General features: G+C 34.9%; 95 protein-coding genes and 1 tRNA gene (2 of these 96 only partly in view). 63 read left to right on the top strand and 33 right to left on the bottom strand.

Going from position 1 to position 115343, the window contains the following annotated elements; genetic code table 11:
- A protein-coding gene (locus M0D21_RS06095) for an NADH:flavin oxidoreductase/NADH oxidase family protein (RefSeq protein ID WP_248327563.1) crosses the window boundary here: on the bottom strand, window positions 1–993 show its 5' portion. 228 nt of this gene lie to the left of the window's left edge; the window shows 993 of its 1221 coding nt (coding positions 1–993); it begins with the start codon at window positions 991–993; the stop codon falls past the left edge of the window.
- Window positions 994–1196: 203 nt separating this feature from the next.
- On the opposite strand from M0D21_RS06095, the gene M0D21_RS06090 reads away from it, so the two are divergent.
- The 4 genes from M0D21_RS06090 (at window position 1197) to M0D21_RS06075 (ending at window position 4958) form a co-directional block, all read left to right on the top strand.
- A complete protein-coding gene (locus M0D21_RS06090; protein ID WP_248327562.1) occupies window positions 1197–1907 on the top strand; it encodes a DUF547 domain-containing protein in 711 nt (236 codons plus the stop codon).
- Window positions 1908–2104: 197 nt separating this feature from the next.
- On the top strand, window positions 2105–3067 hold the full coding sequence (locus tag M0D21_RS06085; RefSeq protein WP_248327561.1) for a DUF547 domain-containing protein: 963 nt from the start codon (window positions 2105–2107) through the stop codon (window positions 3065–3067).
- A gap of 366 nt (window positions 3068–3433) precedes the next feature.
- Entirely contained in the window at window positions 3434–4180 is a 747-nt protein-coding gene (locus tag M0D21_RS06080; RefSeq protein WP_248327560.1) for a DUF547 domain-containing protein, read from the top strand.
- 67 nt (window positions 4181–4247) lie between these two features.
- A complete protein-coding gene (locus M0D21_RS06075) occupies window positions 4248–4958 on the top strand; it encodes a TIGR04283 family arsenosugar biosynthesis glycosyltransferase (RefSeq protein WP_248327559.1) in 711 nt (236 codons plus the stop codon).
- 26 nt (window positions 4959–4984) lie between these two features.
- On the opposite strand, the gene rraA is transcribed toward M0D21_RS06075, so the two are convergent.
- The 5 genes from rraA to M0D21_RS06050 all read right to left on the bottom strand — a co-directional run bounded on the left by rraA (window position 4985) and on the right by M0D21_RS06050 (window position 9515).
- Window positions 4985–5464, bottom strand: a complete 480-nt coding sequence (rraA, locus tag M0D21_RS06070) for a ribonuclease E activity regulator RraA (protein ID WP_248327558.1) — start codon at window positions 5462–5464, stop codon at window positions 4985–4987.
- A 94-nt stretch (window positions 5465–5558) separates the two neighbouring features.
- Window positions 5559–6815: a POTRA domain-containing protein gene (locus M0D21_RS06065; protein WP_248327557.1), complete on the bottom strand. Its 1257-nt coding sequence runs from the start codon at window positions 6813–6815 to the stop codon at window positions 5559–5561.
- Window positions 6812–7813 (bottom strand): glycoside hydrolase family 113, encoded by a 1002-nt coding sequence (locus M0D21_RS06060; RefSeq protein ID WP_248327556.1) that lies wholly within the window; start codon window positions 7811–7813, stop codon window positions 6812–6814. Before M0D21_RS06060 ends, M0D21_RS06065 begins: the two co-directional genes overlap by 4 nt.
- A 29-nt stretch (window positions 7814–7842) precedes the next feature.
- Window positions 7843–8721, bottom strand: a complete 879-nt coding sequence (locus M0D21_RS06055; RefSeq protein ID WP_248327555.1) for a hypothetical protein — start codon at window positions 8719–8721, stop codon at window positions 7843–7845.
- 83 nt (window positions 8722–8804) lie between these two features.
- Window positions 8805–9515, bottom strand: a complete 711-nt coding sequence (locus tag M0D21_RS06050; protein WP_248327554.1) for a DUF547 domain-containing protein — start codon at window positions 9513–9515, stop codon at window positions 8805–8807.
- Between the two features lie 316 nt (window positions 9516–9831).
- Between M0D21_RS06050 and M0D21_RS06045 the strand changes: the two genes are divergently transcribed.
- The 6 genes from M0D21_RS06045 to M0D21_RS06020 all read left to right on the top strand — a co-directional run bounded on the left by M0D21_RS06045 (window position 9832) and on the right by M0D21_RS06020 (window position 16956).
- Window positions 9832–11133 carry an NAD(P)/FAD-dependent oxidoreductase gene (locus tag M0D21_RS06045; protein ID WP_248327553.1) on the top strand — a complete coding sequence of 434 codons (1302 nt, stop codon included), beginning with the start codon at window positions 9832–9834 and terminating at the stop codon, window positions 11131–11133.
- A 61-nt stretch (window positions 11134–11194) separates the two neighbouring features.
- Window positions 11195–12784 carry a 4Fe-4S binding protein gene (locus M0D21_RS06040; RefSeq protein ID WP_248327552.1) on the top strand — a complete coding sequence of 530 codons (1590 nt, stop codon included), beginning with the start codon at window positions 11195–11197 and terminating at the stop codon, window positions 12782–12784.
- Window positions 12785–12921: 137 nt separating this feature from the next.
- Window positions 12922–13404 carry a toxin-antitoxin system YwqK family antitoxin gene (locus M0D21_RS06035; protein ID WP_248327551.1) on the top strand — a complete coding sequence of 161 codons (483 nt, stop codon included), beginning with the start codon at window positions 12922–12924 and terminating at the stop codon, window positions 13402–13404.
- A complete protein-coding gene (locus tag M0D21_RS06030) occupies window positions 13404–14096 on the top strand; it encodes a glycosyltransferase family 2 protein (protein WP_248327550.1) in 693 nt (230 codons plus the stop codon). Before M0D21_RS06035 ends, M0D21_RS06030 begins: the two co-directional genes overlap by 1 nt.
- Window positions 14096–15568 carry a cellulose synthase family protein gene (locus M0D21_RS06025; RefSeq protein ID WP_248327549.1) on the top strand — a complete coding sequence of 491 codons (1473 nt, stop codon included), beginning with the start codon at window positions 14096–14098 and terminating at the stop codon, window positions 15566–15568. The genes M0D21_RS06030 and M0D21_RS06025 overlap by 1 nt, the downstream gene beginning before the upstream one ends.
- Window positions 15569–15615: 47 nt before the next feature.
- Window positions 15616–16956: a mannosyltransferase gene (locus tag M0D21_RS06020; protein ID WP_248327548.1), complete on the top strand. Its 1341-nt coding sequence runs from the start codon at window positions 15616–15618 to the stop codon at window positions 16954–16956.
- On the opposite strand, the gene M0D21_RS06015 is transcribed toward M0D21_RS06020, so the two are convergent.
- Window positions 16943–17770, bottom strand: coding sequence for a pseudouridine synthase (locus M0D21_RS06015; protein WP_248327547.1), 828 nt, complete (start codon window positions 17768–17770; stop codon window positions 16943–16945). The two genes, M0D21_RS06020 and M0D21_RS06015, sit on opposite strands and share 14 nt — an antisense overlap.
- Window positions 17771–17818: 48 nt before the next feature.
- Window positions 17819–18775 (bottom strand): carbon-nitrogen hydrolase family protein, encoded by a 957-nt coding sequence (locus M0D21_RS06010; protein ID WP_248327546.1) that lies wholly within the window; start codon window positions 18773–18775, stop codon window positions 17819–17821.
- Between the two features lie 446 nt (window positions 18776–19221).
- On the opposite strand from M0D21_RS06010, the gene M0D21_RS06005 reads away from it, so the two are divergent.
- Window positions 19222–19569, top strand: coding sequence for a hypothetical protein (locus tag M0D21_RS06005; protein ID WP_248327545.1), 348 nt, complete (start codon window positions 19222–19224; stop codon window positions 19567–19569).
- Between the two features lie 66 nt (window positions 19570–19635).
- Here M0D21_RS06005 and M0D21_RS06000 read toward each other — a convergent pair whose 3' ends face one another.
- The 3 genes from M0D21_RS06000 to M0D21_RS05990 are packed head-to-tail and all read right to left on the bottom strand — an operon-like array spanning window position 19636 to window position 22629.
- A complete protein-coding gene (locus M0D21_RS06000; protein ID WP_248328223.1) occupies window positions 19636–20544 on the bottom strand; it encodes a geranylgeranylglycerol-phosphate geranylgeranyltransferase in 909 nt (302 codons plus the stop codon).
- 17 nt (window positions 20545–20561) lie between these two features.
- The gene (locus tag M0D21_RS05995; protein WP_248327544.1) at window positions 20562–21497 is read right to left on the bottom strand and encodes a mevalonate kinase family protein; all 936 of its coding nucleotides are present in this window, start codon (window positions 21495–21497) and stop codon (window positions 20562–20564) included.
- 46 nt (window positions 21498–21543) lie between these two features.
- On the bottom strand, window positions 21544–22629 hold the full coding sequence (locus tag M0D21_RS05990) for a diphosphomevalonate/mevalonate 3,5-bisphosphate decarboxylase family protein (protein ID WP_248327543.1): 1086 nt from the start codon (window positions 22627–22629) through the stop codon (window positions 21544–21546).
- 97 nt (window positions 22630–22726) lie between these two features.
- Between M0D21_RS05990 and M0D21_RS05985 the strand changes: the two genes are divergently transcribed.
- Window positions 22727–23200, top strand: a complete 474-nt coding sequence (locus tag M0D21_RS05985; protein WP_248327542.1) for a TspO/MBR family protein — start codon at window positions 22727–22729, stop codon at window positions 23198–23200.
- Between the two features lie 26 nt (window positions 23201–23226).
- On the top strand, window positions 23227–23796 hold the full coding sequence (locus M0D21_RS05980) for a TetR/AcrR family transcriptional regulator (RefSeq protein WP_248327541.1): 570 nt from the start codon (window positions 23227–23229) through the stop codon (window positions 23794–23796).
- A 64-nt stretch (window positions 23797–23860) separates the two neighbouring features.
- On the opposite strand, the gene M0D21_RS05975 is transcribed toward M0D21_RS05980, so the two are convergent.
- From M0D21_RS05975 to M0D21_RS05945, 7 genes are all read right to left on the bottom strand, one after another.
- The gene (locus tag M0D21_RS05975) at window positions 23861–24649 is read right to left on the bottom strand and encodes a hypothetical protein (protein WP_248327540.1); all 789 of its coding nucleotides are present in this window, start codon (window positions 24647–24649) and stop codon (window positions 23861–23863) included.
- A gap of 75 nt (window positions 24650–24724) precedes the next feature.
- Complete coding sequence (locus tag M0D21_RS05970) at window positions 24725–25279, bottom strand: DUF1697 domain-containing protein (protein WP_248327539.1); 555 nt, start codon at window positions 25277–25279, stop codon at window positions 24725–24727.
- Entirely contained in the window at window positions 25272–26489 is a 1218-nt protein-coding gene (locus tag M0D21_RS05965; protein ID WP_248327538.1) for a BaiN/RdsA family NAD(P)/FAD-dependent oxidoreductase, read from the bottom strand. Before M0D21_RS05965 ends, M0D21_RS05970 begins: the two co-directional genes overlap by 8 nt.
- Before the next feature lie 66 nt (window positions 26490–26555).
- Complete coding sequence (locus M0D21_RS05960; protein WP_248327537.1) at window positions 26556–27251, bottom strand: glycerophosphodiester phosphodiesterase; 696 nt, start codon at window positions 27249–27251, stop codon at window positions 26556–26558.
- Window positions 27252–27548: 297 nt separating this feature from the next.
- Entirely contained in the window at window positions 27549–28727 is a 1179-nt protein-coding gene (locus M0D21_RS05955) for an acyl-CoA dehydrogenase family protein (RefSeq protein WP_248327536.1), read from the bottom strand.
- 193 nt (window positions 28728–28920) lie between these two features.
- Window positions 28921–30537, bottom strand: a complete 1617-nt coding sequence (locus tag M0D21_RS05950) for a hypothetical protein (protein ID WP_248327535.1) — start codon at window positions 30535–30537, stop codon at window positions 28921–28923.
- Between the two features lie 190 nt (window positions 30538–30727).
- Window positions 30728–31063: a hypothetical protein gene (locus M0D21_RS05945; RefSeq protein ID WP_248327534.1), complete on the bottom strand. Its 336-nt coding sequence runs from the start codon at window positions 31061–31063 to the stop codon at window positions 30728–30730.
- Window positions 31064–31337: 274 nt separating this feature from the next.
- Between M0D21_RS05945 and M0D21_RS05940 the strand changes: the two genes are divergently transcribed.
- A complete protein-coding gene (locus M0D21_RS05940; protein ID WP_248327533.1) occupies window positions 31338–31649 on the top strand; it encodes a hypothetical protein in 312 nt (103 codons plus the stop codon).
- A gap of 106 nt (window positions 31650–31755) precedes the next feature.
- Here M0D21_RS05940 and M0D21_RS05935 read toward each other — a convergent pair whose 3' ends face one another.
- The 3 genes from M0D21_RS05935 to M0D21_RS05925 are packed head-to-tail and all read right to left on the bottom strand — an operon-like array spanning window position 31756 to window position 33578.
- On the bottom strand, window positions 31756–32469 hold the full coding sequence (locus tag M0D21_RS05935) for a tRNA1(Val) (adenine(37)-N6)-methyltransferase (RefSeq protein WP_248327532.1): 714 nt from the start codon (window positions 32467–32469) through the stop codon (window positions 31756–31758).
- Between the two features lie 31 nt (window positions 32470–32500).
- Window positions 32501–33025 carry a ribosome maturation factor RimM gene (gene rimM / locus M0D21_RS05930; RefSeq protein ID WP_248327531.1) on the bottom strand — a complete coding sequence of 175 codons (525 nt, stop codon included), beginning with the start codon at window positions 33023–33025 and terminating at the stop codon, window positions 32501–32503.
- Between the two features lie 19 nt (window positions 33026–33044).
- Window positions 33045–33578 (bottom strand): 30S ribosomal protein S16, encoded by a 534-nt coding sequence (locus tag M0D21_RS05925; RefSeq protein ID WP_248327530.1) that lies wholly within the window; start codon window positions 33576–33578, stop codon window positions 33045–33047.
- Window positions 33579–33924: 346 nt separating this feature from the next.
- Here M0D21_RS05925 and M0D21_RS05920 point away from each other — a divergent pair, with 346 nt between their 5' ends.
- From M0D21_RS05920 to dnaE, 3 genes are all read left to right on the top strand, one after another.
- A complete protein-coding gene (locus M0D21_RS05920; protein ID WP_248327529.1) occupies window positions 33925–34770 on the top strand; it encodes a DUF6252 family protein in 846 nt (281 codons plus the stop codon).
- Between the two features lie 423 nt (window positions 34771–35193).
- Window positions 35194–36495, top strand: coding sequence for a hypothetical protein (locus M0D21_RS05915; protein WP_248327528.1), 1302 nt, complete (start codon window positions 35194–35196; stop codon window positions 36493–36495).
- 213 nt (window positions 36496–36708) lie between these two features.
- Complete coding sequence (gene dnaE, locus M0D21_RS05910; protein WP_248327527.1) at window positions 36709–41094, top strand: DNA polymerase III subunit alpha; 4386 nt, start codon at window positions 36709–36711, stop codon at window positions 41092–41094.
- Window positions 41095–41206: 112 nt separating this feature from the next.
- Here the strand turns inward: dnaE and M0D21_RS05905 are convergent, their stop codons facing one another.
- Together M0D21_RS05905 and M0D21_RS05900 are read right to left on the bottom strand one after the other, a co-directional pair.
- Complete coding sequence (locus M0D21_RS05905) at window positions 41207–42235, bottom strand: hypothetical protein (protein WP_248327526.1); 1029 nt, start codon at window positions 42233–42235, stop codon at window positions 41207–41209.
- Window positions 42236–42475: 240 nt separating this feature from the next.
- Window positions 42476–44026: a thiol-activated cytolysin family protein gene (locus M0D21_RS05900; protein ID WP_248327525.1), complete on the bottom strand. Its 1551-nt coding sequence runs from the start codon at window positions 44024–44026 to the stop codon at window positions 42476–42478.
- Between the two features lie 313 nt (window positions 44027–44339).
- On the opposite strand from M0D21_RS05900, the gene M0D21_RS05895 reads away from it, so the two are divergent.
- From M0D21_RS05895 to M0D21_RS05880, 4 genes are all read left to right on the top strand, one after another.
- A complete protein-coding gene (locus M0D21_RS05895) occupies window positions 44340–46220 on the top strand; it encodes a tetratricopeptide repeat protein (RefSeq protein WP_248327524.1) in 1881 nt (626 codons plus the stop codon).
- 231 nt (window positions 46221–46451) lie between these two features.
- On the top strand, window positions 46452–46769 hold the full coding sequence (trxA, locus tag M0D21_RS05890) for a thioredoxin (RefSeq protein ID WP_248327523.1): 318 nt from the start codon (window positions 46452–46454) through the stop codon (window positions 46767–46769).
- Window positions 46770–46845: 76 nt separating this feature from the next.
- Window positions 46846–47775: a DUF58 domain-containing protein gene (locus tag M0D21_RS05885; RefSeq protein WP_248327522.1), complete on the top strand. Its 930-nt coding sequence runs from the start codon at window positions 46846–46848 to the stop codon at window positions 47773–47775.
- An 86-nt stretch (window positions 47776–47861) separates the two neighbouring features.
- Window positions 47862–47935 (top strand) — tRNA-Asp (locus tag M0D21_RS05880).
- A 184-nt stretch (window positions 47936–48119) separates the two neighbouring features.
- Here M0D21_RS05880 and M0D21_RS05875 read toward each other — a convergent pair.
- Window positions 48120–48620 carry a DUF456 domain-containing protein gene (locus M0D21_RS05875; protein ID WP_248327521.1) on the bottom strand — a complete coding sequence of 167 codons (501 nt, stop codon included), beginning with the start codon at window positions 48618–48620 and terminating at the stop codon, window positions 48120–48122.
- 164 nt (window positions 48621–48784) lie between these two features.
- On the opposite strand from M0D21_RS05875, the gene M0D21_RS05870 reads away from it, so the two are divergent.
- From M0D21_RS05870 to M0D21_RS05855, 4 genes are all read left to right on the top strand, one after another.
- The gene (locus M0D21_RS05870) at window positions 48785–49249 is read left to right on the top strand and encodes a hypothetical protein (RefSeq protein WP_248327520.1); all 465 of its coding nucleotides are present in this window, start codon (window positions 48785–48787) and stop codon (window positions 49247–49249) included.
- 210 nt (window positions 49250–49459) lie between these two features.
- Window positions 49460–49819 (top strand): BlaI/MecI/CopY family transcriptional regulator, encoded by a 360-nt coding sequence (locus tag M0D21_RS05865; RefSeq protein WP_248327519.1) that lies wholly within the window; start codon window positions 49460–49462, stop codon window positions 49817–49819.
- A 99-nt stretch (window positions 49820–49918) separates the two neighbouring features.
- Entirely contained in the window at window positions 49919–52210 is a 2292-nt protein-coding gene (locus M0D21_RS05860; RefSeq protein ID WP_248327518.1) for a M56 family metallopeptidase, read from the top strand.
- 69 nt (window positions 52211–52279) lie between these two features.
- Window positions 52280–53434, top strand: coding sequence for a tetratricopeptide repeat protein (locus M0D21_RS05855; RefSeq protein ID WP_248327517.1), 1155 nt, complete (start codon window positions 52280–52282; stop codon window positions 53432–53434).
- Window positions 53435–53506: 72 nt separating this feature from the next.
- Here M0D21_RS05855 and M0D21_RS05850 read toward each other — a convergent pair whose 3' ends face one another.
- The 6 genes from M0D21_RS05850 to M0D21_RS05825 all read right to left on the bottom strand — a co-directional run bounded on the left by M0D21_RS05850 (window position 53507) and on the right by M0D21_RS05825 (window position 80154).
- Window positions 53507–57910: a CBM96 family carbohydrate-binding protein gene (locus M0D21_RS05850; RefSeq protein WP_248327516.1), complete on the bottom strand. Its 4404-nt coding sequence runs from the start codon at window positions 57908–57910 to the stop codon at window positions 53507–53509.
- Between the two features lie 272 nt (window positions 57911–58182).
- A complete protein-coding gene (locus M0D21_RS05845) occupies window positions 58183–61512 on the bottom strand; it encodes a PKD domain-containing protein (protein ID WP_248327515.1) in 3330 nt (1109 codons plus the stop codon).
- 130 nt (window positions 61513–61642) lie between these two features.
- Window positions 61643–68608: a PKD domain-containing protein gene (locus M0D21_RS05840; protein WP_248327514.1), complete on the bottom strand. Its 6966-nt coding sequence runs from the start codon at window positions 68606–68608 to the stop codon at window positions 61643–61645.
- Between the two features lie 125 nt (window positions 68609–68733).
- Window positions 68734–71124 (bottom strand): cellulase family glycosylhydrolase, encoded by a 2391-nt coding sequence (locus M0D21_RS05835; protein ID WP_248327513.1) that lies wholly within the window; start codon window positions 71122–71124, stop codon window positions 68734–68736.
- A gap of 59 nt (window positions 71125–71183) precedes the next feature.
- Window positions 71184–77795 (bottom strand): glycoside hydrolase family 48 protein, encoded by a 6612-nt coding sequence (locus M0D21_RS05830; protein WP_248327512.1) that lies wholly within the window; start codon window positions 77793–77795, stop codon window positions 71184–71186.
- 184 nt (window positions 77796–77979) lie between these two features.
- Complete coding sequence (locus M0D21_RS05825; RefSeq protein WP_248327511.1) at window positions 77980–80154, bottom strand: RICIN domain-containing protein; 2175 nt, start codon at window positions 80152–80154, stop codon at window positions 77980–77982.
- 647 nt (window positions 80155–80801) lie between these two features.
- Here M0D21_RS05825 and M0D21_RS05820 point away from each other — a divergent pair.
- The 34 genes from M0D21_RS05820 (at window position 80802) to M0D21_RS05655 (ending at window position 106599) form a co-directional block, all read left to right on the top strand.
- Entirely contained in the window at window positions 80802–82529 is a 1728-nt protein-coding gene (locus tag M0D21_RS05820) for a tetratricopeptide repeat protein (protein WP_248327510.1), read from the top strand.
- 71 nt (window positions 82530–82600) lie between these two features.
- On the top strand, window positions 82601–83083 hold the full coding sequence (locus M0D21_RS05815) for a hypothetical protein (protein ID WP_248327509.1): 483 nt from the start codon (window positions 82601–82603) through the stop codon (window positions 83081–83083).
- 59 nt (window positions 83084–83142) lie between these two features.
- A complete protein-coding gene (gene ruvC / locus M0D21_RS05810; RefSeq protein ID WP_248327508.1) occupies window positions 83143–83700 on the top strand; it encodes a crossover junction endodeoxyribonuclease RuvC in 558 nt (185 codons plus the stop codon).
- Between the two features lie 225 nt (window positions 83701–83925).
- Window positions 83926–85059 carry a radical SAM family heme chaperone HemW gene (gene hemW / locus M0D21_RS05805; protein ID WP_248327507.1) on the top strand — a complete coding sequence of 378 codons (1134 nt, stop codon included), beginning with the start codon at window positions 83926–83928 and terminating at the stop codon, window positions 85057–85059.
- Window positions 85060–85186: 127 nt separating this feature from the next.
- On the top strand, window positions 85187–85933 hold the full coding sequence (locus M0D21_RS05800; RefSeq protein WP_248327506.1) for a cyclase family protein: 747 nt from the start codon (window positions 85187–85189) through the stop codon (window positions 85931–85933).
- Between the two features lie 70 nt (window positions 85934–86003).
- Window positions 86004–86354 (top strand): hypothetical protein, encoded by a 351-nt coding sequence (locus tag M0D21_RS05795; protein WP_248327505.1) that lies wholly within the window; start codon window positions 86004–86006, stop codon window positions 86352–86354.
- Between the two features lie 44 nt (window positions 86355–86398).
- On the top strand, window positions 86399–87019 hold the full coding sequence (locus tag M0D21_RS05790) for a DUF4230 domain-containing protein (protein ID WP_248327504.1): 621 nt from the start codon (window positions 86399–86401) through the stop codon (window positions 87017–87019).
- Window positions 87019–87432 carry a GNAT family N-acetyltransferase gene (locus M0D21_RS05785; RefSeq protein ID WP_248327503.1) on the top strand — a complete coding sequence of 138 codons (414 nt, stop codon included), beginning with the start codon at window positions 87019–87021 and terminating at the stop codon, window positions 87430–87432. Before M0D21_RS05790 ends, M0D21_RS05785 begins: the two co-directional genes overlap by 1 nt.
- Window positions 87429–87785, top strand: a complete 357-nt coding sequence (locus M0D21_RS05780; protein ID WP_248327502.1) for an MmcQ/YjbR family DNA-binding protein — start codon at window positions 87429–87431, stop codon at window positions 87783–87785. Before M0D21_RS05785 ends, M0D21_RS05780 begins: the two co-directional genes overlap by 4 nt.
- A gap of 73 nt (window positions 87786–87858) precedes the next feature.
- On the top strand, window positions 87859–89634 hold the full coding sequence (locus M0D21_RS05775) for a MutS-related protein (protein WP_248327501.1): 1776 nt from the start codon (window positions 87859–87861) through the stop codon (window positions 89632–89634).
- A 1003-nt stretch (window positions 89635–90637) separates the two neighbouring features.
- The gene (locus M0D21_RS05770) at window positions 90638–91012 is read left to right on the top strand and encodes a hypothetical protein (RefSeq protein ID WP_248327500.1); all 375 of its coding nucleotides are present in this window, start codon (window positions 90638–90640) and stop codon (window positions 91010–91012) included.
- A gap of 192 nt (window positions 91013–91204) precedes the next feature.
- On the top strand, window positions 91205–91969 hold the full coding sequence (locus M0D21_RS05765) for a hypothetical protein (protein WP_248327499.1): 765 nt from the start codon (window positions 91205–91207) through the stop codon (window positions 91967–91969).
- A gap of 464 nt (window positions 91970–92433) precedes the next feature.
- Window positions 92434–92889, top strand: a complete 456-nt coding sequence (locus M0D21_RS05760) for a hypothetical protein (RefSeq protein WP_248327498.1) — start codon at window positions 92434–92436, stop codon at window positions 92887–92889.
- Between the two features lie 250 nt (window positions 92890–93139).
- Window positions 93140–93688 carry a hypothetical protein gene (locus tag M0D21_RS05755; protein ID WP_248327497.1) on the top strand — a complete coding sequence of 183 codons (549 nt, stop codon included), beginning with the start codon at window positions 93140–93142 and terminating at the stop codon, window positions 93686–93688.
- A 194-nt stretch (window positions 93689–93882) separates the two neighbouring features.
- The gene (locus M0D21_RS05750; RefSeq protein ID WP_248327496.1) at window positions 93883–94416 is read left to right on the top strand and encodes a YcxB family protein; all 534 of its coding nucleotides are present in this window, start codon (window positions 93883–93885) and stop codon (window positions 94414–94416) included.
- A gap of 188 nt (window positions 94417–94604) precedes the next feature.
- The gene (locus M0D21_RS05745; protein ID WP_248327495.1) at window positions 94605–95177 is read left to right on the top strand and encodes a hypothetical protein; all 573 of its coding nucleotides are present in this window, start codon (window positions 94605–94607) and stop codon (window positions 95175–95177) included.
- Window positions 95178–95244: 67 nt separating this feature from the next.
- Window positions 95245–95712, top strand: coding sequence for a hypothetical protein (locus tag M0D21_RS05740; RefSeq protein WP_248327494.1), 468 nt, complete (start codon window positions 95245–95247; stop codon window positions 95710–95712).
- A gap of 180 nt (window positions 95713–95892) precedes the next feature.
- A complete protein-coding gene (locus M0D21_RS05735) occupies window positions 95893–96324 on the top strand; it encodes a carboxypeptidase-like regulatory domain-containing protein (RefSeq protein WP_248327493.1) in 432 nt (143 codons plus the stop codon).
- Window positions 96325–96514: 190 nt separating this feature from the next.
- Window positions 96515–97039 (top strand): GNAT family N-acetyltransferase, encoded by a 525-nt coding sequence (locus tag M0D21_RS05730; protein ID WP_248327492.1) that lies wholly within the window; start codon window positions 96515–96517, stop codon window positions 97037–97039.
- Between the two features lie 125 nt (window positions 97040–97164).
- On the top strand, window positions 97165–97563 hold the full coding sequence (locus tag M0D21_RS05725; protein ID WP_248327491.1) for a VOC family protein: 399 nt from the start codon (window positions 97165–97167) through the stop codon (window positions 97561–97563).
- 57 nt (window positions 97564–97620) lie between these two features.
- A complete protein-coding gene (locus M0D21_RS05720) occupies window positions 97621–97965 on the top strand; it encodes a hypothetical protein (RefSeq protein ID WP_248327490.1) in 345 nt (114 codons plus the stop codon).
- Window positions 97966–98156: 191 nt separating this feature from the next.
- Entirely contained in the window at window positions 98157–98480 is a 324-nt protein-coding gene (locus M0D21_RS05715; RefSeq protein WP_248327489.1) for a hypothetical protein, read from the top strand.
- 155 nt (window positions 98481–98635) lie between these two features.
- Window positions 98636–99235, top strand: coding sequence for a toxin-antitoxin system YwqK family antitoxin (locus tag M0D21_RS05710; protein ID WP_248327488.1), 600 nt, complete (start codon window positions 98636–98638; stop codon window positions 99233–99235).
- A 118-nt stretch (window positions 99236–99353) separates the two neighbouring features.
- Window positions 99354–99806 (top strand): isochorismatase family protein, encoded by a 453-nt coding sequence (locus M0D21_RS05705; protein WP_262922093.1) that lies wholly within the window; start codon window positions 99354–99356, stop codon window positions 99804–99806.
- 89 nt (window positions 99807–99895) lie between these two features.
- Complete coding sequence (locus M0D21_RS05700) at window positions 99896–100072, top strand: hypothetical protein (protein WP_248327486.1); 177 nt, start codon at window positions 99896–99898, stop codon at window positions 100070–100072.
- 117 nt (window positions 100073–100189) lie between these two features.
- Entirely contained in the window at window positions 100190–100693 is a 504-nt protein-coding gene (locus tag M0D21_RS05695) for a hypothetical protein (RefSeq protein ID WP_248327485.1), read from the top strand.
- A gap of 111 nt (window positions 100694–100804) precedes the next feature.
- Window positions 100805–101437, top strand: a complete 633-nt coding sequence (locus tag M0D21_RS05690) for a LysE family translocator (RefSeq protein WP_248327484.1) — start codon at window positions 100805–100807, stop codon at window positions 101435–101437.
- Between the two features lie 29 nt (window positions 101438–101466).
- A complete protein-coding gene (locus M0D21_RS05685) occupies window positions 101467–101781 on the top strand; it encodes a GrpB family protein (RefSeq protein WP_248327483.1) in 315 nt (104 codons plus the stop codon).
- Window positions 101741–102247 carry a DinB family protein gene (locus M0D21_RS05680; RefSeq protein WP_248327482.1) on the top strand — a complete coding sequence of 169 codons (507 nt, stop codon included), beginning with the start codon at window positions 101741–101743 and terminating at the stop codon, window positions 102245–102247. The genes M0D21_RS05685 and M0D21_RS05680 overlap by 41 nt, the downstream gene beginning before the upstream one ends.
- 80 nt (window positions 102248–102327) lie before the next feature.
- Window positions 102328–102843, top strand: coding sequence for a hypothetical protein (locus tag M0D21_RS05675; RefSeq protein ID WP_248327481.1), 516 nt, complete (start codon window positions 102328–102330; stop codon window positions 102841–102843).
- 43 nt (window positions 102844–102886) lie between these two features.
- Window positions 102887–104278: an ankyrin repeat domain-containing protein gene (locus M0D21_RS05670; RefSeq protein ID WP_248327480.1), complete on the top strand. Its 1392-nt coding sequence runs from the start codon at window positions 102887–102889 to the stop codon at window positions 104276–104278.
- A 7-nt stretch (window positions 104279–104285) separates the two neighbouring features.
- Window positions 104286–104813, top strand: coding sequence for a GNAT family N-acetyltransferase (locus M0D21_RS05665; protein WP_248327479.1), 528 nt, complete (start codon window positions 104286–104288; stop codon window positions 104811–104813).
- Window positions 104814–104931: 118 nt separating this feature from the next.
- The gene (locus M0D21_RS05660) at window positions 104932–106137 is read left to right on the top strand and encodes a DUF418 domain-containing protein (protein WP_248327478.1); all 1206 of its coding nucleotides are present in this window, start codon (window positions 104932–104934) and stop codon (window positions 106135–106137) included.
- 33 nt (window positions 106138–106170) lie between these two features.
- Window positions 106171–106599 carry a DUF1801 domain-containing protein gene (locus M0D21_RS05655; RefSeq protein WP_248327477.1) on the top strand — a complete coding sequence of 143 codons (429 nt, stop codon included), beginning with the start codon at window positions 106171–106173 and terminating at the stop codon, window positions 106597–106599.
- 14 nt (window positions 106600–106613) lie between these two features.
- Here the strand turns inward: M0D21_RS05655 and M0D21_RS05650 are convergent, their stop codons facing one another.
- On the bottom strand, window positions 106614–107474 hold the full coding sequence (locus M0D21_RS05650; protein WP_248327476.1) for an AraC family transcriptional regulator: 861 nt from the start codon (window positions 107472–107474) through the stop codon (window positions 106614–106616).
- Window positions 107475–107601: 127 nt separating this feature from the next.
- Here M0D21_RS05650 and M0D21_RS05645 point away from each other — a divergent pair, with 127 nt between their 5' ends.
- Genes M0D21_RS05645 through M0D21_RS05630 form a run of 4 tightly spaced genes read left to right on the top strand, consistent with a single transcriptional unit; the run spans window position 107602 to window position 112398 of the window.
- Window positions 107602–108534 carry a dihydrodipicolinate synthase family protein gene (locus M0D21_RS05645; RefSeq protein ID WP_248327475.1) on the top strand — a complete coding sequence of 311 codons (933 nt, stop codon included), beginning with the start codon at window positions 107602–107604 and terminating at the stop codon, window positions 108532–108534.
- 2 nt (window positions 108535–108536) lie between these two features.
- Window positions 108537–110120, top strand: a complete 1584-nt coding sequence (locus tag M0D21_RS05640; RefSeq protein WP_248327474.1) for an aldehyde dehydrogenase (NADP(+)) — start codon at window positions 108537–108539, stop codon at window positions 110118–110120.
- A gap of 2 nt (window positions 110121–110122) precedes the next feature.
- Window positions 110123–111130: a 4-hydroxyproline epimerase gene (locus M0D21_RS05635; protein WP_248327473.1), complete on the top strand. Its 1008-nt coding sequence runs from the start codon at window positions 110123–110125 to the stop codon at window positions 111128–111130.
- Window positions 111131–111153: 23 nt separating this feature from the next.
- Window positions 111154–112398, top strand: a complete 1245-nt coding sequence (locus M0D21_RS05630) for an NAD(P)/FAD-dependent oxidoreductase (RefSeq protein WP_248327472.1) — start codon at window positions 111154–111156, stop codon at window positions 112396–112398.
- Between the two features lie 13 nt (window positions 112399–112411).
- On the opposite strand, the gene M0D21_RS05625 is transcribed toward M0D21_RS05630, so the two are convergent.
- A complete protein-coding gene (locus tag M0D21_RS05625; protein WP_248328221.1) occupies window positions 112412–113512 on the bottom strand; it encodes a DUF4407 domain-containing protein in 1101 nt (366 codons plus the stop codon).
- Window positions 113513–113635: 123 nt separating this feature from the next.
- Window positions 113636–115343, bottom strand: the 3' portion of a protein-coding gene (locus M0D21_RS05620; RefSeq protein ID WP_248327471.1) for a M56 family metallopeptidase. It continues 164 nt past the right edge of the window; the window shows 1708 of its 1872 coding nt (coding positions 165–1872); its start codon lies off the right edge, out of view — the gene reads right to left on this strand; it ends in the stop codon at window positions 113636–113638.

The following is a 115343-nucleotide window of genomic DNA, read 5'->3' as shown; positions in this document are numbered from 1 at the left end:
CATATTTGTAATAAATGGGCGAGCCATACCAATAAGATCTACCTCACCACTTTGTAATACTTCGTTACAAAACCCGTAAGACCTAAAACCTCCTGTAATCATTAAAGGTAAATTACTTATCGCTCTAATTTTTTTCGCAAACTCTATAAAGTAGGCCTCTCTTCTCTTTGTGCTCTCTTTTACTTCTTTCCCCTCTTCGTTAAGTATAAAAAAAGCAAGTTTTTCGTAAGTGCCTCCAGAAATTTCTAATAAGTCTATTCTTTCTATATCCAGCATCTTTACAACCTCCAAAGATTCTTCTTCGATAAATCCACCTCTTTGGAAATCGGCAGAATTTAACTTCACCGCTATTGGGAAATCGTTCCCAACTTCTTTTCGAACTTCTCTAATGATAGTGATTAAAAGTCTGCTTCGATTTTCGATACTACCGCCCCATTTATCTGTTCTTTTATTGGTTATAGGCGACAAAAATTGACTTAACAAATACCCATGGGCAGAATGTATCTGAACACCCGTAAAACCCGCATTTTTGGATATTTTAGCAGCATTTACAAAACCTTTAATAACATCTTGAATATCTTCTTCGGTCATCGCTTTTGGCTTTCCAAAGAGTCCCATTTTCTTCAACTGCACTTCAGAAGGAGCCAAAGGCCTTCCTGTACTAAATTTGTTGGTTTGTCTACCAGAATGAGAAATCTGTACCCACGCATGATTTCCATTTGATGTAGCCTCTCTAGCCCAGGAACGTATCTTAGGTAACATATGCTCATCATCAAAACACACATTACCTGCAGATTCAAGATGCCTTCGATCAATCACAACGTTTCCTGTTATTAATAATCCCGCGCCAGAATCTGACCATTGCTTATATAATCTTTCAAGACCAACTGTTGGCTCAAAATTCTTATTACTAATACGTTCTGTCATGGCAGATTTTACCAGTCTATTTTTCAACTTGGCCCCGCAGGGAAGTATAAATTCTGTACTAATCATATATAAATAGTTCGATTACAATGATACACAATCCATATAAATTGTACAATCTATCAATTGTGTTTTAAGGAGTAGCATTAGAAAGTAATGCATTTCATCTATAAAATTTGCATTTTATCGGCATTTTTTGTTCTTTTATAGCACCCAAAGTTTCAAAAACCTTTCATTTTCAATAATTTAAACAACATTAAAACCTACTTGTGATGAAAAAAAATTACCTAGTACTTGTGGCGATTCTTGTACTATTATGTCCCCAAATAAATGCGCAGAACAGTTTGGATCATTCTGTTTGGGATCAGATTCTCATTCTAAATGTTTCAGAAGACGGAAAAGTGAATTATGAAGGTGTTATTAAAGATAGCCCATTATTCTACAAGTATTTTAGATCGCTTTCAGAAAATCCTCCTACCGAAAATTGGTCTAGAGAAGAAAAATTAGCCTACTGGATCAACGCATATAACTCTATTGCGGTTAAAATGATCATTGATAATTACCCTGTTAAGGATATTAATGAATTGCATGACCCTTGGAATCAAAAATTCTTCAGAATAAAAGATAAAAGATATAGCCTGGATGATATAGAACATAAAATCCTGAGAAAATTCAATGAACCTAGAGTTCACTTCCTTATAAATTGCGCTTCCTTTTCCTCTCCAAAATTGATGAATAGAGCTTATACTGCTCAAAATATTGAAGAGGCTATGGAAAAATGCACCCGAGATTTCATCAATGACCCCATGAGAAATATCATTACCAATCAGAAAATTAATATCTCTCAAATCTTCGAATGGTACAAAGATGATTTTAATAATGGTGATGTAGCGGCTTTCATTAATCAATACTCTGATGTCAAAATTAATAAAATACCTAAAGACGGGTATATGACTTACAATTGGAGTTTAAATGAAAAATAATTTGACAGGTAATTACAATATCACCGACCAAAAGTTACTGTAAGGAATTCGTAATACAGAAAACAAAAAAGATTACATCTCATTTCAATTTTATAGTGTGGCCCAAAGTTTGGTACTACTATACTAAGAGAGATAACTTCATCGATAAACGTTATCGTTTTTTGTGTTTCATCTCTTGTAATTTAACCCAAATAAAAATGAACAAAATACTTTTCATATTTGCTATTTGTTTAACTTTTGCATGTGGTGGAAGTAAAGCAGCCATTCAACAAACAAATACTATAGACACACAAGAACAGTCACAAAAATCCCAAGTAAAATCTGATACCGTTAAAATTAAAATTCCTATTGAAGAAAAAGCTCCCGATGGTATTATCGAGCAAATAGTTCCTGAAACCAATAACGAAAGTCATGATAAAAAAGAATCTGAAACTCATGTAAAACTAGATGACACAGGCAGCAACGTTTCTGGACAAGAAAAACCAGAAACAAATGACAATGCTGAGGTTATATTGGAAGCTTTTGATCACAGCACCTGGAATGATTTATTATCAAAATATGTTTCTAGTGACGGAAAAGTAAACTACAAAGGTTTTAAACAAAATAGAAAAGTATTCAAAACATACTTAACCTCTCTTAGTGAAAACATGCCCGAAGAAAATTGGAGTAAAGAAAATACACTAGCCTATTGGATTAATGTATATAATGCATTTACCGTAAAACTAATTATAGATAATTATCCTTTGCAGAGCATAAAAGATATTAAAGACCCCTGGGATTTAAGATTCTTTAAATTGGGAACCAAATGGTATACATTAAATGATGTTGAACATCGAATATTAAGAAAAATGGGAGACCCAAGAATTCATTTCGGGATAAACTGTGCCTCTTTTTCATGCCCTAAGCTGCTAAACAAAGCTTTTACGGCACAAAATGTAAATAAGGAGTTAGATAACCTATCGATTAGCTTTATTAATGACTCCCAACGCAATATTATTACTACAAATAAGATACAATTGTCTAAAATATTTTCATGGTTCGGAAAGGATTTTAAAACAGAAGGTTCATTAATCGATTTTCTAAACAAATACTCAAAAATCAAAATCAGTTTTAATGCAAAGAAAACCTTTGTAAAATACGATTGGACGTTAAATGAGTAAACTATTTGGAGTGAATTTCACCCCAATATCTTCTAAAGATGTAACCTCGATTACATACAACAAAAGTTAAAATTTTCACAAAGATTTTAAGTATCAAAATCTAATAATCGGACACATAGAATATCGATCAAAATCAACAATAATCACCTTATTACAAGCTATTTAAACTTTAAATGGCTTATTTCTTGCCATCATTATTTGGTAATAACCCAATCATTACAAAGTTCAAAAAAACGAGTTTTTATGTAAGGTCAATTTAGCATTCTCTACTAAATCGGTAAATAACGATTAACCGGTTTGTTAAGTTTCAAATTACAGGAATAAAAGAGAAAGACGAAGTAATAACCATTCTAAAAAACTATAAGCATGAAAGCTCCAGCATTTATACTAACACTATTCACAATATTATTTTTTAATCAAACAAACGCACAACAAAGTTTTGACCATAGCGTATGGGATCAAGCTTTACTATTAAATGTCTCTGAAGATGGTTTGGTAGATTATGACGGTTTTATGAGAGATAGCTCTCAATTATATAGATATTTCAGACAATTATCAGAAAATCCGCCTCAGGAAAGTTGGTCTAGAGAAGAAAAATTAGCTTACTGGATCAATGCATATAATGCATATACTATTAAATTAGTAATAGATAGTTACCCTATCAAGAGCATTAAGGATCTTGAAAACCCATGGGACAAAAAATTCTTCAAAATTGACGGTGTATGGCACAGTCTAGGAGAATTAGAACATAAAATCTTAAGAAAATTTGGTGATCCAAGAATTCATTTTGCTATCAACTGCGCTTCTATTTCTTGTCCAGTAGTCTGGAACAGAGCTTACACAGCAGATAATTTACATACAGCCCTGGATCAACAAACTAGCAAGTTTATCAACGACCCTTTAAGAAACACTATTACCGACTCTGAAGTGAGCGTATCTAAAATATTTACATGGTACAAAAAGGACTTCAAAGTAAATGGAGGAGATGTAAAAGATTTTATCAATAGATATTCTGCTGTAAAAATTGAAAATCAACCTAAAAAAGGATATAAGAATTACAACTGGGGGTTAAATGAAGGTAAAAAAGCATCCTCAGCATTTGCCCTAGATTAGGAGACAAATTATACAGAATAACACACTTAAATGAGTACATTTATAGCCCAATTTTAATACTCCTAAGTTGAAAATATCGATTGTTATTCCTATACTCAATGAAGCAGCTACAATTTGTAAGCTGCTTTCCTACTTATTTCAGAATAGCTATTCGCAAGAAAACCTAGAAGAAATTATTGTTGTAGATGGAGGCAGTGAGGATAACTCCTTAGAGGTAATTCTTCAATGTATAAAAGAAAACAATCCCAAAGTCAGCCTTATTTCTTCTCCAAAAGGAAGAGCCATACAATTAAACAGTGGAGCCAAAGTTGCCAAAGGGCGAGTTCTATATTTTCTCCATGCAGATTCGTATCCCCCTAAACATTATGACCATTTCATTTTGAATGAGGTTAAAAAAGGCAATAATGCAGGATGTTTTAGAATGAAATTTGATTCTAACCATCCTTGGCTGCGTTTTTTAGGGTGGCTAACACAATTTGAAAGTAAACGATGTAGAGGAGGAGATCAAAGTCAATTTATTACTAAAGATTTATTTGACGAGGTAAACGGATATGATGAATCTTATATCGTGTATGAAGATAACGATTTGGTAGACCGCCTTTTTGCCATTAATCAATTTGTGATTATCCCACAATATGTAATTACTTCTGCAAGAAAATACCGGGAAATAGGTGTTTGGCGATTACAATATCATTTCCTTAATATACATATGAGAAGGTGGATGGGAGCCTCTTCTGAAGACTTATACCGATATTATAAAGAAAAGGTAGTTTCTTAATTTAGAATACTAGTGATTACTGCTGGTTAAACTAATTTTCTATTTGCCAAAACAACTCCATCCCAATCTGCATAGATATATTGTGAATTTGCAATATTTGTACCTTCTATGATTAAATTCTCTCCTCGAAGGCCTACATTTCTTTTGATGCTTTTAACAGGGCACGTTCCTAATGCTTTAATACCTATATTCATGGTATTAATTTCTTTAGAATCTCGAATACTACCATACACAATAATACCTTCCCACTTGTTATCTATGGCTAATTTTGCAATATTATCACCAACCAAAGCACATCGTCTTGAACCTCCTCCATCAACTACCAAAACCTTACCTTCTCCTGGTTCTTCGAGTACTTTTCTTACATAAGTATTGTCTTCATGTAGTTTTAAAGTAACTACTTCTCCAAAAAAACTATCTTTTTTACCAAAGTGTTTAAGGTCTAAATTTAACAGGGTTAACTCTTCGGTAAATTCATCCCAAAGATCTGCGGTGTTAATAGTCATTATTAGGGGTTAAATGGTTTATAATAGTATAAAATTAAGGAATTATAAATGATCGAAAAGATAAATCCAAACTTAAAAATTGAAGTACGGTACTTTAAAAATACTGTCCAATACCAAAAACAAATCCATTGGTAGCATCTTCGGTAACTCCATATCCATAATCTATTCTAAAAATAGCATTAAAAATTCTTTTATGTATGAATCGTAATCCTACTCCAGGGTAAATACGGAAATTCTGAGTGTCTCCAAAATCTCCAAAATCTCCCCCAGGATTACGCCAACTGCCACCATCTACAAAAACATTACTCTGCATAATAAACCAATCTTTCTCATATAATGTATGTCTATACTCGGTATTTAAAACAATAACTCCTGTCCCTCGATCAATTGTATTTCCAACACCACGAATATTTAGATTATTATCAACAGCAAATGGTGCAAAAGGGGAATCATCATTGGTAGCAAGGCCCATACGCAGGCGAGAGGCCCAATTTCCCTTTTTTCCTACTCTATGATAATACAAAAAGTCGTTCCACCCGATAATAAAATCTGGTAGTACATTTTCTGTGCTTATGACATACTGCATATTAAATGTACTTTTAAATCCAGATACATACTGAAAATCATAATTCAGGTTATCATACTCATATATGAACTTATATAGAAGTTTGTTTACATCAAAATCTAATGGTGTTCCTTCTTCTGTGATCCCTCTTTTATACTCATAATCTTCATTAAAATAGTTTACTCCTAGTTCTATTCTATTTTGAAAATTGAATTGGTACAACCCGAGAATTTCGTAAGATGTATTGTTATACTTATAATCTGCGGTACCGCTACTTAAAAAAACAGGCTCTTCTGTAGTAATATTACTGTGATTAATGGCCAGCCCCAATCTCTTACTAAATAGAAAAGGTGCTCTTAGATTTACGCTGTAGGAGCTATAAATATCATTTTGATAAATCCCACCAAAAGTCACATTTTGTCCAAATAAATTGAACTCATAGAGCCCTATTCTAAAAGCAAACTCATCATCGTTGGTTGTGTATATATTAGCAGAAGGAATAATAGTGAAGTTTTCTTCTACCCCGTACACTACGTGATATCCCTCTTCCTTTTCATGTACCTGATAATATGCATGCGCTATAGATGGTAATCTCTTAAGTCTTTTGATATCTTCTTCAATCTTTAAAGAATCTAAAACATTCCCTTTTCTCATATTGGTAAGCTTTACTAGTGCTGAAGTTTTTGTTTTTTTATTTCCCTGAATGATAACTTCAGATATAGTTTTGTTTTGCGCAAAACCTGCGGTAGTTATAAAAAGTAATAGAAAAAAAGTGTGAAGGTTCATTGGTTTATTGAGTACAGCTCTTTTATTATTTTTTCTGATGGTTTATTTTGAATGGTAAACCTATTGTTATTTTCTCCTCCTACTTCCTTATGATTATGGTACCATTTCCATAAAAACCCTCCGGCAAACCAGGATTCTCCCCAGAATTCCTCATATAAAGCTGTTATTGCATTATTTTGCGCCTTTAGATCTACTTTTCCAGAATATCGACTAGAATCCCACGGTTCTTTACCCGTATATTGAATACTTCGGTATCCATATTCTGTAAATAGCACAGGTTTTTTAACCTTATCTTTTAATGCTATTATTTCTTTTTTATGTTTCTGCCACCCTTGTTTACAATCTTCAAGGCTTGGCGATTGGTTTTGCGACACGGGAAAATAGGCATCGATACCTATATAATCTAATTGACCCCAAAACGGAGCTCGGTCAAACTGATCCCAGTTTTCGGCATAGGTCAATTTACCTTTATATATTCCTCTTATCTCTTTGATTAATTCGCTCCAATACTCTGGTCTGGTCTGCACGAACGTATGCAACTCTGTACCTATACATAGTATGGGCACCTTCATTTCTTCGGCCAATTGCGCGTAAAGCACTATAAACTCTTTGTATGATTTCTCTAATTGTTTCCATTGTTCTTCAGAATTCATGTTAATATTTCCGGTAAACTCTCCATGCCAAACCCAAATTTGAGGTTTGAGCATTACCTTAATTCCTCTTTCATTAAGCAGTTCTATTGTTCTTTTGGCACCATCTCGTCGTTCTCCCCACCATTGTCTTTCTACATTAAAAACTACATTAGGTGTTTCCAGATCTCTCAAAAATCCAAATGGCATAACTGCTGCCCAATTTGCATTGACCTCTACTACAGGTTCTACATGAGCAGCATTTATTTCTTGAGGAGATCCTACAAAACTTATCCCATTTATTTTAGATGGCTGACCCGAGCAGCCACAAAAGATGATTATAAACAGCAGTAAAAAAACTTTTCGCATTCTTTTTTACTGCTGAAAATACAATATTATTAGAATACTGCTCTTAATCCTATATTAAAAGTTTCTCCTAACCCAGTGTTTCTTCCATCAACAAAATTGGTATACAACGCTTCTATGTTTAGCTCATTTGTTAATTGGTATTTTGCACCTCCCCCAAGAGCTGTAAAACTCTGATCAAAATCATTTCCTAAATCAACTAGTTCCGAATGTTGCGCTAAAGCCAGGACAGTAAACTTCGAACTGGGGAAATAACTAAAGAACACTCCTGGCGTTAGTCTCAAACTATTATTAGCAAAACTATCTTCTTCTTTACCAAAATTTAACTCAGAATTCAACTCTGTAAATAATTGAAATTTATTTCCAGGGAAGGTATAGTCATAGAAAAATCTATTTTGCCAAATAAATCCATTCTGATCTAGGAAAACTCCATTTTCTGTTTCGTTATCTACCAAAGGAATAAAAAAGGAACTCTGGATCGAAAAATTGTTGACGTTTTTTAAAGGAACAAACTTCACCGAAGGTGCGATAGATGTAAAACCAGATCTGGCTGTGTTGCGCTCCCCATCAAACTGAAATACTTCTAAAGCTCCACGATCAGCAACTACATTAGATCTAAATTCTAGAATTACACCAAGATTCCAACGCTTGTTTTCTCCAACTCCAGTATATGCTTCTACGGTTGAAGTAAAAAAAGTTTGCCTAGGCTCAGTACCGTCAGTAAATGTGCTTTCGGTTTGCGTATATAAATTATTAAACCATTTTATATCGTATTGCCCTTTCCCGATAAGTTTAGAAGGGGTTAAGGTTTGAATTACCGATCCTCCTTGATCGTCGTCATCTTGCGCAAACCCAAAGGTGATAGCAAATAAAAGTAAAAAAGTGGTTGCAATTTTTTTAGCTGATTTCATTTTTTGTGTATTTACTATATCATTAAAACACCTATAAATCCAATTACCCTATTTTAATGATATATCGTTAATTAATGTGATTATTATTTGATTGCGTTTAATGTCCAGTCATAAGCGTAGTAAGAAATTTTAGCCTTAGCAGGTAGTTTCTCTTTTCTAAAAAGGTTTACATAGTCAATTTCAGACCCTTTTCTGGTAAAATCTTCTTTATACCATTCGAAAATTTGTGATAACTGCACTTTATTTCCTTTCACTTTGATAAACTTTGGATTATTCAAAGCTTTTACAGTTTGACGTTGTAATTGCTTATCTAAAGCTGAAGGCTTGTATGCTTCCGGAATAATTGGAGGACATCCTAATCCAGCACACACCAAAGCAAAGTGAAATCTGGCTTCTCCCGGGAAATTTTTTCTAAGAATCTTATTTTCAAGATCGTTTAAGGTAGTTGGTTTACCTGCAATAGTATAGGTAGTCTTGTCGAAAAAACCTTTAATATGTAATGGTGATTTTACCGGATATTTAGCTACTATCCCCTTAATTACAGCAAGGTTATACGCATTGATATAAAAAGATTGAAATGTTTTAGGTTGACTTTTAGACACTTTTATCTTTGATGCCATCTCTACCAATTCATCTAAAGAAGCTGGGCTTTTCTTAATCGCCTCATATTTTACACGACCATTAGAGACATATGTTTTAAAAAATGTATCTGCCTTGGCAAAAAAATCATTGGTACTTTGAGCATAGGTAAGATGACCCACCAGTAGTGTTAGTATGATTATTATCTTTTTCATAGTTATGCTGTTTTGAGAATCCAATAAACTGAACTCAATTATAATTTTGTTATGTTAAAATTTACCTCGGCAACGGGCATTCAGTCGAATCGTAAATGAGCTACTTACATGAAAAGAAAATTTTTATCATATTCTCATTTATCTACTTATAAGATAAAAAAACATGTTCGACAAAAACTCTAAATCCTTACAGAGGTGTTAATTTTTAGACTCATTCTAAATTAATTAGACCACTTAAGTTCTTATATTTATATACGACTTACTTCGGGAAGTGATCACTTCTAAGTAATAAATTGACAATCAACAACTATTTTATATGGAACACATAGTAATTATCGGAAATGGAATTTCAGGGGTTACTGCTGCAAGACATATTCGTAAGATGTCTGATAAAAGAATAACGATCGTTTCTGCAGAAACAAATTATTTCTTTTCTCGTACAGCACTAATGTATGTATATATGGGGCACATGAAGTTTGAACACACCCAACCTTACGAAAATTGGTTTTGGAAAAAAAATAAAATAGAACTTAAAAATGGGTTTGTTTCTAAAGTTAACCACGCTTCTAACGAAGTTATTTTCGAATCTGGTGAAACTCTGCCATATGACAAACTTATAATCGCAGTAGGTTCTAAACCAAATAAATTTGGTTGGCCAGGGCAAGATCTTGACGGTGTTATGGGAATGTATCATAAACAAGACCTTGAAAATCTGGAAAAGTATGCTCCAAATAATAAAGTTTGCAAACGTGCGGTAGTTGTGGGTGGCGGACTTATTGGTATAGAGCTAGCAGAAATGCTACATTCCAGAAGTATTCCAGTTACCTTTTTGGTTAGAGAAGATAGTTTTTGGAACGGTGTATTACCCGCTGGAGAAAGTGGCATGATAAACAGACATATTAAAAATCATCATATTGATCTTCGCTTAGGCGTAAACCTAAAAGAGATTATTGCCGATGAAAACGGAAAAGCTAAAGCTGTTGTCATTCAAGAAACAGGAGAAGTTATTGATTGTGACGTAGTAGGTTTAACTGCAGGAGTTTCTCCAAATATCAGTTTCCTTAAAGATTCAGGAATTGAACTTGGTCGTGGTGTAAAAGTAAATCGATTTTTAGAAACCAATATCCAAAACATATACGCTATAGGAGATTGTGCAGAACAACATGAAGGTATAGGACTTAGAAGACCTATCGAAGCCGTTTGGTATACGGGACGAATGATGGGAGAAACGGTTGCGCAAACAATTTGCGGCAATAGAATTGAATATAAACCCGGACATTGGTTTAATAGTGCAAAATTCATGGATATAGAATACCAAACCTATGGTTGGGTATTTGGGCAACCTAAAGAATACGAAGAACAATTTCATTGGATTCATGAAGATGATACCAAATGCATTACTGTTTCTTATCACAAAGACACTAAACAGTTTTTGGGCATTAATACCTTCGGAATACGAATGCGTCATGAGGTTTTTGATCGTTGGTTAAACGAACAAAAGGATGTTGATTTTGTAATGTTCAATTTGGCAGAAGCCAATTTTGATCCAGAATTCTATAACCGATACGAAACCGAAATTCTTTCGGCCTATCATAACTCCAAACTTCAAACGGCTTAACCAAAACTAAACGTAGTAACCTCATGGAGTCACACTACCTATGAGATTAAAAAATATAACAATGAGTAATAAATTAAATCATAGCATGTCCCTTGCCAGTCCAGATGCAAAGGGTATTACTACCAAACAAAAAATAGCACTAGCAATTGGTTTTGTAGGACTTATTATTTTAGGATTAGCACTTTTTAATATCGATCTTCCAAACTTAGGAGTATTCTTAACAGCATCTTTGGTACTTATATCTGTAGGTACGATTTTATATGCTAATAATGCATATTTAACCAAACTCGAAGGAATTAAAAATGATGGCGTGTGGTTCAAATCTATTTCATCTAGAGGGATAATAGGCTGGCTCACCGGAGTCGGACTAACAGCATTTTATATTGTTCTATATTTTTACCCAGAATTATTAGGAATGGGAACCAATGGAGAGTCAAATACCGGCTTAATCTCATTATTCGACCCCTTAAGTAACTTACTAAGCGGCAGACCTGCAAGCCAATGGTTCGTTTATGGAACTTTATATACAATTGCTATTCTTGCTTTTGGGTATAAGTTTATATTGAAATATCGCCATAACAGATATCAACAATTACGCACTGTATCGGTAATGTTCTTTCAGCTAGGTTTCGCCTTTTTGATTCCAGAATTTATGTATGTCATGAATTCTGATGTACCATACTACGATCTCAAAAACATGTGGCCTTTAAATTATTACAACTTCGATCAATATCGAATAGATGCCTTTATTAAAACCGAGACTATAGGACTGAGTCTATTAGCGTTAGGAATATTATCAATTTTTGTCATTTCTCCATTTCTTACATACAAATATGGAAAAAGATGGTATTGCTCATGGGTATGTGGTTGTGGAGGATTAGCCGAAACAGCAGGTGATGCATTTAGACAATTATCTAGTAAAAAAGTTAGCGCCTGGAAATTAGAAAGATGGTTGATTCACACAGTACTTGTGTTTTCTGTAGTAATGACTACAGCAGTGGTATATACTTATCTAGGGTATGACCCAAAGAAATATTGGTTAACAAAAGATGTTTTCCTAATAAGCGTTGCAGTTTTCTTAACACTTGTTTTTGTAGGAGTTCTAGCATTTAAAAGAAAAGAGTTAGGCAAAGATGCCAGATATGGTGCCATAGGTTATTTTGTAGTGATCATCGCCCTTATTGCCATGCATTTTACAGGAACTACAGATCAAGTCTTTTTAATCAAAGCTGGAACTATGAGATCTGCTTATGGACTATATATTGGGTCTATTTTTTCTGGAGTAATAGGAACCGGTTTCTATCCTATTCTTGGAAATAGGGCTTGGTGTCGATTTGGATGCCCTATGGCAGCAATTCTTGGATTCCAACAACGATTATTCTCAAAATTTAGAATTACTACCAACGGAGGACAATGTATCTCCTGCGGAAATTGTTCTACCTATTGTGAAATGGGAATCGATGTACGATCATATGCGCAAAAGGGCGAAAACATTGTTCGTTCAAGTTGTGTAGGCTGCGGAATATGTTCTGCGGTTTGTCCACGAGGAGTATTGAAACTAGAAAATGACAAATTAGACGGTAGAATAAACTCAAATGAAGTTCTACTAGGAAATGATATTGATCTTATGAACTATGTAAATAAGAAATAAGACCTTAGAATTTGGAATACTTACTTATGAAATGCCATACTTAATTTTAGGTGTGGCATTTTTTTATGATTAACTTTAAAAAAAATGTTAGTATCACTTTTGGCTTTCGTCTAATGCAGTATTATAAACCAATATTCATGAACCAGAAATTAATACTTTTCGTTTTTACCTTGATGCTTTGGGGACAAACAGCTTTCTCCCAAAAAGAATATCATTATGAGTATTACAGCGATGGCACCTTAAAGGCCGAAGGTTGGAAAGAAGGAGAAACCAAGGTCGATTTCTGGCATTTTTACTACCCTAACGGCAGAGTATCACATGAGGGACATTTCAGAAAAAATCAAAAAACCGGGTATTGGTATTACTACTCCAAAGAAAGCAAATTACTTAAAGAAGGTCATTTTGTTAATGACAAAGCCGAAAAATGGTGGATTATTTACGATATTGCGAACGGAATAACAAGAAAATACCAATATCAAAATAATAAAAAAGAAGGATATTGCCTATTGTATAAAAACAATAAACTTTTTAAAGCTGAACGTTATATTAACGATGTAAAAACAGGAGAATGGACAGATGTTTTCAGTTTTAAAAGAGATAATCCCAACGCTTCTCTATAATGCCACCAATAATTAAAGTTATCATACCTGCTTTTAACGAAGAAGATTCTATTGCACATGTTATTAATGAAATTCCAGATGTTGTATCTGAAGTCATTGTAGTGAGTAATAATTCTACAGATCAAACAGAAAGTGTTGCCAAAAATGCTGGTGCTACCGTTTTACAGGAAGAAAGAAAAGGATATGGCTATGCTTGCTTGAAAGGCATGAAATATATTGAGGAGCAAGAGATCAAACCAGAAATTATAGTTTTTTTAGATGGCGATTATAGCGATTACCCAGAAGAACTAACCAAAATAGTGAACCCGATAATAGAAGATGATGTAGATTTGGTCATCGGCTCCAGAGTAAAAGAACTTCGTGAAAAAGGTTCGATGACATTTCCTCAAATCTTCGGTAATTGGCTAGCTACAAGCCTAATGAAACTTTTTTTTAATGCAAAATTTACCGATCTTGGCCCCTTTAGAGCTATGAAGTACAACAAACTCCTATCTCTTGAAATGGTTGATAAAACCTATGGTTGGACGGTAGAAATGCAGTTAAAAGTGTTAAAGAAACGTTATAGCTATACCGAAGTTCCTGTTCGTTACAAAAAGAGAATTGGTGTCTCAAAAGTTTCAGGAACCATAAAAGGTGCTATATTTGCAGGCGTTAAGATTTTAAGTTGGATTTTTAAATATAGCTTTTCATAATGGATATTGCTATCATCATAACCTACACATTGGCCCTACTCATTATATTTATGTATAGTCTGGCCCAACTGAATCTGCTAGTGAACTATTTAAAATCTAGAAAAGAGCCCGACAACTCGCCTACTTTTGATTTTAATAACGACGAAGAGATCCCTAATGTAACTGTTCAATTACCAGTGTTTAATGAACTTTATGTAATGGATCGTTTGTTAGATAATATAGCAGAGCTCGAATACCCTAAGAACAAATTAGAAATACAAGTACTTGATGACTCTACTGATGAATCTGTACATAGCACTGCTGTACATATAGAAAAGCTTCAAAAAACGGGATTAGATATTCAACATATACGTAGAGAAGATAGAACGGGATTCAAAGCAGGAGCCTTAAAAGAAGGATTAAAAATTGCCAAAGGAGAATACATCGCCATTTTTGATGCAGATTTTCTACCAGGTAAAAAATGGTTACTACAAACCATACCTTATTTTAAGGATAAAAACATCGGAGTTGTTCAAACTCGTTGGGGGCATATTAATAGAGACTATTCAATGCTTACCAAAATACAGGCTTTTGCTTTAGATTTTCATTTTACCATGGAGCAGGTGGGTAGAAATTTTAAAGATCATTTCATCAACTTCAATGGAACCGCAGGCGTATGGAGAAAGAAATGTATCGAAGATGCTGGAAACTGGCAAGGAGATACACTTACCGAAGATCTGGATTTAAGTTACAGAGCCCAGCTTAAAAAATGGAAATTTAAATACTTAGAAGAAGTAGAAACTCCAGCAGAGTTACCTGTGGTGATAAGTGCCGCACGTTCTCAGCAATTTAGATGGAATAAAGGTGCCGCTGAGAATTTTCAAAAATTGTATTGGAAACTGCTTAGAGATAAAACTGTACCCTTTAAAACTAAGTTTCATAGTTTTTTCCATCTATTAAATAGTAGTATGTTCTTACTGGTATTACTTGTTGCAGTTCTTAGTGTACCTGTAATGTATATCAAGAACAGCAATCCTATGTTTAGTTGGTATTTTAATGTTATTGCTTTCTTTGCATTAAGTACAGTAATCTTTTTCTTTTGCTACTGGCATACATTTAAGAAAATACACGGTAAGGGCTTCTGGAATTTTATGGAATATATAAAGATGTTCTTTACATTCTTTTCTATAGCAATGGGATTCTCGGTACATAATTCTATGGCAGTATTAGAAGGTCATTTCGGAAAAAAGAGTGAATTTGTACGTACTCCAAAATTTAACGTGAAATCGCTTAAAGATTCCTGGAAAGGCAATAAGTACATCAATAAGAATATCTCAGGAAACACAATTATAGAAGCAGGATTAATGGCCTATTTTGGATTTGCATTATATAGCGCTTTTAAATTACAAGACTTCGGGTTATTCTTATTCCATATCATGCTATTCCTTGGATTTGGTTTTGTTTTTCTAAAATCTGTAACTTCTAAGTTGTAATGCTACAACAATGGAAACATAATACGTTTTCCATACTTCTTATTATCATGGGAATACTCTTTTACTGGAGTTTTGCCTATCAATTGATACGTACAGATTTTGTTAAGATGATTAGTCTTTGGACTGCGTTATTTTTTATAGCCTACAAGATCATACAACAAAATCCGAATAATTGGAAAATTCTTGCCATTACCGCTCTACTATTTCGAATAGTATTTATGTTTGCCATTCCTAATTTATCTCAGGATTTTTATCGTTTTATTTGGGATGGACGTATGTTACTCGAAGGGTTTAACCCTTATCTGTCTCTTCCCGAAGTATGGGTTGCTCAAGGCAATCCTCCTATTGCACAAGCACAGGAACTATATAGCGGCATGGGAGAACTAAATGGAAGTCACTATACCAATTACCCACCCATAAGCCAATTTTGCTATTTTATTGCTGCCCTATTTGCTAGTAAAAGTATACTGGGGTCTGCAATGGTATTTAGAATCTTGATCATCTTAGCAGACATAGGTACTTTTTACTTCGGAAGAAAATTGCTAAAGATGTGTAATCTACCACAACATCATATTTTTTGGTATATACTTAATCCATTTATCATTATAGAGCTTACCGGAAATCTTCACTTTGAAGCCGTAATGGTATTTTTTGTAATCTGGTCTTTATACCTGCTACAGAAGGGATATTGGTATTGGGCCGCAGTAGTTCTCGCCTTATCAGTTTCTACGAAACTAATACCTCTATTATTTTTACCTTTATTTTTTCAAAGATTTGTTCCTTTAGAAGGAAAGGCTACTATAAAGCGTAATTTATTATCTGGCACACCCAAATTAATTGGGTTCTATGCCATTGTAATTGCTAGTGTTGCTATTACTTTTGCCCCATTTCTTTCAAGTGAATTTATCAAAAACTTTAGTAAGACAATAAGCCTTTGGTTTCAAAATTTTGAATTTAACGCTAGTATCTTTTTCATCATACGATGGATCGGGTTTCAAATTGTTGGGTGGAACGTTATCGAAACTGCAGGCAAAATATTGCCCCTAGTAACTATTACAATTTTGATCGGCTTAACCTTCTTCAGAAAAAATAAAACTACACCTCAATTGGCAACTGCTATGCTATTAGGAATTTGTTGTTATTACTTTTTATCTACTACCGTACACCCATGGTATATTGCAGTACCTTTATCTCTTTGCGTATTTACCAAGTACAAATTTCCCGTGGCATGGTCGTTTGTAATTATTTTTAGCTATACCGCTTATATACATCCGGACTTTAAAGAAAACCTATGGATGGTAAGCCTAGAATATATTACAGTATTTACTGTTTTTATTTTGGAAATCGTAAGAAACCGAAGGCAAAAACCTCAACTTATAACATCTTGAGATTAATCACCTCTTGTTCTGTTAACTTACGCCAATGACCCCGTGGAAGATCTTTTTTGGTAAGCCCTCCAAAAATTACACGATCTAGCTTAATAACATCATATCTAAAATGTTCAAAAAGTTTGTGGATAATATTGTTTTTTGAAGATTGTAGCTGAATACCTATTTCATTTCTACCAGAGCCTTCAATATAAGAAATATCATCGGCTTGAATAAAGCCTTCTTCTAATTTTACCCCACTTTTGATTTTTTCTAAATCCTCCATTTTAAGATTACGATCCAACTCCACATGAAAAATCTTACGTACATTATTTTTATGATGGGTAAGTTTCTTCTCTAAGTCAACATCATTGGTAAAGAGCAATAAACCTGTAGTATTACGTTCGAGTCTTCCTACTGGCTTTAGTTTAACTTTGGAAGCGTTTGCCACCAACTGCATAACCGTTTTATTCTTTTCTGGACTAGTTGTAGTTACAAATCCTTTCGGCTTATTAAGTAGAATATATTCTTTCTTTTCGGGAGTGATTAACCTTCCATCAAATTTTACTTCATCGGTAAGTTTTACTTTATACCCCATTTCGGTAACTGGCTTTCCGTTTACCCACACGCTTCCTGTTTGAATATAGAGATCTGCTTCTCTTCTAGAACAAACTCCCGAGTTTGCTACAAACTTATTGAGTCGCATTTCATCAGAATTGGAATTACTTTTTGAAACTCCCCCAGTTTTCTTTATTGGTGAATTACCTTTTCTTCTGGGGTTATTCCCTTGCCTTCCTCTTCCGTTTCCTTTACCAAAATTTGCTCCTCGACTCATAGTATAAATTTTGTGCAAAGATAATTGATTACTACATAGGATTAACAACTATTCTTTATCAAAAAAAACTGTACTTTGTCGTTCTCGATTTACAGTTAATTGTGTAATATCTGGTCTAGAATAGTGCCCAACAGGATCAAAATTTTGCCTTTCTTGCAGCACTCTATTAAAATCTATAGTTTCAATTAAAAGTCCTTCTTTATGCAATACAGGCTCTAGTACCCACTCTCCGTCAGGACCGGCAATACAAGATCCTCCATTTCCCAAAACATCGGGAGCATTTTTCAAAATCTCATCCTGATGTGGAGTTGTAACTGGAATATCTTCTTTTCTCATTAAACTGGAAACAGAAATAACATAGGATCTGGACTCTCTAGCAATAAATCTGGTAATATCCTTGGTATTGTAATCACTTCCTGGCCAGACTGCAATATGTAGATTCTCTCCCTGGCCGTATAATGCTGTGCGAGGCAACGGCATCCAGTTCTCCCAACAATTCAACCCTCCAACCGTAAACGCTTTAAGCGAGTGAACTTTCAGACCATGACCATCTCCTGGTGACCATGACAACCGCTCTTCATAAGTAGGTTGCAGTTTACGATGAACAGATTTAATCTCTCCGTTTTCATTAATATACACTAAAGATGCATATAAACTATGCCCTCCTCTATCTGTTGGCCTCTCTATAATCCCCAGGTAGACCGCAATTTGCTTTTCTTTTGCGATTTTACAGATACCATCTAGGTCTCCATTTTCAATTACTACTGCGTTTTGAGCATAATGCGCATGTAGTTCTTTTTGCACCGTACTATTAAACTTTGCTCCATTAGTAAGTTCTATCCAAAAAGGATATCCTGGTAATAAAGCTTCACCAAAAACAATAAGTTCTGCATTTTGAGATCCTGCCTCCGAAATTGAATTCTCTATTTTTTTTAATGTTTCAGACTTATCCAACCATACGGGCGAAATTTGCGCAAGTGCCACTTTAAGTAATTGATTTTTCATTTAGCGTATCCTTCTATTTAAACTGTTATATATTTTAATCTTGTTTTCTAAAAAAAAATTGTTTAACATTTAGCTAACATGCAAAAAATTGAATACCAACTTTTTAACTCACCAGAAAAGCATTACGGCAAAACCCTTACTTAACATTAAACTAACATTACAAACCTGTCAAAAAACTAAAAAAATGCATTTCTACGTTCGATTGCTTGAGAATATCGTATCAAAAAAACGCTTCCTCAATAAATGTCGAGGAGTAAACATATAAAAAGTACATAGTATTCAAAGTTTAATTTACGTTAAAACATTTCCATTTTAACTTAAACGTAATTCAAAACACACATTCTAATAAAATTCGAAAGCCAAAAAAACTGCAATTCCAATATAAATTTGCCATGTAGAATTAAAACAACAAAATTTTATAAACTCAAATCTTAAAACTAAAAAAAATGAAAAAGCTATTAATTTTAGTATTCGCTATCGTTCTAGGAACTAGCCAATTGTTTGCTAACAACAACCCTACAAAGAGCCCTGAGCAGCAGCTTAGAAACCAAATTGCATTACTATTAGAAAGCCCAGAAATTGTAGTAGAGCAAGGAGAATTAAAAGCCCAAATAGAATTTACTTTAAACAGCAAAGGAGAAGTAGTCGTATTATCTGTAAACGCTGAAAGAGAAATTGTAGAGAGCTTTGTAAAATCGAGATTAAATTACAAAAAGGTGGATTCTGATATCGCTAATAAAGGGAATAGAGTGTTTCAAATTACCCTTAAGATCAGAAAGCCGAAAGACGCATAATTTGAACTAGTCATAAATTATTATTTGGCAAAAGCAGTTGTACTACTTTTACAGCTGCTTTTGTTTTTACCATAGAATTCTATCTAAAATCATATTTAAATCAATAAGAACGATACTAAAAGTACCTGCAACTATGATAAACTTGAGCATGTTATGCAACCATACATAATGGCTTTTCCCTTTTGAAAACCACAAAGCGATAAGAAAGACCGATAACAACGCTAAGCACACATAAAAGTACAAATACATAAAACCTATCTCGTAAACTGTTAATAAAAAGTATATTGGTACGCCAGCGGCCAAAATCAAAATCGTAATTATCCTCTTCGAGGTTAACTCACCATAAACCACAGGAACTGTTTTATAATTTTGTGCCATATCGCCTTTAAGATTACCTAAGTCCTTGGTCATCTCTCTCATCATTAATATCAAAAACAAAAAGGTTGCGTGAACAAAAATGACGTGATCAAAATTCTTGTAATAAATAAAAACAGCAAAAAAGGGAGTTATTGCCAATATTGAAGCAACCATGTTCCCTATGATTGGGAATTTTTTGAGCTTGTGTGAGTACAACCAAATCCCGAAAATGTATAAAGAGAAAAAAACTACCGCTCTAAAAGAGACGTAACTCGCCAATACTACCGATAAAAAATTAAGAACAAAATATCCTGTAAGCTTGGTCTGCTGACTCACCAAACGATCAAGCATTGTTTTTTGTGGCCGATTAATTAGGTCTTTTTCCTTATCGTAAAAGTTATTGATGATATACCCTCCTGCAATAACTCCTGCAGATGCCAGTACAATAACAAAAAGATTGGGATCCAGAATTACATTTCGTAGTCTAATATGAGGTGCCAATATAAATATGGAAGTAAGATACTGTGCGAGAACAATGATAAGAATATTATATCCTCTTACTACAGAAAACAAACTCAATAACTTAAGTAAAAAGAGTTTATTTTTCCTGGAGAGCAACATCACACCATTGCCTTCTAGAAGTTATATACTACCTCTAGTTTATAATCTTTAAGAGAAGCTTGTGCTTTATCGAAGTCTTGGGTAAATCCTAAAATATAGCCACCTCCACCAGAGCCACATAATTTAAGATAGTAGTCGTTGGTTTCAATTCCTTTTTTCCATAAGCTATGAAATTGCTTTGGAATCATTGGCTTAAAATTATCAAGAACCACATGAGAGAGTTCCTTGATATTAGAGAATAAAGATTTCACATCACCTGTTAAGAAATCTTCTACACAGGCATCTGTATATTTTACAAATTGATCTTTTAGCATTTTTCGAAATCCTTCCTGTTTCATATTCTCCATAAAAATACTAACCATAGGTGCCGTTTCACCAACAATTCCGCTGTCTAGTAAAAACACAGCTCCTTTTTTATTCTCTGTACTTTGAGAAGGAATGCCAGCTGGCTCAATATTATCTTTAGAATGAATTAAAATGGGAAGACTAAGGTAACTATTCAATGGATCTAGTCCTGAGCTACTTCCATGGAAGAAAGACTCCATCAATCCAAAAATTTCTTTCAGTTTTAAAAGTTTTTCACGTGTAAGGTTTTCTAAAACCGTAATCTTATCGTTGGCATATTTATCATAAACCGCCGCAACAAGAGCGCCGCTACTTCCTACTCCATACCCTTGTGGTATACTACTATCAAAGTACATACCTTCATCGATATCAGCATTAAGTTTATCAAAATCAAACTTCACCACTCCATCTTGTTGCATCTCTTCTAGGTACTTTGCAAAATCTTTAAGGTTTTCATTAGATCTAACCGCATCATTATCTGGATTTTCAGAAACTTTCAAAGCTCCTTTAAAAAAGTTATATGGAATAGAAAGTCCTTTAGAATCTTTAATGATTCCATATTCTCCAAACAAAAGTATTTTAGAATAAAATAACGGTCCCTTCATCTTTTTGATATCGTTTTTTCTAATATGTCGCCTAATTCGGATAAAGTTACAATATTTTTGCTCCCAATCCTATTTTGTCACAAATATACTGCCCGTTCTGACAATACGCAACTAACTCGCTAGTAATGAAGCTTAAAACTTCATTTTTTTCAGAATCCGGATATAAAAGATGAACATTTGCCCCTGCATCTAATGTAAAACATAGTTTAGAACCTGTTTTTTTACGGTACTCCCAAATTTTATTAATTACGGTAAGGGTATTGGGTTTCATTAATATAAAATAAGGTAACGATGTCATCATCATCGCATGTAGAGTTAGCGCTTCACTTTCTACCACTTCTATGAAAGCATTCAAATCACCAGAAATTAATATTTCTTTTAGTTTCGTAAGATTAATAGACGCTTGCTCAAATCTCTTGTTAGCAAAAGGATGACCATGCATCAGGTCATGACCTACCGTACTACTTACTTGCTTTTCTCCTTTATCGATCAACAAGATCGTATCTTGATAATTTTTAAAATTTTGATGTACTTCATAAGGAAATTGAATAGCGTAAGCATCATTGCTCTTTGGTATTTCATGATGTGTTCCCCATACTGTTATTGGTCCCTCTAGACTACGGCAAGCGCTTCCAGATCCTAATCTTGCCAAAAAAGATGTTTTAACAATACATTCTTCATCTGTAATTTCTGGGTTTATTTTTCGTTCCAATTGCATTAAACAAAAGGCCAAAGCACTCATGCCACTAGCCGAAGAAGCAATACCACTGCTATGAGGAAAAGTATTTGAAGTTTCAATTACAAAGGTATATTGTTTTAAAACAGGAAGGTATTCTTCAATTCGTGTAAAAAAACTTTTAATTTTTGGTTTGAAATCTGGTTTTGGCTTACCTTCAAACAATAATTCGAAATCAAAATCTTCTCCTGGCTCATTTCTCTTTTTATATTGCAAACTTGTTGTAGTTTTGCAAGCCTCTAAAGTAAAGCTTATAGATGGGTTCTCAGGCAACTGTATTGGTCTCTTGCCCCAATATTTTACCAGAGCAATATTACTAGGTGAAGAGCAGGTTATAGTTCCTGCTTCTGGTAGTTTTGATATATTGGCCAAAACAAACTGAGAATAATCATTCATATGCAAAAAATTTAGGCAAAGATAAGTGCTGTAAGATATTTAAAGACAATCTTACTAAAAATAAATTGTTATTTTAGTACTGCACTAACTCATTTTAATGAAAAAAAGGTTAACACGCATTGGTATTGCCGTACTTGTATGTCTGGTTATAGGATTTTTAAGTAGTATTGCTACACAATCTTCTATAGACACTTGGTATATTACGTTGAAAAAGCCTTCTTTTACACCTCCAAATTGGATTTTTGCTCCGGTTTGGACTTTACTCTATACCATGATGGGTATTGCAGCAGGAATTGTATGGAGTAAGGGCTTTTATCATAAATGGGTAAAAGTTGCGTTATATCATTTTGGGTTTCAATTGTTACTCAACGCTGCGTGGTCCATTTTTTTCTTTGGATTACAAAACCCGTTAATCGCATTATTGGATATTATTGCCCTTTTTATCCTATTGTTATTTACGATTAAATGGTTTAAAGTAGTAAATGCTACTGCCGCTTACCTACTTATCCCTTATATTGCTTGGGTAGCCTTTGCAACTGCCCTTAATTTTGGTATATGGCAATTAAATTGAACAATGAATAAGGAATAAGATTTTTTATGAGTAAAAAAGCAATAGTCTTACAGACTACTCTAGAATTAATAACAAAACAGGGCATCAATGCTACATCGCTATCTCAAATAATAAAAGAATCGGGAGTGGCAAATGGCACTGTATATCATCATTTTAAAAACAAAGAAGAAATTATCACCGAATTATATCTAATGCTTACTCAGGATTTTGGAACTGTTGTCATGAGGAACATTCCCGAAGATGATCTGAAAAAGCAATTCACTGTCATGTGGCTTAATTTATTCTATTATTTTGTAAACAATCCTCTTGCATTTATTTTTTCAGAACAAATAGCTCGTTCTCCAGAAATTCCTCAAAGCCTTAAAGATAAGGCTCGACAATATTATCAGGAAATTGAAGAATATTTCAAAAAAGGTATTAAACAAAAAATCTTCAAGGCCTATAATACTCTCGTTATGGAAGAGCTATTTTTTGGAAACGTAGTTTCGTTAGTTAAAATCCATGAGAACGAACAAGTAAAACTACAGGAAAAACATATTAACCAAGCTATTGAAATTTCTTGGAGAGGTTTCTTAAAAGACTCCACAATTATATAGAACAATAAAAAACTCCGATCAATATATGATCGGAGTTTTTTTTAGCTTTTACACTATGCTTTAACTAGTTAAAAACAATATTTACACAAGAATCTTTATAGAGATCTTTTAATACAAACTCTATCGCTTTTTTTGCATTTTCAGCTTTTCCAAGCTGATCTCCTTTGAAGGTTAACTTGCCAGTATCTCTACTCCAGTAAAACTCATTATTATCAGACTTAATAATTCTTTTACCCTCTTTGGAAGTAACCTGAAAAGCATCAAACTCCTGGCTGTATTCTAGTCCCGATGGGAAATATACTTCGGTAACAAACTTAGTTGAACCTTTTCCATACATATAACATACGCAATCCCCTATATCTTTGGCTTCTGATACTCTAACCATATTATTCTGCACAATTTTCCAACCTCCATTCACTCTAATAGCTACCAAATCCATGAGCATGGTTCCTTTTTCTGCTAGTCGTTTATCAATAAAAGACTCAAAAACAACAACTGCCGATATGGTCCCTGCCCTCTCTTTTTGACTTTGAAAAACTACCTTATCTAAGGTAAGCTTAAACTTATAATTATTATCACCAATAATATCATCGAGCTGATTTGAGATATCTTTCTTTTCGTAATTTTTCCTTACCAATGCTCCAGATAAATTCACATAAACCGTATTACCAACATATTTTTCATCAAACAGTCGTAGTACATCCTCTTTTTGGGTTCCCTGGGTTAATGCATTCATTTTATTAATATAATCAACCAGTAGTTTCTTTATAGGCTCATTAGTAGTATTTGCCCAACTACGGTCAGTAGAGACGCTTAATAAAATAAGAACCATAACAAGCGTAATTTTTTTCATAGTTAACGAGGTATTAGTTACACCCCTTTAAGTTACGAAATTTCATGAAGAATAGCTAGTTATTCTCTTTGTAATTCAATCCAAATCAGACATTTCCAGTAGCTTAAGCACTGTTTTTAAATTTCGAGTAGTTGCCTTAGTTTTTAATTTTCTTTCGAAGAAATTATTATTCAATTTAGTTTTTCCGTAGCCATTAGCCGCATAAAAATAAACCACCTTATCAGTGATTGCGAATTTTTCATCTCCAAAAGAAGCATTTTCTAATTCCTTAACACTAACGACATCAGGAGCAGACTCTAATAAGGTAAAATACATTTTTTTATCTTCTATAGCTCCTTTTTCGAGCTTTTGTTTGAAAGGATTTTGACTATAAATCAATTCCAAGGTGTCGGGTTTAAGTATTAGGACTGGGACATCGAATCCAAATTTTTCTGCAATCCCTTGGTGAATAGTTACTGAAATATCGTTGAGTTCAGTTTTATTGCTCTCAAACAAAACATTTCCACTCTGTATATAAGTAACTACCGAGGAAAATCCTAGTTCTAAAAACAGCTCTTTTAAATCGGCCATTTTTATCTTCTTTTGACCACTTACGTTAATCCCTCTAAGTAAAGCTATGTATCTATTCATCTTCTGAAGTTATCGCCTGAGCAGCTATAAAACCACCAGTCCAAGCATTTTGAAAATTAAAACCTCCTGTTATTGCATCAATGTTCAGCACCTCTCCAGCAAAGTACAAATTCTTATGCCTTTTACTCTCGAAGGTTTTAAAATTTAATTCTTTAAGATTAATTCCTCCCGCAGTTACAAATTCTTCCTTAAACGTACTTTTCCCTTCTACTTTATACACTCCTTGAGTAAGTTCTTTGGCAAATTTATGCAATTGCTCTTTCCTCAAATCTGCCCACCGAATATTACTTGCTATACCAGAAGCCGAAACCAGACTTTGCCATAACCTCTTAGGCAATTCAAATTGAGCATATTTCGTAATGGTTTGTTTAGGTATTTCGTTTTTTAAAGACTTCAACTCTTCAATGATCTCATGTTGCGAATACTGGTGAAGCCAATTCACTATAATTTCGAATGAATATTGAAACGCGTTTAGCTCTATAGCTCCCCAAGCTGAAAGTTTTAAAATTGCCGGACCGCTCATTCCCCAATGTGTTATTAACAAAGAACCTTCGCTTGATAATTTTGAGTTTTTTACTTTAACAGAAGCGTTCGTTACGACACCCATTAAACTTTTAATTCTCTCATCTTTAATATTGAATGTAAACAATGAAGGAACTGGAGGTACAGTAGTATGCCCAAGGTGTTCTAGAAGTTTCCAGATTTTAGGATTACTACCAGTCGCGATTAATAATTTTTTTGCTTTATACTCACCTTGGTTAGAATTGATTATCCAGGAATCTCCCTGAGCATCTATTTTTTTAACTGCATGATTGGTTAATACATCGATATGCAATCTTTTAGCTTCTGACAAGAAACAATTGATAATCGTTTCTGAAGAGTCTGATACAGGAAAAATTCTTCCGTCTTCTTCTATTTTTAAAGCCACCCCGCGTTTCTCGAACCACTCCATTGTATCTCCAGTCATGAAGGTATGGAAAGGCCCTTTAAGCTCTTTTTCACCACGCGGATAATTCTTACTCAATTCATTTGGAATAAACTCTGCATGAGTTACATTGCAACGCCCCCCACCAGAAACACGAACTTTAGATAACACTTCCTTTCCTCTTTCAAGAATAGCTACTTTAAGTCCACCATCATTTTCGGCCACATTAAGAGCTGTAAAAAAACCTGCTGCTCCACCTCCAACTACTATAACATCATAATTCATGTATTCTATTTTCTAATTGTCTGATCGTATCTACTATAAAAACTCAATAGTCAGTTTAGTTACAAACTAATCTGTCTTTGCAAAATTCGGAAAATCGGTAATGATTCCATCAACTTTCCATAATTTAAATTGCTTCATTAAAGATTTATCATTTACGGTCCAAACAAATACTTTGAACCCTTTGGATCTAGCCAAATCAACTTCACTTTTAAGTAGTGAACTTGCTGGAGGATGCACAGAATATGCATCTAATAAGATTGCTGTTTTCAGTACTGCTGTTATATTATCTTCGGTTAAAACTCCAATTTTATACTGTGAAGTATTTTCTCTGAACTGTATCAACTGTTCATGATCAAAGCTGGATACAATAAACTGTTCGTGATCCCACTTGGCGGTGGCAACATATTTCTGGATCAATGACAAGGTTGGTAAAGCTGTATTTTTTCCTTTCAGCTCTATATTTAAGGAACAACAAGCATCAATACTTATAAGCACCTCTTCTAATGTAGGTACTAAGAACCCTTCTTTAGTACTCAATTTTCTTAGTTCTTCCAGGGTAAAGTCTTCGACCGCTCCACTCCCATTAGTAGTTCTATCCAAAGTATTATCATGAATTACAATCAATTCACCAGACTTACAACAGTGCACATCTATCTCTATACCATCAACTTCAAATTCTAATGCTTTTCTTATTGATTCTATGGTGTTTTCAGCCACCAAACCGGCAGCTCCACGATGACCAAATATTTTTACTGATTCCAAAATTCAATTTTTTATTTATGGAAAAAATAAAAAAAATACTCAGTTCCGAAAAATGAAACTGGCTTAACTTAATATTGCAATGTAGATGATAGTTAAGGTTTATGAAACAGACTAGAGAGGTCTTAAAGACATATCAATCTATGGGAATATACCACCTTTATATCTAAGCAAGGGTAGGACTAGGCATTGGACATAAAGGTGATTTCATCACCACGATAATTGGCAACTTGCTGATTTTTTGCAATTCCCTAAATTCTCCTATACCCCGGTATAGGAGAATTTTAAATGTTTAACACTTTATTTAAAAGCAGGAAAACCAGTAATATCCATTCCTGTGATCAACAAATGAATATCATGTGTTCCCTCATATGTGATTACGCTTTCAAGGTTCATCATATGTCTCATGATGCTATATTCACCTGTAATACCCATTCCTCCAAGTACCTGTCTTGCTTCTCGGGCTATTTTTATTGCCATTTCTACATTATTACGCTTTGCCATAGAAATTTGAGCCGAAGTTGCTTTTCCTTCATTTCTCAATACTCCTAACCTCCAAGCCATTAATTGCGCCTTAGTAATTTCAGTAATCATTTCGGCCAATTTTTTTTGCTGTAGTTGTGTCGCAGCAATGGGCTTATCGAACTGTATACGCTCTTTAGCATATCGCAATGCTGTATCATAACAGTCCATAGCTGCTCCAATTGCACCCCAGGCGATACCATATCGTGCAGAATCTAAACATCCTAGCGGAGCTCCTAAACCACTTTTTCCTCGTAATAAGTTCTCTTTTGGCACTTTTACATTATCGAATATTAATTCTCCAGTTGCTGATGCACGCAATGACCATTTATTATGTGTTTCTGGAGTTGAAAAGCCTTCCATACCTCGTTCTACCACAAGACCATGGATTCTTCCTTCTTCATCTTTTGCCCAAACGACAGCAATATCGGCAAAAGGTGCATTCGATATCCAAAGTTTCGCTCCATTAAGCAAATAATGATCTCCTTTATCTTTAAAATTTGTAGTCATTCCTCCCGGGTTCGAACCGTGATCTGGTTCTGTAAGGCCAAAACACCCCATAAATTCTCCTGAAGCTAATTTAGGAAGGTATTTTTTGCGTTGTTCCTCATTTCCATATTTCCAGATAGGATACATCACTAATGAAGACTGTACAGAAGAAGTAGAACGTACTCCAGAGTCACCTCTTTCTATTTCCTGCATGATTAAACCATAACTTATTTGGTCTAGACCAGCTCCTCCATATTCTTCCGGAATATAAGGTCCAAACGCTCCAATTTCTGCCAAACCTTTAATAATCTGATTTGGGAACTCTGCTCGTTGTGCATATTCTTCAATAATAGGAGATACCTCGCGTTTTACCCAACTTCGGGCTGCATCGCGTACTAATTTATGCTCATCTGATAATAATTCATCAATCTGATAGTAATCGGGAGCTTCAAAAAGGTCTGGCTTCATATACTTCGAAATTATTTTTTAAGATATCTTCAAAAATAGTGAGATTCATTAAAAATTACTCAACAAAAAGCAAGGATTATTTCTTTTTACTCCAAAAAATGTCATTTATATTGATAAACAGTAAAACCAAAACAAATTTGACTTCTATCTACATCCATTAGACTGTAACGCTTGCAAAAAAAACATTTGCAAATTATAAGTAATGGATATACTCAGTCTTTTCATCCCAAATAGGATCAAAATCATCTTGAAACAAAACTGATTCTTTAACCGCATCCAAACCATCGATTATTTCTCCATTTAATTTCAAGCGCTGTAACCAATAAATAACTCTGTCTTCTCTAGACGTCAAGTTCTCTAAACCCACATCTTGTTTAATTGCTTCGGGCATTTTAAAATCTGGCAATTTGTATTCTGTATTGGGAAGTAAATTCCAGAAAAGCCCTACGGTAGTATTAGTTCCTGAAAAAGATTCAACTACTTGATAAAAACTAAAATCTCCCAATATTGAGAAGTTCTCATTATGCATAATGGTTACTCCATAAGGATAATCATAAGAAAAATCATCTTTTACAGGGATTTTTTTATTGGTAAAATAAGATTCTAAATAAAAATCATAAGGCTCTACATCTCTATAATTCGCTAATTTTCCTCCAACTCTTGGAAAAAGACTACTAGGAAAGGTAACCTTCGCGTTTGGTGTGCTTCTATCTGTTGTTTGTGTAAGGTTTATAATAGCTTTCTTTTCCAAGATATTATTATCAGAAACCTCTCCGAGTATAAATTCTGTTTTTGTGTTTTCACCTAATTCAGGAATTTTAACTTCTACATCTCCAATAAGAAAATTCGAAGTTAAATCAACTGTTACATAATCATTTTCTTTTATGTTTTCCTGGTAATAATATTTAGAACTACCATCTTGCGGATTAAAATAGTGAATATATAATTCTGATTCGTTCAACTCTTGCGAGAACCGCACATATTTACTCTGTTGAGTTGTACCACTAGAAAAACTAGCAGACGTATAAAAATTGAAAGGAGCATCTCCAGACGAAGTGATCAAATATTCCCCTGATTCCTCTCCATTTAACAATGTCACCTGGAACCTTTTGGATTCTCTAGGCAAACTTTCTTCAGAAAACCCCTCAATAGTAAAAACGTCATATTTATCTAAAGGAATTACCTGACCAGAATATCTGGCGCTACTCTCACTTACAGTTTTATGACTGCTAAAAACAGTCATATAGTACCTTGACTCATTATAACCTTCTGGTCTTTCTACAATAAAAGAGTCGTCATCTATCAATTCTTTGTAGAATAACACTTCACCACTTTCACCGGATACCAATACAGAATACTTAGAAACTCGATCTTCAGATAAAGACGAAGAAAATACCCTGTTAGCTTTCCCTTGTAAATTTATCTCCAAAAGGTTATTATTTATTTTGAACGTTTTTGACAATGATTTAATCTCATCATTTTGATCGACACCTTCAATAGTTACAGTTTGATCACCATTGTCTAAAGTCCTAGTATTGACCTCAACTTCATACCGGTTTTCGTCTTTTGTGATATCAGAATAGCTTATATCCCCTATTTTAAAACTTAAATTTTCCAATCCTGTTGCTGTCCATTCAAAAATAATTGTATTCCAAAAAACTCTGTTTTCTAATTCTGTAATTAAACTTAATTCGGCATTAACCACGGGATCCGGGTTGTCAGTCTGATTCGTTTCTGGTGGAGTACTATCATCACTTCCACAAGAGGCAATCATTAAAAGGTAACATAACAATAAAGCAATTTTTTTCATCTCCAATTTATTAGCATTTGTTATATACATGTCACAACAAAACAAATTGTTACCCTGTTTTTTAATTTTCTTAAATAATAGTGCTGAATTTTAATTTACAAGCATAGTTACGTAATAGACCTGAATACCGCCAAGGAATACGACAACTATTTGATTCATAAACTTGCAGCAACAGAAATAAGTAAGGTTTTTATTCAATTTCTATGTATTCTGATTTCCCACCTGACAAATCTCCATTCAACCAATTCCAGTTAAATTCTAATTTCAATTTTCCATTTTGTGTTTTTGAAATTCTACCTTTTGATTTCCCTGCTTTTAACTCCCCATCGATTGTTAGACACTGATAGAGTAACTCAATTTCCAAATCATTGATCTGCTTACCGATTATAAGTCCTTGTTGTATAGATCCACCTTTATAATTCGCAGTAATAATTGTTCCATTTTGGAAGTAATGAAAAACGGTTTCATCTGATGACAATCCTCTTTTATTTTCAGTTGTTACAAATTTTTTGTTGTCTAGGTTCAATTTGAGTTTTTTTAATTGGCTGCAATTAGCAAATATATAAAACGTAGGTAAAAGAGGTATTTCCAATTAAAAATCCGTGTACAATTTCCGCAGTCCACTATAGTATTCTACACAAATAAGATTTCTTTAACAATCATGATTTATTCACAAACAAACACACTATAACTCTGTAAACCAAGATTTTAAAAAAATAAAAGGCAATCTTTATTTCTCTGGCACAATTCTTCTATTTCACTAATCGTAATAAAATTTAAAACCTAAAAGAGATTAAAAGATGAAAAAATTATTTGTATTACCCGTATTAGCATTTGGTGTATTAATAGGAACACAAAGTATGAATGCGCAAGAGATTGCTTCGAATGATAATGCAGAAGTCGTTGCACCAGTTCAAGATAAATATATTGATTTAGCTGTTGAAAATTTGCCTCAAAAAGTTCTTGATGCTGTAGCAAAAGATTTTGCAGGTGCTTCTATTGAGAGTGCTGCTGCAAAGGAAGATGCTTCTGAATTTAAATTGATACTAAAGCAAGGGGAAAAAGAGATGGAAGTTTTTTGTGACGCCGATGGAAATTGGATCACCAAATAATGAGATGATAAAATTTAATTTGCACTGTTTTTATGTTGTGAATTAAGCTTTATAGAGTGATTGAATTTCGGAGAAAGGAAGGTGTATTATCTTCCTTTTTCTTTTATCACATGTTTAAATAAAAGTCTTGAGTTAGACTTATATATTCTTTGGTATACTGATGCCGGGAAATTTCGATCACCAATTCATCAGTTTTTACTTCTCCTCGCTTTTTACCAAACAATAACATCGATCTCTTCACTTCAGAAGTTAATGTTCCTCTTACTCTTGTTATTTTTTGTGGGTATAACCCCACTCGTTCTCCCAAATGAACTAATTTTTGTTCCTCATTTACTGGAACAATTATAGCCAATTGTCCCAGATCGGTCAATAATTTAGTCGCACCAATCAAAATGTGCTCGAAAGGCAAGGCATCTTGAAACCTGGCTAAATCTCTTTTTTGATCTGCAGTTTTATAATCCTCTGCATAAAAAGGGGGGTTACTAATAAGCAAATCATATTGATCATCTATCTCTTCGACAAATTCCTGGTATGAAGCATGATAACAAAATAATCGATCTCCCCATGGTGAAGCTTCAAAATTATCTACTGCCTGCTCATAGGCATCTGCATCTATTTCTAAGGCATCTACAATTTCGGCATTGCCACGTTGCGCCATCATTAAAGCAATAACCCCAGTACCTGTGCCTATATCAAGTATCGAGTTTACAGATGCATCAACTGGAGTCCACGCACCTAACAAAACACCATCGGTACCAATTTTCATTGCGCATCGATCCTGATGCACGGTAAACTGTTTAAACGAAAAAGGCAAACTCATGATGAATGTATTTGAGATGAGAGAAGAAACTCTAGAGATATAGATCTATTAATCCTTCGGGAGTGGTTACATGAACAGTGTTTGTATCCCGGTCTATTGTATCTATAAATTCATCATTCATCGGAATGAGAATTTCTATGCCATCACGATCAATCTCAAATAAAGCCTGTGCCGTAGAATCATTAATCCCTTTGATAACACCAACCTTGCCGAAATTTGCATCAACAATGGTAAAACCAATTACTTCATGGTAATAAAATTGATTGCCCTCCAGTTTTGGAAGTAAAGACAAGGGCAAGTATATTTCGGCTTTCATAATATCGTCTGCATCTTCTTCAGAATCGATATCTTCAAACTTTACTCTAAGCAAATCGCTTTTATGAAGTGCGCTTCTTTCTATAAAAAATGGAACCATGTTATTGTTATAATCAACAAAAACTGATTCCATTTTTACATAACTTTCGGGTTCATCGGTATCTAATTTGATCAATACCTCGCCCTTAAAACTAAATTTACTTACGATTTTACCGAGATAGAAGCATTCTTCTTTCTTCATTTTATCGTCAATAATGCAACTATTCTTCTTCGTTGCTAGCTTCTGTCGTAGCTTCAGCTTCTTGAGCTTCTGCAGCTACTTCTTCTGCGTTAGCTTCTGCTTCAGCCTGTGCTGCTTCAGCTTCACGTTTCGCATTTACTTCTTTCTCAGCTTCGAGAGCTTTTGCTTTTTCGTCTGCTTTAGCTTTAGCTACTGCATCTTTCTTAGCTGTTACAGCTCCCTCTTTTTCTGATACCCAAGCTTGAAATTTTTCTTCAGCTTGTTCTTCTGTTAGAGCACCTTTTCTAACTCCACCAGCTAGGTGATTTTTTAGTAAAGCTCCTTTGTAAGATAAGATAGCTCTTGCTGTATCTGTAGGTTGAGCTCCATTTTGTAACCACTTTACAGCGCCATCGATGTTTAAATCGATACTTGCTGGGTTAACATTAGGATTATAAGTACCTAACTTTTCAAGAAATCTACCATCTCTTTTTGCTCTAGCATCTGCTGCTACGATCCAGTAAAAAGGCTTCCCTTTCTTACCATGTCTCTGTAATCTGATTTTAACAGGCATATAAATTAATTTTTGGGTTCACGACCCGGTTTATAATTGAGGGCGCAAAGGTAAGTATTTTTATAAGAAATAGTTATATGTTTTTTAAGTTTATTTATGTTAATCATCCATACTTTTATATTCATTGATCGATAGCTATCTGCTTCTTGTCCATTTCATAAACACAGAAAATTCGCATAAAAACAGTATTAAATACTTGTAAAACTTCATTTTTGTGTATTTCATCGATAAAATATGCATTTTTTCGACTAAAAAATTGTTTTCTTCGAATTTTCACTCTATGTTTGTGATGTAAACATTTCATTTACGATTATATCGTAATAGAATTTGCAAAAGCCCCAAGCGTATGATTAGAATAACTACTCTATTTTTAGCAGTTTTCTGCCTTTTTATTACATCTTGTTCTACCGATATCGAAATCAATGACCCCGCATTGCAAACACTTATCGATGGAGAAGAATTTAGATCTACTTTTAAAAAAGCAGTTATATATGATGACGGAACCCTTGTAATATCGGGTAGCGAAGGTGAAAAATCTATCAGCTTTTCTACTACTTCTACCAAAGTAGGAACCTACAAGATCAACCAGAACACGATTAGTAAAGTAAGTTTCCAAAGTACTTCAAAAAAATTCTTTTCTGAAGATGAAACTGAAGGACAGGTAATCATTAATGAAATCTATAACAATGAGATTTCTGGAAGTTTCCATTTTGAAAATCTTAAAGATGACAATGGTAATACTATGGACTTTAAGCAAGGATGGTTTTACAGACTACCTTTGGAGAATGGAACCATACAAGAAGAAGAAGAAACAACATCAGAAGAAATAAACCCATGTCTTTTAAATGCATCATTGACTGCACTCATTAATGGTACAGAAATGATTACAGATAATCACTCGGCAAGATTAATTGGTGTAGAAAATGCATCTATATTAATAAAAGCTACGAATGAAACTGAAGAAGCAACCATAGTTTTCCCTTCAGATGTAGCACCAGGAACATATCCTTTATCTGGTTCTGGAAATTATAGTGCCACTTATGCTGCTTTAAACGATAAATCTTCAGCACTTTCTGGAACATTAATAATAAACGAACATAATACAGATACGAAGTGTATCAGCGGAAGTTTTGAATTTGAAACTAGAAGCGGAATCATAGTATCTGAAGGTTTCTTTGATTTTGGTTATTAAACCTAACTCAACTTTGACGACGAAAAGCACTCATTGGATATCATCATGGGTGCTTTTTTTTAATGTAAATAATTCAAGACGTTCGTCAAAAAAAGGAATTTACTTGCCCTTCACTTAGCCTAAACATGTTAGCTATCTAACATTTCGTCTTTTTTTTACGCTCTATCAAGACATCGTTTTTTGTTAATTTATTGCTAATTATTCCTTAAAAAACGTTTCCCGAATAGGTCTTAAATTAGTGCTTTATCATCTCGTACCTCCTTTAAATACTAATATTCTTTAACTATTGATTTAAAAAAATTGATAGAATTTATTTATGCCTTTTTGTTTTTTGAATGTAAGTCCAAAAAAATGCTATCGTCTCAAATTACATCAAATCAATTGGCCGATTGTTTTTAGTTCAAACATTAAAAAAATAAAAGCATGAAAAATTTTAAAACCATATTCTTAAGCCTATTAATTACCACTTTATTTGCAGCTTGTAGCGATGATGATGCAGTAATACCACCACCAGACCCAACTCCCTCTGATGCCGAATTATTACTAGAGAGTATTCGTGAAGACGGAGGAACTCCTTTCGATGTCGATAACCCTGCGCTTACGTTTACAGCTGCTCAAAATGTATTTTTACCAAGTGTATTAGGCATTGATTTCAGAATAGATAGATCAGTAGTTCCGGCTGGGCCAACCGCAAGATTCCCTATGTTTAAAGGATGGGAGACTACTCCAAATGGACCTAGAGAATTATACTATGTTATCACTGAAGCTTCCGATCGAGATACCGCAAGAGAACTCGGGGTTATTTTTGCCCCAAGAATGGCAGACGCCATCGGTTCTGGGGGAGAGCAAAATGCTACATGGACCGATGATGGAAGATTAGTTTTTGAAGGGTCTGTTGATTTTTCTCCTAAAAGATCTTTAGTACCTGGAGGAGCTGACGGATTATTATTTGGTTTCCCTCCTGCACAAGTAAACCCAGGAGCTATTGCCGATGAGGCATGGTCATCATATGTAGTTTTACCAAGTGGTGTTGTTATCAATGCACAACCAGTAGCAAATAGCACTGGGATTCATGATAGAATTCCAAATCCTGAAGGAAATGGACCAGAGCAAGAAGACGACTTAAACAACCCTAACTTTGCTCCTGATCAAGCATCAGTAGTAATGCAACTTTTAGATGGTTGGCAAGATGGAAGACCTTACTATTTTCATATCGTAACCGATACTTCTGATCCAGCGCCAGCAACCATAGAATTGGGAGTTTTTGCACCTAGATTAGCACAATTACCAACATTTGGACTATTCCCAGGGGGATCTATGTTACCGTTTAGCCCAACTGCCAATGGTAGAACTGTAGATACTGATGGAAATGGAGTACAAGGGTTAAATGCAGCCTCATTAAGTGACAGACAAGTACAGGACCCAACAAATACATTCCCAATTGATCCAAGAGACGAAAGATATGCTCCAATGTGGGATGCCCATATTACTGAGTTTACAGTACCTGAAGAAGAGCGTCCAATCTTAAAAAGTTTTGATCAAATCAACGAACTTCTTGCTGAGGGGATACTAATTCCTTTTAGAGGAAATGCAAACCCTAGTCCATTAGCAAATTCTTTATCTGATCTTTTAACAGCCACAGGAGCAATTATTAACTGTCCTGTGATTACGCAACCAGATGCAAGCGTGATTGGAACCCAAATAGGATCTCCGCGTAACAATTAATAAAAGAGTATTTAGAAGTTTTTATGATTATACCTTCTAAACAAAAGCTTAGTAGTCTTAGCTACTAAGCTTTTGATCGTTATAAATACACCACATAATCAAAATTAAAGTCGGTTAATAAATCTGGATAACTTTTCACGAACCTGACCTATAATTTTATGTATTTTTGAAAGTCTATAGTAAGGGCTTTTACTTTCTTGAAAACTATCTTTTATGTATTTAATTTTTGATACCGAAACAACCGGTTTACCAAAGCGTTGGGATGCGCCAATAAGTGACACAGACAACTGGCCACGTTGTATTCAAATCGCTTGGCAATTACACGACGAAATGGGTAATTGTATCGAACATGAAGATTATTTGGTAAAACCAGAAGGGTTTAATATCCCTTATGATGCTGAGAAAGTACACGGTATCTCTACAGAACTTGCAGAACAGGATGGAATTACATTACAAGAGGTTCTTGAAAAATTTAATGTTGCCCTATCCAAAACAAAATTTGTTGTTGGTCAAAATGTAGGTTTCGATGTTAATATTATGGGCGCAGAATTTTATCGTGCTGGTATAGAAAACGACCTTCAAGAACTCCCTGTTTTAGACACTTGTACCGAAGTAACTGCAGAGCTTTGTCAAATTCCAGGAGGTAGAGGAGGTAAATTTAAACTCCCTACACTAACCGAGTTACACGAATATCTTTTTGGAGTTGGTTTTAATGAAGCCCATAACGCTACCGCCGATGTTGAAGCAACTACCCGTTGTTTTCTAGAGCTTATTAGAAAACAAGTATTCACTATAGAAGAGCTTGATGCTCAACCAGACTATTTTCAGAATTTTACCCAGGCCAATCAAGCCCCAATACAGCTTATAGGATTAAAACATATTAATCTTAAAAAAGCTTCTCAAAAAATACGGGAAGAACTCGCCAAACAAGGCTCTTCGGATCTATCTCAACAGGAAATTAAACAAAATATAGCTGCGCTAGACGGAGTCAACTTTGCTCACCTACATAATCATACGCAATTCTCAGTTCTTCAGTCTACCACAAGTATTCCCGATTTGGTAAAAATAGCAGCTCAACATAAGATGAATGCTGTGGCAATGACCGATCATGCCAATATGATGGGAGCTTTTCATTTTGTACAAGCGGTTTCAGGTCATAATAAAAGTGTAAAAGCCGCAAATGCCGAGGCTATCGAAAATGGACAAGAACCCGAAGGCGTAGAAATGAAACCTATAGTAGGTTGCGAGTTTTTTGTTTGTGAAAATCATACGGATAAATCAAGAAAAGACAACGGATATCAAATCGTTATGCTAGCCAAAAATAAAAACGGTTATCATAATCTTGCCAAAATGTCTTCTATCGCCTTTGTGAATGGATTCTACTACGTGCCTCGTATAGACAAAGAAGTTATAAAACAGTACAAAGAAGATATTATAGTACTTACAGGAAATCTTTATGGAGAAGTACCTAGTAAAGTACTCAATATTGGAGAAAAACAAGCCGAAGAAGCTCTAACTTGGTGGCACCAAGAATTTGGAGAAGACCTCTACATTGAGATTATGAGACACAATCAAGAGGATGAAAACAGGGTTAATCAGGTTCTGATCGAGTTTGCCAGCAAACACAATATTAAAACCATTGCTACCAATAACACGTATTATTGTGAAAAGGAAGACGCAAATGCACATGATATTTTATTATGTGTTAAAGATGGGGAAAAACAAGCAACTCCTATAGGTAGAGGAAGAGGATATCGCTACGGATTACCTAATCAGGAATATTACTTTAAATCTGCTGAAGAGATGAAAAATCTCTTTAAGGATCTGCCCAATGCCATTATCAATATTCAGGAGATTGTAGACAAAATTGAACCCTTCGAACTTGCCAGAGACGTTTTACTTCCGGCATTTGATATTCCAGAACAGTTCCAATCTGAAGAAGATAAAATAGATGGCGGAAAACGGGGTGAAAATGCATATCTACGACATATTACCTATGAGGGAGCCAAAAAGAGATATGGAGAAATCACTCCTGAAATCGATGAAAGACTTGATTTTGAACTTCAGGTTATCGAAAAAACAGGATACCCTGGTTATTTCTTAATTGTAGAAGATTTTATTAGAGCAGCTCGGGACATGGGTGTTTCTGTAGGACCGGGACGTGGATCTGCAGCAGGTTCGGCAGTTGCTTATTGTCTTTGGATCACAAATCTAGACCCCATAAAGTACGATCTACTTTTTGAGCGTTTTCTAAATCCGGATCGTGTAAGTATGCCCGATATCGATATTGATTTTGATGATGAAGGAAGGGGTCGTGTTATGGACTATGTTATCGAGAAGTATGGTGCTAATCAGGTGGCACAAATCATTACCTATGGTACCATGGCAGCAAAATCATCAATACGTGATACTGCACGTGTATTGGACCTCCCATTAGGAGATGCAGATAGAATTGCTAAGCTTATTCCGAACATGTCCAAACTAGGAAAAATATTTGGTGTAGAAGAAGCTGTACTAAAGCAAAAGTTTAGAGGGGATGAACTAGAAAAAATTAATGAACTCTTAAATATTGCCGAAGGAAGTGACCTTGAAGCAGAGACCTTAAATCAGGCTAGAGTTTTAGAAGGTTCTGTTCGTAATACAGGAATTCATGCGTGTGGGGTAATTATTACTCCAGATGACATTACCAAATTCGTACCTGTTGCTCTTGCTAAGGACTCAGATATGTACTGTACTCAGTTTGATAACTCGGTGGTAGAGAGTGCAGGACTCCTGAAAATGGATTTCCTTGGACTTAAAACGCTTACCCTTATTAAAGATACTGTTAAGATTGTAAAAGCGAAACACGGTATTGAGTTGGACCCCGAGAATTTCCCACTGGATGACGAAGAGACCTATGCACTCTTTCAACGTGGAGAAACGGTTGGTGTATTTCAATATGAATCTCCTGGGATGCAGAAATACATGAAAGAGCTAAAACCAACAGTTTTTGCAGATCTTATTGCCATGAATGCGTTGTATAGACCGGGGCCATTAGAATATATCCCTAGTTTTATTAACCGAAAACATGGAACCGAAGAAATTATTTATGACCTTGAAGCCTGTGAAGAGTACTTAAAAGAAACCTACGGAATTACAGTATACCAAGAGCAGGTGATGTTGCTTTCGCAAAAATTGGCAGATTTTACCAAGGGTGAAGCCGATGTCCTTCGTAAAGCAATGGGTAAAAAGCAAAAAGCGGTTCTTGATAAAATGAAACCTAAATTTATTGAGCAAGCCGCTGCCAAAGGGCATCCTAAAGACAAACTGGAGAAAATATGGAAAGACTGGGAAGCATTTGCTGCCTACGCCTTTAACAAATCTCACTCCACTTGTTATGCATGGATTGCCTATCAAACAGCTTATCTCAAAGCGCATTATCCTGCAGAATATATGGCTGCGGTACTTTCTAACAACATGAATGACATTAAACAAGTCACCTTCTTTATGGAAGAATGTAAACGTATGAAGTTAGAAGTGTTAGGTCCAGATGTAAATGAATCATATCGCAAATTCTCTGTAAACAAAGACGGAGCTGTACGTTTTGGAATGGGAGCCATAAAAGGTGTGGGAACAGGAGCAGTAGCTACCATCGTTGAAAACAGAAAGGAAAACGGAGCCTACAAATCGATTTTTGATCTCGCAAAGCGAATTGATCTTCGGGCAGCTAACAAAAAAGCATTTGAAAGCCTTGCATTGGCTGGTGGCTTTGACTCTTTTGACGATACGCACCGTGGTCAATATTTTCACGAAGAAGGAGATGGAATTACTTTTCTTGAAAAAGCAATGAAATATGGATCTAAATATCAAGAAAGCGAAAATTCCTCTCAGGTAAGCTTATTCGGAGAATCTAGTGAAGTACAAATTCCTGAGCCAGTAGTACCTCCTTGCGAAGAATGGGGAACTATGGAAAAACTAGCTCGTGAAAAAGAAGTGGTAGGTATTTACCTTTCTGGTCACCCGCTAGACGATTTCAAATACGAAATGAAATACTTCTGTAATGCTACTTTATTAAATTTTGCAGATTTAGAGAGCAATGTTAATAGAGAATTATCTTTTGGTGGAGTTATATCCTCTGTAGAGCACCGTACTTCAAAAAATGGGAAAGGATGGGCTACTTTTATCATAGAAGATTATAATACTGCTCATGAATTTAGAATTTTTGGAGAAGAATACCTTAAACATCGTCCTTTTCTGGTAAAAAGCACATTTGTATATGCAAAAGCCTTTATAAAGGAAGGATGGGTAAACCGAGATACGGGTAAAAAGGGAGATCCAAGAATTCAATTTAATAGCTTTCAATTACTACACGATGTGATGGAAACCTATGCTCGTAAACTAACCATTCAATTAGATATTAATGAACTTTCAGACAATAGAATTGATGGGTTAAAAGAATTGCTAACAGAACACTCTGGGAACCATACGCTAAACTTTGTGATTTATGAAATGGCCGAACAATTAAAATTGCATATGCCAAGCAGAAAACAAAAGGTAAATATTTCACAAGAACTATTAGCCGCCCTTGAAAATGAATCTGTGTACTATAAGTTGAATTAAAGCCTTGCTTATGAATACCAAGGTGTTTTTGAGCTTAGTAAGGCTTCATAAATAATATTTTAATAAACGAGCAAGCTAATAACACGTATAGCCTGCTCATATATTATTTATTTTAGAAAGACAATAAAGGTTTATCTTCTACAACCTGATTTATAGGAATTTGACCTAGAAGTATTAAATCTTCGTACCAAAACTTAGGATTAATTAAACTTTCAAGGTCAAGTGGTTCAAATCCATAATTACACATCTGGCAATCTGTCCAACACATATCCTTTATCGCCCACATACAAGAACATCCATGCATATAGCCTCCATAGTAACAAGGCATATCATCACTCCCATCGAATCTCGAATCAATTAAAATTCCAGAAGTTCCATCAAAAACTACAGAAAGTTCAGAGTCACTTGTAAATAGAAGTGAAGCTAGATAAACAGTTTCATTTTCTACACTCAATTCGCTACTCATCACTATGATTTTTTCCTCCAAAATCTCACTCTTAATCTGTTCCTGATACTCGTTATGAGCAAACATTTTTTCAAAATCATAGGTCTCAAAGAATTTTTCTTTCGAAATACGGTGTGGGATCGAATGTTTATCAAAACCAATTTTTCCAAAATCAGGGTTGATATAAATTTCTATATACTTATGAATATCACGTAAGAATTGATATTTATCCAGATCATTGAGTAAGTCAGGTGCTACAGAACAATTACTGGTACAGATATAAGATTGTGATATATAAACACAAGTCCCCGAACCTTCGCATTTATAACCCTTATAGTCTTCTGCTAGTTCTCCATAATCGAATCCAAATCCTTCCGATATTTTATTCAAGATATACTCTGATAGGTCAGGATAGTATTCTTCTACCAATCCAAAGTTAAAACTCATCACTCCTTTTTCATTAAAACTTACTTCTCGAAGAAATTTGGTTGTAAATTCGAGGTTACTATAAAACACCTCTTTTAACACTTCATCTTGTTTTACAAATCCTAGTAATTCTTTGTGAGATTTTACCACTCCGTTGTTTTTTTTATCCAATTTCTGAAGAAACTCCTCTCCACTTTTTGCAAGTCCATTGATTTCAAAATTTGAAGCCTCCTCTTTTTGGCAAGAAACTACTCCTAAAATTGCGGTCATTAATAAACATTGTAAGGCATACCTAAAAAACTTTTTTGTGTACATTTTCTTAAATTTTTAAAGATTATCTACACTTAGTATCCTCACAAAAAGAGAAGTAAACATTAAAAGTTTATTTTTCACAAAAAATCCAGCATTTGGTTTTGAAGAATTGTAATGATAAAACAATTACAAAACCGACATCAAGCTGTTGAATCAGAACTTAAGATGCCGGCTTCATAAATAGTAAACTTGTTTATTTTACTGACAAGCTCTTACCTTTACTTCAAGGACATCCCTATATGACTCAAAACAATCTTCATGAGCATGTACATATCCACCAATATTATCTTTCAATTTTCTTTCATACCCAGCTCCAAATTTTGCGCGTTCTACATAGTAAAAAATATCGTAGGCCCCATCTGGAGGAGTTATAACTGTTGTAGCTCCATCTATTTTATTTTCTTTCCAGGCAATATTATCATAATCTACAGATCCTCCGGCTTGATTCGATTTATATTCTATCCCTATTCTAAAATTATCAGCAACGTAATTATTAAACTCTATTCGGTTGTGTTTTCTACCGGCACTTGTACAGTTCAATGCGGTATAATCTGTAGAATATCCCATTTTTGCTAAGCTGTTATTTTTCAAAAATCTAATAGTATATGCAATAGGTACTCCAGGATTATTACGACTATACACAGCGTTTTGCCCCTTGATAATAGGTTGTAAATCTCCAAAATTTTGGGCGGATATCGCTTCAGAAGCTACAGCTGCATTCCCCCCAATAGTAACGATGGTAATATTCGATTCTTTTAATATTTCTTTATACTTAGCCTCTACTTCTCCCGAAGCACTATTTAACCCACTTGCATAATTAAACGCTCCTGTTAGTTCTGCTTCTGTTGCTTCTTCGGTAGTTTCCATTCTAAACATGATAATTCTACCATAATTTACAGAATGTACGTAGGCAGGAGGGGTATTTGAATTAAATGCTGCTTTGATAGTAGACAACGATACATCTGAAGCAAAAACATCTGAAGGATTAAGAGGTATATCCATTTTTACAGTATAGAACACTTGCTTAAACACCATAATAGCAACTCTCTTTGTTGATGTGGTTTCGTAATTAAATTGTGCCGACACGTCTCCAGTAGCCCACTCTGTATTCATACCTACTTCAAGACTCATTTGTTTAGACGTATATGAAGTACTAGCAGAATATGATGAATTTGAAGGGTTTACATACCCTTCTTGATATGCATTTGCATTCCACCACTCCAATGCTTCATCGATTTTACTCTCTACCACAGAATTTCTCACATCTTCTACCAAGATATTCCCCTGCTCTCCTATACCTGGAAGATCCAAACGTAGAGTCATAGGACCTCTTGCTATTTGAAAAGGCTCTGGCAGACCATCTCTCATCGTTTGATTACCAATAACCAACGCTCCCGGCCAAACGATTCCGTTGGTTGGACGTAAAATAGCTACATCTTCAAAATTGGCTTTTAGATTATACGGAACGCTTACACAAGTAGTTTCTACTCCTTCAGAAAAAGACACTTCAGTAGTAGATTCGCCAGGTATTTTGAGCAAAGCTTCTCCTCCTGTTTCTTCGACTCCAAGCAATTCATTTGGGTTGTAATCGAGATTTTTAATAAAATCATTAATATTATTAGCTTCTGGATTAGTGATTGAACCGTTATCAGATTCATCATCTTTACTGCAAGAATTACACGCAATTAAAGCTACAAACAAACAAAGTAACACAGTGATTTGGGATCCCTTAATTAATAATGTTTTCATGATCGTGGTTTTTTTTTGATTCAACGAGTCAAAACTATCTGAAAACCCTTCTCTGACCTAATTTAAGGCATGGACAAAGCATGGACAAGGTTTAAAAATCAACACTTTAGCAACATAAAACTAAAACATTCATTTTGAATCCAGTTTATCCAGCAAAACCCCTAACCACGAGAGATTCATCTTTTTTCTAAAGAAATTAAAGCATAAAAAAAGTATTGTTTTTGAAGATCATAATCTGATTAAGGAATAGACAAGCTCAAGTTATCCATAAATTAATTACTTACCTTAGTTGGAAACTAAACATTCTTATACAATGAGGCTTTCGATTCTTATTTCTTCGCTATTTTCTCTTTCCATTCAATTTCTCAATGCTCAAAATGACAAAAAACTAGATAGCTTATTGAATAGCTATAAAATTCAAAAAGACGATTCTACCAAAGTGAATACTCTTGACGAATTATTTGATTATTATGTTTATCGAGATCCATCCAAAGCTGAAGATTATGCCAAAAAACAATTGAATATTTCAAAAAAAATCCAATATCAAAAAGGTATTGCCGAAGGATTTTACAATTTAGCTATTTCCTACAATAACAAAGAAAAGAGTGATTCTGCCAAATTATACTATTTGGAATCTGCTAAAATTTATGAGCAAATCCAAGACTTTAATGGAATAACTGGGGTAAATCATGGTTTAGCTATACTAGAATATTCTAAAAGTAATTATGACAAGGCTATTGATTTATTGGATAAAAATATTCAAATCTATTCCTCAAAATTCAAAGATTCCTCAGGACTGGCACTAACTTACGATTTCAATGGTATGATACATGCATATAAGGGCAATTACAATATAGCTCTACAACAAGTACTCAAAGGACTTACAATTTTCGAAACAATCAATGATGAAATCAGGATGGCAGATGCTTTGAATCATTTAGCAAATGTTGAAGCTTATTTAGAGAATCATGAAAAAGCCATTTCTTACGGAAAAAAAGCTCTGAAAATTTACAATAAGAACAACGACAAAATGTATGCTTCGCAAGCTCTTAATGATATGGGGAATTCTTATTTTTATTTAAAAGATTATGATAATGCAATTAAATATCTTACCAAGAGTCTACAATTATCTCGTGAGATGCAGATACGTACTATAGAAGCCTCATCACTTAACAATCTAGGAAAATCTTACACCAATATAAAACAATATGATAAGGCTATTTTTAATCTGAATAAAAGTTTGCAAATTCTAGAACAACTTGGAAACAAAAACAAAATTGTTGAAGTCTTAAATGATCTAGGGAAAACATATAACGAAATGGATAATTTTAAATTAGCCATGCCAATTCTTAATAGATCTATCCAGCTTGCAAATGAATTAGGAGTAAAAGGGAATCTAAGAGCCGGATATAACCACCGCTCGATTTCTTACGAAAAAACAGGTAATTACAAGAGATCTTTAGAAGATTATAAGCTCTACAAGTCTATAAGCGATTCCATTTTTAACAAAACCAAGTCCCAACAGATAGAAGAATTAAAAATCATCTATGAAACCGAGAAAAAAGAAGCCGCGATTGCTCTTCAGGAAAAAGAAATAGACAATCTCAATAAAGAAGTACAAATTAGTAATCTTAAAAACGGATTATATGCTGGAGGAATGGTCTCGTTTATTACAATTTCTGGATTATTATTCTTCGGTTTTCGACAACGAATCAAAAAAAACAAAGCTGAACGAGAAAAACAGGAAGAAATTTACAAACAAGAAATCGAATTCAAAAAGAAAGAATTGGCTTCACAAACTCTGCATCTCGTGCAAAAAAACAGTTTTTTACAAGAATTAAAAGAAAATCTCGAAAACCTAAAAAATTCTCCAGATAGGTTTAAAACTGAGTTTAGAAGAATTGTAATGTTACTGAAAAAAGAAAGTGCTTCAGACAAGGATTGGGAAGTATTTAAATCCTATTTCTCTGAAGTACATGATAATTTTGATCAGAAACTAAGAAAAGTATACCACGAAATATCAGAAAAAGAAATTCGCTTGGCCTCATTTCTCAAAATGAATTTATCAACCAAAGAAATAGCAGATATATTAAATGTATTACCCGATAGTGTTTTAAAATCTAAATACAGACTGAAAAAAAAGTTGCATCTAGACAAAGAAACCGACCTATATGACTTTTTGATTAATTTGTAAGACACCTTCCTTTTTTGCTCACTTTTTTAGGAACGAATTAATCCTGACTATTACTTTCTTTTCGAAATAAATGCGCTATATTTCAAAAAAATATTTGATTTTTGCATTGGTATCAGAAAATCAAATGCCTGTATAATCAAAACAAATATTACGGGTGTAAGCTTTGGCAGAATTATTGACTAATTTTGTGAATACTAAATTAAATAAAAAATTTTTAAACAATAAATAACTATGGCACTAGAGATAACAGATGCTACTTTTGATGAAGTAGTTCTTAAAAGTGATAAACCTGTACTGGTTGATTTTTGGGCAGCATGGTGTGGCCCTTGTAGAATGGTAGGTCCTATCATAGAGCAAATAAGTGAAGAATATGAAGGAAAAGCAGTTGTAGGTAAAGTAGATGTTGATGCGAATCAAGAATTTGCTGCCAAATATGGAGTACGAAACATTCCTACTGTATTGGTTTTCCAAAATGGTGAAGTTGTAGGTAGACAAGTGGGAGTATCTCCTAAAAATGTTTACGCAGATGCTTTAGACTCACTTTTGTAGAGCATAGAATCATAAAAAAATGAAAAGGTTTGACGATTTGTCAAACCTTTTTTATTTTCACAGAAATCTACAATTTATGGATATTCAGAAAGAGATAAATAAAACCGGAGGCTTTACCAACCTTGAATTATTAGCAAAACAGGTTGTAGAAGGTTTTATATCTGGAATGCATAAAAGTCCTTTTCATGGTTTTTCTGCAGAATTTGCAGAACACAAAGTTTACAACAACGGTGAAAGTACCAAGCATATTGACTGGAAACTATTTGCCAAAACAGATAAGCTTTTTACCAAACGCTATGAAGAAGAAACCAACTTAAGGTGCCACATTATCATCGATAATTCTTCTTCTATGCATTACCCTAAAATTAATGAGCATCATGTAACTTCTCTTAATAAAATTAGTTTTTCAGTTCTGGCTACTGCCTGTTTAATGAACATCTTAAAAAAACAAAGAGATGCAATTGGACTAAGCATTTATAGTGATACTTATGATTACTATGCTCCGGAAAAGGGTAGTGAACGTCACCATCAAATGTTACTTAACAGACTTAATCAAACCCTTATTAACCCAACCGGTGAAAAGAATACTGATACTTATAGGTTTTTACACCAGATTGCCGAAAAAATACACCGAAGATCATTAATATTCCTGTTTACAGATATGTTGCAAGCTACTTCTAGTCCAGAAAAATTATTTGAGGCCCTTAGACATTTAAAATATAACAAACATGAGGTTATTTTATTTCATACTGTAGACAGCGAAAAGGAAATAAACTTTGATTTTGACAATCGCCCTACACGTTTTGTAGATGTTGAGACAGGTGATCATATCAATGTATATGCCGATAATATCAAAGATAACTACCACGAAGCCGTTTCATCCTATTTTTATGATTTAAAAATGAAATGCGCACAATATGGTATAAAATATGTGCTTGCAGATACCACTAAAGATTTTGACAAAATACTTACCACCTATCTAGTTGAAAGACAAAAATTTGCATAATTACAGTAAATTAAATTCAAAAAAAACAAAAAAAAGATTTGTGGGAAATAAAATGAGGTGTATATTTGCATCCGCAATAAGGCCTTGGTCTGGTAGTTCAGTTGGTTAGAATACCTGCCTGTCACGCAGGGGGTCGCGGGTTCGAGTCCCGTCCAGACCGCAAAATTGCTAAAGCTTCAATAATACATTGAAGCTTTTTTTAGCGATTAAAAATGTTGTGTTGTCTCACACTAAGTGTGAGTGGTTTAGTAGTAAACCAATGAGAAGCTTTTCCATATAAATTGGAGAGGCTTTTTTTAATTTGTAACCCCGTTGTAAAACAGTAAATACCCCTTTACCCTAATTTAAAATAACTCTCCCCAGTGATCCCATACTTTTTGAATATACAGTACTAAGAATACAATAGACACGATTAACTTTATAAAGGTACCCGCCAAAAAGCCTATAAATGAACCAAATGCTGCTTTTAGGGCTTTAGAAGTCTCACTACTATCTCTAATAAATTCTCCTATAAAAGCCCCCGCAAAAGGGCCGATGATAATCCCAAAGGGGCCTAAAAACAGGATCCCTACCATAAGCCCAAGAGAACTACCTATCATACCGTATTTGGTACCACCAAACTTTTTGGTCCCAAGAGCCGGAACTATATAATCTAAGACCCATACCAAAATTGAAACCCCTAGAGTAATTCCTAGAAATTTCCAATCTTGAGGAAAGACACTCGTAAAATGTAAAATCAACAAACCTATCCATGAAGTAAATGGACCAGGTAAAACCGGAAGAAAGCTTCCCACTATACCTAATAAGCAAAAAATGAAACCAATAATGATCAATACGATATCCATTCTCCTTGTGTTAATTTATTATTATTATTTCGTGATTTATTTATGATAAAATGGTTAATTCTAGCGAAATAAGGTTTTTCCATATACATACTTCATACACTATTACCTTTCTTTGTAGTGCTATATCACTAAACCAAAATATGTAATAAAACTACCCCAAAATTATGAAATCTTTTTTTGTATTTGCTGCTACTATATTGATTAGTACAGTTTCATTTTCGCAGAGTAATCACTTCACAACCAAAAAATGTAAAGAGGTTACCAACGAACGGGTACGAAGAGATTGTATTATTAAAGAAATACAAGCTTTCGTTGATTCAAATTATGATATTACAGCTATCTCTGCTGATGCAAAACCCGGAGCTAATCGGGTATATACCAGGTTCAAAATTGACAAAAATGGTAAAATTGTAGATATTCAAACTAAATCTACAGCTTTTCCTCTAGAAGTAGAAGCGATAAGAGTTTTAGAATCGTTCCCTAAACTTATTCGTCCCAAACAAAAGAAGAGCGAAGAAATAGTAACTATGGAGGAAGAAGTTTTTACCCTACCTATTGTCTTCAATGTAAATAAGACAGAAATAGATATGGATTTAAACACTGGAGAACGTTTAACCGACAACCAGTAGATAAACCAAAAGTATTTCTTTCTAGGCAACAATATTACACAACATTAAAATAGGAGAATTACTTTTCTGTTGTAACACCAACAACAGTTTTTTTTATTTTTTTCAACTAAAAAATTAGTTGCAACTAATTTTTTAGTTATATTTACAACATAGATCTTAGTAGATTTCTATGATTTAAAAATATACAAACCTTTTATTAAAATAAATTTCATGAAACAACTCACCAAAGCTGAAGAAGAAGTAATGCAATTGTTATGGCAACTTGATGAAGCTAATGTAGCCGCTATCATTGAACAGTTACCTGAGCCAAAACCTGCTTATAATACTATATCTACTATTATCAGAATTTTGGAAAATAAAGAGTTTGTTTCCCACCGCAAACAAGGCAAAGGATACATTTATTTCCCTCTTGTTAAAAAAGAAGAGTACAGCAACCAATCCCTTAACAAACTCATGAATAATTATTTCAATGGATCTTTTAGGAACATGGTTTCTTTTTTTGTTAAGAAAAATGATATGGATATCAAAGACCTAGAGAGCATTCTAAAAGAACTAGATCAAAAAAAATAGACATTACTTATGCTTAGTTACATTTTACAAACCATACTATTTCAGTTATTGTTCCTGATTTGTTACGATCTATTTCATAAAAAAGATACATTCTTCAATATGAATAGAGGGTACTTATTACTTACCTCGGCTATTTCACTGATATTACCTTTTATAAAGGTAAAAACCATACAGGATAATATCCCAGAGCAATATATAATGGAATTACCTACAGTATTTCTCAACACTACTCCTGGTCAGGCTTCATACGTTATTGAATTGAAACACACTGCAGAAAGCACTAGTCCTATGTTTGATAATATTAACTGGTGGTTAGTCATATACTTAGCAGGAGCTGTTTTTATGCTTTTCAGGTTCCTAAAAAGATTAATCTACTTAAAAAAACTTAGAAAAACCGCTATAGCAAATATTACTGAAAAGTATATCATATACTACCTCCCGAACTCTAGAGATGCCTTCTCTTTCTGGAAAACGATTTACCTGGGAGATTCAATCGACCCTAAAGAGAAAGAACAAATACTCACTCACGAACTGGTACATCTGGAGCAGTTACATACTGCAGATCATTTGTGGTTCGAAATCTTAAAAATAATTTTTTGGTTTAACCCATTGGTGTATCTGTATCAAACAAAAATAACCACTTTACATGAATATATTGCAGATTTTAAAAGCGTAAGTATACTAGGAAAAAAGAAATATTATCAACAGTTATTAGCGATTGTTTTTGATGCAAAAGACATCGAATTTATTAATCAGTTTTTTAAGAAATCACTCATCAAAAAACGCATACAAATGCTCCAAAAATCGAAGTCAAAAGAAATTGTAAAGATTAAATATTTGGCTGTTGTACCTGTCTTATTGGCTATGGTAACTTTTTCTTCATTTTCAAACAAAGAGGTTTCTAAAAAATTCACAAATACACTTATTCAGGTACAAGAAAATGACTCAATTGATACTGTATTAAAAAAGAAATTTGAGAAAGAGTTGTCTCAAATGATCATTAATAAAGCTTCTCTTGAAGAACTTCGGAACAAAGTTTCTCTTCGAAATAAAAATGGTGATATCTCAAGAGAAAGTTATATTAGATCTCAGGTATTCATGAGGCATATTGTTCAACAAAACATAAGCTCCAAAAAAAACAACAACCAATTGTCTGCTCAAGAAGAAGAGGACGCTCAACAACTTCTTAAACAACTAAATAGATCTTATGATCAATTTATGAAGGATAATAAAAATAGATCTTCAACTTCGGCTGATAATATTTCGTCTCAAAAAGAAGTCCCTTTCGGACAAATAGATAAAGTACCGGCAATGCAGAGTTGTGAAGATGTTGTTGAGAATACAAAAAGAAAACAATGTGTCTCTGAGGAAATCAATAATTTTGTGAATTCAAACTTCAATATTGAAGCCATTAAGCCTTATGCGACCCAAGGAATAAATCGTATTTATGCACGATTTAAGATCGACACTACCGGAGCTGTGGCAGATTTACAGGTTAGAGGATCTTCTGCTGAGCTAGAGAACGAAGCTAAACGTGTAATTAGTTTATTACCTAAAATGACTCCTGGCGAAGATGATGGTGAAAAGGTTACTGTGCTCTATAGTTTTCCTATTGTATTCAACATAGCGTCGTCTGGCGAGTCGAAACCTGTTTCAAACAATAATTTAGCAGTTAAAGATAGGATCACAAGGTTTGAAGATTTTACTGAAGAAGAAAATGAATGTCTAAACGCTGCATCGCTATCTCAAAAAAGTCTTGATAATTATCTCAAAATAACTACAGATGAGAGAGAAGTTATTATTCATTTAGTTGCTATTGAAAACGAAAAAGTTATTCGCAAAGCTCATCTTAAAAAAAGAAATACCTATCTCCTTAAAAACATTCCCGAAGATATCTATCGAATTGATATTTCCTTTGGAGAAGAGTATGTAGAACAGACTGTAAACGGTATTTGCACTGGGGCCTTCAAAAAAGAAACTATTTTTGAAAAAGGTACAGACAGACTCAACTTCCATTCTGTAAGAACTAATGATGGAAAAATTGTTCTCCCTTCATACTCCTATTCGGTCGAATCAAAAAAAGATAAAACAGATAATAGTCAAGAAGAAGAAAAAGTTCTAACAGATCAATTGTCAGATATCAAAGGGCATACCATTGAAATGGGATACTACCTTATTACCAACATATTTAAACATGACGACTACTTTCGAAAAGGCGTTAAAAAACTACAACAAATAGGATTGCAACCTCAGCATTTCAAAAACCCAAAAGATGGTTATATCTATGTATATCTAGCAAAGTATAATACCCTCCAGGATGCCAAAGCAAAACTAAACTCAGGTTTTGACGGACAGTTTGATGGTGACATGTATATTTTAAAAATTAAATAAAATTCTCCTTTCGTAATGTTTGATTCTTTAAGAAAAAAAATAATCGTTTCTTTTCTGACGGTACCCTTTATGCTTAGTAAAATAGAAGCACAATCGACAACTTTACAGGTTGCAGATAGTTTATATACCGTTGGAGAATACTCTAACGCTATTAAAAAATATATGTCTATTGATACCAAAGATCAATATACCTTATTACAAATAGCAAAATCTCATAAAGCAAAGGGAACCTATGGTGATGCCTTGGAGTTTTATAGAAAATCAGTTTTAAAAGACACTTCGAATAGCATTGTTTCTCTGGAGTATGGTAAGTTACTTATGACTACCAAAAAATCATCTCTGGCCGATAGCGTATTTACAAAACTAGTAGCAAAACACCCGCAAAATCCTAATTTCCTATATAATTTGGGGTTAACCAAAGAAACCCTTAAGGATAGTGTTTCTATTCAATTTTACAAAAAAGCATTTGACCTTGATAACTCTCATCAAAAAAGCTGTTACAAAGTGGCTAAACATTTTCTTCAGCTCAGGGAGTATGATAGTGTTGCCAAATATGCCAATATAGGGTTATCTCATTATGAAAACAATGTTGAGCTCATTAGTATATTAGGGCAAAATTACTTTAGAAAAGAAAGGTTTGACAAGGCCATTCCTTATTTCTTACAACTTATAGAACTTAATTACAAAAGTGAATTTATATATCGTTCATTAGCTATATCATATCACAAAGAGTATGAATATAACGATGCTCTAAAATACTATAAAACACTTCTCACCTATGATAGTCAAAATGCAAAGATTTATAATACTATTGCCGAAATTTACAGTAAACTTCAAAATCACAGTGAAGCCGAAAAGAACTATCTTATCGCTATAGAGTTACTAAAATACGACTTAGACAAAGAATATTATCGTTTGGCTATGTCTTGTAGGTTTCAGGATAAGTGGGAAGAAGCTATTGGATACATGAAGAAAGCTCTAAAGGAAAACCCAGATAATTTTTCTGCTCAATATGAATTAGCCGTTTTTGCCGATGCATATTATAAAGATCCCGAAAAAAAACTCTCATATTACAATAGATACATACAGAAATTTGGCCAAAAAGATTCTTCTCCAAAAGATAAGAAAAGAAGTTTTATGCGTTTTTTTGAGGAAAAAGTCCAAAAAAGAATTCATCAATTAGAGCAGGAAATAACTACCAGGGATAAGCACAAAAAGCAATGACCATTTATCTTGAAAACCAAAAAGGGTTGCTTTTTACAGCGACCCTTTTTTATTCATCTTTTATCCTAATTGTTATTGCTTGATTATTTTCTTAGTAGAAATAACTTGGTTGTTTTTATTTTGCTCAATAACATTTAAAATATAATATCCCGAAGGCAACTCACTAATATCAATAGTGTTTTGACTATCAGAGAACTTCACTTCTTTTTGAAGAACTCCAACCGAATTAAAGATCTTAATCGTTGCACCATTCGTTACGCCCGATACATTAATACTGTTTATTGCCGGATTAGGAAAAGTTTTAATTGTAGATATTTCCTCTACCGTTTCTCTTTGAGCCAAACTAACTGGCGCCGAAGAATATGTAAGTATAAGTTCAGGTTTTGCAATGGTTGCATTCTCTTTTGAAGCAAAAGCAAAATCATTACCCGAAGTCATATTCATAACCAATGAAATTTGGTTCCCAGAAATTGCACTTGCATCCAAATTGATGGTTTTTTCATCTCCTAAACCAAAATTAGCATCTAAGCTCCCCAGTAAAGCACCCGTAGAAGGTCTGTTTGCATTAGAAATGTTGGTTTCTGTCCAGCTATTTGATGCACCTTTATGGATAGTTAGATTCCCACTACCAGGATCAGAGACCACGTTAAATTTCAATTTGGCATCTATAACAGTTCCACTGATAGCAGAAAGATCAAACATTAAATAAGCTGTTCTCTTGTTTGCTTCTACTCTTACAATTACTTCATTATAACTTGAAGACCCTTGCGTATAGGCATCATGAACCGGGGTTAAAGCCACTGTTTGTTCTACAGGTTCTACTTTGGTAGTAACGACCTTATCTACATTAAACAAATACCCCGTAGCACCTTTATACAACAATCTGAGCGTTTTTTCTCCAGAAGACAATGAAATATTGGCTGTATACTTTTTATAGTCATGCCATTGACCATTAACAGGTATAGCGATACTACCAATTGTACTATTGCCTTCAACAATATCTATAGTTCCTCCTGCCCCTGCACTTGAAGCATAAATATCAAAAGTATATTGACTTGCCGAAGCAACATTAACCAGATATTCTGTATAGTCGCCATCTTTTATAAACCCTAAATTTTGACCCGAACTTGCAGGTGTATTCTCTACCCGAACACTTCCAGATTTTGTAGTAAAACTTTCAGTTTCAAAACTACCTGGTATTGCAATAGTTGCTGGAGGTGGTGGCGGAGTATTATCCTCTACCTGAATATCTACAGCTGCAGATGTAGTTGTAGCTCCTCCATTATCTGTGGCCTTCGCAGTAACAGAATAATTTCCTGGTGTGGTAATTGTTGTAGTTGTCTCATAAGGAGCTTGGTTTTCGGAAGCCACTAAATTTCCATTTACAAAAAACTCAACCTTAGCAATTGTTCCATCACTATCAGAAGCATTTGCGGTAAGTGCAATATTTGCACCTGTTTGATAAGAATCACCATTACCAGGAGAAGTAAGACTTACCTGAGGAGCACTATTGTTTCCTCCACAATCTACTAATACTTCAGCGGGACCTTCTCCTGATGGTTTGGTATACGCTTTAGATAATACAAACTTATCCATCTCAAATCCATCTTCTCTCATCGAGAATGAAATGGTATGCACACCAGCTGTTGGCACATTAATGAAGATCTTTTCTGGCTCTCCACAGTGATTTGCACCAGTACGTTGTTTACTCTCCCAGGTCCACTGATTTTTACCGGCACACCATTGCATACGTTGTCCAGAAGCAGGCCAGTTTCCATCGATACCTACATGCACTCCATTATCTTCAGATCCGGTAGAATGTGCTCGTACCCAAACAAAATATTTACCTGGATTGGTAAATTTCACCTTATAATTGATGATTGCTACTTGACCAGGTGTATTAGAAAAACTAACACCATTCTCAAGAGGGTCAGAATGTGTAACTCTGGTATCTGGTAAAATTTCTAAGTACCCGCCTTCACTTGCTCCGCTAGCATGATTAGCATCTGGATCTGGTGTTGGTGTTCCTGTAGTACTTGCATCAAATGCATACCATTGTCTATTGGTAGTCTTCGATTGACTTGCAAAGTGCTCAGCTTCTACGGCTACCACTCCATTTTGCTCCAAAGCAACGCAGTCTCCGTCTGAGCCACCATCGCCTCCGTTTCCACCTCCATCATTACATTCTAACTCTAAGATCAATTTTGGAGCTACAGTACCTTCTTTTGATGAAAAAGAAACATCATTACCTCCAGTTTGTTTAACGATAAGGGAAATAGTTTCTCCTGGAGTAACCCCAGACAAAGTCCATTGATACGACTGACCTACACCATAAGAAGTATTAAGAGATCCCAATTTGGCTCCTTCTCCTGGTTTATTTCCATTAGACAAATTAGCTTCTGTCCAATTGTTAGAAGTTCCTTTAAATACTTCTATTAAACCGCTACCACTATCTGAAGATACCGTAAGTTCTAATTTTGCTGCAGTTACTGTTTCGTTGGTAGATGGAACTGTGAATTTAAGGTATGAAACCCTATTACCACTTTCTACTCTAAGATCACCATTATTAAACAAGGTATTTCCTTGTAGATACGCATCTTGAGAAGCTACTGCAATCTTAGTATTGTCGCATCCACCGCCGTTTCCGTTTCCATCTTTGCTTGTGATTAAAGCTACCCAGTCATTATTATCTGGAGCTACCAAATTACCACCTAAAGTAGTTTTTGCAGTAAGATTACCTCCTGCACGCGGATTGTACCATTGTACATCATACTTACTGTTTCCAGCTGGTAAGCTAAGTCCGGTAGCCCCTCCATTAGGTCGATATACGGCGTATACATTCCCAGCTTTGGCCAATACATAATCATTACTGTCTGAAGTAACACCATCAGAGCTAACCATTTCTACCATAACTGATTGTAGATGATCATTAAAGAACTTTAGAGCATAGCCTCCTTCTTTGTATTTCTTACCTCTTTTTCTGTGATCATTACCGTTGATATCACCATCGTCATTGGTATATCCACTATAGTATTCTACTCCGGTTCCTCCAGCCATAAGAGTTCCCCAAAGTACTCTATGTCTCACTTCTTTGTCTGAGACCCTTACTCCTGTAGATGCAGGACCTTGCTCATCATTGGCCACTACCCATCTTTTACCGGCATTTCTTGATTTCTCTAACCATCTTTTCACATCGTTGTGTACATTGTTCTTTCCAGTTTGTATCGATGCTCCGGTTAGATTAGAGTTATTTCCTAATAATGGGTTATAACGCTGATCTTGCTGATTAGGATAGGTATGTATTACAATATTATGATCATACGGATCTACATTTTTGATATATGTAGCTGTAGCTTTGGCCACGTTATCTGTTAATGTAGTTTCTTCGGTTAAGTTCCAATTAAGTGCTAAGTGGTGCGCAAAACGAGCGATAAGTTCGCGATAGTATAGCTTTCTTTCTCTACCAAAGCCATTCCCATCCATTTTATTGTCGTTCTCGGTCTCCATGGTTTTAAAATGCAGGTAAACTCCTTTTTTATCTGCATACTCCATGATCTTTTCCCATTGAGCAGTTTTTGAAACATCAAAACGATCGTGATGTACTTTATTCCATTGTTGGCCTCTAGGTGTGTTTCCGTATTCTTGTTCAGAGACTTTTAATACATGAGGAAAAACTGCTCCACCATCTCCATCGGTGTTCCAAGTTAGGAACGACATTACATTAGCCCCTTCTCCAGAAAGATAATTGATCACCCCAAGCATTTCGGTACCTTTACCTCCATTCCAGGTATAGGCACTTGCATCTGCTGCTACATAATCTCTTTGGTGAGGTTGCCAGGTTTTACTTCCTATCTTATTCAAATTGTTATTAAAACTTGGCGTAGCATCAAAATCAACATAGTTTAAAGCATTTTCGGGTGAGTCTGCCCCGGCCTTAACAAACCATGGCCCATTTGGATTTGCTGGGTTGGTTCCTACATGCTTTAAATAATGTTGTCCTACATACTTTAGTCTTCCTAAGTCTTTACTTCTGAAATCTCTTCCAGATTTATCAGATTCTGCCACATTGAAAGATCCAGTAGCTCCGTTCATAAAGCCAGCTCCTGATCCTCCTCCATTTATAGCAACATTTGATCCTGACTTAAAAGATACAGACCATGACCAAGTTCCTGTTTGATCCGGCGCAAAATGAACTCTCCATTTATTTCCTGAAGCACAACCATTATTAGCAGCATTCCCACATGCTGCAAAATAACCCGGCACTTTATAGCTTCTATTACTACCCTGATGGGTAAATGTTACTTCCAGATTATAGTCTGAAAAGGGATTGGGGTTCGCAGTTTCTGATGTGTTAGGCCCATTAAACGTTAATGTAACCTTATGCCATCTTTTCAATTCTCCTTCTGGTGTCTGAGCTTGTGTTAAAAAACCCAGCAGAAAGAATGCAATTAAGCAATTGAGTTTAGTAAGTTTCATAATTAAATTTATTCTAGTTAAATGTATAATTTGTGAGTTAGTAATTATTTTAATGACTTAACAAATCATCATAACTAGGGGTAGATTTTGAGGTGCCCTCACCTCTTGAATTTTATCTATTTGGTCACTTTTATTTGATTTTAGATTTGGAACGAAAACTAAAGTTACACTTCACAAAGTTGATCATTGCAAGAAATTAAAATTTGAAGCATAGCTGCTAGAATTCGTTCCATATGAGTTAGTATTTGTTTTTGAAATTTTTCTTTTTCAATCTACTTTATAATCTGTTTTACGGTCACCTGATTTCCTTTTATAATCTGAACGAAATAGACCCCTTTTCTTAATTGGCTAAAGTCTAAGCTGGTAAAATCTATATTTTCATGAATCTGTTTTTCCTGGAATATTTTTCCTGAAAAATCGATCACTTTTATCGTTGCATTTTTAAAAGTATTGTCTGTATTAAGTTTAAGTTCGCTCACCACAGGATTAGGAGAAACAACAATGCTTGTATTTGCTGCTATGTTTTGAACACTTACCGGCTCTACTCCCCAAACTAAGCTCCCGTTTAAGTACAATGTAATTTTATCGTTTACACTATAACTATTTGATAATGGGTTATATGAGTAATCATCGGTTTCGTCAAAAGAGGACCAATTTGCTTTGGCAAAACGAGCCTGAATAGGTCCCGAATTCTGAAGTGCATCGACTCCACCGGCAGCCGGATCAAACGAAATTTCGAGATAATTCATTCCATTTGCTTCAGCAAAGGTTCCGTTTACAAACCCTGCTCCTAATTGTGCCCAATCACACCAAAAATTAAGATTATTATTTTCTTCCGAAGTAAACCAATACCTTATCGTAAGATTATTGTAAGCAACCGCTTCGCTACCGTTATTTACGATTTGTAAATGAGGGTTAATCATATTGTCGTTGGCATTTCCGTTTCCTCCTTCTCTATACTCCACACTAAGGTCTGACAAAACAGGTATTGTATGTACTTCAATATTAGTAGTGGTAGTATCTGTTCCGCCAATTCCGTTATTCACTGTTAACTCAACGGTAAATATTCCCGCCGTGGTAAAAGTATGTGTTACTTGCTGTCCTGTAGCACTAGTTCCATCTCCAAAATCCCAGGTATAGGTAAGTGCATTTCCTCTAGGATCTATAGATCCCGAAGCATCAAAGGTAACTTCAAAAGGAGCTACGCCGGTAGTTGCACTTGTTGCAATACTTGCCACTGGGTTTTCAGTTGTAATTGTAATAGTTTTGGTAGCCGCATCTTCTAATTTACCATCGCTAACAGTAAGGATAACTTCAAACGTACCTTCCTCGATATACTCATAGGTAGTTGTTACTCCTGTTGCTGTTGCGCCATTACCAAAATCCCAAGTATAGGTTAGCGCATCATTGTCCGGATCGGAAGAACCCGAAGCATCAAAAGCAATAGTGACTGGAGCAATACCGGTTTCATTATCGTTTACAAATGCGGCAACTGGTCTTTGATTTGGATCGATTACAGTAATCACAATTGTATCGGTATCGGTATTACCACTGGGATCAGCAACGGTAAGAGTAACCAACTGATCTCCAAAGTCGACAAACTCATGATCGATTGTCACTCCGGTTTTAGTAATTCCATTACCCAAATCCCAAGTATAGGATAGTGTATCACCATTTGGATCTGAAGACCCAGACGCATCAAAAGTAACGGTTAACGGACCATTTCCTGAATTAACAGAGGATGTTATCTGAGCTATTGGAGTATCGACCGTAGTACCTGGTTCTATACCGCTAACCAACTTCCCGTTTAAGTACAAAGCAACTTTTTCCCATGGAGCAAAGTCCTTTTTGGTTCCATCATATGAATAATCATTAGACTGATCTGTATCAGACCATGTACTATTTGCAATTTTAGGTTCCATTCTTCCTGAACCATCATTTCTACCCAAAACTCCTGCAGCAGGATCAAAGGTAATTTCCAAATAGTGCATATTACCTCCTGTATTTACGATATTACCTTTCACATTTTCACTTCCTATCATTGCATAGTCCATAAAAAAGCTAAGCGGCTTATCCTCTTCTGTTTCAAACCAATAGCGTATACTTAAATCTGCATACGAAACATCTTGAGACGAATTATTAAATAGCCTAAAATGTGGTTTAATTACATTACTTATGGTTCCTGAAGAAGCATCTTTATACTCAACGGTTAATACGCCATCTCCTCCAATTTCTATATTTCGGGGTGTAGATTCCTTTTTAATACCATTTATCCCAGTAGCCACCGCAGTGATCCTATATTGTCCATCTGGCAATCCTTGCAAATCGAGTTCGTATGGCGCAAAAACATCTTCACCTACTAACTCTCCGTTACTAAAGAATTCAACTTTAGCAATAGTATTATTTTCATTTAGAAGATTAGCTTCAACATGCACCTCGCTACCTGAAACAAACTTGTCACCAGATTTGGGAGAAAGCAATGAAAGATAAATCGCCTCTCCTCCAGACATTTCTTCCATTCGTAAGGCATGCTCTTTATAAATAGCCACTTCTACATCTCCTTCAAACACTGCAAATTTATCTCTGGGGGTATTATTGTCTGGAAACCACCAGAATCCACTTGCACCAATTTTATTTTCTTCAATAAAACTGTACATCTCTTCCCACCATTCAAAGCGTTCCTGTATTTCTACATTAAACTCACCTATATACAATGGTTTTTTTATAATATTGTGCGATTCATCTGCCCATTGGGCCATAAGTTTCATAGTTTGCTCCAAAGTAAAATTAGACCAGCTTTCTCTTATGTAGGGGTGAGCAGAAGTAAAATCTACATAAGGAGATTCATGAATTTTAATAAAGTCATTTCCCTCATCACCTCCAAAACCATATTTCAAACCATGAGCTTCCAGACCAGTACCTAGCAGATGATTAGGGTCTATGGTCTTGATAAATGCTCCCATCTCATCTACCCAGGCTCTTAAAGTTTCTGAAGCTAAATCATCGCCAAACCCTTGATATCTGGGTTCGTTCATTAGTTCCCATGCTAAAATGGTAGGATCGTTTCTATATTCTACTCCGTCATAATGATTTACTCTAGTAATAAAATATTCTACATAATTCTTATACCCTTCTATAGCAGACCTATTTGTAAAAAACTGCCCCTGATCATGAATTCCTGCACCTTGCACATCAATTCCTTCCCACTTTAAACGATCTTTTATTCCTCCGTAATCGTTCCAATAATTTTCAAGGGCGACTATTAGTTTAATCCCATTGGCTTCAGCTGATTTTACCACATAATCAAACAAGGAAAATTGGCCTTCGCTATACACTCCTTTTTGAGGTTCAAAACCATGCCAGTCTTCATGACTAAATCCCCATAAACGTACTACTCGAATCCCGTTTTTATAAAGTCTTCGCATATGTTCATCGATACGATTTTTATCCATAAACTGTGTTTCTATATCTCCGCTAGAAGATCCATAAGTAAAAAAATCATAGACATTGGCTCCTGAGAAATAAAATGGCTTTCCGTCGAGCATGAATTTATCTCCTTCGGTATATACAAAACCAGGTGGAGGGGTCAATTGAGCGTTCATAAAACTCACATTTAAAATCAAAAGAAAGTTTAGTATAAAAATCTTTCTAATTGCTGTTGTTTTCATTTTTGTGTTATAGTTAGTCGGTTTATTGATTGTTACATTCTAGATAAACAGTGTTGTTTCACACCTATTTATACTTTAAAATCTGTCTTACAATTGTTTGGTTATTGGAATCTATTCGCAGAAAGTACATTCCTGATTCTATTCCATCGGTAACCAATTTGAATTGATGTACGTCTTTTCTAATTTCATTCGATAGTACCACGCGTCCATTGAAATCTATTAGCGTAATATTAGCTCCTTTCAAGCTCGTATTACTTCCCAAAGTAACCTCATTAATAAAGGGATTAGGGAATGTGGTCAAATGAGTGATCTCTGCTGTATTTGAAGCTTTTATTGCACTTTCACAATTAGGAGAAGTAGCGCTATTACTGAAGTAAATTGAAAAGCTTCCTCCTTTAGCAACCAGAACAAAATTATCACCATCTTTAGCTACATAATAGGTTCCATCCAAATTGCCAAACCCTGTTCCAGAAAGTGTTACTTCTGGTTGAACACTATTAAAAGTTTGATTGGTAATAAACGCCGTTAAATCTATCCACCAACTTGGCACCCCATTATTCGTGTTCATAGAAAATTGCCATAAACCATTATTTTCAAGACTCCAGTTCATGGTTAAATTGGTTACATTGCCTAAATCAGGTCCACCCGTTCCTAAAACATAGATATTGTTATAAGTGGTATTTTCGACACTAGGTAGGGCATTTGGCAATGGTGTCCCAAAATCACAACTATTTCCTCCAGTTACCGGTTCATTGATTTGAATATTTGTCGTGGTCGCATCTGAAATTCCAGCTACATTCGATACCTCTAAACGAACTATATAATCTCCAGCAGCCGCATACTCATGTGATAACAATTGACCCGAACCTACGGTTCCGTCACCAAAATCCCAACTATAGGTAAGTACACTACCATCTGATATGGTAGATGCAGAACCATCAAAATTAATCGTTGCTGGTGCCGTTGCTACCGAAGAATCTACCGAAATACTTGCGGTTGCAACCGGAGTAGAAGTATCATTAACGGTAATGGTTACAATTTCTGAAACATCAGAATTTGCTCCATCGCTTATAGTAAGTACAGCTGCATAAGACCCTGATTGTGTATAGGTATGAGTCGGGTTTTCTTCGGTGCTCGTATTTCCATCACCAAAATCCCATGAATACGTCACTATAGCATTACTTGCAAAAATTGAGGAAGATGCATCAAAACTTACCAGTAAAGGAACCGTCCCCAACGTTGGTGTAGCTGTAAAATTTGCCTCCAAAACTGGTGGTGGATCGGTGGCCGATACGGTAAGTTGTTCGGTATCTGTAGCACCATTACCATCATCGGCAGTAAGAACTACCTCATAATTTCCAGCCTGTTGATAGGTGTATGACACCACTGCTCCAGTTGCAGTTTCACCATTACCTAAATCCCAGGTATACGTCAATAGATCACCATCTGGGTCGCTTGAAGTAGAAGCCTCCATATTAACTGTAAATGGAACAGCACCAGAAGTGGCGTCTGAAGTTATTTTAGCATTTGGTGGTCTGTTAGGAATAGGAGAACCGTCTCCTCCCGGTTCTAATCCCCAGACTAAGTTTCCTTTGTAGTATAAAGTCACTAATACATGAGGTTGTAATGATGTTTTTCCAGCATCATATGAGAAATCATTGTTTTGATTATGAGACTGAAACCCCGAATGATGCAAACGTGTTTGTATTTGTCCAGATTTTCCGTTGGCAGGTAAATCTCCAGAAGAACTTGCAAAACCAAGTTCTAGATAATTTTCTGTTCCTTGAATGCCATAGGCTCCTGTTACTCCTGTCACTTGTGCATAGTCAATGTTAAAACTCATAGGAACATTTGCCTCTGGTGTAAACCAATACCTTATCGTGAAATCACTTAAAGGTAAGTTCTGAACAGATTCGCTTACTACTTGAAAAACCGGTTTTAACTCGACGGTCGTTATCCCTGAACTATTGTCTCTATACTCGACACTAAAATCCGTTTCTGGCAAATTGCTGAATCTCTTATCGACAGTAACCGTTATTTCTGTTGGATCACCAGTAATTTCTCCATTTGCCTTTGCAAGTACAAGTTTTATAGTATGTGGCCCTTCAGACAGATTACTTACGGGTATAGGATCTAATGTAAACAATGTACCTTGTTCTATGTCATCTACAAAGTATTTTACATGCTGTCCTCCAGGTTCGATATCCCACAAAAAGGTTGAAAACTCGATATTAAAGTCAGGTCCTACTAATCCTCCGTTTGATGGTGACTGAATGATTACCGTTGGGTTTTGTGGCAAAGGATCATTGGTGACCATTACGGTAATGGTCTCTCCCAAGTCTGTTGGTGAATTATCACTTCGTTCCATCTGCAGAGTCAACTCATGAGGGCCTTCAGATAATGTTGTTCCATCTGCGTGTGGTCCTTCAGCGGTAATCAAACCTCTATCTTGTCCATCAATTTTAAATCTAAGTTTATATTGCTGGGAAGGTAAATCCCAGCCTTCTGTTTCGAAATTAATCGTTAATGGTGTGTTTACCATTTGCCCTTCTACAGGTGACTTAAAATATACATCTGGTAATGGACCAATTGGTGTATCAGCATCTCCCCCATGTAAGGTCCATAGCACGGCTGCATCAAACATTTTAAGACCTTGATCGGTGAGTAAATGCATAAACTGGTCCCGTAAAGGGAAAGCCACTCGCCTTGACGGAATAGCAATACTCGGTTCATACCCGAACAAGATAGGTCGCGTACCCGCTTTCGCAATTATTATAGCCTCATCCGTAGGATTTCCAAAAGGCAAACTTTGTGTAATTGAATATAATGCTGTTTGAACCCCAGCACCAGCTGCCATAGGGTGGCTTGGTGCTGTTACCGTAATATTTGAAAATCCATCGGGAGTAATTCCATAACCGGTATTTAATTCTCCAGAAGTCATTCGCAATTTACCATACATAAAAGGGTTCCAGGTAATTAATGGAACTCGAGCTCCCTCAAGATCATTTCCCAATTCTCTGGGATCTACCGTTGATGATACCAGAACCAAGTCATAAGGATTTGCAGTTTGCGGACTGGTTGCTTCTTCATCTGAAAACAAGGTTATTAAAAACCCTAGTTTTTGCTCTAATCGGGATTTAATGCGTTGATCTTCTCCTGAAAGGTTGTTCTTATCACCAACCACAAACATCACGTTAATGGTGTTCTTAAATTTTACATTTACCTCTGGAGTAACCGAGGCAGTATTTCCATTGTTATAGAATACTTTTGCCGCTATATTATATGACTTCCATATAATGGGGTTCCAAGTAGATTCGAATGGCGGAGTTGTAACCTCTTCGATCAAATCATTATCTATGAAATATTGAATTTTGGTAATTCCCTGAATGGTTGTATTTACCTTTAATTGTATAGGGTCTGAAGTGTCTATTTTTGCTCCATCAATAGGAGAAGTCATCTCCAATGTCTGTGCAGACGTTGTTCCCGTTTCAGATCCATCAATTTGCTTTATATAGGCTTCCAATTGATCGATTTGAGTTTGACTTAGCGTAGATACATCTCCATGTGCACCATCAACATTATACGTAGTAAGCACTTCTTTAATTGTTTTTGCCACTCCATTGTGCAGGTACGGGGCAGTAGCCCATACATCTTTTAGTGTAGGAACATCAATTCCCAAAAGAGGTTTTTGAAGTCTATTTCCACTATTTGCAACTATGGTTCCTACATCATGTAATTTCCCCGAGTTACTATCTGTAAAGCTTGCTCCGCTATGACAAGAATTACATTTCAGGTCTTCAAACAAGGATTTTCCTGCTACTCCTTGGGCTGTAAGTGATCCATCTGGGTTTCTATATGGACTTGGATCAAAAGAATTTAGTGACTCTATATATGCCGTTAAAGCATCTAGATCTGCAGATTTCCCAGCCTTTGGGTTTCCTAAAGATAAAGCCGTAGTGCCTTCATTAAAATCGGCATTACTCATAAATCCTTGCCCTTTGAAATGGAAACGAATATCATTTTCGAAATCCTGAATTTCATCAAAATTGGCACTCCAATGTACTCTTCCGTGTGCGGTTCCGGATCGCCCAATAAGCGAAATTGTATTTCTTAATCCTTCTCCGCGATCGGTGAAGTCCCAGGTTCTTCCATCTTGCGTACCATCGATATGGCAACTGGCACAACTTATATACCCATCTGTTCCCATTTTTAGATTTGCCGCATCATAAAAAATTTGTTTCCCTTTTAGTACTACCGGACTCAAATTCTCTTGATTTACAGTACTTATCGAAGAAATTTTTTCTAAAGTTGCAGTACCACTTTTGATCATTTGATCGGCATCAAAAACGGTAAGGCTTCTATCCATAAAATTTTTTACAAAAAGTCTATTGGTAGTTCGATCAACTGCCAGCCCCTGCGGGGCTTTTCCAACATCTTTTTTCACCAATTCTAACCCTCGTTTAGGATCTAAAACAATTATTCTATTATTACCCTGCATAGTGATAAAAAGATAATTTCCGTTTGGGCTAAACAATGCAGAAGAGGGTTGCCCATGGTTATCGATATCTAATCTGTTTGATACAATTTCAGTACTACTAACCAAGTTTATTGGAGAAATCGCTGTTCGAACAACATTATCGAATGTAAGTGCCTGGCCATCTCTTGACAACCCCCTCAAAATATTGTCTTTCTTAGCAACCGACCATGCTGTATTATTATTAGGATGAATCGTTAATCCAGAGACATAATTTGGTAACCCTCTACCTGCATTTCCATTGTCCTGGGTAAAATCATCTAAGGGAAGTGCAATAGTGTTTTTAAGTGTTCTTGTGTTGATATCTATTTCCCAAATTTGACCTTCAGTATCTTCAGAAATAAACCTGGTCACCAATAAGGTTTTGCTATCTCCTGTAATTGCTAGTGCTCTAGGTGTTTCTCCTATTTCAAAAGAGGTAACAATGGTATTTGTTGCTGAAGAAATTTCTATGATTTTTCCTGACCCAAAAGCCGAAACAAAGCCTTTTTCTCCGTTTGGAGTAAAAACAACTGCATAAGGACGAGAACCCGCATCTAAAGAAATTCTTTTTTGAATCACCCCTTGGCTATTAAGAACATATAATTCATCAGAATCTCTACAGGTTATCCAGGCATTGTTATTTATATCTAATGCTACACTTATAGGATCGTCTCCTATAGTTACTTCTTTTATAATTGATAAATCATCTGCATCTATTAAAGTAACCGAATTATTGTCAGGATTTACAGACCAAACGATTCTGTTTATCTCATCAACAGTAATTGGTCCCGATTGGGTAGGTAAAGTGTTGTTTAAACTATCTGTTACCACCAAAGATTGGGAGGCAACTACAAATCCTCCATTATTATCTGATACCTGAACCTGAACAGTATAATTTCCTGATTCTGTAAAAGTATGTGTAACCGTATTCCCGGTCCATTCAGTTTTTGGAGATCCATCACCAAAATCCCATCGGTAACTCAACGGGTTTCCATCTGGATCTGTTGCTTGAGCAGTAAACTCTATCAAACTGCCAATAGCTATAGGAGATGGTTTATTTAACTCTATTTGTGTTACCTTGGGAGATTGGTTTGTAGTATCCCCTCCTGTGGTGAAATAGAAAATATATTCTTCCATTCCGTTTCCAACTGCATCTTTTATACCCCCTTCTACAAATTTTACCTCATACGTAGTGTTTGGCAATAACTTCTCTTTTGGAGCATAATTAATTACCTGATATGAGGTTGTCGTAACATCGCCTTTTATAGGTTCTCCTCCCAAAGGACTTACTTGGATAGTTTGATCATTCAGCGTTAAATCTTTTAAAGTTTCATTAATCACAAAACCTATAGTAGAGGTTACGGGTTGATTAATCGCACCAGCTTTAGGGAAATGATGACCTACAGAAGGAGGATTAGTATCTAAACCATCTTGATGCGCGAAAATCGATGTTTTGTCATCACCACTTGCCACTAAAATATGTCCGATTGGCATCCATTGATTATCTATAAACTGAAGCGTTTCATCACTAGACGGCGGAAAAAATTCTTGTTCAATTTCCATAGTTTCAAAATTGAACTTTACCCCTCGGTCAAACCTTCCTGAGAATCCAAATTCATCTTGAAAAATCATATACCGCCCCAAAGTAATCTGATCTGAATGTAAGCTAAACCCTCTCTTAACATTGGTTGGATCGCTAATATCGAACCCTACCAAAGCATCTGGACCTTGATTTCCACTCATAAAGACCAAATAATTTCTCCAAAGTTGAATTCCTGTGCTATATTGTTCATGTGGAATATCTCCCCCAAAAGAACCCAGAAATTTGATATCATTAGGGTTTCCAAAATCAAATACACTTATATCTCCCGTTTGCGGAGCATAAAACACATAGTTTCCCACCCGAACGACAACATCTGGCAAACCCACTGACGCGGGAATGTCGTCTACTTGAGCCCCCGATCTCATGTCAAAAACTCTATTTCCATCTATGGTATGTGGAAAAGTCTCAAGGTTGTCATAGTTCGATTGCCCATCTAAAACCGTATATAAAATATCTGAAGAAGTTACGGGTTTACGGTCTAACATATTAGAAAGATCTAAATATTTATATCCTGTTCCCTGAACTTCGGGAACAGAGTACTCTCGATAGAAAAGATCTCCTTCGAGTTTCCACCATCGATGTCCGTTATTTGCAGCGTCACTAAATTGCACTCTTTTTGGTGCAGTAGGGTTAGAAATATCCCAAATTCCCGTACCCGCCTGCCCGTTAATCATTAGGTAGTTGCGGTGGTAGGTATTAATTCGATCCCCTTCGGGGAAATTGGCTAGAAAAGTTCCCGCCGGCCAGGTTTGTGTTGTCATTTCTGGACCCGAAGTACCATCATATATCTGATTGACAGATTTTACTACCAGTCCGAAGGAAATGAATATTGCTATAGCAAACCATATGCGGTAATTTGTTTTTTTAAAAAGCATCAGCCATCTGGCTCGCTTTCTATATGCAGGCTTCATAATTATAGATGAGTTTGTGTTTATGCAGGTCTATGCACCCGATTGTTTTAAGAGATAATTAGGGTTAAGGGAGAGAGAATAGAATTTCTCTCTCCTCTTTTTATTCAATTAGAATATGGTTCTGTTTATTTTTTAATAATTTGTTTGGTTACGATTTCTTTGTTTTGATACACTTTTAGGAAATATAATCCTGACCTAAGGTCTGAAACATCAAGTAATGCTTCCTTAGCAGTAGTATTAATAATATTTGTTTTTAAAATCTTTCCGGTAATATCGACTACATTAATACGAGCTCCTTTCATTGAGGAAGTTCTACTAATTTGCATTGTATTTATTACAGGGTTTGGAAAAACTCTGAGATCTAAGACATCTACCACTTTACTGTTACCTTCGCATACCGGAGCAACATCACTATTGCTAAAATAAATTGTGAAGTTTGCTGTCTTTGATACCATAACAAAATTATTCCCATCCATAGTCACATCATATGCACCGTCTAAATTTGCGAAACCAGTTCCAGAGAGTGTTATTGACGGTTGTGGTGCGTTAAATGTTTGACTAGTAGTATTATCTAGTAGGTTGTTCCACCAACTTGGAACACCATTATTTGTATTCATAGAAAATTGCCATAAACCGTTATTGGTCAAATCCCAATTAATAGTAAAATTGGTAACATTACTTAAATCTGGGCCTCCACTTCCTAAAACATAACTTTTTGTGTAGGATGCATTCGCAATTGTACCTAATGGATTTGCCTGTGGAGCACCAAACGAACAATCCCCTCCATTTATTGGTTCTGTTACTATAATTGAAGTAGTCGCAGTATCAGAATTTCCAGAAGAAGTTGAAGCCGTTAGGGTTACTGTATAGTTTCCTGCCACAGTGTATTGATGCGATACATTGGTGCCGTTACCAGTGTTTCCATCGCCAAAATCCCATACAAAAGATAATACACTTCCATCAGAACTTGAAGATGTAGATGCATCAAAAGCAATAGTAATAGGTGCTTCGCCACCTGCACTACTTGAAGAGAAAGTGGCATCAACAACCACTGAAGTATCTGGATCGGTAACGGTAATTGTTTTTGTATCGGTATCATTTAAAGCACCATCACTTACCGTAAGAGTTACCAAATATGTACCGGGTTGCGTAAAAACATGAGATATCCCTGATCCTGTAGCAGTAGTTCCATCTCCAAAACTCCAGGAATATGTTAAGGCATCATTATCAGGGTCTGAAGAAGCAGAGCCATCAAACTGTACCGTTAACGGAGCATCTCCCGACATAACATCGCTTGTGAAACTTGCTACTGGAGGACGATTACCAGTACCTCCAACTACATTAGGGATTATAGGTGCTAAATGTGGGGTAAGAACATCCAGTTTCCATTGGTTTACTGAAGACCAATCGTCTTGTAAGATCCCTCCGGTATCACCAGAATTAGGATTCATACTCCAGAAGGTCCAGGAGTATATGTCTCCCATAAAATCTGTAAACTCTGTAAACCAAGTAAATGCAATACCCCCAAAAGCATCTTGGTTTTTTATTCCAAACTCTCCTAAAAACAAAGGAGAAGTTCCTTCTTCGTACAAATAATGAAAGTTATCTCTCCAAATACCTGGCATATTTTGAGGAAAGTTTGCAGCTTCGAACCAATCCTGTTGTGATACCTCTGGACCATATTCATGCGCTGAATACATCAACTTACTAGGATCTGATAATTGGACTGGGTATTGTCTTGCTCCCATTAATTGTCCTCCCCACCAGTATGAATTTCCTTCGAATTCTCCTACTCCTTCAACGATAATAAGCACATTCGGATTTACATTTAGAATTGCGTTTCCGCATCGCTCAGCGGCTTTGTTCCAATCTGTTGCTGGATTGCTATCTCCCCAGGTTGACCCATGTGGTTCGTTATTCAAATCCATACCAACAACAGCAGAAAAATCTTTATATCTATCTGCCATAAAAATCCAGTCGTTGATCCATCTTTCTTCTGAATATTCTGGGGTATACCAAAATTCCTCATTCAAAAACCCATCTGCCGCACGAGAGTGATTATCTAATACAATTTTCATGTCATTTTCCTGGCACCATCGTACCAAAACATCCATCAATTCAATAGGCTTGGTTATTGTCGATTCTTCTTCGTTCATAGGAGAAATCCCTGTATATGCATCACTTCCATAAGAAGGAATTGTAATAGTCGATCCTGGGTTAAGCATTTCATTACACCAGGGTACACGAATCGTATTGAATCCTAGATCCTTTATTTGCTGTAACACACTTTTCATATCTCGGGTCCATATTCCATGCGGAAAATAATTTTGGGTCTCGAAGCCAAACCAATTGACCCCTGTCAAACGCACTTCTTTACCTTTACTATCGAATAATTTATTACCCGAAACAGAAAGGAAATTTTGTTGTTGTGCAGTTGTGTAGCTAAACGCTATAGTAACTATCATTACCAATAGCATGCTGGCTATATCTTTTGCACTTTTAGTAGTATTTTTCATTGTATAGTGAATAAATTAAAAAGAGAGAGGTAAGCATTTACCTCTCTCCTGTTTATGATTTATTTTGTAATAATGATTTTCTTTCTGGTCTTTTTATTTGTTTTAAAATCAAAAACTTCTAAAACATATAATCCAGAAGGCAACCCATTTACATCTAAACGAGTTTCTTGTTGATAATTCTCAAAATGTTCTACTTTAAGAGTGTTACCAGTAAGATCGATTAATCGGATGCGAACGTTTTCAAGACCTTTCTTTGTAGATACGTTTACATAACTTTTTGCAGGGTTTGGACTTGCCATTACCTCTGGTTCTGCTATAGGCGCAATTGCACCAGCAGGAGTAGTATCTTCTGCAAAGAAGAATCCATATTCTGCATTTGCCAGAGCTACTTCAATTTGAGCCCAACTTCTGTGATAACGCTGTGTATATTCTTGTCCAGCATTATAAGCAGTTTCTAATCTTCCAAACTCTGGATCATTTTTAAGGTCTGATCTTATATCTAAGAAAGATACACCTGGTTGAATAACATCTCCATTAGGCATGGTTCCTGTAAAACCTGCTGGGACATATACTTCTTGCTCAAATATTCTCGAGAAATCACCACGATCTTCAAGGGAAGCAACTCCTTTATCATCTCTGTAGGTTGTCCACATTCGATCCAGAACTTCTTTTGCCAGATCTCTTGCAGCTGTATCTAACGTTTCATATTTACGCGTTGCAGCGGCATAATAAATTAGTGCTTTTGCCATAGATGCGGCAACACCAAGATCCTGACCGTAATCGGTAACAGTAACACTTAAGCCGCTATTGCTACCCGGACTTGCCGGATCCCAAGTATCAGGCTCTCCTGTCCATTCTAAAGTAGCTGGAATTTCAAAGTCGTCACTTCCAATAAGTCGTACTTCGCTCTTCACCCATGCTGCCCACTTATCCATAAGATTTTTGGCCATAGCATCATTGGTAATGTAGTAGTATTCTGCAACTCTTTCCATAGACCAGGCTTGCCACCCGAACCATGTTCCACTTCCTGGATCTTCATACACAGGATTATCATCATAAGCCATATCGTAAAAAGTAGACTTACCAGCTGGGTAAGGGCTATAATCTCCATTCCAGCTATTGGTAGCTCCTCCAGCTATTGCACCTTCCTTAGACTGTAACCAGGTATAAAATTCCATTTGTCGTTTTAAACTCTCGGTCCAATCTCTTACACCATTCTGAGAGGTTGGCTTTAATTCATCTATTTGTGTTAATGCATATGCAGCCATTGGATTTTGATATCCAAAATGACAATGGCTAGAACTAATTCTAAATGCCCATTGTGATGCCGGATCTGCAGAACCACCCCAAGACATATACCATGACATAAGATAATGTGCACTATCATATCCACTACCTGCGCCGCTTGTTGCACTTTGTACTCCTAATGGTTTGAAATATTTATCAAACATCGAAATTCTTAGGAAATCTCCCATTTTTGTTGCTTTATCTAAATCTAAAGCAGAAAGACTAGTACCTTGTTCTTTGGCATATACCTGAGCCCAGTACATGGCTTGTACAGCTCTTGCATCGGCATCTGGAGCACTAGTATATCTCCATTGCTTTGCATAGTTTTGGTCTAGAATAAACAATGGTAAATATCCATTTGTTCCTCCCCAATCGAAACTCTCCCAAGACGGATGCGGAATGGTTTCATAAACAGACTCCTGCTCACCTCTTTGGAAGGTGTTTATGTAAGAAGGTGTACTCACACCATCTCCACGATTTCCGTATCCATAAAAGTTATCATTGTCAAGTAACCAGTGCATCTGATATACATCTGGACCATAAGTTGCCGTTAAGTCTGCTGATACAGGATCTACACCTACTGGCGCACTAAATTCTAATGGTGCCGGATAATCACTTGGTAATGCAAACTCGCTTGCATATGCAGCAGGCGATGAAGGGTTATACGCAGCATTGGTTGGTTGATCTGCATTTGTTGGAATGATAAACTGCTCAATCTTATCCCATACATTCCCTAGCGGTGCCCAATCTCCTGTTACTCTACCGTTCATTACTTCTAGCCACAACCAATATGAATATAACTCACTGGTAGACTCATGCCCATAATCTGGTGCTTCAACGATCAATGTTTCAATTGAGTGATGAGGAGAACCATCTGCACTGAAATATCCATTGGCTGGATCATAAAATTCATTTCTCATTTCGATAAAACGATTCACATATTCATTATCTCCAGTAGGAGGGTTGATGATTATATCTCCATCGGTTACCGTTATAGAAATTATAGCTTGATCCTGACCATTATTTCCATCATCAACTGTAAGAGTTACAGCATAATTTCCTTTGGTTGCAAATGTGTTATCGATAGTAACTCCGGTTCCAGTATTTCCATCTCCAAAGTCCCAGCTATAAGTAAGCGTATCTCCATCTGCATCAGTTGATCCCGAAGCATCAAATGAAACCAGTAAAGGAGCCTCTCCTGAAGTTGGTGTAGCAGAAATATCGGCTATAGGGTTGGTATTTCCACCAGTATCTCCACAGGTTGGCGCAGTAGCAGACGTGCTAAAATATATAGTAAAGCCTCCTGTTTTGGATACCATCACAAAATTACCTTGATCTAAAGTAACCCAGTAATCTCCATCTAATCCTGTAATTCCTGTTCCTGTGAACGTTACATCTGGATTTGCCGAATTAAAACTTTGTGAAAGATTACCTTTTAAATCTACATACCAATCGGGTTGACCGTTATTCGTATTTATTGCAAATACATATAGTCCATTATTTGATAGATCCCAGTTGATATTGAATTTGGTAATATTATCTAAGTTTGGACCTCCATTACCTAATACATAGATGTTTTCAAATTCTGCATTAACTGAAGGTAAAGCATTTGCTATAGGTGTACCAAAAGTACAATCTCCTCCTGTAGCAACTGGGTTTCTTACAACCTCAATACTGTTAGAAAGATCAAAATCACCACTTAATCCCGTTAATGTTCCATCTGCAGCAAGACCAGTAATGGTTCCATTGTAACTAATATTATAAATAAAACAACTTCCTACTCCGGCACCATCGAAATCTACAGCTTCTGGTGTTGGTGGTAATCCTAAAATCTTACCTTGATCATCGGTAACAATCCACTGGCTTGTTTCTCCTACATTTCCGGTTAATGTTACTCCAGATACATTATCTGCAATACCATCTCCTACAGTAAATGCGAAAGGTCCTCCGGAAATTGTTCCTCCATCTACAGTAGGAATTACTACTACTGGATTTCGTACCACTTCTATACTATTTGATAGATCAAAATCACCACTTAATCCTGTTAATGTTCCATCTGCAGCAAGACCTGTAATGGTTCCGTTATAGCTAATGTGATAAATAAAACAACTTCCTACTCCAGCACCATCGAAATCTACGACATCTGGAGCTGGTGGTAACCCTAGAATTTTACCTTGATCATCGGTAACAATCCATTGACTTGTTTCTCCAATATTTCCACTCAATGTAATACCAGATACATTATCTACAATACCATCTCCTACTGTGAACTCAAATGGTCCACCGGCAATAGTACCTCCATTAACCGCTGGGGGAGTTGTTCCTCCGCAATCGGGAGCAGTGGTATCGTTTGTAAAATATATTGTAAAACCTCCTGTTTTTGATACCATCACAAAATTACCTTGGTCTTGTGTTACCCAGTATGCGCCATCTAAACCGGGTATTCCAGTTCCAGATAAGATAGCATCTGGACTAGCGGTATTAAAGCTATGTGTAAGGTTACTTCTTAAATCTACATACCAATCGGGTTGACCATTATTAGTATTCACCGCAAATACATATAACCCATTATTTGCTAGGTCCCAATTAATCGAAAATTCCCCAATATTATCTAGGTTAGGTCCACCATTCCCTAAAACATAAACATTATTGAATCTATCATTGATGTTCTGTAATGGATCTGTGGTAGGAGTCCCAAATCCGCAACTCACACTACCATCTGTAGCGGTTATTGTTGTTGTTTCTACACTACTGCCAAAAGAATTTGTTACAGTAAGGTTTACGATATAAGTACCTACCTGGGTAAAAGAAGTAGTTGCTGTAACTCCAGTAGCTGTTAGACCGTTTCCAAAATCCCAAGAGTATGTAAGCGTTCCTCCTGTTGGGTCTGAAGAAGTAGATGCATCAAAAGAAATATCAAAAGGGATTACTCCAGAATCTGCACTAGCGGTAAAACTCGCTATTGGACTACCATCTGTAACGTTAATCGTAACGGTCTTACTATCTTCTTTACTACCATCGCTTACGGTTAATGTTGCAGTGTATTCTCCAACTGCCGTATAATCATGGTCTATGGTTAATCCTGAACCTGAAGTTCCATCACCAAAATCCCAAGTATAGGTAAGTGTGTCTCCGTTTTCATCGGTCGAAGCAGTTGCATCAAAACTTACAGTAACAGGAGCTACACCAGTGGTAGGTGTAGCAGTAAAGTCTGCTACCGGTGCAATGTTTCCATCGGCTACTGTAATTGTTGTACTTGCTTCAGAAGAAATATTTGTGCCATCACTTACAGTAAGTGTTACTAAATATGAACCTATATCTGCATAGGTCACCAAAGGATTTACCAAATTTGAAGTCGTTCCATTTCCTAAATTCCAGTTATAGGTTAGCACATCTCCATTTGGATCTGATGATGCAGATGCATCAAATTGTACCTCTAGCGGTGCTACTCCTGAATCGGGAGTTGCTGTAAAAGAAGCTACAGGTGTATTTCCTCCTCCTGGTTCTACTCCTCCAACCAATTGATTATCTACATATATAGGAACGTTATCAATAATTTTCAAAGTGTTATCAATGCCTGTTCTAGAAAAATCATTGGTAGGATCCCATGCACTTTCACTTGCTGAGCTCGGAATTCCAACACGCATTTGGATCTCACTTCTATACTCTCCTTGTCCTCCTGGAAAAGGCATTTGATTTTGATCTACTTCTACTTCAACAAAGTAAATATTGCTAGCGGCATCCCATGCCTGTAAGCCTCCCACTGCACTTCCGGCTCCTCTGGAAGTGATTTCGTAATCATTTGGAGAAAGACCAGCTGCAATTCCTTCAGAAATATCAATAAAATATCTCGCCGTTAATTTACCCGGAACTCTAGCAGGCCATGCAGAACGATTATTTAACCAAATAGCTACTTCAGTAAATCTTGAAGATGAGCTGTTAATCTTAACTTCATTCAAAAATTCTGATCCAGGCACTTCAGGTTGGGGAAAATTAGAAAGAGGTGTACCTCCAAATTCCATTACCATTCTTGCAAGAACACCTTGGTAACATGCGTTATAATCTGTTGCCACCTCGTTTTCAACAAAATCTGAACGATCTTCGAGATACGCATCATCTGGTGAATCGGGACCACCAATTAATGCTCCCCAAAGAATGTGTCTTGACTCTTCGGGAATTGATTCACTTCGTCTCCAACTACTATGCTGTCCTCGGTGATGTACTTTGGTAGGAGGATTATTTCCATATCCAGTTACATAGCTTCTATTAATTGGGTTATCTCCTAAAGCATATTTTACCTGATCAACAGCAAAATCGTGATATTGTTGTTTTTTGGAAGTATTCACATTATCACTATAAATTAATGCAGTAAGAGATGCATTCATCGAATGACGTAAAGATCCCCAACGAAACAGGTGTGCTTGCCCTCCAGGTGAGTAGTTTATTCCTCCCCCTTGCTGCCAAAAGTCTAAATGGCGCTCAGAATCGATTTTATATTGCTCTTTTCCTGTTAAAATGGCCAATAAAACCATATTACCATAGGCTTTATCATCCCAAACCAAACTCCACAAAAAATCTGGTTGGGTATATTCTGCCTCGGCTTTATCCAAATATTTCTGATCTCCAGTTGCTTGATATAACCATAATGCTCCCCATACCAATTCATCTTCGTAGGGACCTGCCGGATAGGTTGGCCCTACCGGAGTTCCTCCATCGGTATGGTAAGACCCTCTATAGGTATCTCCAAATTCATATAATTCCTTAGCATGTTGTAGTAGTGTTGCGCTGTAAGCTGGATCACTATCTTTAAAGATTATACTTGCAGATGCTAAAGCGGCAGCAGTTTCACAACTGATCTCTGTACCAGGGTTTGCAGGAGTTAATTTATGGGCTTTACGAACACCATACATTGGATGAACATCTACCATTTCTGCTGGCATCCAAAAATTATGATCCTGCCCTTTTTCTGAGACCTGAGAATAAAACTCATTCGGACTTGGGTGACATTTAATAAAATAATCGGTTACCCATTTAATGTTACGTTTAAAAATTTCGGTTTGATTAGTCGCATCATACCCATCTTTGTACTCTAAATACCCCCAATTTAGAGCAGTGACTGAAAAGGCCATTGGAAATCCGAATTTAATATGATCTCCTGCATCGTGCCATCCACCGGTGAGGTCAAGACCTACATCTTGTCCATCATTAACTCCAGCATCAGCACGCCAACTAATTCTATTCCAGTCGGGCAAAATACCAGATTGTTGAGTTTCATAAAATAGAAGAGACTTTTGTAAAGCTTCTCCATAGTTAAACTGTGCAGTCAATGTACTGCACCAAAAATACAATAGGGCTAGTGCACCTATTTTCATAAAGTTTTTCATGAGTTTGCGTTAGTTTTTAAGTTGATTTATAAGCTACGGCAAACGAGTTATCTCCTATTATAAGAAGCCAAAGAAACAACCACGTTTGGTAAGAGTTCTGTATAATAAAGAGCTGCTAATCAACACTTTATAGACATCATTTTTCCGTAGAATTTATACGTTTTTTCCTTAAATTAAACTTATGTTATTCCTTGATTAGCTGTAGTTTAGACTTTCCGGCTATAGAGATTATATACACTCCTGCTTCTAGCGAAGACACAGATATTTCTTCCTTATCCGATTTAGAAACAATAGAAGAAACAACTTCACCCAGTAAATTGTAAATGATAATTTTTTCTCCTTTGTATTGACCTATAACCGTTACAATATCTTTTGCCGGATTAGGGTACAGACCTGCTATACGATCCAGATTTTTATTTAACCTATTACTATTGGTAGCTATAATTTTCCAATTTTGGTTATTGTTTTGAGAATCCGATTCCCATATCTGTACGTTGGCATTATTGGCCCCAGCCGCTCTATCTAAAGCAGTTTGCAGGCAATGAATTGGCTTTAAAACATATGCCCCATTGATGCCTTGAGATACTTTCCATTTCTTATGATCATCTGTAGCGCTGGTCCAGGTAGCAACATTCTCACCATTTCCACATTTGGCAAAAGGAACCTCAAGATATCTATTGGTACCACTATTTTTTATAGTGTATACATTATCTCCCAAATGATTAAAAACCCATTTTTGATCATTAAAATCTGCAGGATCATGCATCCTTGCACTATGATTCTCTATGTTTCTTGATAATAATCTTTGATTATTTACCGATGAAGTAATGTAATAGCTTCCATTGGCTATCAACTGAGGATTAGCAGAAACTACAGAAACATTATTTACCTGATCATTGTCTAGTGCCTGCTGCCAGTTTGTTCCTACTGGTCTAATATGGGTTTTGTATGCATACCCACTTCCTATTGCAGGAGATGAAGGCAACGCGACTGTTACTGCTTTTACTCCACTACCTTTAGACACTTTCTCTACTTTACTTGCGATCCAGTTGTTATTCTTCCAGAAGCTAACCACAATTTCTCTTTCGGACGATGCGCTATATTCCATATTAAAGGTATATGCATTTGCCGGGTTTATGGTTAATGGAGGAGTTTTAAATGTAACTTTATCATCGAGAGCGACTTCATTTTCGATAACTACATTGTTAACCTGATCTCGATCTAATGCATCTCTCCATGTGGTTCCTACGGGACGTATATGAACTTTATATACATACCCAGCACCCACCGCTGGCGTATTAGAAAGGTTTACCGTTATAGATTGGGTGCCTTCACCTTTTGGTACCGTTACTTGTTGTTGTCCCAGCCAATTGGTTGACGACCAAAATTCAACGACTACTTCTCTATTTGTGGCAGCTTTATAATCTACATTAAATGTATAGTTTGTCTGTGGTGTAATTGTAGTTGGAGCATTATTAAAAGTTACTTTGTCTTCACCTCCGCTTCCATTATCATCGACCAATTTATAGGTATGTACCCAGTCGTAATATGTAGTTCTATTTGCCGCGGTGTCATTCATACCATCTTGACCAGACTTAGGAGGGTTCCAATCATAGGTTTCAGTTACCAATCTCAAGTACATTGGTAAATCAAAATCTGCAGGTGGTTTTATCTTATACACGAATTTTCCATCAAGATAAAACAACACTTCATCCTTGCTTTTCCACCAGGCTCCATAGGTATGGTATCCTTTCCAGGAAGGTTCTCCTAAACCAGCTTTACCACCTTCTTGACCTACAGGAGTGTTGTTACAAACGGTACCACGGCTATGCGTGTTTGAGTTCATGTTTCTAATAGTGTTGTTTACCCAACTTGCGCCATTAGAGTTAACACCAACAGTTTCAGTAATATCTAATTCTGTAACACGAACATCACATCCAGATCCTTCATTTCGTTTATTAATGAGCCAAAATGTAGAAGACATAAACGTTTTATTGGCTTTCATTCTACACTCATAATACCCGTAGGTTTGACTTTTTAGGGCTCTTACCAAAGCTCCTGCATGCGTATATACATTTCCATTTACAGTTTCGGAAGATCCTAATTTATAAGCAGTGAATTGTAGGTTACCATCTTTTACTTTTACAGCATTTTTTTTGAAAATACCTGGAGGTCTTCCTATCCAGGTAGAAACATTCACGGCCCATTTTGAGGTGTTCAAAGAATTACCATTAAATTCATCGGAAAGGGCCTCTACTTTCTCCCATTTTTTTCCATTGGGAGGTGTTGGTTGCGCTTGTAATTGTACTATCGAAATACAAAATACCAGCAAAATTAAGAGTTTGTTTATGCGAATCATGACTTATTTTTTTGGGTTTTAAGCAGTTAACGTTAGTTTAGTGACAAGCCTTATTATTAGGGATTCAAAAGCACAATAATTCTTGTCGGTGATTCAATTATAAAAAGCTGTATAACAGCATTTTATAGACATCATTTTACCTCAAAATATGTACTTTTTTACCTTACAAAAGACGAAGGTAATTCCTCCAAAAAAAGAAGGTTATCTACACAACTAATCGTGTATTTATGTTTTTAAATATTTTGGAATTCTTGTCGCATCAAATCGTGATACGGTAATAGATAAGGTGCTTTCTTTTCAGAGAAGTGACATAGAAATGTATTCTTGAAATTTACAAGAATTGATTGAAGATTTTGCCATGTCCTAATGCTTACTAGTATTGTTTTTTTCATGGTTAGATTTGTGTGAATGTGATTAATTAGATTTTTGATCTTTTAAATTTTAAGAGTTATAATAATTTCATCAAAGAGAATATTATCAAGTTTTTAACGTTAGTTTTTGTGACCCAGTCACGCTTATATGAACGTATGCTTTCTATTTTTTTAAGGGTACATTAGGGGTACATCGCAAAAAAAAAGAATACATACGGCGTACTATTTTTATTTAAAAAAAGTAACACACAATTCGTCCAACTAACTACTAAAAAAGTGAAACGCCTAACCTACTTCACCTTTATCCCATTGTGGATATTACTATGTAATATTTGCTTTGCACAAAACAGTATTGATTCTGAGTTTCAAATCAAGCAAATCGATAGTCTTTTTGAAATCGCCAATCAAGATCTTATTGGTAATGGAGATGTTCTAAAAAATCTTATTAAACGATCTAAACACGTAAACTATACCAAAGGAGAAGTTCGAGGTCTGGTAAATCTTGGTGTTTATTATATGAATAACTCTATGAATGATAGTGCCAATGTGGTTTTTGAAAAAGGAGAAAAGCTCATTCAAAAACATCCCGAACTTGAATTTGTTCTCTCTTACATTTATAATAATAAAGCTACCATTTTAACCAATCAAGATTTGCATTATCAGGCATTAAAATATTTTCATAAATCTCATAAGATCAATCTAAAACGAGGTGATAAAAAAATGGCCCTTATTATTAAGATGAATATTTTGGGTTGTCATCTTTCTTTAGGTGAGCCCGATAAAGTTTTGGCATATTCTAAAGAGCTATTACAAGATTCTATTGTTAACACTCAGGAAGATCTAAAATATAAGCTCTATAGTAATCTTGCTATGGCACATTTTGACAAAAAAGAATATGGAAAAGCAATAAACTGGTGGAGTGCAAATCTCGAAAAAATCAAAGACTCTGAACAAACCGGTGAAATTAGTTATATACTTACATCTATAGCAGATGCACATCGTAGCCTCGGAAATTATGATATAGCTTTAGAAAATGCCTTCGAAGCTAAAGGACTACTGGAGTCAAAGCCTGAATTAAGTTCTTATGCTGCCGTTAACGCATTGGTATTAGGTAAAATTTATAACTCCCTAGAAAACCCCAACGAAGCTGTTGTTCACTTTGAAGATGCTATTCTTAAAAATCCTGATGATCCTATGGACATAGCATTTGCTTATAAAAATTTAGGTGCCATTTTTAAACGTATGGAATCTTGGGAAAAATCTAGTCTATATTACCAAAAACATGGTGCATTAGTTGATAGTTTATATGAATATCGAAATGAAGATATATCTAAAATATCTGAAGGCAAAATTCAACTGCTAGAGCAAGAATACGAGAATGATTTACTCACAAAGGATAATGAAATTCTATCTTATAAAAATGAAAAACAAGAACTCTACATTATTTCTCTTGCTATAGGATTATTTAGTATGTTAGTCGTTTTCTTGTCGGTTTTTCTCTATAAAAAATATCACAAAAGTGAGCAGCAGGTTGAACAACTAAAAGAAAATGAAAAGAAAATACTGGAACATCACTTACAAAGTAGAGAAGAAGAGTTTTTAGCTACTATGATCTCGGTAAATGAACGATTAAACAAACTTAGTTATATCAAAAAAAATCTATCCTCGGCTATAAAATATAACAACCGAGAAGAACTTGTAGAAGCCGAAAAACGATTAGAACGCTTTATTTCTTCTACCTCTGATCTCACCGTTTTAAAGGATAGAATAGAATCTCAATACCCAGGAATAACTGCCCAAATTAACACAAGATATCCCGAGTTATCCTCGAACGATATTCGACATTGTTTATTGATGAAATTGAATCTATCTATCAAAGAATCTGCTCAATTACTTAGTGTATCTACCCATGCTGTAAAAATGGCTAGAAAACGTTTAAAGAAAAAAATGAATATCCCAGAAGACACATCGCTAAAAGATCATTTACAAAACGAAATCGTATAGTTTTTTATACCAATACTTTGTATGTAAACTCTCAAAAATTGTGTAGCTTGTGAACCAGAAATTTGCGATAAATGATTCATAAAAGCACTATCTATATTGGCATCATTATTTTCATCTTATGTTCTTGTAGAAACTTTGAACTCAAAAAAAGAGATAAGGATGATATCGTAAAGGAGATGGAGGAAAACCTAAACACGAATGAAGTGGATCAACCTCCATTATTTTCAGTTTGTAGGGGTAAAATTGAGAAAGAACTTGAACAATGTTTTGAAAACACCATTACAAAACATTTGTACAATCATTTAATAAAAAAACAAATACAGGTATCGCAACCTATGAAAGATACCATATGGATTCCTTTGACTATTACAAAAGATAGTCAAATTATCATTGAAGATTTTGATTTACCAGATACCGTAGCTGCGGAAATTCCTGATCTCATAGCTATTCTGGAAGCAGGAATTCAAACATTACCAAAAATAAAACCTGCTCACGCTAGAAGTACATTTGTGACCACAAAATATAGACTTCCTATAGTAATTCATATTGAATAATACGGTTGCTAGATATGATTTGCGTAGTTTTGTAGCATATATCAACTCCCTTGTAACACTTGAATAACGAAAAAATTATATTAGGAATAGATCCCGGTACTACTATCATGGGGTTTGGACTTATTAAGGTTCAAAATAAAAAAATGTCCTTTTTGCAATTAAATGAATTACAATTGGGCAAATATGATGATCATTACCTTAAGCTAAAGCTCATTTTTGAGCGTACCGTAGAACTTATAGATACGTATCACCCAGATGAAATCGCGATCGAAGCTCCTTTTTTTGGTAAAAATGTACAATCTATGCTTAAGCTCGGACGAGCGCAAGGTGTCGCTATGGCTGCAGGATTAAGTCGTGAAGTACCAATTACCGAATATTCACCTAAAAAAATTAAAATGGCCATTACCGGTAATGGGAATGCAAGTAAAGAACAAGTAGCCAAAATGCTCCAAAACTTATTGCACATTAAAACCCTACCCAAAAACCTTGATTCTACAGATGGGTTGGCCGCTGCAGTATGCCATTTTTATAATATGGGCAGAGCCGATATTGTTGGAAAAAGTTATACCGGATGGGCTGCCTTTGTAAAACAAAACGAAGGGAGAATTAAAAAATGATTTCGGAGTATTGGCAAATTTGGATTTTACGAATCATCTTTTGTTATTTCTTTTTTAAAGAAATTTATAATACCAGATTTAAGTCTAAAAACAACAAAATCATATGGTTTTTGATAGTGTTCATATTTACTTTTGTAGGGTATTCTATATTTTTAGCTTTTAAAAGAAGAATTATAATTAAACGAGAGTTCAATCCGAAGTTCTCCAACACAAGTACAAACTAAGTTGTCTGGTATCTATATACATATTCCTTTTTGCAAACAGGCCTGTCATTACTGTGATTTTCATTTTTCTACTTCCTTAAAGAAAAAAGATGATATGCTTGATGCACTTATTAAAGAGATTATACTTCGTAAGTCTGAAATGGAAAATACAAGCATAGAAACCATATACTTTGGTGGGGGAACCCCTTCGGTTTTATCAATTGCAGAACTTACCTCTATTATTGATACTATTTATACACACTACCAAGTCGTTCAACACCCAGAAATTACTATTGAAGCCAATCCTGATGATCTTTCTGAACCAAAAATACAGGTACTCGCAAATAGTAACGTAAATCGACTAAGTATAGGAATTCAATCCTTTTTTGAAGAAGACCTTCAAATGATGAATCGAGCACATGATGCTCAAGAAGCAGAGCAGTGTCTATCTCTCGCTACTCAATTGTTTAACAACATATCTATTGATCTTATTTATGGTATCCCAAATATGTCGATAGATCGATGGAAAGAAAATATAACTAAGGCTTTAAATTTTGGGATACCTCATATCTCTTGCTATGCCCTTACCGTAGAGCCTAACACTGCCTTACCTAAATTAATAGAAAAAGGAGAAATCGCTCCGGTAGATGATGATTTGGCTCAACAACACTTTGAAGTTTTAATAGAATATTTGGCCCTCGAAGGATTTGAACACTATGAACTGTCGAACTTTGGTAAACCGGGGTTTCACAGTAAAAACAACACCGCCTACTGGCAAGGAAAATCATATCTAGGCATTGGACCATCTGCCCATTCATATGATGGGCTTCATCGAAGTTGGAATATAGCCAACAACAGCAAATATATTCAAGCTTTACAACAAGATCAGCTTCCAAACGAAGTTGAAACCTTAACCACTACAGATCGCTACAATGAGTATATAATGACCGGTTTAAGGACTATGTGGGGAGTTTCACTTCAAAAAATAGTATCAGAATTTGGAAAAAAGTATCTCGAGTACCTTTTACAACAAGCTCAACATCATATCAAAGAACACTTATTATTTCTAGACGGTGATCGGCTTTATGTCACAAAAAAAGGAAAGTTTTTAAGTGATGGTATTGCGAGTGATCTTTTCTTAGTAAATTTAAGCTAGGATCTCAATTCTGAACCACGCTTGAAAAGTATGACTTCAAAACCAATAAAAATAACATAAATAAACACAACGCTTTCGAAACAATAAAAGCTATTCCTTTGTTGTTGCAATGAAAGCCATATACTATATGATCACAACGATACGCTATCAGGAAAAAGACTATAAAATTGACTTATCTAAGCCCTTAGATATTTCTATACCTTTAAGAGCTTCTGAAGACAATGTGAATGCCTGGTATATCGATGCACCTAAAATCACACCAGTGGTTGATGGCGACTGGGTCGGAAAAGTAAGTGAAGGTGCTTCAACCAATTTTAACAGCATTTATTTTAATCCGCATGGTCATGGTACACATACCGAATGTGTAGGGCACATTACTTCAGAATTTTACAGTATCAATAAAATGCTTACTCAGTTCTTTTTTAAAGCCGAAGTCATCACCTTGCACCCCATACAACAAGATGAAGATTGGGTAATTACAAAAGAACTTTTAGAAAAAGCTCTTACTTCAACTACCAATAAGGCGTTGGTGATTCGTACATCACCTAACCCTAAAACCAAAATCAAGCAACAGTATTCTCATACCAATTGGCCTTATCTTACCGAAAAAGCCGCAGTTTATATTAAAGAAATAGGTATAGAACATTTGCTTATTGATCTGCCGTCGGTAGATAAAGAAAAAGACGAAGGTAAATTGGTAGCTCACAAAGCTTTTTGGAACTACCCCCATGAAATTAGATTTCATGCAACGATTACAGAACTCATCTATGTTGAAAATCACATTGCAGACGGTGAATATTTTTTAAATCTTCAGATCGCTTCTTTTGAGAACGATGCCTCACCCAGCAAACCATTATTATATGCCATTCTTTAGCAAATTTACATCTTATGTTTTTGCGCAACCTTTTTTATTTTAATACATCTAACATATAAAGCTTTCAAATATGAAACTATCAATTATTTATGTTGCATTTTTAGCCATTTTTACATATTCCTGTAATGGAGAAGATACAAATGAAAAGGCGTCGACAAATCAAGATCAGGTAGCTCTTAAAATCGATCCTAATCAATGTGAAGAACCATGGATTCAATTCGCAGGAAACTCCCGAGAAGAAAAAATGACCAATTATCTCTCCAGCTTAAATATTGAACTCATCAACTACAAAGAAGAAGCCAAAGATATCATGGCCTGTGCTGCTTGTGGTTGCCCAGGTCTTACGGTATATACGGTAACCGTTGATAAAAAACATCAGGCTCTACTAGAAGGGGAAGGATTTTCTATAGTTTCTAATTAATCTAGGAACCATATTTCTCACCCAATATTTTATATCTTTACCCCATGGAGCTATTATTTATTGGGCTTTTAGGAGGTGCAATCCTAGCCTACTTTGTTTTTAGTAGGTTTACTATGGCCAAAAAAAGGTCGGCTGTTAAAACACAATCGACCATTCTTATGGAAAAGATTAAAACGGTTTGCAAACTGGTCACTGTAGAAGGAGATTTTGCCGAGATTTATCATTATGAAAGTGTAAAAGAGAAGTTTTTCAGTCTTTTAACCGGAACCAAAAAAGCATTAATTCTAATTGATGCAAAAGCTTATGTTGGATTTGATCTTTCTAAAGTTAAAATGGAAAGCGATACCAAGAAAAAGCGTATTATCCTTTCACAATTCCCACAACCCAAACTATTAACGATAGAGACCGACTTTAAGTACTACGATAAAAAAGAAGGATGGCTCAACCCATTTACCTCTGGTGATCTCACTGAGCTTAATAAAGAAGCCAAGCAATTTATAAAAGATAAAATCCCACAGAGTGGTTTAATGGAAGCCGCCAGAAAAGAAGCCCTTATGGCTATCTCCTTGATGGAAACACTAGCAGAATCTATAGGATGGACCTTAGATTATTCGGCTCTGGAAATTGAAGACAATAATGACGACAAAAAACGGTTAGAAGATTAATGAGTATTGTTATTTCGACAGATCCTAATAAATTGGATATTGATGTGATACATGAATTTCTGAATAGGTCCTACTGGGCCAAAGGCAGGACTAAAACACAAATACAAACCACCATCGAAAATTGCCTTAATTTTGGAGTATATCTAGACGGAAACCAAATTGGTTTTGCCAGAATACTAACCGATTATACAGTTTTTGCCTATTTGATGGATGTATTTATTCTCGAAGAGCATCGAGGAAAAGGATATTCTAAACAATTAATGTATACTATTACTTCTCATCCCGATTTGCAAGAGGTAGGAAGATGGATGCTAGGCACTCATGATGCTCATGGTTTGTATCAACAATTTGGGTTTGAAGCATTACAATACCCCTCACGATGGATGTCTAAATTAGTAACCCAACAAAAATGAACGTAGAAGTTTTTAGAACATATTGTCTGGCCAAAAAAGGAGTAACCGAAGAATTCCCCTTCGACGAGCATACATTGGTATTTAAGGTAATGGGTAAAATATTTGCAATAACTGGTCTGGAACGTATCCCTTTCAGTGTGAATCTAAAATGTGACCCTGAGCGATCGCTGGAGTTAAGAGAGTATCACCCCGAGATTACCCCAGGATATCACATGAATAAAAAACACTGGAACACTGTAGATTTTACAGGAGGTCTTACCTCACAAATGTTACATGAACTCATAGATCACTCCTATGATTTGGTTGTTAACAGCCTAACCAAAAAGTTAAAACAAGAATTAGAACAGTTATAGTTCTTTAAAAAGCAGTAATACAATTATATTTACGCTTTCTGCCCCTTCTCAAGTATATAATTAAACTATTAGAATGAGTAACCCTCAAGAATTTTATAGTGCGCAAATTGCGCAACATCAAGTAGCACTAAAAAAGGTAAAAAAGCAACTGGCTGTATCAAGCACCATTCGTTTACTGGTTTTTCTGGGTATTGTGAATGTATTGTATTTTGGATATCCCAATACTCAAATCATGGTGGGTGGAACTGTTGTTGGAATTGTTCTTTTTATATTTCTGGTTAACAGGCATACCGATTTAACCTATATCAAAAACAAACTCGAGAAACTAATAAGTATTAACCAACTCGAGCTCGATGTTTTCGATGGTGATATTAGCAATCTTTCTGAGGGTAGAGAATTTATTAATCCTTCGCATTACTTCAGTCATGATATCGATTTATTTGGCGATCGATCTTTCTTTCAGTATGCTAACCGTACTACAACTTTGGCTGGAAAAAGTACTCTAGCTCAAATACTAACAGCCAATACTATCGATTCGATTGAAAAAAAGCAAAAAGCGATTCAAAACATAGCAGAACTGGCAGAATGGCGACAGGATTTTGCAGCTACCGCTTCTTTGGTCGATGTTACGGTGCCTATTGGTAATATTCAAAAATGGTTCCAGAACTATGTGCCTTTTGTTCCTAAAATCATGAGTAAACTCCCTATGGTCATTTCAGGAATATCCTTAGTTATGATCATACTGTTGTTCTTAGATATCATAACTTTTCAAGGATTTGTTTTGTGGTTTTTTGTAGGACTTGCTATTACCGGGACAAAGCTCAAAAAAATCAATGCTTTATACAATGATGCCAGCAAGGTAAAAGATACTTTTGAACAATATTACAAACTGGTAGACAAAATAGAAAGTACCACTTTTGAGTCTGCTTTGTTAAAAGAAAAACAACAATTGGTAAGACGAGAAGGTGAAAAAGCATCACAGACTCTAAAACAGTTTGCGAGCATTCTTAATGCCTTTGACCAACGTAATAATATGATGTTTGGGGTGTTGGCCAACGGATTATTTTTATGGGATATACTACAAAGTAGTCGAATAGAACAATGGATTACCAAAAACCACAGTAAGGTAGACCAATGGTTTGAGGTAATTGCCTTTTTTGATGCCTATAATTCATTAGGAAACTTTGTTTTTAATCATCCTGACTATGTATACCCGCAAATCACTTCAGAAAATATAGTTATCAAAGCACAACAGTTGGGGCACCCCATGTTACAGACTAAAAAACGAGTTGATAATGATATTGTTATAGACCAGGAACAATTCTTGATTATTACAGGAGCCAATATGGCGGGTAAAAGTACGTTTTTACGAACTATTGCTCTACAGATTATGATGTCTAACATAGGCTTACCGGTCTGCGCAAAGTCGTGTGAGTACCGACCTATTAAACTTATCTCGAGTATGCGCACCTCAGACTCCTTGAGCGATGATGCTTCGTATTTCTTTTCAGAGTTGACACAGCTCAAAAAAATAGTCGACGCACTAGACAAAGATGAGTATTTTATTATTCTAGACGAGATCTTAAAAGGTACCAATAGCAAAGACAAAGCTGCGGGATCACGAAAATTTGTAGAACGCCTGGTTGGAGCAAAAGCAACGGGTATTATTGCTACCCATGATTTGAGTCTTTGTGAAATTGCTAATGATTTACCCCAGGTAAAGAATCGTTTTTTTGACGCTCAAATTGTAGATGACGAGCTCTATTTTGACTATAAATTTAAAGACGGTATTTGCCAAAATATGAACGCTTCTTTTTTATTGAAGAAAATGGGGATTGTAGCTTCTTAAGATGAGGTAACATTTTGCCCTGTTATGACATATATATTAAACGTTGGCTGTAATTTAACAACTCTAAAAACTAGATGATAAATTTTTTCTTAAAACTTAAACATTGGCAATTATTTTTTCTGCTATTGGGAATTCCTCTAATTTTTCAGTTTTACACTATGTTTTCTTTTTTTTCGGATTTTGAAGCTGATGCAAACTCTAATTCCGAGGATATTTTGAATTCCTTTGACCTATTCCCAATAATAATGATTTTATTTACTGTACTTTTTTTTGGTTGGTTTTGGTCAATTGTGATGGGATTAAAAAAACAAATTCCATCGGAATTAAAAATGCAAACTGGAAGGTTCAAGCTTTTTTTCTTTTTCCCATTAATTTACATTCTTTTCTTTTTAATCTATATGACAGATTTTTTTAATGGATTAAACAACACAAATGACTCAGAGATTATTGGAATAATATTACCATTACATCTTTTTTCAATGTTTTGTATTTTTTACACAATGTATTTTGTTGCAAAAACTATAAAAACTGTAGAACTAAAAAGAACAGTTAGGTTTGGAGATTTCGCTGGTGAATTCTTTTTGTTGTGGTTTTATTTTGTTGGGATATGGATAATTCAACCTAAAGTGAATAAGTTATCTAAAAATTAAATCACAACAGCCGACAAGGTTTATATGTTATAGTAACTAAGTGATCAATCCAATGGTTGTTGTGTTTTTGGTAAGGCGCATTGCTTGCAAAAATGTTAAAAGTAGCAACCAATGCGCAGAAAAATCGAAAAGCAGGATAACATTTTGCCCTGCTACGACACATATATTAAACGTTGTGTACAATATGAAAGACCTAATGAAGCTAACTATTTATTTTAATTCTGGCCTTTAGTTTTTTATCAGGACAAACCATAGAAAAAGAGTTTATCGTAACAGAATACAATAACGGAACTGAATATCGAAAAACTACCGAAAAGATAGATATCGTTTCTGAAAAAATAGACCTTTCATTTATGAGAAAACATTTCTTCACTCCTAATCATTTCCCTGAAAAGTTTATTGACTCAAATTATCAAAATCAAACATTAGTAATTTGGAGAAATGAGAATAAAAAAAAGGATTTCAATAATAATTGGACAAATACATATAAATATGATTCTAAATCCCGGATTACTGAATATTCATATTCCGGATGTATAATTTGTTCTAATATGCCATATAATTTCAAAGTGACATATGACAAAAATGATCGTATTATTGAACTGAGAAATATGATTTCGGAAAAACAAAAATTTGAAATACAATATAATGCAAGCGGAGAGATAAAAGAATTAAAGATCTTCTCATCTAGCAACGAATTAATTAAAGCTATTTCATTGAAAAAATAAAAATACCGTACACAACACGATATATTTGATCATAGTAGCAAAGTGATCAATCGAATGGTTGTTGTATTTTTGGTAAGGCGCAATGCTTGCAGAAAGAAAAAGTTAGCAACCAATGCGCAGAAAAATCGAAAAACTAGGTAACAATTTGCTCTGCTACGACACATATATTAAACGTTATGAGCAAGCGAAGAAATGAAATTTATACAAAATAAAATACCTGAATGGATCAAACCTTATGCTGAATTAGGACCAGGTGTTTCTATGGACATTAAAATCAATGATCAAAATTTCATTTGGTATTTACAAGCTATGTGTTGCCCTCCTAACTATGAAAAATACTTAGTTATTCTTCATCCGTTTTGGATTAACAAAAAGGTTGAGCAACTTAACGAAAAAGGAGTTTTTCCAAAAGAAAGTGATATTAATGACAATGAGTTTGAGCGGATTAATTACTCAGATTTTTTTAACCGTTACGGAGAGAAATTTGAATTAGAGACTGCTATCGAAATAAAAGAAAAAATAGCAAAAGAACATTTAAGAGGTAAAAATAAATGGCCTGATTATTTATGGTATCCGGGAGAAGGAGAATCTGAGCTAACTGAACTAAAAATAGTCGGAAGCAACCTAATTAAGATTTATGGTAACGTAGAAAGTGACTTTTACTATGTTTTACTAAAGACTAGAGAAACTGATGACAATAAAGTTTTACGCGGTAAAATATCTGAATTAGATATGCTAGTGAAATTTGAACCAGAAATAAGAGATAATCCAAGTGCAATTTATCCTACTTCAGGAAATGAATGGTGCATTATAACCGATTATGACTGTCCCATGACGTTTGTTTGCGGAAGCTCTGAATTAATTGACAATATCTTAAAGGACAAAACATCTGACTTGGATATTTATGAAATAAAACCAAAGTATAAAGCAAAAAAGCCGGCTCATAACACTATATAACAAAACATAGCCGCCCTTTGGCCAGCAACGTTTGTTATATTTACCGTTATGCACAAGCTAAAATCTGAAAAGTAGGATGGATATGCGGACGGACGAAAAGTCGAAGACCTGAGTGTTTTTACAAAGGTGAATTCTATTCCAAAGGTTCTCCCCTATCAGCATCGGACGGAATAAAGGGCATCGCTATTTTGTGACGGTAATCGCTAAACCCAAAGTCGCAAAGCGATCGCGGGAATTGAAGAAAAACAGGACGCAAATGGTTCGCAAGCAATCATCGCTTTGCTTGAGTAATTTTGCAAAGTAACGGCTGAATGAAAAAGCCAGTGCATAACAATGCCTATGAGTTCATTGCGGTGAAATTCCTTAGCGGAATTTAACACGCATTTGCTATCTTAGGCATCATCATCGGAATTGCACTCACGTGCCATTCCGCAACAAACCATAGCCAAGACGTTACCTACCATATGAAAAAACTGATTTCCATAATTCTAATCATAATCGGATTGAATATCAATGCGCAGGAAATTATAACGGATTGGAATGAACTGGACGGACAAACCACTTTAAAAGAATATATTGAAAATCAAGCCTATGATTATTTGAATTTCAAACCGAACAAAAAGGATACTCTAACTGATAACGGAGTTAAAATTTCGCATCGTTCAGCTACGACTAAAGTAATTATTCGTGACCGAGCATCAATTCCAGATATTCCACTTGTTGTTATAAATGAATATCCAACGGATGCAAAAAATGTCTGGAATTCAATTTTATTAGTGGATGTTAAGAAAATTACTCTGCACAAACCAACTGAACAGACATCTGTGATTTATGGAAAACGTGGAGGAAACGGACTGATATTTGTGGAGATGGACAAGCGGAAATGGAGAAAAATAAAAAGAAAAAGAAAAATACGGTAGGTAACAACGTGTATAGCTCATTGCGGCCGAATTCCTTAACGGAATTCATTGCAGATTTCCTGCCTTGGTGACTTATCGGAATGTTTCCTTCGGAAAATTCCGCAACAAGCTATACACAGAACGTTGTAGGTAATTCATAAACTATCTAACTGAAACCACATTTACTCACTCAAAAGGTATATTCACTAAATTGTAATTTTTAAAATTATTGAGGTAAGTTACTTTCGATTAAAATAAATCGAATTAAGTTATGAATAATCAAATAAGATTAGTTATATCAATTATACTTCTGACTTCTATTTGTTCGTGTGCTACCCAAAAACCAACATATAGAGCAAACAATTCTAAAAGAATTATCATTATTGAAAATGATTCAGTATTGAGATATACCGAATTAATTGGTTGTTTAGGGAACTCAAACACTCTGAATTACACAAAAGAAAATGAGTTTTTAAAAGTCTCAGGAAATCTGGATATAAAACAAGACGGAATTTTTAGTCTTGCAACAGATTTGTATGGTTCGGAATTGAAAATAGAAAAAGATAGTTTGACAATAAAACGAACCGGAGAAGTTTTTTACGAAGATCAATTTTTAAAATCAAAAGCTGATCAAAAATTTCAAGAATTCTATATTGTTGTGGACCATAAAAAGAAGAAAATTACGAAATCAAATTTTAAACGGATTTTGACTAATCCTAATTTTGAAAATTACACCAGTTTTGAAATGAACAAAAATGATGCGAAAAGAGAATACGGAATTGACGAAAAATATAGAACTTTGAAATTAGTACGAAAATAAAAACTACCTACAACAACACATATGTGTTCATAGCAGCAAAGTGATCAATCTAATGGCTATCGTATTTTTGGTAGGGCTCAATGCTTGTTCAAAAGAAAAAAGTTAGCAACCAATGCGCAGGGAAAATCGAAAAGCAAAGTAACATTTTGCTCTGCTACGACACATATATAAAACGTTGGCGATAATTATAAAAAATGAAATTTGAATATATTTTAGAAGAAAAAGATTTTGTTGATTTTCATTTATTCTCAATCGATGAAAACAAAAACTCCAAAAAAATAAAAAATATTGGCAAATTAGTTGTTACCGGAATTCTAGTTTACTTTAGCATTAATATGTATACGAGTAATAACCTTGAATTTGCAATCATTTTAGGTGTATTAGCTATTCTTGCTTTGTTATTTTTTGACCGATTGTATCAATCTAAGTTAAAAAAACATTTCTCTAAAATAGCTCGTCAAAGTTATGCTGGACGTATTGGAGAAAAGGAAACAATGGAATTTACTTCAGAACACTTAATTACACAAGATAAAACTGGAGAAGGAAAAACTAAACTATCTGAAATCGATAAGGTAAACGAGACTAAAAACAATTTTTTTATTAAACTCACGAATGGAGCTTCATTCATAGTTTCAAAAAATGGACTTGATAACCCAAACTTAATCAAAAGTAAGTTGAACGAACTCAATATACCGATAGATGAAAACTTAGACTGGGAATGGAAATAAAAACTATCGCCAACACTATATATGTGATCATGGCTTAGATTCCTGATTAATCGAATGGTTCTTGTATTTTTGGTAAGGCGCAGAGATTTTAAAGCAGAATTAAAGTATAAAATCTGCGCAGAAATGTCGATGGTTAGGTAACATTTTGCCCTGCTACGACACATATATTAAACGTTAGGTATTATTAGATGAAAAAGTACATTGACATAGAAGATGAATTGAGTAAACTAAAAAATGCTTTTCCGAAATTCCTAATACCCGACATTAATTCTCTTGTCTCTAAAATCAACGCAAAAAGCGAGCACTCTGCAAATTGGGGATATGAGATGTGTATTGACGGAGAAAATATTGAAATTCCTTCCCGGATATATTGGGACGAATCAAAGCTAAAAATAAATGGTCTGACCGATAATCATAAAATGATAACTGCCTGTATATTGACTCGACATCATAACGGATACGTTAGAGAAAAGAATCTTGAAAAATTAATTTTGAGTGAAAAATATTGGACAATTCCTTACGTAATACAACTCATAGGAGAATATGTTATTGAATTACTTGAATTAATCTGGGAGAAATTTGAATCCATTAACAAAGAAAACTTAGTAAAATTTATAATCGAAAACGAAACTTATTGGTTTAAAACTAAACAGAGAATTGCAAGTTATTGGGATTGCTATCATAGATATGAAGGTAAAACTAAAAGTGACTACATCGGATTTAAATTGATAGATAGGATAGAAAATTTAAGTAAAAAATAATACCTAACAAGGTGTAAAAATGCATTAAAGCGCATTTTACACAAACCGTTGTAGCTAATTAAACCGAATGCAAAAAACAGCAGATTTTATAGAGAACAGAATTAAGTGGAGAGCTTCTCAACACAACTTGCCGAATAGTAGTGTTTTTCTATTTGACAATCTTACTGCTGACAAAAAAGCAAAATATTTGAATCATTTTAATCAAGAAGATTACGGGAAAATAATTTTACTCTTTACCGATTCAAAGAATAATTGGACAGCATTGGGGACTAAAAAGATTATTGGATACGATGGAACCAAAGTCAACTCTGTAAAACTAAACTCAATTCAAAATGTAGATTCTAAAAATCGGAAAGAATATTTCGAAAAAGCAGAAGCCGGTGAAACAAAACTCAAAAAATTTAAAAAACGCAATGAATCTGAATTGTTAGTTACCGAAATTGACGGAAAAGAAACGATTTTTATTACGGAAAAAGGAAGTGACCTATTCTCGCTCTGGAATATTATGATTATGATAACGCGATTAAATAAATAAACTAGCTACAACAACATATATGTGATCATAGCAGCTAAGTGATCAATCGAATGGTTCTTGTATATTTGGTAAGGCGCAATGCTTGCAGAATGAAAAAGTTAGCAACCAATGCGCAGAAAAATCGAAAAGTAAGGTCACTATTTGCCCTGCTACGACACATATATTTAACGTTACCCGCAAATGGAAAAAATAATATTCATATTAATAATTCTGACATTTAATCTGACTTTGTCTCAAAGTACGGAATCGGAATTTGAATTTCGTCAACTGACCGGAACTTTATTTGATGAGTATGGAAAAGCGTTTCCTGCACAGAATGTAATTGTTTTGGGAACTTCAATCGGAACTCAAACTGATTTTGATGGAAAGTTTTGTTTAATCGTTCCAAAAAATAAAACTGTATATATAGCTTTCCCATTTTGTTTTGATCAAATAACTCGAGAAGTTGGAATTACTGATTCTCATTTTGACTTGAAAATTGGACGTGGAAAACGAAAATCACGAAAAGCAACTCAAAATTGGAATTTGGAAATGGAAAAACTAAAAGTTGAACTGAACAAAATATATAATAGTAAGGAATATAAAACTGCCGAAAAAAACATCTGCGGGTAACAAGGTGTATAGCTCATTGCGGCTGACACGAGCGTAGCGAACTGGCGAAGCAATTCCTTAATCGGAATTCATTGTAGATTTGCTATCTTAGGAACTCATCGGAATGTTTCCTTCGCCAGCACTGCACTTCGCCCACTGCTATAGCAACGTTGCGAAACAAACCGTACACAGAACGTTAGCAGCAAACGAAATGAAACTAATAAGGCTAAAAAGTATTTCAGATCATTATTTTAAAGAAGCCTGGAAACTTTATGAAGATACTTTTCCTTTTGAAGAGAGAAGACCGTTAGATAATCAATCTAAAGTGTTGCAAAATGACTGTTATCATTTTGATGTTTTAATTGATAAAAACCAATTTACAGGATTTATTTTGTGGTGGGATTTTGAAACACATAAATACATAGACCATTTTGCTACGGGTTTAGAACAAAGGAATAAAGGTATTGGAAAGTTAATTCTAAATAAATTTATTGATAGGGTCGACAAACCGATACTACTGGAGGTTGAATTACCTACTTCCGATATTAATGAACGTAGAATAAAATTTTATGAAAGAGTAGGTTTTAAACTAAATGAACATTATTATGAAATACCTCCTATAAAAGAAGATGAACTTCCACTACAACTGTTACTAATGTCGTATCCGAATATGATATCTAAAAAAGAAGTTAATCTTTTTGTAGAAAAATATCATCCCATTATTTTCAAAAACTAATCCTGAAATTTTAGGAAAACAAATAGTTATAAATACAAATAAAGCTATCTGCTAACAAAGAACAAACACAGTTAAAACGAGTATTATTCAAAATCGTTAGGCATAAGTTAAAAAACAAAGAACAAATGAAATACAGATACACCATAATTTATGTTAAGAATGTAAAAGAAACTATCGAATTTTATAAAAAGGCATTCGGGTTTGAGCAGAAATTTGTAACCCCTGAAAATGATTATGGAGAATTAATTTCAGGAGAAACAACGATCGCTTTCGCCTCTATTGAATTAGGAAGTTCCAACTTCAAAAATGGATTCATTAAAATGGATCGGGACAAAAAACCGTTTGGTGTAGAAATGGCGTTCGTGACTGAAAATATCGAAGCTGATTTTAAGAAGGCTATTGAAATGGGAGCAACAGAATTTGAAGCTTTAACTGAAAAACCTTGGGGACAAAAAGTAGGTTACGTGAGAGATAATAATGGGTTTTTAATTGAAATATGTACACCAATCAAAACGGATGCATAGCTTAAAACATGTAACTAACGGTTATGCGAGACCGTTGGTAGCAATTAAATCATTACTATGAAAAATGCCTCCTTAATTTTTGAATTAAATGGATATCCATCGATTAAAATTTATGATGATTTTTTTGAAATTAAGGCAATTGACTTTTCCAAATTAAGGAAATTCAATTATTCGAGCATTCATAAAATTAAACACTTCAATCCGAATAACAATTGGTGGACAAAAATATACATACTTGGATCAATCTCTGCGCAGATATTTGCAAATGATGATCCATGGATTTTGAGAATAGAAAAGAAAAATGGTGGAAGTTGGGACTATCAAACTTCACCAAAAACTAATTCAGAATTTAATCAAGTGATTGATTTAATAAAATTGAAAGTATATAAAGAATCTGAATAAAAAAATTGTTAGCAACGACATATATAATCACAGCTGCAATGTGATCGATCGATTGTTATATATTTATGAAGACGCAGTGTTTCTAAAGAGTAGAATTTAGCTACCAATACATAATAAAAATTTAAAAGCAAGGTAACATTTTCTCTCACTAGAACACATACAACAAACATCGGTAGTAATTATTACAGAAAGTGAATAAACTTGACTTTAGTATATCATTAAGAGCAAAAGGGTTATCCAAACAGGAAATAATCAAGGAAATGGTTGCAAATGAGTTTGATGAATCAGATATCAAATATTATTTAAAAAAATCTGATGAAATCTATTTGAATCAATTATTAAACAATAAACGAACAAAAGACCCGATAAAACCCAAACGAACTCTTAAATCTATTGCTTTAATTCTAAGTCTTGTTTTACTTATAGGCGTTTTTTACGGATATTTATCGATAGGACTCATCGGATTGTTTATACTATGGAGTTTGGTCAAATTCGGCACTTACCGTAGATCATAAATGTAAAGTAATCTATATTTCTATTTTGGTTATATTTCGAGTTCATTAAATACAAATCATTAGAATGATTGTGGTTAGTCATAAACTAAAAACCAAAAACATAGTAATGTCTTCAATGAATCCCTCACAATGCTGAATTCAATATCAAAAAACTTATGAAAAAAAATTATTTTTCACTCTTTCTAGTCATGACTGTTTTGTCTTGTAAACAAACAAATCCATCCACAACAAGTGATGAAATTATTGATTGTGCAAAATTAATAGAAATTGACGGAAAATGGTTGCTCAATCATAAACCGTACACTGGTAAGTGTGAAAGCTACGAACATGGTAAATTACAATCCTATGCAGAATTCAAGAACGGACATGTGCATGGAACAATGATATACTATTTCCCCAATGGTCAAGAAAATGAAATCGTACAATGGACAGAGGGCATAGCAAATGGTAGCGTGAAGTATTTTTACGAAAATGGTCAATTGGCCGAAGAAGGTCAGGTTATTCAAAATTCTAAAGAAGGTATTTGGAAATCATATCACCCAAATGGAAACCCAAAAGCCCTGGAAAACTGGAAAAACAATGTGATCCAAGATTCAGTTTTTAGTTATTTTGCAAATGGAAATCTTCATTCAAAAGGAATTTTTATCGATGGAAAAGAACATGGTCGTTGGATCATGTATGATAGTATTAGTGGAAAAATTGATGGATATCTATTATATGAAAATGGAAAACCAATTGCTGTGGAAAAATACTAAATCTGGCTAAAAAATGGAAAATAAAAAAGCTTTATTGGTAATTGATATGCAAAAAGGATCTTTCACCTCTAAGACTCCTCGATTTGACAGTGATGGTGTGGTAAAACGTATTAATTAACTGGCCAAACTATTCAGAAAATTGAATTTCCCTGTTATCTACATACAACATGATGGAACAGGTTCGGGAGAATTTGAAAAAAATTCCATAGAATGGGAAAATTTAGATGAGTTAGACGTTCAATCTAGTGATCATAGAATTGACAAATATGCTAATGACGTATTCTATAAGTCAAAACTGCAAACGAAGTTGGCTACTTTAGGAGTAAACGAACTAATAATTACAGGTTGTGCAACCGACTTTTGTGTCGAATCAACAATTCAATCTGCCTTAGTAAAAGATTATAACATTACTGTTGTTGAAGATGGGCATACTACCGGAGAAAGACCTCAACTAACCGCCAAACAAGTGATTGACCATTATAATTGGGTTTGGAAAAATATGATTCCTACAAAAGGCCAAATAAGCGTTGTAAAAACAGAGCATATACAACAATTTACTAACAAAATATAAAAATATTAATCTGTGTGTAAAAACTAAATGGCAGTGTAACAATTTACTTCGTAATACCACTTATAATAAAAAATTGTAGCAAACTTACAATGAGAAAACAGACAGCATATATTATAATTGGAATAGGAACAGCATCAACATTATTTGCAATCTATGGCATGATAAGAGGAGGGAAATTCATTGATGCGTTAAGTGGAATTATAATTGGATTAGCACTTATAGGAACGGTTATTATTAAGCGAAGTAAAAAAGGGAAAGCTAAATAGAATAACAAAATGCTTACCTTGTAACATCATACAAGAACGACAATTAGATCGATATGCAAGCGACATTTTGCTTCGCTATGATTTAAAAATAAGTGTTGTAAAAAAACATAAAACCAAATGAGATATCTACTTTGCTTAGTATTACTCGTTACCATGAGTCAAGTTTTTTCTCAGGAAACTCTAGATTATGTAGAGGTTCAAACAGCACTAGAAAACTCATCTAGATCCCTGCATACAATAATTCATGTGCCAAATTCTGATTTTAAACTGGGAACAACTCTAGAGGTACCAGATGGAAACCTTGAAACAAATTCCTGTAATGAAATTCAATCTGATGTTCAAAAAAATGCAGACGTTCTCACTGTTTTAAATCAGTTGAACTTATTAGACAAATTATATATAGAAATTAATGATGAGTATGTCAATCTTAGATCAAAAGAAGTTTTTCATCCAAAAGAAACCAAATTATACATAGAAATGTTCTTTAAAACCAGAGATTTTGGATACCTAAGCTGTTTTGTTCCTGTGTTGAAGAAAGATACAGCAAAGAAATTGATCTATGATATATCTACTATATTTGATAGTAAACATTGTTTTAATACACTGAAGCAAAAAATATAAAAGTATTACACGATAACCTATTTACAGTATCGTGTTTAGGTTCATTACTATTTTGCTACCTTAGAGCTCAATTACTACAGTTCTCCTCCTATTAATGAAAACAACAACTATATGATCGCCTTAAACGATTTACTATTATTCGCATTGGCCGCTCTAATCATGGTGCTTTCACCAGGTCCAAATATGATCTACTTAATTTCGAGATCTTTATCACAAGGAAAAAAAGCTGGCATAATATCTCTTTTTGGAGTGATGTGCGGATTTTTATTTCATATTCTTATGGTATCATTTGGGCTCACCGCTATATTTTTTGCAATACCTTATGCTTTTATCGTTGTAAAATTTCTCGGAGTAGGATACCTTTTATATCTAGCCTTTAATACGATAAGAGACAAGAACAAGATTTTTGATGCAGACCAGCACCTAAAAGCAGATAAGCCATTAAAGTTATTTAACATTGGCCTTATGACCAATATCTTAAACCCTAAGATGGCTATTTTTTATCTTTCATTTTTTCCACAGTTTATAAAGCCCGAGAACGGTTCGGTATTGAGCCAAAGTTTTTTACTGGGAATAATTCAGATAGGTATAAGTTTTACCATTAACCTTTTAATTGTACTATCTGCAGCCAAATTGGCGAGTTGGTTTTCAAAAAAACCAATTTGGTTACGAATACAAAAGTGGTTTATGGCCTCGGTATTAACCGGATTGGCGGTTAAAATGGCGTTTGCAAAAGCAAAATAAAAACCGGCCCATGTCTTTGACACTTAAACATGTTGATTAAAAAATACACCTCAGACTGGATCACCAAATTTAAAGACCTAAAAGATGAAATCGATAAAGGTTTAAGTGGGATTGAATATAGTATCGAACATGTAGGAAGTATTTCTGTGCCAATGCTGGATGCAAAAGATATTATAGACATTGATATTATCTACAAACACGAATCGGAATTTGAAAAAATAGAAGAAGGAAAAATAAAATTATTAATTCGTGATATTTTAGGGTGTATAAGACTAAAATTGGCATATCAAACACAGTATTCAAATGAAAACTCTAATCAACCATATCATCGAACAATTTGTTGAAATTCAAAGCGGAAAAATATGGATCGGGAGTTCGTATAATATCAAACTAAGTACTGTAGATGAGAATTTGGTTTTCATAAACCCCATACAAGGGCTACATAGTATTGCCGAGATAATTTCACATTTGACATTATGGAGAAAAGAAACTATTCTAAAAATAAAAACTGGAAAAGGGAGTAAAACAGATGACTGCGAAGAAAATTGGTTGCCAAACCATAAACTTAAATTATTGGGTTGGGAATACATTATATCTGAGTATAATAAAACACTCAACGAATTGATTGATTTATTACAATCAAAAAACGATGATTTTCTAGATAACGAATATTACGATACCGATTTTAAAGGCAACTACAAATACAGTTTTGTTATTAAAGGGATGATTCATCATGACCTATATCATCTAGGGCAAATAGGTATCATCATTAAATATTTAAAAGAACATCCCAAATCATCTGAACATTAATTATTCTAAAGACTTCATTACAATTTTGTTATCTTAGTAACCCCTCTAAAATTAGTTGATACAAAACATTGATAACAGTCATGAAAAACTTATTCTTAAAGAAGGTACTTCTTTTGGTTACCTTATTAATTTCTTTCAACTCATTTGCCTGCGATTGTGATTGCGAAGGTGATTGTTCTTTTAGAGCTATAGCAAACAATAACTCGTTGGTAGCTTTGGTAAAAGTTATCGAATATACAGATTTTCTCGACTATGAAATTGATGGTTATGATAAAGAAATGCCCTTTTCTATGACCGTAGAAATCATCAAAACTTACAAAGGAGAAACATCAAAAAAACAGATTAAAATATGGGGAGCTAATGGTATCTTATGTCGACCTTACCTGTCAAACTTTGAAATAGGAAAATACTATTTAATCGCTCCATCCAAAATTACCACAGATTCTGATATTGGGAAAAGTGGAGACTACGATTTTTTCGCTTGCTGGACCGATTATCTCGCTGTAGATTTCGATAAAAAAATTGCCTATGGTGAATATACAAAAGGTAATGATCAAATTACACTTAAAGAATTTGAGAGTAAATTAAAAAGATGATTGTTATCAAAACTGTTCGTCTTAAAACCATAAAATCCACATCATGAAAAACAAAATATGCATCGTCATCATTTTCTTATTTAGTTTTCATGTATCTGCACAAAATATCTTCAGAACTGTTTGTCAAGGAAAAACAAATCGCTTGGACAGTCTGCTACAAACCACATCTATTGACAAGAAAGATAATCGAGGGAGATCCTTACTGCACTGGGCAATAGCATGCAAACAAAAAGAAACCTTTCAGCTTTTAATCGAAAAAGGTATCGACATTAATGCAGAAGATCATCAAAAAAGAACAGCAATGGATGTTGCAGTGCATTTCAACAAAGAAGATTACTTTGACACCCTTATTAAATTACAAAAAGATAATTCCTGGATCGACACATACGGAACTGCTCTATTACAAAAGGCCGTACTCAATAAAAGTGATCTTTTCGTAAAGAAACTCGTAGAATTGGGCGTAGATGTAAATCAAGAAAACAGCAGAGGAAGTACCGCTCTTGAAATAGCAAAAAGAATAGATGCTGACCAAATATACACCTTATTGGTATCTCTGGGCGCCAATAAGGATAAAGTTCGTAACATGACTTTGAAAGGCTCATATATGGGACAGGAACCTCCGGGTACAAGTGCAAAGTTATTTGCTCCTAATTTTATTTCTACAGAAGAATCTGAATTTGGATCGGTATTTAACAAAGACGGCACAGTATTTTACTTTGGTGTTGACGTAAATGGAAAAAATGAGATTCGCTACTCAACAAAAGTGAATGATACCTGGTCAAAACCTCAAATCTTTCTTTCGCATGAAACCTATGGCTACAACGATCCTTTTCTTTCTAACGATGAAAACAGGTTATACTTTATTTCTAATAGTGCTTTAGATGGAGAAGGTGACCCGAAAGATATCGATATTTGGTATGTTGAAAAAAGGAATGGAAAATGGTCTGAGCCCATCAATGCAGGAACAAATATTAACTCAGGTGGTAACGAATATTACATCTCTTTTACCAACGATGGAACCATGTATTTTTCATCAAACGGCAATGCCTCACCAGAAAATAAGGGATCAAACTATGATATCTACTATTCAAAATTCAATAACGGTACATTTCAAAAATCTGTTGCTCTTGGAGCAGCAATAAATTCTACAGCATATGAAGCAGACGTATGTATTGCTCCAGATGAATCCTATATTATTTTTTGCTCTACCAGAGAAAATAGTATTGGGCAAGGAGATTTATACATCAGTTTCAAAAAAGAAGATGCCACCTGGACAAAATCGGTAAATATGGGGCCCGAAGTAAATACCAAAAATTATGAGTACTGCCCATTTATTACCAAAGATGGTAAGTATTTATTCTACACTAGTAATCAAGATATTTACTGGATAAGTACAGAGATTATTAAGCAGCTAAAAAAGAAAAATTTGGAATAGTGATAACATGAATAACGCTAACTTTCCTGAAATTCGATCAAAACGGCTTTTATTAAGGCAACTACAACCCACCGATTGGGAAACTATTTCTTTTTTACGTTCAGACAAAAAGGTCAATGAATTTGTAATAAGACCCGGTGCCAAATTAAAAAAGGAAGCTTTAGCATTTATCTCAAAAATCAATAAAGGTATTATTGATAAAACTTTATACTACTGGGTAATTACAGAAAAAACCAACCCAAAAATGATTGGTAGTATTTGTCTTTGGAATTTTTCTGAAGATAAAAAAGTTGCTGAAGTTGGCTATGATTTGCATCCAGAACATCAAGGAAAAGGAGTTATGACAGAGTCTCTAAAAAGTGTAGTTCGTTTTGGTTTTAATACTTTACACCTGGAACATATTGAAGCATTTACACATCAACTAAACGAAAGCTCTACCAGATTGCTTGAAAAAAATGGATTTAGCCTCGTTCCAGGTAAAAAAGACGAACATAACCTAAACAATATAGTCTATGACATCAAAAAAAGCCCTTAACCCAATACTACTAATCATATATTTTTAGTTTATTTTCCAAAACTTATAATTCTCTACATAATTTAAACTGTTTAGAAATAAAACATAGATTCGAATATTAAAAACTGAATACAATACATTGAATAAAACACCTGTTAAAACACAAAAAAGAATTGAACTATTAGATGTTTTCAGAGGATTTGCCATTCTTGGAATTTTTGTGGTAAATATTGTTATCATGAATTCTACCTTCCTAAATCAGGATGTATTTGCAAAGCAATGGACCGCAACGGTAGATATCATGACTCAAAAGGTGCTGCAACTGTTTTTTTATACAAAGTTCTTCCCTATTTTCTCTTTACTTTTTGGGTTAGGGATTTCGATGCAGGTCTTAAAAATGATAGAAAATCACAAACTTTCATTTTCTTTCTTCGCCAGACGAATGTTTGTTCTTTTCATTTTTGGTCTCTTACATATTATACTATTATGGTCCGGAGATGTACTACATATTTATGCCATTTTGGGTCTTTTGACCATATTTTTCATAAAAAAATCAAATACTTTACTACTTACGTTATCTGGTATTTTACTATTCTTTCCGTTTTATGATCAATGCTTTACATTTCTATTCAAAGTCATCAACTTTACTCCTGAAATTTACCTTAGTGATTATACCGGTGAAACGGTAAATACCATCATCAAAAACGGCACTTATACTCAAGGAATACAATTACGATATCTAGAATATCTTTCTAACATCCCAATGTTAGTAGGATTTTTAGCGCCAATTGCTCTATCAATGTTCTTACTAGGCTTGTATTTAGGAAAAAACAAAATCTACAATACTTTAGACACCTTTATCACACAAATAAAAAAACCCATGATACTCATCACCATTGTAACTAACCTATATAGAGTATCTTTTTTATTCTTTCTTACCGATTTAGAAATTTATAAAAACGAAGTTATAAGGTCATTACTGATAAAATTGATGGTAGTGTCTGATGTTGTCATGGGATTGTTTTACTTATGGGGTATGGGAAGGCTTTGGTATCACACTACACTTAAAAGAATCTTATCTCCCATACAATATGCAGGAAGAATGGCATTGACCAATTATATAATGCACAGTTTCATAGGTGTATTACTATTCACATCTATAGGATTTCGGCTTTATGAAACCTTAAGCCCTTCACAGGCTTTACTTGTTGCCATGATTGTATTTATAATACAAATAATACTAAGCAAAATATGGCTAAGCTATTTTAAATTTGGACCTTTAGAATGGGTTTGGAGATGCTTCACCTACAAGAAATTACTCTCCATAAAAAGAAGTGATGTCTAAACAAATACTTAGAAAACATTTTAAATCTAAAAAATGAACAACCTAAAACTAAAATCAAATTCTGAAGTACAATTAGTATTTGATAAGTATCCCGATGTAGCAAAGGTGAAACTTTCAAATCTTCGAGAGTTGATTATTAATGTTGCAGATGAGACCGAAAACATATCTATGCTAGAAGAGACATTGAAGTGGGGAGAGCCTAGTTATATAACCAAACATGGGAGTACACTTAGAATGGATTGGAAACCATCCAGCCCAGATCAATATGCCATGTATTTTCAATGCACAAGTAAGCTAGTTCCTACTTTTCGAATAGTATACAAAGATATTTTTCAATTTGAAGGTAACAGAGCTATCGTTTTTAAAATAAAAGAGGAACTTCCCGAAAAAGAACTGAAGCAATGTATTAAAGCTTGCCTGACCTATCACAAAATCAAACAATTACCACTACTAGGACTGTAATACCTTTTCAACTATCAAAACATAGATGTTTTCTGTTGTTGTTTTCTATAAGCAGAAGGTGTAAGGCCTTTTATTTTTCTGAACTTTCTATTAAAATGAGATAAGTTTTTAAATCCGCTAGCATACGAAGCCTCAGCAATGGCCATATCAGGGTGTTTTAGGAGAATACGGCAAGAATTTTCTATCCTCACTTCTGTGAGAAACTGAAAAAAAGTTTTATTCGTGCGTTGTTTAAAATATCTGCAAAATGCATTCGATGTCATATTTGCTATTTCCGAAACCTCTTGCAAGGTAATATCTCTATGAAAATCATTCATCACCAACCGAAAGACTTTAGCCATTCGTTGTCCTTCATTATCTGTATAGCTTTTTTTGGTAATAGTTGAAGATATAGTTTCCAAATTGTCCTTACCAAGTATTTTAAGCATCCCTAAAAAAATAATCAATCTATCTAACCTGTCTTTTTTCTTTCTAATCGTTAAAAATAACTTTTTAAGCTCTTCTTTGTTTTGAGTAACCTTAATTCCAAAAACAGACCGCTCAAAAAAACCTGATAAATTCTCAAATTCAACGAGTTCAAAAAACTGCGCTCCAAAAGAGTTTTTAGTAAAAAAAACAGATAGCATATGAGATAAGGAAGAAGAACTGCTACTCTTTAGCACATGAGGAACTTGACTGCCAAAAATAAAAATATCATCTGGTTTAAAACTAGTAACCGTATCACCTACAATTAAACTTCCTTCTCCAGAAATAATCCAGGATATCTGAATCTCTTCATGTTGATGAAAAGCATCATAGAATACCACTCCTTTGTCTTCTTGAACAATAAGAGTATCTGTGGTTGCTTTAGGTATTTTAAAAGGTAGAGCTTTCATTTACTACATCAATATTAATCAATAAAACTAAAAAAATACTTATTCAAGTTAAAATAGTATCAGTATCTGATAATTTATTAATAATCATCCCGGTAGTTTCCCAATATCTTTGACCAAAACAATTCATATGGCAATAGAATGGAAGGGTGTTATGCCCGCTGTAACCACAAAATTTACCGATCAAGATACTTTGGACCTGAACATGTTTGAAGTGAATATAAATGCACAGTTAGAAGCTGGAGTGCATGGAATAATTTTGGGTGGTACTCTGGGAGAGGCTAGTACACTTAGCGATGATGAAAAAAGTACCCTGGTAAGAACTACAGTAGCATTAGTAAAGGATAAGGTACCCGTTATTATCAACATTGCAGAACAAACCACTAAGGGAGCTATAAAAGCAGCCGAAAAAGCTAAGAATGATGGTGCTCATGGATTGATGATGTTACCCCCAATGCGATACAATGCTGGTAAAAAAGAAACCTTAACGTATTTTAAAGAAGTAGCAAAAAGTACAAGTTTACCAATTATGGTTTACAATAACCCTGTTGATTATAAAATTGAAGTTACTTTAGACATGTTCGAAGAGTTATTGAAATTTGAAAATATTCAAGCCGTAAAGGAATCTACCAGAGACATCTCAAATGTTACCCGTATAAAAAACAGGTTCGGAGATCGTTTAAAAATCTTAAGTGGTGTAGACACATTGGCATTAGAAAGTTTGTTAATGGGTGCAGATGGTTGGGTAGCTGGTTTGGTCGATGCTTTTCCGCAAGAAACAGTTGCTATTTATGAATTACAAAATGCAGGTAAAATTAAGGAAGCTTTACAAATATATAGATGGTTTTTACCATTGCTTGAATTAGACATTAATCCTAAATTAGTGCAAAACATAAAATTGGCAGAAGTAGCTACTGGTATTGGTACTGAAAATGTTCGTGCTCCTCGATTACCTTTAGAAGGTAAAGAACGTGAAAGGGTACTTCATATTATTGAAAATGGTATTAAGAACAGACCACAACTCCCGAATTATAAGAATTTGAATTCATTCATCACATCATAATTATGATCACAGGTAAAAACTATATTGGTAATCGTCTATCGGCAACAGGAGACAATACATATACCACTTTTAATCCCAAATTAAACATTGAAAACGAACATACCTTCTATGAGGCATCGCAGGACGAAATTAATGAGGCACTAATCTTGGCATCTACTGCCTATGAAACCTATAAAAAAATGCCTGGGGTAAGAAAATCTGCTTTTTTAAATACTATTGCTGATGAGATTCTTGCGTTAGACAATACTCTTATTCAGGCTTATATGGCTGAAAGTGGTCTCCCCGAAGGAAGAGCGATTGGAGAAAGAGGCAGAACTATTGGGCAACTTAGAATGTTTGCTAAACTAGTTGAAGAAGGTTCTTGGGTAGATGCTACCATAGATACAGGCGACCACAATAGGACACCCATACCTAAGCCTGATCTACGTAAAATTTTAATCCCCTTAGGGCCAGTAGTTGTTTTTGGCGCAAGTAATTTCCCATTGGCATATTCTACAGCGGGAGGAGATACGGCCTCTGCATTGGCGGCTGGTTGCCCGGTCATTGTTAAATCACACCCAATGCACGCGGGTACTGGAGAACTGGTTGCCTCGGCCATTATAAAAGCTGCTCAAAAAACAGGAATGCCCAATGGGGTATTTTCTAACCTCAATAGCAAAGGTATAGAAGTAGGCACACAGCTAGTTAAGCACCCTGCAGTGAAAGCAGTTGGTTTTACAGGTAGTATTCGAGGAGGTAGAGCACTTTTTGACCTTGCCTCTCAACGACCAGAACCAATTCCTGTCTTTGCAGAAATGGGTAGTATTAACCCCGTTGTTATTTTACCTAATGCAGCTCACAATCAAGGAGAAATTCTTGCTAAAACCTACGCAAAATCCATTACTCTGGGAACTGGTCAATTTTGTACAAATCCGGGGCTAATTTTAGGGTTGAAACGTAATAGCTTAGATAACTTTATTCAAGTATTGGCTAATGAAATCGCAACCATCGAACCTTCATGCATGTTACACCCTTCAATTGTAACTAATTATGAAAAAAACAAAGAAAACGCACTTCAACAAAAAGGAACTACAACCGTATCTGAATATACAGACACTTTAGCTCCAAATTATGCCAGACAGGCTGTAGTAAAAGTAGATGGCAAGACATTTTTAGAAAATCCAGTTTTGCATCAAGAAGTATTTGGTCCTTTTTCTATAGTAGTGGCATGTAAAGATCAACAGGAATTAGAGACCATTATTTCAAATCTTGAGGGCCAGCTTACGGGCACTATTATTGCCGAAAACAAAGAAATAAAAAAATATACCACGGTCATAGAAGCTCTTCAAAACAGAGTTGGAAGAATTATCTTTAACGGCGTGCCTACAGGCGTAGAAGTTTGTCCAGCGATGTTACATGGAGGACCGTATCCAGCTTCTACAGATAGCAGATTTACGGCAGTTGGTATACATTCGATCAAACGGTGGGTTCGACCATTTAGTTTCCAGAATTGGCCCAATGATGCACTCCCAGATGAATTGAAGAATGAAAATCCGCTCAATATTTCCAGATTATTGAATGGCGAGCAAACCTATAATCCTATTTGAAAATGGCAAGAACAACTTTTACTTGCATTGACGCACATACATGCGGAAATCCGGTTAGAGTAGTCACTACCGGGCATCCTCCTTTAAGAGGTTTGTCTATGAACGAAAAAAGATTACATTTTTTAAAAGAATACGATTGGATTCGTCGTGGATTAATGTTTGAACCCAGAGGCCATGATATGATGAGCGGAAGTTTTTTGTTTGAACCTCATGACCCTCAAAATGACTTTGCAATTCTGTTTATAGAAACTTCTGGATGCTTGCCTATGTGCGGTCACGGAACTATTGGCACTATTACCATAGCCATTGAAGAAGGTTTAATACAACCCAAAACACCGGGAAAAATAAAAATGGAAGCCCCTGCAGGAGTTATTGAAATTGAGTATCAACAAACAGGTAAAAAAGTGGACTGGGTAAGGTTAAAAAATGTAGCTTCTTATCTCGCCGAAGAAAATTTAAGCGTAGATTGTCCAGAATTAGGAGAATTGTTTTTTGATGTTGCCTATGGCGGAAATTTCTATGCTATTTTTGATCCACAACCCAATTTTGAAGGCATGCAGGTATATACTGCTGCCAAACTTATTGGGTATTCTCAAATACTACGAGAACGAATTCATGCAAAATATCCTAATCTTTTTATACATCCCGAAAACGTTACTATTCGTGATGTAAGTCATATTCTGTGGACCGGAACTCCAATACATTCAAATTCTTCGGGAAGAAATGCCGTTTTTTATGGAGATAAAGCCATAGACAGATCCCCATGCGGGACAGGAACTTCTGCGAGAATGGCTCAATTATTTGCTAAAGGAAAGCTTAAAAAAGGAGAAGAATTTATTCATGAAAGTTTTATTGGTAGTACATTTATAGGAAAAGTTGAAAGCGAGACAATACTTGGTGATAAAAAAGCTATTATACCAAGTATACAAGGATATGCCAAAGTATATGGATACAATACCATCATTATTGATGATGATGATCCTTATGCTCATGGATTTCAGGTGATATAAACTATAAAACAAAGTCACAAGTAATGAAAAGCTGCATCGTTATAGGAGGAGGAATCATTGGGTTATGTTCTGCATATTATTTGCAAAAAGAAGGGCACCAGGTAACTGTGATTGATCAATCATCTATGGATTATGGAGCATCATATGTTAATGCAGGATACCTGTCGCCAAGTCATATCATCCCACTTGCGGCACCCGGAGTAATGAAAAAAGGCGTAAAATGGATGTTTAACTCTTCTAGTCCATTGTTTATAAAACCAAGACTTAATTCTGACTTTTTGCGATGGACTATAGCCTTTAATCGATCTTGTTCTATCAGAAATGTGAATAAAGGCATCCCTGCAATAAAGGACATTGCTATCATGGGAAGAGATTTATATGCAGATATAAAAAGTACAGAAGGTTTTACTTTTCAATTACAGCAAAACGGTCTCTTAATGATATGTCAAACTGATAAAATGCTGAATGAGGAAATACACGTTGCCGATATCGCAAAAAAAGAAGGTTTACCTGTAAAAACAATTTCTGCAAAAGAATTACAACAATTACATCCAGATACAAGAGTAGAAGCCAAAGGTGCGATTTTATATGAATGTGATGCACATACAACTCCTGGTTCCTTTATGAAAGAGATGAAGGAATATCTAGAATCATCTGGAGTTGTATTTTACAAAAACGAAAAAATCGAAACTATATCTGTTAAAAACAAAAAGATTACATCAATTGGTAATGCCCATAATATTTATACGGCAGATGAATTTGTTCTGGCGGCAGGATCATGGTCAAAATTACTTAGCAAAGAACTTGGTTTAAAATTACTTTTAGAAGCAGGCAAAGGATATCGAATAAACTCTCAAAGGAATTTGGGAATTACAACCCCGGCAATTCTTGCAGAAGCCAAAGTTGCTATTACCCCTATGGATGAATTTACTCGCTTTGCAGGAACTATGGAAATAGCTGGAATTAATCACAACATTAACAAAATAAGAGTAGAAGCTATAGCAAAAGCTACTCAAAAATACTTTCCCGAAATCGAACTCAACAAAGTTGAAAAAGATAACGCCGCATGCGGACTTCGACCCGTTACTCCAGATGGAATGCCATATATAGGAAAATCATCAAAATGTGACAACCTCACTATTGCAACAGGGCATGCGATGATGGGCTGGAGCATGGGTACATCTACCGGAAAACTGGTTTCTGAATTAATTTCAGATAAAAAAACCTCTCTAAATCTTGATGTCTATCATCCCGATCGTAAGTTTTAAAAAAGTATCTATTCTATAAAATACCGGTTTGTCTTTTGTAAAAAGCATCTTGTTGCTTCTTCATCATTTCTCGGGCTATCTTTTTCTTATAAGCATATAATTCTTCTTCTTCCGAAAGATCACCATATACCCTATCATTGATATCAAAATCTGTTTGTAAAACTACTTTACGCTGCGCTTCCTTTTGCTCAACCCAAGTTTTTATTTCACCTTCGGCATCTTCCAATTTATAATCATATTCTCCTTTTGGAGATAATAACTTGGCAAAAATTGGAGAAGTTTCTATAGCCAAAAACAGCAAAAAAATGAAAAATGACGGCAACCAGGGTAATTCATTCAAAGCAGTGACCCGTGCCATTAATCCATCAAAATTATCGATAATAGGTTGCGAGTTTACTACCTGATCTTCATATGCAGTTGCTAGTTCTGTTTTTTGAGCCTCTAATCCGGCAATTTTATCAGCATTATCTTTTTTGATTGCTACCAATTCTTCTAGTGCAGCATCATGCTTTTCTCGTTTTTCTTTATATACAGGTCCTTTTCCTACGATTTCTGTTCCTTTGCGACCTTCGGCCTCTGCAATATAGGTCTCATAGAGATCATTAACTTCTGTTTCTTTTGTAGTTATTTCCTGTTTTAAAGCATCAATCTCACGATCAATTGCTGTTATTGAAGGTGTATATTGCGTAGCTATTTGTTCTTTATTGGCAAGAGTCAAATCATTTTTTTGTTCCAGCAATACTCGATCAATTTCTTTTTCAAAAATCTTTAGTTCCAGGGGTTTTGAAATTACAATAGCGATAATAATTGCTAAAATAATTCTAGGTGAAGCTTGCAAGAGCTCATCAAGAAAATTATCTTTTTTCTTAATAGTAGATACGATGAAACGGTCCAGGTTAAAAATTAGGAGTCCCCATATCAACCCGAAAAAAATCGCGGTAAAATAATTATCAAAAACGGTATACAATGCATAACTGGCAGCTATAAAAGCCATTATCGCTGTAAAAAATACGGTTGCCCCTATCCCAGCATATTTATTTTGTTCTCCGCTAGCGCTCTCGGCCAAAATATCTGCATCGGCTCCAGAGCATAAAATAAAAAAACGTTTTAACATCATCTAAGGGTTTTTGATTGATAATGAGTTTATAACGGCAGTTTAAGTATAAATGTTGCATAAAAAAACTCCCAATTGGGAGTTTTAAGATTTTTTATAAACATTTGAAAACCAGACACTCCTCTAATCATTATCTTTTGCTGCTTTTCGTCTTGCTTTTCTTTCTTCTTTTCTATTCTTTTCTTGTTCTTTACGAGCTTCTTTAAGAGCATTTTGTGCCGCTTTTCTAGCCATTTCCTGAGCCTTTCTGGCTTCCTTTAACGCCATATCTCTTTCTTTCATCATTTCTTTACGAGCCATTTGAGCTTCTTTCATTGCCATTTCCCTTACTTTTTCGGCTTCTTCTCTAGCCAAACGAGCATGTTTCATAGCCTCCTCTTGTGCTTGATGTGCTTGCGCTCGCACCTTATGAGCCTCTTCCATAGCTATTGCTCTAGCTTTTTCAGCAGCTTCACGTGCTTTTTCGACTTGTACCATAGCTTCCTCTCGTACCCTATGAGTTTGCTCCTTTACTCTTTCGGCTTCTCTCCTAACCCTTTGTCTTGCATATTCTGCACGTTCTCTGGCTCTTTCTGCCTGCAACATTGCGATTTCTCTTCTTTGTTCTCTTACCTCATCGACTTCTTTTTCTTCGTTTTCTTCTAAAGCCAATTCTTCTTCTTCAAATTCTTCCTCCTCTTCGGTATCAGAATAAGTCGGTGGTGCCGGAGCTTTGGGTGCTCTAGGAGGTTTAGGAGCATTGCTTTTCGCCGCTTTTTTTGATATTGAAGGAGGTGGTGGAACATTACCAGTTTGTCCTTTTCTTACCATTGGAGCAGGAGGTGGTGGCGGAATCAGATCGTGCTTATCAGGATTTGATTTGTACAGACGAGTAGTTCTATATGCTGTATTTATCTTTTCGACCAGTCTCTGATCGACATTCTGCAATTTAACATCAAAATTAAACCCTTTTAAATCATCATCATTCCAGTCTTTGGTAATGTTGTCGATTTCTGTAGAAAGGTTATCCAAGGTAACTGAAGATCCATTTATTTTTATTTGATCATTCTTTACCCTAATTTCTATCTCTTTGTCCTGTGTACTTGTTGTTTTACTGTATCTCCAATTATTTTTTTCCTGAGCCACTATTTTATTATTGAAGAATAATAAACATAAGGCTAGAACAGGAATCACAGCTAGTAATTTAAGAGTAACTCTCTTTTTTGAAAATTCTTTGGTCATCATCTGTAATCGTTTTTTGGTTAATGAATAATTTATCGTACTTGTTAGCTCAGTGTGATGAGTACTGTTGGGGTAGTTAACAAGCAAGTTTACATAACGTTGTATTGAAAACTTGTGCTTCAATACAGTTTGATCTGCAAGAAATTCATGGTTCAGTCTAATGGCTTTCTTTATCCAAATTAATAGTGGATTGAACCAAAAAATAACTTGCAATATCTCTACAAACAGTATGTCTAAAGTATGTTTTTGTTGTACATGTGCCCTCTCATGAAATAACACTTCTTCGGGGATAGATTTTTGTAAAAAATCTGATTTAGGAACAAAAATGTATTTCAAAAATGTATGAGGAATGATATTATCATTCAGTAAAACGTTGGTATATAAAGGTTCTTTTCGTCTTTCATTACCTCTTACTTTCTTACCAAGGCTATATAGATTTCTAATGAATCGGAATCCAAATACCAAAACACCAAGAATATAGATACTCCATAACAAAGTAGTAAGATCAGACTTAGGCGATTCTTCTACTTTATGCACATTCGTCATATATACTGGCGGTTGTAACTCTTCGACGGCAGCAACTATCTCTTCGGGGTTGATGTAAACCACT

This window comes from Aquimarina acroporae (genome assembly GCF_023195925.1).
Lineage (GTDB): Bacteria > Bacteroidota > Bacteroidia > Flavobacteriales > Flavobacteriaceae > Aquimarina > Aquimarina acroporae.
Note: the sequence above shows the minus strand (reverse complement) of the source record. Positions and strands in the feature narration are given on the sequence as shown.

What these genes read in the sequence shown, in the direction of transcription:
- M0D21_RS05655 (WP_248327477.1), top strand. Translation starts at nt 106,171, where the DNA reads ATGAACAACCTAAAACTAAAATCAAATTCTGAAGTACAATTAGTATTT.
- M0D21_RS06005 (WP_248327545.1), top strand. Translation starts at nt 19,222, where the DNA reads ATGAAAAAGCTATTAATTTTAGTATTCGCTATCGTTCTAGGAACTAGC.
- M0D21_RS06085 (WP_248327561.1), top strand. Translation starts at nt 2,105, where the DNA reads ATGAACAAAATACTTTTCATATTTGCTATTTGTTTAACTTTTGCATGT.
- M0D21_RS06015 (WP_248327547.1), bottom strand. Translation starts at nt 17,770, where the DNA reads ATGAGTCGAGGAGCAAATTTTGGTAAAGGAAACGGAAGAGGAAGGCAA.
- M0D21_RS06010 (WP_248327546.1), bottom strand. Translation starts at nt 18,775, where the DNA reads ATGAAAAATCAATTACTTAAAGTGGCACTTGCGCAAATTTCGCCCGTA.
- M0D21_RS05835 (WP_248327513.1), bottom strand. Translation starts at nt 71,124, where the DNA reads ATGAAAAATACTACTAAAAGTGCAAAAGATATAGCCAGCATGCTATTG.
- M0D21_RS05955 (WP_248327536.1), bottom strand. Translation starts at nt 28,727, where the DNA reads ATGAAGCCAGACCTTTTTGAAGCTCCCGATTACTATCAGATTGATGAA.
- M0D21_RS05630 (WP_248327472.1), top strand. Translation starts at nt 111,154, where the DNA reads ATGAAAAGCTGCATCGTTATAGGAGGAGGAATCATTGGGTTATGTTCT.
- M0D21_RS05970 (WP_248327539.1), bottom strand. Translation starts at nt 25,279, where the DNA reads ATGAATAGATACATAGCTTTACTTAGAGGGATTAACGTAAGTGGTCAA.
- M0D21_RS06080 (WP_248327560.1), top strand. Translation starts at nt 3,434, where the DNA reads ATGAAAGCTCCAGCATTTATACTAACACTATTCACAATATTATTTTTT.
- M0D21_RS05635 (WP_248327473.1), top strand. Translation starts at nt 110,123, where the DNA reads ATGGCAAGAACAACTTTTACTTGCATTGACGCACATACATGCGGAAAT.
- M0D21_RS05985 (WP_248327542.1), top strand. Translation starts at nt 22,727, where the DNA reads ATGAAAAAAAGGTTAACACGCATTGGTATTGCCGTACTTGTATGTCTG.
- M0D21_RS05750 (WP_248327496.1), top strand. Translation starts at nt 93,883, where the DNA reads ATGAAATTTGAATATATTTTAGAAGAAAAAGATTTTGTTGATTTTCAT.
- M0D21_RS06050 (WP_248327554.1), bottom strand. Translation starts at nt 9,515, where the DNA reads ATGAAAAAGATAATAATCATACTAACACTACTGGTGGGTCATCTTACC.
- M0D21_RS05800 (WP_248327506.1), top strand. Translation starts at nt 85,187, where the DNA reads ATGATCACAACGATACGCTATCAGGAAAAAGACTATAAAATTGACTTA.
- M0D21_RS05625 (WP_248328221.1), bottom strand. Translation starts at nt 113,512, where the DNA reads ATGTTAAAACGTTTTTTTATTTTATGCTCTGGAGCCGATGCAGATATT.
- M0D21_RS05855 (WP_248327517.1), top strand. Translation starts at nt 52,280, where the DNA reads ATGCTTAGTAAAATAGAAGCACAATCGACAACTTTACAGGTTGCAGAT.
- M0D21_RS05640 (WP_248327474.1), top strand. Translation starts at nt 108,537, where the DNA reads ATGATCACAGGTAAAAACTATATTGGTAATCGTCTATCGGCAACAGGA.
- M0D21_RS05815 (WP_248327509.1), top strand. Translation starts at nt 82,601, where the DNA reads ATGATTCATAAAAGCACTATCTATATTGGCATCATTATTTTCATCTTA.
- M0D21_RS05680 (WP_248327482.1), top strand. Translation starts at nt 101,741, where the DNA reads ATGAAAACTCTAATCAACCATATCATCGAACAATTTGTTGAAATTCAA.
- rraA (WP_248327558.1), bottom strand. Translation starts at nt 5,464, where the DNA reads ATGACTATTAACACCGCAGATCTTTGGGATGAATTTACCGAAGAGTTA.
- M0D21_RS05980 (WP_248327541.1), top strand. Translation starts at nt 23,227, where the DNA reads ATGAGTAAAAAAGCAATAGTCTTACAGACTACTCTAGAATTAATAACA.
- M0D21_RS05665 (WP_248327479.1), top strand. Translation starts at nt 104,286, where the DNA reads ATGAATAACGCTAACTTTCCTGAAATTCGATCAAAACGGCTTTTATTA.
- trxA (WP_248327523.1), top strand. Translation starts at nt 46,452, where the DNA reads ATGGCACTAGAGATAACAGATGCTACTTTTGATGAAGTAGTTCTTAAA.
- M0D21_RS06060 (WP_248327556.1), bottom strand. Translation starts at nt 7,813, where the DNA reads ATGCGAAAAGTTTTTTTACTGCTGTTTATAATCATCTTTTGTGGCTGC.
- M0D21_RS05840 (WP_248327514.1), bottom strand. Translation starts at nt 68,608, where the DNA reads ATGAAGCCTGCATATAGAAAGCGAGCCAGATGGCTGATGCTTTTTAAA.
- M0D21_RS05785 (WP_248327503.1), top strand. Translation starts at nt 87,019, where the DNA reads ATGAGTATTGTTATTTCGACAGATCCTAATAAATTGGATATTGATGTG.
- rimM (WP_248327531.1), bottom strand. Translation starts at nt 33,025, where the DNA reads ATGAAGAAAGAAGAATGCTTCTATCTCGGTAAAATCGTAAGTAAATTT.
- M0D21_RS05700 (WP_248327486.1), top strand. Translation starts at nt 99,896, where the DNA reads ATGAGAAAACAGACAGCATATATTATAATTGGAATAGGAACAGCATCA.
- M0D21_RS05860 (WP_248327518.1), top strand. Translation starts at nt 49,919, where the DNA reads ATGAATAGAGGGTACTTATTACTTACCTCGGCTATTTCACTGATATTA.
- M0D21_RS05885 (WP_248327522.1), top strand. Translation starts at nt 46,846, where the DNA reads ATGGATATTCAGAAAGAGATAAATAAAACCGGAGGCTTTACCAACCTT.
- M0D21_RS05845 (WP_248327515.1), bottom strand. Translation starts at nt 61,512, where the DNA reads ATGAACGCTCAATTGACCCCTCCACCTGGTTTTGTATATACCGAAGGA.
- M0D21_RS05900 (WP_248327525.1), bottom strand. Translation starts at nt 44,026, where the DNA reads ATGAAAACATTATTAATTAAGGGATCCCAAATCACTGTGTTACTTTGT.
- M0D21_RS06030 (WP_248327550.1), top strand. Translation starts at nt 13,404, where the DNA reads ATGCCACCAATAATTAAAGTTATCATACCTGCTTTTAACGAAGAAGAT.
- M0D21_RS05850 (WP_248327516.1), bottom strand. Translation starts at nt 57,910, where the DNA reads ATGAAACTTACTAAACTCAATTGCTTAATTGCATTCTTTCTGCTGGGT.
- M0D21_RS05645 (WP_248327475.1), top strand. Translation starts at nt 107,602, where the DNA reads ATGGCAATAGAATGGAAGGGTGTTATGCCCGCTGTAACCACAAAATTT.
- M0D21_RS05915 (WP_248327528.1), top strand. Translation starts at nt 35,194, where the DNA reads ATGAAAAATTTTAAAACCATATTCTTAAGCCTATTAATTACCACTTTA.
- M0D21_RS05775 (WP_248327501.1), top strand. Translation starts at nt 87,859, where the DNA reads ATGAGTAACCCTCAAGAATTTTATAGTGCGCAAATTGCGCAACATCAA.
- M0D21_RS05870 (WP_248327520.1), top strand. Translation starts at nt 48,785, where the DNA reads ATGAAATCTTTTTTTGTATTTGCTGCTACTATATTGATTAGTACAGTT.
- M0D21_RS05995 (WP_248327544.1), bottom strand. Translation starts at nt 21,497, where the DNA reads ATGAAGGGACCGTTATTTTATTCTAAAATACTTTTGTTTGGAGAATAT.
- M0D21_RS05745 (WP_248327495.1), top strand. Translation starts at nt 94,605, where the DNA reads ATGAAAAAGTACATTGACATAGAAGATGAATTGAGTAAACTAAAAAAT.
- M0D21_RS05765 (WP_248327499.1), top strand. Translation starts at nt 91,205, where the DNA reads ATGAAATTTATACAAAATAAAATACCTGAATGGATCAAACCTTATGCT.
- M0D21_RS05935 (WP_248327532.1), bottom strand. Translation starts at nt 32,469, where the DNA reads ATGAGTTTGCCTTTTTCGTTTAAACAGTTTACCGTGCATCAGGATCGA.
- M0D21_RS06025 (WP_248327549.1), top strand. Translation starts at nt 14,096, where the DNA reads ATGGATATTGCTATCATCATAACCTACACATTGGCCCTACTCATTATA.
- M0D21_RS05865 (WP_248327519.1), top strand. Translation starts at nt 49,460, where the DNA reads ATGAAACAACTCACCAAAGCTGAAGAAGAAGTAATGCAATTGTTATGG.
- M0D21_RS05875 (WP_248327521.1), bottom strand. Translation starts at nt 48,620, where the DNA reads ATGGATATCGTATTGATCATTATTGGTTTCATTTTTTGCTTATTAGGT.
- M0D21_RS05925 (WP_248327530.1), bottom strand. Translation starts at nt 33,578, where the DNA reads ATGCCTGTTAAAATCAGATTACAGAGACATGGTAAGAAAGGGAAGCCT.
- M0D21_RS05780 (WP_248327502.1), top strand. Translation starts at nt 87,429, where the DNA reads ATGAACGTAGAAGTTTTTAGAACATATTGTCTGGCCAAAAAAGGAGTA.
- M0D21_RS05950 (WP_248327535.1), bottom strand. Translation starts at nt 30,537, where the DNA reads ATGAAAAAAATTGCTTTATTGTTATGTTACCTTTTAATGATTGCCTCT.
- M0D21_RS05895 (WP_248327524.1), top strand. Translation starts at nt 44,340, where the DNA reads ATGAGGCTTTCGATTCTTATTTCTTCGCTATTTTCTCTTTCCATTCAA.
- M0D21_RS05825 (WP_248327511.1), bottom strand. Translation starts at nt 80,154, where the DNA reads ATGATTCGCATAAACAAACTCTTAATTTTGCTGGTATTTTGTATTTCG.
- M0D21_RS05650 (WP_248327476.1), bottom strand. Translation starts at nt 107,474, where the DNA reads ATGAAAGCTCTACCTTTTAAAATACCTAAAGCAACCACAGATACTCTT.
- dnaE (WP_248327527.1), top strand. Translation starts at nt 36,709, where the DNA reads ATGTATTTAATTTTTGATACCGAAACAACCGGTTTACCAAAGCGTTGG.
- M0D21_RS05990 (WP_248327543.1), bottom strand. Translation starts at nt 22,629, where the DNA reads ATGAATGATTATTCTCAGTTTGTTTTGGCCAATATATCAAAACTACCA.
- M0D21_RS05735 (WP_248327493.1), top strand. Translation starts at nt 95,893, where the DNA reads ATGGAAAAAATAATATTCATATTAATAATTCTGACATTTAATCTGACT.
- M0D21_RS06090 (WP_248327562.1), top strand. Translation starts at nt 1,197, where the DNA reads ATGAAAAAAAATTACCTAGTACTTGTGGCGATTCTTGTACTATTATGT.
- M0D21_RS05975 (WP_248327540.1), bottom strand. Translation starts at nt 24,649, where the DNA reads ATGAAAAAAATTACGCTTGTTATGGTTCTTATTTTATTAAGCGTCTCT.
- M0D21_RS05670 (WP_248327480.1), top strand. Translation starts at nt 102,887, where the DNA reads ATGAAAAACAAAATATGCATCGTCATCATTTTCTTATTTAGTTTTCAT.
- M0D21_RS05755 (WP_248327497.1), top strand. Translation starts at nt 93,140, where the DNA reads ATGAATAATCAAATAAGATTAGTTATATCAATTATACTTCTGACTTCT.
- M0D21_RS05830 (WP_248327512.1), bottom strand. Translation starts at nt 77,795, where the DNA reads ATGAAAAACTTTATGAAAATAGGTGCACTAGCCCTATTGTATTTTTGG.
- M0D21_RS05675 (WP_248327481.1), top strand. Translation starts at nt 102,328, where the DNA reads ATGAAAAACTTATTCTTAAAGAAGGTACTTCTTTTGGTTACCTTATTA.
- M0D21_RS05725 (WP_248327491.1), top strand. Translation starts at nt 97,165, where the DNA reads ATGAAATACAGATACACCATAATTTATGTTAAGAATGTAAAAGAAACT.
- M0D21_RS06065 (WP_248327557.1), bottom strand. Translation starts at nt 6,815, where the DNA reads ATGAACCTTCACACTTTTTTTCTATTACTTTTTATAACTACCGCAGGT.
- M0D21_RS05710 (WP_248327488.1), top strand. Translation starts at nt 98,636, where the DNA reads ATGAAAAAAAATTATTTTTCACTCTTTCTAGTCATGACTGTTTTGTCT.
- M0D21_RS06045 (WP_248327553.1), top strand. Translation starts at nt 9,832, where the DNA reads ATGGAACACATAGTAATTATCGGAAATGGAATTTCAGGGGTTACTGCT.
- M0D21_RS05740 (WP_248327494.1), top strand. Translation starts at nt 95,245, where the DNA reads ATGCAAAAAACAGCAGATTTTATAGAGAACAGAATTAAGTGGAGAGCT.
- M0D21_RS06040 (WP_248327552.1), top strand. Translation starts at nt 11,195, where the DNA reads ATGAGTAATAAATTAAATCATAGCATGTCCCTTGCCAGTCCAGATGCA.
- M0D21_RS05790 (WP_248327504.1), top strand. Translation starts at nt 86,399, where the DNA reads ATGGAGCTATTATTTATTGGGCTTTTAGGAGGTGCAATCCTAGCCTAC.
- M0D21_RS05940 (WP_248327533.1), top strand. Translation starts at nt 31,338, where the DNA reads ATGAAAAAATTATTTGTATTACCCGTATTAGCATTTGGTGTATTAATA.
- M0D21_RS06055 (WP_248327555.1), bottom strand. Translation starts at nt 8,721, where the DNA reads ATGAAATCAGCTAAAAAAATTGCAACCACTTTTTTACTTTTATTTGCT.
- M0D21_RS05695 (WP_248327485.1), top strand. Translation starts at nt 100,190, where the DNA reads ATGAGATATCTACTTTGCTTAGTATTACTCGTTACCATGAGTCAAGTT.
- M0D21_RS05720 (WP_248327490.1), top strand. Translation starts at nt 97,621, where the DNA reads ATGAAAAATGCCTCCTTAATTTTTGAATTAAATGGATATCCATCGATT.
- M0D21_RS05685 (WP_248327483.1), top strand. Translation starts at nt 101,467, where the DNA reads ATGTTGATTAAAAAATACACCTCAGACTGGATCACCAAATTTAAAGAC.
- M0D21_RS06035 (WP_248327551.1), top strand. Translation starts at nt 12,922, where the DNA reads ATGAACCAGAAATTAATACTTTTCGTTTTTACCTTGATGCTTTGGGGA.
- M0D21_RS05770 (WP_248327500.1), top strand. Translation starts at nt 90,638, where the DNA reads ATGAGAAAACATTTCTTCACTCCTAATCATTTCCCTGAAAAGTTTATT.
- M0D21_RS05905 (WP_248327526.1), bottom strand. Translation starts at nt 42,235, where the DNA reads ATGACCGCAATTTTAGGAGTAGTTTCTTGCCAAAAAGAGGAGGCTTCA.
- M0D21_RS05795 (WP_248327505.1), top strand. Translation starts at nt 86,004, where the DNA reads ATGAAACTATCAATTATTTATGTTGCATTTTTAGCCATTTTTACATAT.
- M0D21_RS05690 (WP_248327484.1), top strand. Translation starts at nt 100,805, where the DNA reads ATGATCGCCTTAAACGATTTACTATTATTCGCATTGGCCGCTCTAATC.
- M0D21_RS05730 (WP_248327492.1), top strand. Translation starts at nt 96,515, where the DNA reads ATGAAACTAATAAGGCTAAAAAGTATTTCAGATCATTATTTTAAAGAA.
- M0D21_RS05965 (WP_248327538.1), bottom strand. Translation starts at nt 26,489, where the DNA reads ATGAATTATGATGTTATAGTAGTTGGAGGTGGAGCAGCAGGTTTTTTT.
- M0D21_RS06020 (WP_248327548.1), top strand. Translation starts at nt 15,616, where the DNA reads ATGGGAATACTCTTTTACTGGAGTTTTGCCTATCAATTGATACGTACA.
- M0D21_RS05760 (WP_248327498.1), top strand. Translation starts at nt 92,434, where the DNA reads ATGAAAAAACTGATTTCCATAATTCTAATCATAATCGGATTGAATATC.
- M0D21_RS05920 (WP_248327529.1), top strand. Translation starts at nt 33,925, where the DNA reads ATGATTAGAATAACTACTCTATTTTTAGCAGTTTTCTGCCTTTTTATT.